Source organism: Acinetobacter sp. WCHAc010034 (assembly GCF_001696615.3).
Classification (GTDB): domain Bacteria; phylum Pseudomonadota; class Gammaproteobacteria; order Pseudomonadales; family Moraxellaceae; genus Acinetobacter.
Map to the genome: position 1 here is coordinate 3548125 of NZ_CP032279.1, position 82513 is coordinate 3630637.

Below are 82513 nucleotides of genomic sequence, written 5' to 3' on the forward strand. Positions count from 1 at the left end.
GAGCAAACTAAGTTAAGAAAAGGTAAATAATCTATGGCTAACACCATTTTGACACATCAAATGATTGCGCGCGAAGCTGCAAAAATGCTGGAAGAAGAGGCGCCATTCATTGCGAATATCAACAAAGGCCGGCAAGATGAATTTGGCAAAGACACGCAGGGCTATACCAAAGGCGATACTGTAAAAATCAAAATTCCTACAGCTGGCCGTGTATTCTCTGGTGCAAAGTTTGCTGAAGGCAATAGTGCATCTGCAGTAATCGAAGAATCTGTAAATTTAACACTTGATACCCAAAAGCATGTGGCCTTGCAATTTGGTGCAAAAGAAAAACTGCTGGATCTAACCGACTTTAAAGACCGTATTTTGCGCCCGCAAATGCAAACACTTTCTTCAGTAGTTGAAGCTGATTTAATTTCAAAAGGCGTTGTTTCGGTGCCGAATCAAGTTGCAATGAATTTAGCAGGCAGTAACCCATCGAATGCATTAGCGCTAGCACGCGCTAAGTTGAATCAGTACTTGGCTCCTGCTGGTGAGCGTTCTGCGATTTTATCCAGCACAGCCAATGTCGCACTGAGCGGTGAAGTGTCGCGCATGTATAACCCAACACGCGTAAGCGAAAAAGCATATCTCCAGGGTTATGTAGCATCAGCTTTCGGTGCCGACCTATATGAGCATCAGTCTATTGCGGTATTTAATAATGGTACAGCGGTAGCTATTACGGTAACTGGTGCAAATCAAACTGGAAAATCGCTGGTGGTCACAGCCACAACGGCTGGCACACTAACCAAAGGCACAGTGTTTAATATTGCTGGCGTAAATGCAGTTCATCCGCTAACAGGTCAAGACTTGGGTGTGCTGCAGGATTTTGTTGTGGTTGAGGATGCAACGGTTGGAGCAGGCACCGCTATTTCTATTTTCCCGGCGTTGAATGCAACTGCACCAAATAAAACAACATCAACTCTACCTGCTAATGGTGCTGCAATTGCCGTTAAATCAGTGAATGGCTTTCAGAACCTTGAATTTCACAAAGATGCATTTACAGCGGCGTTCGCTCCATTGCCCGTACTGGCTTCATGTGAAGGCTATACAGCGCGTTTGCCGAGCGGCATCAGTGTCCGTGTGATGACGTTTGGTGACGGTAATGAAGACATTGAACGCACTCGTATCGATGTATTGTACGGCTTTCAGACAGTACGCCCATTACATGCATGCCGTATCACGCAAGCATAAAACCTAAACCATGACGACAAATGCCTGCTATTGCAGGCGTCGTCATTTTTGGAGCTTACAAAATGAATTACCCAAAAATGTTTTACAAGGGCACACAGCAGAACTATCAGCACATTATTGCTGACACGTTGGCTCAAGAGGAAAATCTACTGGAGCAGGGCTGGGTTGAATATGCAGAATTGCCTAAAACTGAGCCGGATACTAATCCGAAGTATGCATCAGCATCAGCTGGTAGTGGAATGGGGCGCAGAGCTATGGATCAAGACAATATGGTTGAGGGCTTTATTTCAACAGAACAGTTTGATGCAATTTCTGCAACGCTTACGAAAACAGAAGACTTGTTGCAGCAATCCAATGCTGAAATTGTGCGCCTGAATCAAATCATTGATGCAGGCAGTGCGGAGAATGCTGAACTGCGTGAGCGGCTGACATTCTTTCAAAATGAAGGGCCAGCTGAAGTTGTTAAAGATGCCACAGATTTGAATGCCTTAACGGCTGAGCAGCTGCGCGAAATGATCATCGCTCAGGGCGGGACTTTTAAGCAGCGTGACTCAAAACCTGAATTAATCGCCATTCTGGAATCTTGATCTATGAATGTCAGCAAAATTGCAACTATGGCGCTAAAACAGCTGGGCATTCTTGCTGCAGGTGAAAGTGCGGAAGCAAGCGAGCTTGCTGATGCGGTGGATTCTCTGCGAGGCTTGCTGGCCCAATGGGCAACAGACCGACTTTATGTGCATAAGGCTCAAATCCTCACATTGCGATTAAGTAAAGGTATCGGTACGTATTTGATCGGTAAGATTGAAGGTGACTGCTGTGAGTACGAATTAACATGCTGCGGTGATGTTTTATTGCGCCCAGACTTAAAAGCTGAAATTTCTCATATTTCTGACCGCGCGCGGTTAGATGGAAAAGAAATCACACTGGTACGCGATTTGAATAATACCGCATTAAAAAACCATGTTCAGGTTTGGTATCAAGCTGATGCGCCGAATTGGGTGTTTCATGTGCGCGAAAATGCAAAAGAGCTGAAGATTAAAGTGTACACACTGCCATTTGAGTTGTGTGCACATGATGAGCTTCATTTACCGCAAAACTACGAGCGTGCGCTAATTTTAAGCCTCGCACTGGAAGTAGCGCCTATGTTTGGTGTTGAGCCATCAATAACCTTGGCTGCAAATCAGAGGAATGCATTGTCACTCTTACAGAGTAGCAATATAACTCCGATTTATGCCAAAAATGATCTGCCGGTAGGGGGTGGGTATGGCGATCATTGATATTCCATTGGTCGGGCAGTCATACCACTTAAAAGATTGGTCTATTGATTGTCAACGCACGGTAAATTTATATCCTCAGGTTGTTGAGAGCGGTAATGCGCCTCAAGTGTCTGCCTTACTTCCAACGCCAGGCTTAAAAAAGAAGTATGAATTGTCTGGCCGTGTGCGCGGCATGTATTCGCTTAATGACAGCCTCTTAGTTGTTGCCGGGCAGAAGCTTCACATTATCTCAAAATCAGGCGAGATGAAGGAAATAGGAGAAGTTACAGGCATTAATCCTGTTTATTTTGCAGATAACTCTGTACAAGTCATGATTGTGAGTAACGCTGCTTACTCATACACAATCAAAAGTCAAAAACTGGAGGAGGTTAAAGGCGCTGGATATTTTGGCGCCTTAGACGTAACTTTTCTTGATTCACGCTTTATCTGGACTGTTCCGCACTCTGGCAGGTTCCAGTGGTCCGGTCTATTGAATACTGAAACAGATGCGCTCAGCTATGCAACAGCAGAAAGCAAGTCTGACAACCTTGTGCGCACCGTGGCTAATAATGGCAGTCTCTGGCTGATTGGTGAAAAAACCACGGAGATATGGGGAAGCACCGGATCGGTGGATATGCCGTTCCAGCGTATGTCTGGCGCATTCATTCCAATTGGGTGTATTGCCGAGCGTTCAGTCAGTGTGATTGGTTCCAGTCTGGTGTGGCTTGCGCAGTCGGATCATGGTGAAGGCCAGGTTGTCTTAACCCAAGGATATCAAGTCCAGCGCATATCGAACCACGCAATCGAATCTGAGATTTCAGCCTATCAAAGAATTTCAGACGCATATGGTTTTGCATATCAAGAAAATGGCCATGCGTTTTACATTATTACCTTTCCGACCGATAAGAAAACATGGTGCTACGACATGACCACTGAGATGTGGCATGAACGCAGTTTTTTCAATCCTAAAACCTGCAAAAATGAGCATCACCGGGCGCTGTCATATTGCTTTTTTAATGGAATGCAGCTGGTCGGTGATAGGCAGAATGGTCGAATTTATCAGCTGACTGCTGATAGCAATACCGACGACGGCCTAACAATTATTCGTGAGCGCATCACTCCGGTTATTAATCCACATTCAATCAAAATGATTTTTGACGAAATGGAAATCAAAGCGCAGGTGGGCCAGAACAGCAATATTGAACCGAAAATCATGCTGGACTGGTCTGATGATGGAGGGCGCACATGGTCTGGAGTGCGTCAAAGCAGTCTCGGTGCAATTGGTGAGTTTGGAAAGCGGATTATTTTCCGCCGGCTGGGTCAGTCATACAGTAGAGTTTTTCGGCTGCGAATGACTGATTCAGGCCGACTTGTTCTGCTGGGTGCTAAAGCGAGGGTTAGATGATGAGTGAAAAGAAGTTAATACCGCCATTTAATGCGCCATTTTTGGTGAATGGCGAAATATCTGTACCTTGGCGCAATTTTATTGATGAACTTTCAAAAGCGCTGAATAAGCTGAATGTGAATAGTGGGTAAAAGTATGATGAACTTTCAAAAGTTGCCACCAATTGATCCAACAAAGCTTCTAATGAAGATTAAGCAAAACCCTGAATTATGGAAAGAAGACACTTATCTGCGTGATTATCCGCAAGGGCCTTTTGGAGAAATTGAATCAATCATGCTTCGCTTTCCTGAAAAACGGGTCTTTGATCAAGAAGAAGAATTGCAGAAGTATCAGGCAGGAGAATCAAAATTTGATCAGCATGAAAGTGTGGATTATCCAGCGTATGCATTATTGACTGAGGCACGCCCTTTGGTTATGGGTTTGATGGCGTATGTGGGGGGTGAGCGCTTAGGTCGTGTGATGGTCAATAAGATCAAGCCGGGAGGGAAAATTTACCCCCATGAGGATACGCCTGCACATACAGCTTATTACACACGTTTTCATATTGTGCTGCAGGCTGGCGCGGGATGCTTTATTCGCGCCGGCGATGAGCAGCTGGAAATGCGCTCAGGCGAAGTATTTTGGTTTAACAACAAGCTAAACCACGAAGTTGTCAACAATTCAAACATGGACCGCATCTCCATGGTAATTGATATCAAGGTGTCAAAATGATTACAGCTCATCTGGAAAGCTTTGAAGGAAATCTTGAATACTTAAGGCCATTGTTGCCAATTCATTATGAAGAGCTGGCGCTCAATAAAGAAAAGGTTCCTCTTTCCCCTCAATTTGATAAATACATTAATGCAGAAAAAGAAGGCGGCTTAATCTTTGTTGCACTGCGAAAAGCTGGTGATTTAGTTGGATATTTTATAGGTTTTATTGCGCCCGGGCTGCACTATTCAACTTGCCTAACATGCCAAATGGACATCTTCTATGTAATGCCAGAGCATCGTGGCGATGGTGCTGGTTTCCACTTATTTAAGTTCGTGGAATGCGAGTTGAAAAAGCGTGGCGTTCAACGGTTCTTCGTCGGGTCAAAAATGCATAAAGATGCGTCTTGGCTGTTTGAAAGATTGGGCTATACGCCAGTCGAAACATACTACTCAGCATGGCTTGGAGAATAAGAAATGGTAGCAGCAGCAATGGTTGGAGCCGCGGCAATTGGTGCTGCGGGCTCTGCATATTCAAGTAAGCAGTCTGGAAAAGCAGCAAAAGCTCAGGCAAATTCTGCTGATCAGGCAAGCCAAGTGCAGTGGGATATGTATAATCAAACCCGTCAGGATTTATCACCATATTCTGATGCCGGAAAAAGTGCGCTTCAGCAGTTAATGAGTAAGATGGGAGAGGGTGGCTATTTCAATCAAACCTACACCGGGCAAGACGTTTATAATGATCCAAGCTATCAATTTCGCTTGAATCAAGGTTTGGGTGGAGTCCAGCAAGGAGCTGCTGCTCAGGGTGGGTTGCTGAGCGGAGCTACGCAAAAAGCACTGAACAATTACGCTCAAAACTTTGCATCTCAAGAATATTCAAATGCTTATAATCGCTTTAATGCGGATCAAACTAACCAGTACAACCGATTGGCCAATTTGGCTGGCATGGGGCAGAATGCTGCCGCCCAAACAGGAAATGCAGGCTTGCAGACCGGCCAGGCTGTCGCCAACAATACCATGGCTGGAGCTAATGCTCAGGCTGCTGGAGCGGTAGCAAACGCAAACAACTGGAATAATTATGCGAGTCAGCTTGGCTCAATGGCAACAGCATATGCAATGAATAAAAACAGCGGGGCAATCTAATGGTTCTGGATCCTACTATCCCACTTCAAGCAAAAAGTTTTGACACATTGGGGATGCTTGAAAATGGTTCAAAGGTAGCCCAATTGTGGCAGCAGCAGAGCACTGATAAAGAATTGGGGCGCATTTATAATGAGGCTCAAGGTGATTTGTCAAAGATGGTGGAGCTTGGCAAGCAGTCCAAAATGGCCCGTTTTGTGGTGCCGCAATTACAGGCACAGCAGTCTGCACAATATAAAGCAGCGATAGATCAGCAAAAATCTCTCGCAGAAATTGGCAAAACCAATTCCGAAACTTTTAAGAATAACCAGCAGGGCGGTGAGTATGGCGCTAATGTTGGCCAGAAGAAGTTAGGCGCTTTCCAGCAGGCCGTAATGCAAGGCGCACAGAGCGGAGATCATTCCTCTGTCTTGCTTGGCTTGTATGGCGCTCAGCAGGCGGGATTGATCACTTCTGAAGACTTAAGCACACAAACCCAGCTAATTAAGGCTATGACAAAAGATGAGCTTAAGCAGTATGCGCTGGATGTGACATTCGCGAATGCTAAAGATCCTGCCAGTATTTCATTTCAGACGGCCAACAATGCAGCTGATAACGCAACATCGCAAGCTAACAGCGTCCGCAACTATAATGCCAGCATTTATGCTACTAAAACAGGCGCTGATACAGCTGACAAAAACCGCTCTCAAGCACAAAACCAATTCAATCAGGAGTTTGAATATAAGGTGCAGCAAGATGAAATCAGAAATGGGCAAGCCGAAGTTAAGGAATTTGGGGGCAAGGCCTATATTGTTTATAAAGATGGTAATTACCGCCCATTTATTGGACCTGATGGCGTGCAAGTAAATTCCACTAAGCCCGAAACACCAATTCAAAGAATGGAACGCGAGGATAAAGTATTGGATTTGGTTAACGTGGCTAAATCTGCAGCACAATCCTCTAAATTGGCTGCAACCTTGGCTAATGATCTAAAGGGGTTGGATGATGCTGCTGGCGGATTTGGTCTAATGGCTCGCGTTCCAGGATCTCATGCAAATGCATTTTCCAATCAAATTGAAACGTTAAAGTCCAATGTATTTTTACAGCAAATACAACAAATGAGAGGGCTTGGGGCATTAACGGATGCAGAGGGTGCTCGATTGGAAAAATCTATTGCGTCCTTAGATCTAAGCCAAAGCCCCCAAGTGCTTCAGCAGAATTTGACAGCTATTGCGGAAGTCATGAGTGCTGGTGCAAAAACTGCAAATAAGCGGACGAAAATTTACTCTAACAAAAGCCAATCCAAACCAACATCATCTGCGCTTTCATTTTTCCAGTAAAAATGTGGTGTTTTTGTGTGCTATATTCCCCCATCATTATGATGGGGGCATTTATGAAAAATCTCTTTTTATCGGGGGTTGCAACTAGTATTTTACTTATTGGTGGCTGCGCTACTACACAAATAACTCCTATGCAATTTAGTAAAAAAGGAGGAGTTCAAAGAATTTGTATTAAGCATAATCCCAAGGTTATAGTGCAAAACTTTGAAGAAATTATTACATCTCGTCTAGAACACCATGACATTCTGGTTCAAGTATATGATGGTGAAAAGCCCGAGCAATGCGAATATTCATTAAGATACGTGGCATATCAAAAATGGGATATCTCTATGGTTCTCACGAGAGCTGAGATAAGCATTTATAGAGATGAAAGAAAAATAGGTTCTGCGGAATACAAATTGCATGCAGGCGGATTATTAAATCCAACTAAATACAAAAGCAATGAGTCTAAAATAGAACCACTTATCGATCAGTTGCTTGGAGGTAACTAATGCAGATTGTTAAATTTAAAGCATCCAAGTAAACCAAAATTAAGATAGAGCACCTCCGGGTGCTTTTTTATTGCCTGGAGGAAATATGGCTACATATCAGCAGTTGCAGCAATATGCACAAAATCCGAATGTAAGAAAAATGCTAGACCTTATTGCGTCCGCAGAGGGTGTGAGGCATGGGTATAACACAGGATTTGGTAATACGCGTTTTGAAAGCCTGCAGGCGCATCCAAATATCAGAAAATCTTTCACCCAAACCGATGGCCGAAAAAACTATACAACCGCAGCTGGCCGCTACCAATTTTTAAATAAAACTTGGCAGAGTTTAGCAAAAAGGTATGGACTAAAAGACTTCTCAGGAGCCAATCAAGACTTAGGCGCTATCGCATTGCTTGTTGAAAACGGAGCACTATCTCATGTGCTTAATGGTGACTTTAAAGTGGCCACGCAAAAATCCGGGCGGACATGGGCTTCTTTGCCATCGTCACCGTACGCGCAGGGCAAGCGCTCATGGGATTTTGTGAATAAGAGCCTTGGAGGGGGTGGGAGTCAACAGCAACCACAAAGAATTCCAGTACAAAAATGGTCTGATTTAACTGCTAACTCTGATCGAATTCCTGTTCAGAGGTGGTCAGATTTAATTAATCAGGATAATGAAAGAATTCCAGTACAAAAATGGTCTGATTTAACTGGCGGGGCTAACAATGGCAACTAAAATTGAAACTCAAATTGCAGCAGCGAGGCAAGCTGGGCACTCCGATTTAGAGATATTCAAGGCTATTTCAAAAAGCCCTAAATATGCATTCGGTTTTGAGAAAGCCCGTGCATCTGGCTTATCCAATATTGATATTGCAAAAGACCTTGGCTTGCTGATAAGTCAGAAAGACTTGGGGGCTATGCCGGCAATCAAGCAATATGTGGCGCCTGATCTAAATGAAGAGCGTAAGCAAAATATGCGTAAGGCTGCCAAAGAATCAGGCCCAACAAAAGCATGGGAATCCTTATTGTTAGGTGCATCTGATTTAGGTGCAGGTATTATGCAAGGCGTTCACTATATTGGTGATAAGGCAGCAGAGCGATCAAATAATCTGCTTGGCACTGATTTTAAAACTGATGGCTATCATAGGTTCACCCGGGAGCGCAAAAGTGTTTCTGACTTTCACAATATGCAGCGCCAAGAGAACAATCAAGGATTCGATGGTTTGCGTTTAGTTGGGCAGGTTGCTTCCACAGCACCTTTAGCTGGTGTATCGCGCGGTTATCAGGGTGCCAAAATCTTGTCTGCTGCCGGCGCAAGAGTTGCGGGGCAAAACGCTTTGGTTGGGGCTGGTATTGGTGGTGCCCAGTTTGCTGAAAATGCCGGTCAGCGGTCAGGGAATGCGCTTCTTGGCGCAATTGGCGGGGTTGCTGGCGGGGCTGCAGGTGAAAAAATTGGGCGTGGTGTATCAAAACTGAATCAGCGATTCAGTCCGCGCGCCGTATCTAATGATCAAGTGGAGCAGACCATTGAGATTGCCTTAAGTCAAATCGATGATGGTGCCAGACGTGTGAGATTGTCAGATTTATCTCAGCAGGCTCAAACAAAATTGAAATCTGAAGTTAAGAAGTTGATGCAGCAGGGGAAATCTCCAGACGCTCAAACCTTACAGCGCATGAGCGTGTTTACAGACCTTAAGGCCCGCGGCTTTGACTTAAAGCCAACTTCAAAGCAGGCAACAGGGAATGCGCAGATTTGGGGTAAAGAGTCTGAGTTGGCTAAATTGGATGGTGCGGAGGCGCTTGCAGGGAAATATTCGCAAGACCATACCAACCTAAGGGGCTTGCTTGATGATTTCGAATTAAAGACCGGCGGCAGTGCTTCTGATGAATTTCAGGTCGGTGATGATTTGTTTAAGTCATTGCGCTCTCAGGATGAAAGTCGATCCAACTATATTGCAGCGCTGTACGACCAAGCCAAAAATCATACTGGAAATGACTTACTCCTAGATGGCGCAAGACTAAGCAATAATATGAAAATGGCACTTGATCAGGATTTGGTCGATATCAGCTTAGTACCAACCCCGCTATTGAAAAAAATAGATGATTTTGCTCAAGGTATTAAGCCGTTCACTTTGGCTGAGAAAGAAATGCTGGTAAAGCAGATCAATAGGCGTATACAAGGTGCTGACAATCAAACCCGCTTTGCGCTTGGCACAATCAGGAGCTCACTTGAAAAAGAGGTTGACGATTCTTTAAGTGGATTCAGCTCTCAATTGCAAGGCGCAGCAAAAAACGCTTGGGATGATGCGCGGAAAGCTGCTTCGGGGCGGTTTGGATTAATTGACAGGACGCCAGCTTTAAAGAAGGCTTTGGCGGATGCGGAGCCAGATAAAGCTTTCGAGCAATTGGTTTGGCGTGGCAATGCCAGGGAGCTGGAATCCTTAATTGATGAAATCAAGTCGAATCCAGCTATTCTGAATAATATTCGCCAGGCGGTGGCCAAGCGAATTTCCGATAAGGCTATTGGTGTTAATGGCACATTTAGCCCAAAAGGAATGTCTGATGCTATCAAGACTATTGGTGACAGGAAACTATCCTTATTATTCAGCAAAGATGAAATTAAGTACTTAAAGGATATTGAAGGCGCCGGCCGGTACCTGATTAGCCAGCCGCCGGGAGCGAATGTAAATCATTCAGGTACAGCATCGGCGCTCATGAATCATCTCAGTACATTCATAAAGCTGCCAATTGTTCGCGCAGCTGTTGATAAGTATGCTGTCGCACCAAGCCGTGCAATTAAGGCTCAGATAAACATCAACCAAGGTTCAAACCCTTTACCAGCAACTGCAACACCAATTCCGCAAGCACCTGGTTCGCTTTACGATAGGTTGGTAAAGGCAGGTGTTATTGCTGGCGCCAACGCATCCGATGAATAATCCAAATTTAACCTATAGCCCGCTATGTGCGGGCTTTTTTACGTGAGGTTTAAATGTATCCGTTACTTACAAATGTCGTATGTCAATTTGAAGACCGCAATGGCAAGCCATTGGCTGGTGGTAAGGTTTTTACCTATGAAGCCAACACAACTACACCAAAGCTAACCTATGCAGATCCTGATGGCAAAGCTCCAAATACCAATCCTGTAATTTTGGATGAAGCAGGCCGCGCAAAAATTTACGCAGATACTGGTGCTTACCGCGTTCAGGTGTTTGATAAAAAAGGTGTATTAATTACCGACACAAATAAGATTTCACGCTATGTCACAGCACTGGAGCTGGATGAGTTTAAGAATGATGTCCAGGATGGGTTGGATGAATTACATAATGTTCAAGAAACTCTGGAGACAGTAGCAAATAGTGTTATTGATGGGAAAAAAGACCAACCTGGGGGGCTGCCGGGTTTAAATGACAGCGCTTTGATTGATCCCGAAAGGTTGCCGAATGCCTCATTAACGGCTAAAGGAGCCGTTAAGCTCAATAGCACACTGGATAGTGATAGCAAGGAAGAGGCATTAACTGCGGAGATGGGTAAAAAGCTTAATGATGAAAAGTTGAGTAAATCTGATTTAGGCAAAGGCGATGCGCCAATTTATGGCGTAAGGGCCTGGGTGAATTTTAACGGTGAAACTGGAGAAATCAGAGCTTCCGGGAATGTTAAATCAGTCACTAAAAACGGCACGGGAAGTTATACGGTTGTTTTTAATAAAGAGATGGAAGACGCAAATTATGCTGTTACTACATCTGCCACAGCTCGCGGTGATGCTTCATCCTTAAATCTAGCAGCGCAATCAAAATCAGAGTTTACCCTTGTTGCGAGTTATGGCGGTGATAACACTGTTGGTAATTATAATCCGTTTTTTGCAAGTGTGGCTGTGTTTCGATAAAAATCAAAAGGAGAAGTGTATGCCTCTGCTCACCCCGTTAGGCATTTTACGGCCATTTTTTACAGATGATTGCGGAAGGTTTTTATCTGGTGGTAAGGTTTTTACCTATGAAGAGAACAGCCTCACACCAAAAAACACCTTCACCAATCCAGACGGCAATACACCAAATACCAACCCAATTATTTTGGATGGTGCCGGCAGCGCAGATATTTTTTTAAATGGCAACTACAGGTTTCAAATATTCAGCCGTAATGGGGTATTGGTTCGAGATATTAATAGCATCAAAGAACTACATACAAAAGAAGAAGCTTTTCTTGAGCTAATGTCTTCAACTTCATTTGCTGAGCCAAGTCTTATTTTTGGATTATATGTTGCAGAAAAATCTTTTGTATTTGCTAAAGATTATTCATTTACAGCATCACCTCATGTCGCATTTTCAGATACAAAACAGCCAATTAAAGTCGGTGTTTATAAAAATGACAACCTGATCTGTGAAATTGATTTTTCAGAAAATTCAAGCGCATTTAATTTTTTGGAAGAGGTTTCTGTATTTGAAAAAGGGGATGTATTGAAACTCCAGCTTCTGAATTTTCATTACTCAGTGAAAAATATTGCAGTCACTTTAGTCGGTAAGTTCCCTATTTATACAGTGTGGTGATCATGCAAATCATAAATATATCGGCAATGAATCGCCCCGCAAGATCCCTCACAAGCTCCATGTTCCAGGCGCACCACTTCGAAGCAGTGCAGAGCAGCATCACAATCGAAGACGCGCACATGCGCGACATCATGCACCGCCAGCCGCTTGCAGAGGCTGTGCAGAGCACATTCGAAATCATGGATGCCAGCATTCGCGATTTGGTGCAGCGGATCAGCACCCAGTCTGAGTCTGTACAGAGCAGCATCACAATCGGGGATGCTCAAATTCGTGATCTGGTGCAGCGGATCGGCACTCAGCCTGAAGCTGTGGCCAGTTCTATATCAATTACCGGCGCCAGCATTCGCGATGCACTTATCCGAAGCCCGGCGGACAAAGTCTCTGTTAAAAGCAATATCATTATTATGGATGCAATTTTAAATGAACGTTAATGCAACAATGAAAGTCGGCGCCCTTTTTAAGCTCGACGTGTACAAAGAAATTGGCGAAGCTCCGGTAAAATCTTTAGATTGGTTTGCAAACACAATGCTGGATCAAGGATTGAAGCATTTGTCAGGAAACAGTGGTTATTCATTCGCAATAGGCTATGTTGCAGTAGGCTCCGGAACTTCAATTCCAGTTGCCTCGCAGACGGGGCTAGACACATACGTTGCATCTGCGAATACTGTTATCGCTAACGCTGGCGGACGCAATATGTCTGAGAAGTATGCGTTCGGGCGCAAAACATTCCGCTTTGCGCGCGGCGCAGCGGCTGGCATTTTAGGAGAGCTGTGTCTTTGCGAACTGCTGTCTACAGGGCCAGATAAGATCTTTGCAATTAACCGAGGCAGGATCAAAGATGCACTCGGTGAACCGACGACGCTCGAAGTTCTATCTGATGAGTTTTTAGAAGTCACAGTAGAATTCAGAACATACTTTCAAGAAATCATATCAGGCACATTTAAACTGATGAAAGGCAGTGTTCAGGTTAGTGAGCATACGGTTACAGGCCGCTGCTGCCTCACTGGCGACCCGTCATCTTTTTATATTTCCCCATGTGCACTTGACTATAACCGCAGCTCCATCATTTCACCCAATCCGCTTCCGGCCGGAAATTCCGCTCAGCCATCTGGAGGTGAAGGGTTTGTTACAAAGCCCAGCTATGCTGACGGAAAAGTCTACGGCTCTATGCAAGTCGGTCTGGATTTTGGCAACGGTTATGATCATAAGTCATTCTTTGTTCCGATCTGCAATATTCTCAACGATGGCGCGAGCAACGGCTACATGTGGGAAATTACTCCGCCGATTCGCAAGACTGGCAGCCAGGAGATTACCTACAATTTAAACATTACGTGGCAGCGCTACGAGGGGGCTTAATATGCTGCCGGATGACGGTTTGACATTTTTAGCGGTCACAGATCAGTTTATGGTGCCGGCGCGCAATGACCCGAATAGCGATTATGAATACGGATCAGCGGCAATTGGCGCGGCGGATGCCGGCAGGCTCAGTCATCTGTGGCATTCTGAGTATGACGGCAGCAAACTTGAACTTGTGAATTCTGAAATGCGTTTTACGGCATTAGAGCTTGCTGATATAAGCTCGCACAGCTTTGCTTTTGATCAGAACATGCGGCCGGCGGTGGCGTATGTGCGGCATGGCCGGACAGCGCTGTGGTATCGCGATGCGGCTGCCGGCGAATATATCATCCGTACGTTCGGCGAGGGGTTTCATTCGCCGCAGCTGTCGCTGGATGACCCGCGCGAACAGCAGATCAGCCGCTCGGATATCATCCTGTCTTATGTTCGCAATGGCCTGCTGTGCTACAGGAGGCAAAGAGACCGTTACTTGGTTGAGCATGTTTTAAGCGATGCAAAAAATCAGAAATTAACGCAGGCCGGCATGACACGGAACTTGCGCTGGCGATGGAGGCTGGTTTTTGACTGGCGCAATGAATAGTCTGAATTTATAAATAAATCAAAAGCGCCAAAAGGCGCTTTTTTATTGCCAAAGAATTAAGGGGAAGCATCATGCAGGAGCATGAAAAAAACTTAGTGTTAATCATTGTGATGGGGGCGTGTATTGGTTTTGCCAAACTGCTTGTGTCAGATGAAAAGCTGACATGGCGGCTTGCAATTGGCCGGACAATCTTGGGGGCCGCAACGTCAACGATCGCTGGCGCAGTTGTACTGCAGATCCCAGACATCAATCCGCTTGCGCTAATTGCGCTTGCATCGGCGCTCGGAATTTTGGGAAGCACATTCATTGAGTCCTGGCTTAAGCGCCAGGCAAACACATGGGGCATCAAATGAAGTTAATTGATAATTGGAAACAGGGCTACAAGCTCAAATCAGTTCAAGTCGGCGCAGCAAGCGCCTTTTTTTATGCCCTGATTTTATTTTCAGAGCAATTCTTGAATGTATGGAATATGATTCCGCAGGAGCTTAAAAACAAGATTCCTGAAAACATCGCTGAATGGATCGGCATGTTCGTTGGCGTCTCAATAGTCTTGGCGCGTTTAAAAAAAGCAGCCTGAGCTGCATGGGGATAAAGATGAGTAAAAAACTGACTGATGCGCAAATAGGCGCTCAGGCTAAAGCGCTGGGCGTAGAAGCTGCCGCTTTAAAAGCGGTGCATGAGGTCGAGTGCCGGGGATCTGGATTTAATTCGGATGATACGCCTGTCATTCTCTTTGAGCGCCATGTAATGCGTCAACGCCTGATTGCTAATGGCCAATCAAAAACAGCTGATGTGATGATGGCCAAACGCCCGGATCTATGCAGCACATCTGCTGGCGGTTATGGCTTATATTCTGTGCAGCATGGCCGTTTGGCTGCCGCCACCGAATATCACCGCGAATCGGCGCTGGAATCTGTAAGCTGGGGCCTTGGGCAGGTGATGGGCTATCACTGGAAATCGCTTGGCTATAAGTCGCTGCAGGCCTTTGTCAATGCGATGTACCAGGATGAGGCTTCACAGCTTGATGCAATGTGCCGTTATATCAAAGTGAATGGCCTGATCAATGCCCTGAAAAATAAGGACTGGAAGGCATTTGCATTAGGCTATAACGGCAAGGGATATGCAAAAAACAGCTATGACACCAAGCTGGCCAATGCTTATAAGAAGTGGGCGTCTAAGTGAGGCTGGCTGCTTTATTGCTGTGCATTCTGTTTTCAGGCTGCACAGCATATTCTATGTTAATATCCAGTCTGTAATGGTCAAAATTATTACAGATTAGACATTTTATTGGTGAGAATACAAATACTTTAATTGGGGTCTAACAAACGCATTTCGTATAACGCCCATTATGTTAAATAAAGATTTATAAAATAAATTTTTCCATCATATATGGAACTAAATATCCCAAATAGTACTTAAAGTCTTGTACTGTCAGTAGAGAGGAAAGACTTGATTTGATAGCCAATTTATAACTGGAATCTACAATGGGGAGTTGAATAAAAAATGACTTACAAAAAAGGTCTATTGGTTTTATTTATATTCTTGGGTTTATCTACAAATTTTTATTTACGCTTAAATAAAAATAATGAAAACTTTAATTTTATAAATGAAAAGGTCTGTGGCTTAGTTATAAGATTAGATGAAAGATATCAAAATAGAGGGGTTAGTTACTATTCAATTCAGCTTAGGTTAGAAAAATATGGATTTGTTTCTTATCGTACTGATGCAAACTTTAAAGATAATTTTTTTAATTTAGATTTTTCAAAACTAAAAAAAGATCAAAATATTTGTTTTATAGTCAAAAAGCCAACTAATATTAAAAATTGGAATAATAAGTTTTCAATCCTAAAAATATTAAACGAAGAATAAATTTCTTTCATAAAAAATAATCTATGAGATTAGAATCAATATAAAGACTACAGAAATAAATTTCACTCTAAGTTTTTTCCTAAAATTAACATAATACGCGTTATGCGCAATATATTTTTATTTAAATATAAATCAATAACTTAATAGCTAAAAAAAACCTAATCCTAACCGGTTGGGCTTTTTAAAAGATTTTTCACGTTCCACGCCCAAATGGGGGAGATTTACCCCCGCTACATTGAAAACCTTGAGGTCCATGCGGAATGCGCCAGTAAAGTGAATGCTTGGATTGAAATTGGAGAAGCCCTCAAGTGAGAGCTGAAGTGGGCGGCTAAGTGAGGCTGGCTGCACAGCGCACTCAATTTTAACAAAAGTGCATATTACTGTTTGCGTTCAGTGTGTGAATTTAAAAGCCATTGTTTTGAGTTTTTTTCTTATTTGGTCTTTCATACTTTTTTAGCACTCGATTTTAGATGGATGTTTTCATTGATTAACATGTCAAAATTGCTAAAATACGCAACACTTTAAAATACTGTTTTTCTAAAGTTTTGATAGAATTTTGATAGGCTATTTTTTAAATTTTTAAAAACAGTAACTTACATGCGGAAATTTTCAATGTTCAATATTTATTTAACAGATGTTCAAAAAAAGGTGCAGTTCAAGGATTATCCGGGTGAGCATCCTGTTAAATTTGTTCTAAGTTTTAAAAAAATTTTTCCAAGCGTGATGGAGCTGATGCTTCCGGTTTTGCCTGAAAATGAAAACTTGGAAGAAATGACTTGGGAATCAACCGCTAAAGATTTTGAAATTTTCAAGCTGCTGCTCAGCGGCTGGGGCGTGATTGAGCTGCGCTTAAATGCCATTGCGCAATTCAAAGACCGCAAATATGCAGATAATTTAGTCAAGCAGGCGCAGCAGAAGCGCAAGGACTTTTCTAAGGCGCAGCCGCTGCTTTCAACCGTAGACTTAGACTATCTGTTCATGCATGAAGTTCACGGCTTAATTGATGCCGAACTGGTTGAATTGGGCGAAAAATTCTATTTGCCGGCACTGCGTGACCTGTGGAAAGGCAAAGTTTCCGCAAAAGTGCTGCAGGCGACTTTCTAGCTCCGCAAGGCATTAAAAAAATATCCCCGCCAGCTGCAGGCCGGCATCTGCATATTCTGCTGCGGATGCCTCGCAGCGGTTTAGGCCACATCCCGCCGCGCTATGCATTATTTACAGAAGATTCAGACAGCTATTGCAGCGTGCCCAGCAGAGAAGCGCGTAAAAAAGTCAATTTAACGCTTTTAAAATATGTTTTTATAAACTATAGTGAAAAAGATAAAGTTGATTGATTTGCTTGGTATTTAATCAGATGCATGCTGTGCCTGCATCGCCAAGCGCAAAGTTTGAGACAGTAATTTGTTTACACGCGGTGGATTGCTGCTGGCAGCAGCGGCAATACTTTTACAGATCGCTGTATATTTGCAGCCGCTTTTACCGGAGCAGTATCATATTGCTCCGGTCTGCATGTCTATTACGCACAATTTGCTGTCTATTTCCACTCATCATCAGCATGTGCAGGCTGCATCACTGCACAGCAGCCATGCAGAACACCGCGACTATCATCTGAATTTCCTCGATGGCTATAAGCTGTATCATCACGATGCAGATCACAATGAACACAATCACCAATGCCAGTACTGCACCGTTTACGGTGATTTAGTCATGCCTCCGGTTTTTGGCGTCGCAGAGGTTTTTGACCGCGTGCAGGTGCGCTTAATCGCCTTTGAGCAGGCGTTTAAGCATGTCTATTTTGCGCTGCAAAAGCTTTATCTTATGCCCCAGGGAAGGGCGCCTCCAGCTGCTTTGTTCTAAATGATTTTGCGGCCTTATGCCTGTGCATAAGGCCTTCAGAAAGTTTTAACAGAGACAGAATATGCATCAACTATTCATTTCCCACGCGATGGGGAAACAGACAGCCTATGCCTTGGATTTGGCCAGCAGGGCAGCGCGGGTTATCAAAATTCAACATACTTGCAGTTTTATGCAGGCTTATACTGTAAAAGCTTCAGTTCAAACAAATGCTGCTTCGCGCCTGGCGCAGCCGCAATCACCACTTTATAAAATGCTAAAGGTGATGTTATGAGTTTAGGTCTAACTGCACTGGAATTGGCGCGAATTCAATTCGCTTTTACCGTTTCGTTTCATATTATCTTTCCTTCAATTTCCATTGGCCTAGCCAGTTTTCTTGCTGTTTTAGAATGGCGCTGGCTGAGAACGGGCAACCCTGTTTTCCAAGACCTGTTTAAGTTCTGGGTCAAAATTTTTGCAGTCGCTTTTGGCATGGGCGTGGTTTCCGGTGTGGTCATGAGCTATCAGTTCGGCACCAACTGGAGCGAGTTCTCGCGCGTTGCCGGCAGCGTGACTGGCCCTTTGCTGGCCTATGAAGTGCTGAGCGCTTTCTTTCTGGAAGCTGGATTCCTCGGCATTATGCTGTTCGGTTGGGGGCGCGTGGGCAAGCATGCGCATTTCTTCGCAACGCTTATGGTGGCGGTCGGCACCTGTATTTCCATGTTCTGGATTTTATCCTCCAACAGCTGGATGCAGACTCCGCAAGGCTTCAGCATTGAAAACGGCATTATTGTGCCGCAGGACTGGTTTGCCATTGTATTTAACCCGTCGTTCCCGTACCGCTTGGCGCATATGGCCGCGGCTGCATTTCTGGTGTCCGCCTTGCTGGTTGCGGCGACAGCCGGCTGGCATTTGCTGAAAGGGCGCCGTGACGCTTTGGTGAAAACTTCATTTTCTATGGCACTGTGGATGATTTTGGCCTTGGCGCCGCTGCAGGCATTGATTGGCGACAACCACGGTTTAAATACCCTAAAGCATCAGCCTGCCAAACTGGCGGCCATTGAAGGCCACTGGGAAACCAATAAAGATGAAGGCATGCCTTTGTATTTATTCGGCATTCCAGATATGGAAGCTGAAGAAACCAAATATGCCATCGGCATTCCGAATCTCGGCAGCCTGATCATGACGCACAGCATGGACGGCGAAGTCAAAGGCCTGAAAGAGTTTGCGCCGGAAGACCGTCCAAATTCTCTGGTGGTGTTCTGGAGCTTCCGGATTATGGTGGGCATGGGCCTGCTGATGATTTTGCTGGCGGTCTCTGCGCTGTTTTTGCGCAAAGGCGGCAAGCTGTATGAAAACAAATGGCTGCACCGCTTTGCCTTTGCCATGGGGCCTTCAGGCTTTATCGCCTTGCTTGCCGGCTGGTTCACAACAGAAGTGGGCCGCCAGCCGTGGGTAGTTTATGGCGTTATGCGCACGGCCGATGGCCTGTCGCCGGTATCTGCCGAGCAGGTGGGCTTAACGTTAATCATTTTTGTTCTGGTGTACTGCGTTGTATTCGGCGTCGGCATTTACTACATGCTGAAACTGATGCACAAAGGCCCTGAATTCATTCATTCCGCGCCGCACAGCGAGGCGGAAGTCATTCAGGCATCGAACCGCCCGTTAAGCAGCATTGATGAAGACCTTGATGCGCCAAGCGCTCAGCAGCAGGAGAATGGCAAATGATTGATTTATCTTTAATCTGGATTGTAATTATTGCCATTGGCGTGCTGATTTATGTGGTGCTGGATGGCTTTGACTTAGGCATCGGCATTCTTTTTCCTTTCATTAAAGGCAAGGAAGAGCGCGATGTAATGATGAATACCGTTGCGCCGGTTTGGGACGGCAATGAAACCTGGATGGTGCTGGGCGGCGCATCGCTGTACGCGGCTTTTCCTCTGGTGTATTCAACCGTGCTGTCTGCGCTGTATTTTCCGATTATTTTAATGGTGGTTGCGCTGATTTTCCGCGGTGTAGCCTTTGAATTCCGCTTCAAGGCAAACAAGAGCCGGCACTGGTGGGACAAAGCCTTTATCGGCGGTTCCATTCTCGCCAGCTTTTTCCAAGGCATGATTTTAGGCGCCTATATTCAAGGCATTAAAACTGCCAATGGCGTATATGTAGGCGGCGGACTAGACTGGCTTAGCCCATTTACCATCTTTGTCGGCATTGGAGTTGTGGTGCTGTATGCGGCCTTAGGCTGCGGCTGGCTGATTTTCAAGACAGATCACGCGCTGCAAGACCGCATGTATCAGCTGATGCCGAAGATGATTATTGCCTTATTCATTATTTTCGGCTGTGTCAGTATTTATACGCCAATGGCGCATCCTGAAATCGCTACGCGCTGGTTCAGCCAGCCGCAGCTGATGTATTTCAGCCCGGTGCCGGTACTGGTGCTTCTATTTACCTATCTGGCTTTGCGCGCATGCAGGCAGCGCAAAGAGCTGAGCCCGTTTGTTTATACGCTGGCGCTGGTTTTCTTGGCCTATACCGGATTCATCATCAGCCTGTGGCCGTATGTCATTCCGCCATCGGTCACCATTTGGCAGGCGGCCGCGCCGCAAAGCAGCCAGCTGTTTGCGCTCATTGGCGCTTTGCTGCTGATCCCCGTTATTTTGATTTACACCGGCCTGTCTTATTGGGTATTCCGCGACAAAGTCCGGGTTGGCGATGACGGCTACCATTAAGCGAAAATGGAGAATGTGAATGAAGCTTTCAAAAACACAGTGGTTTATTGCGCTGTATTTGGGCGGCTTTTTGGCGCTGGCAGTTGTTGCCGGCGCATTCAGGCTGCTGATTCAGCTGGCTTATCCTTAAAATAAAGCGGGGATGAACTCAAATAATGCCGGCCAGCCCGCAAGCTGGCTGGCATTATGCTGAAAGTTTATGTGTTTTGATTGCTGAATGCTAAGCAAGATGTAGCAATCGGCTTTATGGCATATTCAGCAGGTTTTCAATAAAAATTAAGTAAATTCGAGTCCTTAGCAAATCATTTATGGCGCAATGCCGGTTCAAAAGCGGCGCGTTGCCTCAGCGCCTGCGCGCTTATCCTGCATTGGAAACAGCCCGCCTGCGGCAGCATTCCTGAAAATTTCTATAGTCCAGATCAAAAAATGTCTCTGAAATGCATTGATGCAGCCGATTTTTTTGCAGAAGAAAAGATGCCTTTAGTTTATATTCGCTAAAGCGGCTTCCAAAGTGAATTTTCACATCCTAAGGCAACTGGCCGAATCCGGCAGAAAATTCAGATCCTGTATAAAGCGGCGCTAATGCGGGATTTTTTGTGTGATGAATTTTAGCGTTAAGCCCAAGCGCTAAAGCGCAGTTTAATTGATTGATAAGAGCATGCGATGGAATTGATTTTTGCGGCGGCGCTGTGCAGCGTTGCTGTTTCTGTACTGTTGAAAATCTGCAAAGAAAAAGGCTTCAGCCCGCTGCAGATGATTGCGTGGAATTACGCGGCGGCCAGCATCTTATGCTATTTCTGGTTTAAGCCGGATCTGCAGCATATTTCGGCGCAGCATACGCCGTGGTGGCTTATTTTCGCCTTAGGCGCGCTGTTGCCGTCTATCTTTTTATGCCTGGTCAAGTCGCTGCAGACGGCAGGCATTTTAAAAACTGAAATTGCGCAGCGCTTATCTGTGGTGCTGTCATTGACTGCCGCCTATTTTATTTTTCAGGAACAGTTTAATCAGCTGAAAATCATCGGCATTGTGCTGGGCATGGGCAGCGTGCTGTGCATTCTGCTATCTAACTGTTCAGCGCAGGGCACCGCGGCCAAGCCGCAGGCTGGGCTGTATCTGGCCAGCGTTTGGATTGGCTATGCCTTGGTTGATATTTTGCTGAAATATACCACCGGGCTGGGGCTGCAGTTTTCGGTGGCGCTGAATCTGATGTTCATCTGCGCATTTGCGCTGTCTTTGGCTTATATCGCCATAAAAGAGCAAACCCTTGGCGCAGGCCGCAATATCATTGCCGGGCTGGGCCTCGGGGTATTGAATTTCGCCAATATTGCGCTGTATGTCAAAGCGCATATGCTGCTGAAAGATACGCCGGCTATTGTATTCGCCGGCATGAATATCTTAGTGGTGCTGTTTGGCGTGCTGGGCGGATTGGTTATTTTTAAGGAGAAGCTGAAAGCAGCCTCTGCTGCCGGTCTGGCCTTAGGCTTGCTTAGCGTGATGTGCCTGGCTTATGCCATGCAATAGGCCAAAACAGCCGGAAGAATGGATTTTCAAGCGCTGAATATTAAAAAGGCAGCTTAAATATTTGAGCTATTTAAGCTGCCTGTGCAGGATGGTGTTTTTAAGAAAATTAGCGGGAAAAGCGCTGCAGCGTATCTTGCAGATAGCTTTTTGCGACCTCTACAGGATATTTAAACAGGTCATAAGCTTCGATGGTGCCCTGCAATTGCCCTAAGTTTTGGCAATGCGGGCAAGCCGGATAATTTAAAAAAGCATCGGCATTGTACTTGTGCATATACACTGTTTTGCAGGCAGTGCATTCAAATTTCATAGGTAATTTAGGCGCAGCAGGCATGGCGGTAGACCAATGATGTTTTGCACAAAATATACGCGATTAATGTTTAAAAAATAAGTCCTGAAATGACAAAAAAGGGGAATATTTTCCCCTTTTATCGATTTTTTTTTTAAGATTAGAGCTTGGTGAAAACTTCTTCTTTGACTAAGCGCGATTTTGGCAGCTTGGCATTGAAGTCGCTTTCGCTGCGGTAGCCTAAAGTGAGAAGCACGGAAGGAATCAGCCCTTTTTCCGTTAAGCCCAGCTCTTCAGCAATAATGCCTTCATCAAAGCCGCCAATCGGCGTAGCGTCAACACCTTCAATGCCGGCCGCCAGCAGAACTTGGCCCAGCGCAATAAAGGTCTGATTTTCCGCCCAGCGCTGAATGTCGCCTTTTTCATTGCGGTAATAATCAACATAGCCGCTGCGGCTGTCTTTCTGGCCCTGTTTGGCTTGAGCATCTTTAAAGCGGCCGCTGGCTTCATCACGCTTGAGCAGGTTTTCAAGATGCTGCTCATTAATATCCGCTTTGGTGCAGAGCAAAATTGTATGTGAAGAATCTAGGACTTTAGGGGCATTGTAGGCATATTTGCCAACCAGCGCTTTGGCAATGCGCTCTTTGGCCGCTGCATGGTCTGCAATAAAGAAATGCCACGGCTGAATATTGATGGAAGAGGGTGTAAGGCGCAGAATTTCAAGCAAACGTTCAAACTGTTCCTGAGGAATCTTCTTGTCAGGGTCATACGCTTTCGTGGTGTAGCGGGTTTTAGAAACGTTTAGCAAATCCATGAATGCAGCCTCCGCGGTTAATTTAGGCCTATTTTACCCGATTCAGCGCAGGAATGGATGAGAATAATTTTCATCTTACTTAGCATGATGAATGCGGTCACAGGGCGGAGTGCTGTGCAAACCTTAACTAAAATTAAGCATTGATAGCTGAATTGAATGATGCAAGATGAAATCAATATTGGCGCTTTTTGCTGAAAGGCGTTTAATCGGGGGCAATATTCATCCTGCACGGAGCAAGCATATGACCGATTACCGCAATCACTTTAAACGCAGATTGAAAACCCGGCAGCAGATTGGCTTATGGGTTGGCCTTGCAGATGCCTACGGCACTGAAATTGCGGCCAATGCCGGCTATGACTGGCTACTTATTGACGGCGAGCATGCGCCCAGCGACCTCAGAACCACATTATCGCAGCTGCAAAGCATTGCGGCTTATCCATCGCAGGCGGTGGTGCGCCCGCCGATTGGCAGCGTGCAGCTGATTAAGCAGCTATTGGATATTGGCGCGCAGACGCTGCTGATTCCGATGGTGGAAACAGTCGAACAGGCGGAGCTGATGGTAAAAGCGGTGCGCTATCCGCCTGAGGGCATCCGCGGGGTGGGCGCTGCGCTGGCCCGCGCAACGCGCTGGAACAGCATTCCAGACTATTATGCATCGGCGCATGAAAATATCTGCCTGCTGATTCAGATTGAGTCGGTTGAAGGCTTGAAAAATTTAGATGAAATTCTGCTGGTGGATGGCATTGACGGCGTATTCATTGGCGCTGTGGATTTGTCTGCAACCATGGGCTATGAAGGCAATCCTAATCATCCAGAAGTGCAGAAAGCGGTGATCAATGCTATTCAGCGCATTCGCGCAGCCGGCAAGGCGGCGGGAATTCTGTCAACTCAGCATGAAGCTGCGCAAATGTATTTGGAGCTGGGCACGGAGTTTGTTGCGGTGGGCGTGGACACCAGTGTGCTGATGAACTCGCTGCGTGAGCTGCTGGCGAAGTATAAAAGCGACGCGGAAGCTGCGCCTAAAACAGCAGGCTACTGATTGAAATAGCGCGTTCAGCATTATTCCGCATTGCGGGTCAATTCACTGCGCTGCGGAATGATGCCTTAGCCTGAATCTTTAAATCAGCGCCGCTTTTTAAATCATTGCTTTCCCGCTAAATTGAGAAAATCAAAAGAAAATTCAACTTCCTGTCATATTTTTCCTATATGAGTTGCAGTAGTCTCTCCGCCGTTATTGGCAGCTGACGATTGCTGCGCTTTTAGCAGCGGCTGAGCCGAAATTTTCTAAAACCGCCGGTTTAAACCCCGAGTTATTGAATTTTAAGTGATTAGATTTATAGTGATGAACAGGGAATATTCAAATGATAAAAAAATCTTATATTAAGCATTGCGATTGGCGGTGAATCTGATGAAGTTTATGGAAAATCTGCACAGTGACAATTTCTTTGACAGTTTTTTAAGCCTGACGGCTGCCTTTATACTGGGGAGCTTAATCGGCTTTGAGCGCCAGTACCGGCAGCGCACGGCTGGGCTGCGGACCAATGTTCTGGTTGCTTTAGGCGCCGCAATTTTTGTGGATATTGCAATTACCTTGAACGGCGCCGATGGCGCAGTCCGTGTGATTGCCTATGTGGTGTCAGGCATCGGCTTTTTAGGCGCCGGCGTGATTATGCGGGAAGAAGGCAATATACAAGGGCTGAATACGGCTGCCACTTTGTGGTGCTCCGCTGCGGTTGGAGCCGCCGCCGGCGCTGATTTAATTATTGAAGCATTCCTTGCCGCAGGATTTATTTTAGCTGCCAACACGCTGCTTCGGCCCATTGGCCATGCAATTGACCGCTGGCCCTTAGATGATGATGCGGAAGTCCTCAATGTGATTTATATCATCTGCGGCCGGCAGTTCAGCAAAGAAGTCATGGATAAGCTGCATGAATTGCTGGCTTTATACAACTATCCGCCGCAGGATGTAGATGTCGAGCCTTTTGGCGAAGAAGATGTGGAAATTGCAGCAGCCTTAATAGCAACCTCAATTGATTCCATCCATACCAAGGAAATCATTCAGCTGCTGAATGATATGCCCGAAGTCAGGCATGCCTATTGGGATAAAAACAGCATGGCCTGATGCGCTTGCAGCTCAGGCTAGTAGCGCCAGGTTTTTAAGGCGCATCCGGACACTGAAGCATTTTCTGAGATTTCTAAAATCTGCGCTTCATGCTCGCGCCAGTCGCCAAGGACAATTCTCGGTTTGCCGCTTACGTCATGAATTTGCGGGCGGTGCGTATGGCCATGAATCAGCGCATCTGCGTCCTGCAGGGCTGTTTCAACGGCCTGCTGATTGACATCCATAACGTCATAGCTTTTGAGCTGATTGGCTTCACGGCTTTTTTTGCGGAAGCCGCTGGCAAGCTTCTGGCGGAAGCTGAGAGGGGTTTTCTTTAGCAGGCCCAAAAGCAGCGGATTGCGGATCACTTTACGGAATTTTTGATAGGAAACATCATCGGTGCAGAGCAGGTCGCCGTGTTCAAGGCGGATCTTTAAGTTGGCAATGCTTAAGGTTTCAATATCGCTTAGCAATACGCCATTGAATTTTTGTAAGAATTTTTGACCAAGGGCAAAGTCGCGGTTGCCCGATAAAAAGTAAACCTGGCTGCCGGCATCTGTAAACTGCTTTAATGCGCTGATCACTTCATCCAGCCAAGGGGCGGAGTAGTCATCGCCAATCCAGGCATTGAACCAGTCACCTAAAATATACAGCTGGGTATTTTGGTCTTGATAATGGCGCAATAAATCTAAAAACCCCCGGACGAGCCGAGGGTGATCTGGTGACAAATGTAAATCAGCGATAAACAGATAGGTCACGTATTTTTCCTATTTGGTAATCCCTCCCGGCCTTCCTTTAAAAAAGGAAGGAAAGTCCCTCTTTTATAAAGAGGGATTTAGGGAGATTTACTCAGAAATGATTTTAGCAGATTCAATCACAACGTTTTCTAGCGGAACGTCAGCGTGGTAGCCGCGGTTGCCGGTACGGACGCCTTTAATTTCGTTTACAACGTCTAGGCCTTCAGTAACTTTGCCGAATACAGCGTAGCCCCAGCCTTGCGCGGTTTTGCCAGAGTGGTTCAGGAATGCGTTGTTGCCAACGTTAATGAAGAACTGAGCAGATGCAGAATGCGGTGCTTGAGTACGCGCCATTGCAATGGTACCTAAATCATTTTTTAAGCCGTTGTCTGCTTCATTTTCAATCGCATCACGCGTTGCTTTTTCTTTGAAGTTTTCATCCATGCCGCCGCCTTGGATCATGAAGCCATCAATCACGCGGTGGAAAATTACGCCGTCATAGAAACCGTCACGTACGTATTCTAAGAAGTTGGCAACAGTAACTGGCGCTTTTTCACTGTTAAGTTCAAGAACAATACGACCTTTATTGGTGTTTAATTCGACTTGAGGAAAACTCATTGTGTAATCTCCTAAACATGGACAGCAAAGCCATGGGTTTTTTGGTTGTGAGAAGCATAAGCAAACTGTAAACTACAAGGCAAGCAAAAACGTTATTTTCTTTGTTAAAAAGGTCAAATAGCGTTTAAAGGGCTGTTAATTATTCATAATCCAACAGCGTTCTAAGCTAAAATTAAGCCGCTTAGACAAGCCCGATTTATCCTGAATTTTTTGCATAAAAGTGATTTTAGAACTATGAAGCCGAATGATGTTGTTTCAACACTGCCTAAAAACCCGACACCAAGTAACAATGCCTCTGTCGATGCTGCGCAGCAAGAACAACAGCCGGGCTTAGACTTTGTGCGCCAAGTCATTACTGACGACTTGGCGGCTGGCCGCACTGCAAAAGTGGTGACGCGTTTCCCGCCGGAGCCGAATGGCTATCTGCATATTGGCCACGTCAAGGCAATCTGCCTGAACTTCGGCATCGCCAATGAATTTGACGGTTTATGCAACCTGCGTTTTGATGATACAAACCCGGATGCGGAAGAGCAGGAATATGTCGATGGCATTGCCAATGATGTGAAATGGCTGGGCTTTAACTGGAATGGCGAGCCGCGCTATGCATCCAGCTATTTTGACCAGCTGCATGCTTGGGCAATCCAATTGATCAAGCAGGGCGATGCTTATGTGGATTTGCAGACGCCTGAAGAAATCCGCCTGAACCGCGGCAACTTTATTGAGCCGGGCAAGAACTCGCCGCACCGCGATACCTCTATAGAAGAAAATCTTGCGCGTTTTGAAAAAATGAACAATGGCGGTTTTGGCGAAGGCGAGGCTGTGCTTCGGGCTAAAATTGATATGGCGTCTCCAAACGTGCATATGCGTGATCCGATCCTGTACCGCGTGCTGCATTCAGCGCACCATCAGACTGGTGATAAATGGAAGATGTACCCAATGTACGACTATGCGCATCCGCTGTCGGATGCCATTGAAGGCATTACGCATTCTTTATGTACGCTGGAATTTCAGGACCACCGTCCGTTTTATGACTGGGTGATTGAAAAAGTTCATTCGCCAGCCGTGCCGCGCCAGTACGAATCCAGCCGCTTGAATATTGATTACACCATTACCTCTAAGCGCAAACTGCGCAAATTGGTTGAAGGCAATCATGTCAATGGCTGGGATGATCCGCGCATGCCAACCGTAGTCGGCATGCGCCGCCGCGGTTTCACGCCTGAAGGCCTGCGTGATTTCTGCAAGCGTGTTGGCGTATCCAAATCTGACGGCATTGTTGATGTAGCGATGCTGGAATACTGCATCCGCCAGTCATTGGAAAATACCGCTGCCCGCGGCATGGCTGTGCTGAATCCGCTGAAAGTGACGTTAACCAATTTGCCTGAAGCGATGGATCTGGCGCATGCGCGCCATCCAAACGTAGACATGGGCGAACGCATTATTCCTTTAACATCTGAAATTTACATCGACCGCAAGGACTTTGAAGAAGTCGCGCCGAAGGGCTTTAAGCGCCTGATTCCGGATGGCGAAGTGCGCCTGCGCCATGCTTATGTGATTAAGTGCGATGAAGTGATTAAAGATGAAAACGGCGAAGTGGTTGAACTGAAATGCTCAATTGACCCTGAAACTTTAGGCAAGAACCCTGAAGGCCGTAAAGTTAAAGGCGTAATTCACTGGGTATCTGCGGAAAAAGGCATTGCTGCTGAAGTGCGCATTTACGACCGCTTATTCACTGAATCTGACCCGGAAGTGGGCGATGACTTCCTGGCGAACTTGAACCCTGAATCATTGCAGGTCGTTCAGGCGGTCATTGAGCCGGCCTTGGCGCAAGCGCAGCCGGAAGACCGCTTCCAGTTTGAGCGTGAAGGCTACTTTGTTGCAGACCAGTACGACCATACTGTAGAAAAGCCGGTGTTCAACCGCATTTTAGACTTGAAAGACAGCTTTAAGCCGGGCAAATAAAGCCGGCTGCAGCATTGCCTGCTCAATTCAGCAAAATATTGGCATTCAAGCCGAATGCCGTTATGCTGAATTGGGCGCTGAAAGCCCAACTCCGGTTGGGCTTTTTTATGCATATCTAATAAGGACTTGCCGTGATTATTCGAGATAAAACCAATAGCTTTGCGCTGCTGTTTGCCTGGCACGGCACTATTCTGCCTAAAGTCTTTCCCGCGCTGATGGTTGTGGTGCTGATTTCAGCGGCGTTGGTGTATATGGCTGCGCGCCACTATGTTTCGGTGCCGGAAGTGCCTGCGATAGGCTTTACCATTTTCGGGGTAATTCTGTCGATTTTCCTGAGCTTCAGGAACACGGCCTGCTATGACCGCTGGTGGGAAGGGCGCAAGCTGTGGGGCGCTTTAATTGCGGATACGCGGCATATCATCCGCGATACGCATGTGCTGGAGGCTGAAGCGCGCCAAGTGATGATGTACCGTGTGATGCTGTTTACGCATCTGCTGCGCGACCGCCTGCGCAAGAAAGCCTATCCTTTTGATCAGTACCGGCCGCATGTGCAGCTGACGGAACAGCAGTGGCAGACTTTGCCGGGGCATATGAATGCGCCGCAGTACCTGCTGGAAATTGTGCAGAAAGATTTGGCCGGCCTGTATAAGCAGGGCCAGATCACTGACATTATCTACAGCGCATTGACCAAGCACACCGTTGCGCTTGGCGATATTCATGCCGGCTGTGACCGGATTTCCTCTACGCCGCTGCCATTTTCCTATTCGGTGCTGCTGCACCGCGCCGTGTATTCATTCTGCTTTATTTTGCCGTTCAGCTTGGCGTCCAGCCTGGGCATTTGGACACCGGTGATTGTCGCGCTGATTGCCTACCTGTTCCTAGGCCTGGATGCGCTCAGCGCAGAACTGGAAGAACCGTTTGGCGTGCAGGAAAATGATTTGGCCTTAGATTCGATTGTGCGCAATATTGAGCGCGAAATGCTGTGCTCTTTGGGCGCGGAATTGCCGCCGGTGATTGCTGCGCATAAAGGCAACCTTCTCTAGGTCTGAGGCCGAACTTAGCGTCAAAAGCAAGTGCCTGCACAGCAAGCCGCGCTAGCCTGTTTTTAGCAATCAGGAGGGGTTTTTGGTGTCCTGCTCACTGAACAGCGGATAGCCGGCCAGGCGCTGCTTGGCTTTATCCCGGAGTTTCTTTTTAATATACAGGGCCAAAGCAAAGCTGGTGGTGGTCACGGTGAGAAAGATGCTGCTCATGAAGCTCATCATTGAGCTGATATAGCCGATGGTCGTTAAGCGGTTCATCATGCGGAAGACCTGCGGGCTGCTTTCAACGCCGGTAATTGCCCATGTGCATAAATGCTCGCAATTATTGATAATCAGATGATAGTTGTTTTCATGCATGCGGGAACGCATGCGCCGCACAGCCTTGCGCCCGGTAAATTTAGGCGATGCGTAATGCTGGATGATGAATTTTTTGCCGCGGCAGAAATTCTGCAAAGAGGTGATTTCAATCGGGTGCTTTTTAAAGAGGTGAGCAAATCCGGAGTAATGAATTACTCTGCCTCGTCCTGCATAAATTCCATGATGGCTATAAGCAAAATGCTTAATGATTAAATGCGCCCCTAAAGGAATCCGTGGTCTCTGCTGCTGCATGTATACGTTAACCAATAAAGTTACAAATGTATTTTTATCGCCTATTGTACCGCTTTTCTGTGAATTAATCGACTGTTTGGCCGGCGCCGCTGCGGTGATCTATGCAAAGCCTGCCGCCCATCCTTGTGCAGCACCATTGTAAAGCAGTATTTAAGACTGGCTCAGGACGCCGTGTGTGGGCAGCAAAAGGCTTTTGCCGGTTTTTATGAGCGGTGAGTTTTTCCAAAGCAGGGCTTTGCCTGTGCAAAGCGCATTCAAACTTTTCAAGGAAAAATGGGTGCAGTGCAAGCGCTAAAGCTTAAGCGCATAAATTTTCTGCCTTTCGGCTGAAATGCTGCATGCAGTGTTCAGCGTTCCGCCATATTCAGGAATGCGCTTTGCATTGTGCAGGCCTTAATGGCTTCTTCCTTAGAGAGGCCTTTAATATTGTCTTCAAACTCTTTTTTATGGATTTTAATCTGATCATCCGGCATGCCCATCTTCTTCGACAGCTTTTCCATTTTCTCCCAAGATTCCGTGCATTCTTTGGGAACTTGGCTGCAGGCGCTTAATGTGAATGCAAAGATGAATGCTGCCCCTGAAGTTAATAAAATTTTATTCATTTTCTTGCCTTTAATTATTGAATAATGATGCTGAGGTTTTGATTGATCTTCAGCATAGCGGAAATGTGGCTGCTTAAAAATATAAAATACTGTTTTTATTATAAAAAAAGGCATTCAGTTATCTGGATGCCTTTTTATCTGCTATTGAAGCGGTAAATGCTGAAGTTCATTCAGCTCTTTGCGGCTGTAGCCCCGGGATGCGAGCACTTTTTTAATGCCGATAATGACATCTTCATCCGTCGCCTTCGCCAGCGCTTGGAGAAGCTGTTCATTGGTTTTACAAGAGCAATCATTTTCAACGCAAGCAACTTGGTTTTTATGCTCATTTTCCTGTTCATTTGAGAACAGCTTTTGCCAAAAACTCATAGAGTCTTCATCTGCAGCCTAACATAGAACGAAATATAACCAAACTGTTAAATAATGCAAGCCTGCGAAAGTGATAAAAGCATCAATCAGACTCTAATTTTTCCGATTGAATAGATGCTGACCAATGGAATAATGTGCATTTTCAGAGTTTGCAAAACCGAAGCTGTTTGTTTTCAATGACTCAGCTCAGGCTAAATAAAAAGAGCCCTGTTAGGACTCTTTTCAGAATAGGATAAATGACTGGAAAGAACTGAATTAAATCTTTTCCAGCAGCACGCCTGATTCGACATGATGGGTGTAAGGGAACTGGTCGAACAGGGCAAACCGGGTAATTTTATGCGTTTGCGCCAAGGTCTTTAAGTTGTCATGCAGGGTATCCGGGTTGCATGAAATATAGATAATGCGCTGGAAGCGCTGCAGCAGCTTCAGTGTTTCATCGTCAATGCCGGCGCGCGGCGGATCGACAAAAACGGTGTCGAAGTCATAGCCGGCAAGATCAATTCCTGCTTCCTGCAGGCGGCGGAATTCGCGTTCGCCATTATAGGCCTGAGTAAACTCTTCCGCAGACAGGCGCGCAACCTGAATGTTGTCAATGCCGTTCTGCTCAATATTCCACTGCGCAGCATAGACCGAAGATTTGGCTAATTCGGTTGCCAGCACGCGCTTGAAGCGGGTAGACAATGGCAGAGTGAAGTTGCCGTTGCCACAGTAAAGCTCCAGCAAGTCTTTATCTGACTGCTGCGCTGCATTGCATGCCCATTCCAGCATTTTTTGGCAGACTTTCGCGTTTGGCTGGGTAAAGCTGCTTTCAATCTGCTTGTATTTATAGGTGCGGTCAAAGACTTGCAGTTCTTCCACCACATAATCATCGGTTAAAATCAGCTTCTGGCCGCGGCTGCGTCCATAAATCTTAATATTCAGCTGTTCTGACAGCGCTTTGGCTGCAGTTTCCCATGCCGCATCCAGCGGGCAACGGTACACCAGTGAAACCAGAATTTCGCCTTTTAAGGTTGCAAGGAAATGCACTTCAAATAGGCGCTTAGACAATGCAGGATCGGCCTTCAATGCATCTAAAAGCTTAGGCATTAAGGCATTAATGCTTTGGTCTGCAATCGGAAATTCATCAATGCGGACAACTTGCTTCTGCTGCTCTTCATTGCGTTCAAACATGGCATAAAACATATCATTTTCAGTATGCCAAATCCGGAATTCTGCACGCATGCGGAAGTTCTGCTCAGCTGAAGCAAACACTTCTAAAGCCGGCGGGCTGTATTCGGCAAATTGGGAGGTGATGCGCGCAGTTTTGGCATCAAGCTGCTGCTGATAGGATGAAGTCATATGCAGTAAAAATCGCAATAATTTTAAAAAGCTGATGGTAGCAAAATTTTGCTGATATGCCTAAAAATATTGTGATGCAAAGCCATTCATCTGCGGCTGCTCAGGCGTGCATTGCGCAATCCTGACGGCGCAAATGCGGCTTTGCGCCGGCGCCATAAAAAAAGCCAAATCTTCAATGACCAGACTGAAGATTTGGCAGGATGGGAGAGCGTATTTCTTCTTCTTTTAATTCGCCTAGTTCATGGTCATCAGGCTGGCGTTTCCGCCGGCCGCTGCGGTATTGACGCTGATGGCGCGTTCAATCACAAAGCGTTCCAGCGGAATATCGGCCTCGCCCGGGTTCAGGTGGGTAATGCCGACAATCGCGCCGTTTCTGCGCGCAATCTGCGTCTGCAACTGCAGCAGCTCAGCCGATGAACCATGATGCAGCACAGCTTCATAGTAGCCCTGATTCAAGTCAGCAATCACTTTGAACTGCTGCGCGATTTCCTTAGGCATGCTTGGCAGGTATTTCAGCGCAAAAGTATTTTCGGCTAAAACGCTTGGCTGGCTGCCGGCTGCAAATATTGCCAGCAGCTGGTGAATCTGGTCAGCTTCCTGTTCCGCCAGCGACAGCACGCTGTGGCGCGGCAGAATGGCGTACTGGTTGTTTTCACCGGTCGGGCCCTGCAGTTCAAAATGCTGTCCAACGGCAATCGGTTTTGGCAGGCTCAGCGCCAGCTGCGGGAAGGTCTGCTTGACCCAGGCTAGGAAGCGGTCAAAAACCGGATTCGCTACCGCTGCCGTCATGGCTTTGGCTGCAAAAGGCGCTGCCAGTTTTTTCTGCGCGCATTCATGCATCAGGCGGTATGCGTACAGCGGGCCGCCCGCTTTAGGGCCGGTGCCGGACAGGCCTTCGCCGCCAAAAGGCTGCACGCCGACAACTGCGCCGACAATGTTGCGGTTAATGTACAGGTTGCCGACTTTTGCATGCGCAATGACTTTTTGAATGGTTTCATCAATGCGGGTATGCAGGCCCATGGTTAAGCCGTAGCCTTTGTCATTGATGCGCTGCAGCAGCTGCTCCAGTTCGCCGTATTTGTAAACAATCATATGCAGCACTGGGCCAAAGACTTCACGCTCCAGATCATCCAGATTCGGCAGTTCAATCAGCGTCGGCGGAATAAAGGTGCCGCCGGCCAAGGCCTGCGCATCTGCATTGCGCATCAGCTGATGCACCGGATAGCCTTTGCTGCGCATTTTATCAATATGGTTCTGAATGTTCAGCTGCGCTTCCTGATCAATCACCGGGCCGATGTCTGTCTGCAGCAAGGCCGGGTTGCCGACGCGCAGCTGCTGCATTGCGCCTTTAAGCATGGTGCGCACAGCTTCCGCATTGTCTTCCTGCACGCAGAGGATGCGCAGGGCGGAGCAGCGCTGTCCGGCGCTGTCATAGGCCGAGCTGACGACATCTAAAATAACCTGTTCGGTCAGGGCGGATGAATCCACAATCATGGCGTTCTGGCCGCCGGTTTCAGCAATCAGCGGAATGCTTTGGCCATGCTGGTTCAGGCGCTGCGCTGCAGTCTTCTGCAGAATGCGGGCAACTTCGGTTGAACCGGTAAACATGATGCCTTGAATGCGCGGATCTGCGCTGAGCTGCGCGCCGACGGTTTCACCGCGGCCGGGAATCAGCTGCACCGCGGCCTGCGGCACGCCGGCTTGCCATAAGATGCGGACGGCTTCAGCGGCAATCAGCGGGGTCTGTTCGGCCGGCTTGGCAATTACGGTATTGCCCGTAACCAGCGCAGCCGCAACCTGTCCGCTGAAGATTGCCAGCGGGAAGTTCCACGGGCTGATGCACAGCACGGTGCCCAAAGGCTGAATAGCGGCATCTGCGCTCAAGTCCTGCATTTGCGCTGCATAATAGCGCAGGAAGTCTACCGCTTCGCGCACTTCCGCAATGGCATTGGCATAGGTCTTGCCGCTTTCGCGCGACAGCAGAATCATCAGTTCCTGCAGGCGCGATTCCATTAAATCGGCAGCGCGGTTAAGGCATTCGGCGCGCTGATGGTGATGCATGGCTGTCCAGTCCGCCTGCGCATGCAGGGCATGCTCCAGGGCCAGATTCACCTGCTTGCTGTCAGCTTCATGCACATAGCCGACAGTATCCTGATGGATGGCCGGGTTTTGAATGGCAATCGGCGCGTTATCCGGCAGTTCATCAAAAGCCGGGCCCATTGGGGCTGCCTGCCATTGCTTGCCTGCCAGCTGCTGCGCTGTCTGGTTGAGCGCGCTGAGTTCTGCGTCATTGGCCAGATCCAGTCCGGATGAATTGCGGCGCTGTTTGCCGTACAGGTCTGCCGGGAAAGGAATGGACGGGTGCTTGGCGCCAACCTGCTGTTCCAGCTTGGCTGCCTGCAGAATCGTTTGACGCGGCTCTTCAATCAGATCGTCAATTTTCAGGCTTTTATCGGCAATGCGGTTGACAAAAGAAGTGTTGGCGCCATTTTCCAGCAGGCGGCGCACCAAATAGGCCAGCAGGGTTTCATGGTTGCCGACCGGGGCATAGATGCGGCACGGAACGCCAAGCTTGCTGTCCAGGCGCTCGCCCACAACTTTTTCATACAGCGGTTCGCCCATGCCGTGCAGGCACTGGAATTCGTACTGGCCGGCATAATAGTGCTCAGGCTGCGCCAAATGGTAAATAGTCGCCACTGTCTGCGCATTGTGCGTTGCGAACTGCGGATAAATCTGTTCAGGCGCCGCTAAAAGCTTTTTCGCGCAGGCGATATAGGACAGGTCGGTATGCACTTTGCGGGTGAACACCGGATAGTCGCTCATGCCTTCAATTTGCGCTTTTTTAATTTCGCTGTCCCAGTATGCGCCTTTGACGAGGCGGATCATCAGGCGCTTATTGCTGCGCTTGGCCAAGTCCACAACATAGTCGACCACATAGAAGCAGCGCTTCTGGTAGGCTTGAATCACGAAGCCGATGCCTTTCCAGTCTGCCAGCGCAGGCTCAAAGCACAGCCGTTCCAAAAGCTCTAGAGAAATTTCCAGGCGCTCAGATTCTTCGGCGTCAATGTTGAGGCCGATATTGTAATTTTTGGCTAAAACCGCCAGCTGCAGCACTTTGCCGTACAGCTCATCATGCACGCGGTCAATCTGCGCGCGCTGGTAGCGCGGGTGCAGGGCTGAAAGCTTGATGGAAATGCCCGGGCCATTATAGACATCTTTGCCTGCAGAGGCTTTGCCGATCGCGTGAATGGCATTTTCATAGTCATCAAAATAGCGGTCTGCATCGCGTTCGGTGAGGGCTGCTTCGCCTAGCATGTCATATGAATATTGGAAGCCTTTTTCTTCTAAAGACTCCGCATGCTGCAGCGCTTCTTCAATGGTTTCGCCGGTAACGAACTGTTCGCCCATCATGCGCATGGCGGTATCGACCGCTTTGCGGATAATGCCGCGGCCGCTGCGCGCCAGCAGGCCGGTCAGCAGGCTGGACAGGCTTTTCTGCTGCGGGGTTTCCATCAGCATGCCGGTCAGCATCAAGCCCCAAGCTGCCGCATTGACAAACATCAGGCTGCTTTGGCCGACATGGTCTTTCCAGTTGCCTTGATTGATTTTGTCGCGGATCAGCAGGTCGCGCGTGGCTTTGTCCGGAATGCGCAGCAGCGCTTCGGCTAAGCACATCAGGGCAATGCCTTCCTGAGAAGACAGCGAGAATTCCTGCAATAGGCCTTGGACTAGGCCGGCTTTGCCTGCGGAACTTTTCCGCTCGCGCAGTGAGTGCGCAAGGTCAAACGCCAGCTTGTAAATTTGGCTGTTAAGGCTGTCCGGTATTTCGCTGTGCTCAAGCAGATTTTCAACGCATTGGCTTTCCGCCCGGCGCCAGGCTGTATTCACCGCGCTTTCGTACTGGCTTTTTTCCTTAAACGCAGTAATGTATTCAAAATTCGGTTTCGCATCATCGAAATGCGTATCTGTATCCATCATATTCATGCCAACGTCCTGTGACGATAAATTTTAGTTGAGCGAATTGCCTCATATAATTTATGATTACAGAAAGGATGCAGAATAACTCACTATATTCTTGTTCATATTTAGAGAATAATTCAGATGATGGGCCCAATTCAGAGCTTAGACCGAACGGATTTCAAAATTCTGGAAATTCTGCAGAATGACGGCCGGATTTCCAATATCAAGCTGGCTGAAATGGTGAATCTGTCTGCAACAGCGGCTTTGGCGCGGGTGCAGAAACTGACCAAAGACGGCTTTATTTTAGGCTATGAAGCCAAGCTGAATGCGGAACTGCTGAATGCCAGCTTTGTGGTGTTTGTAGAGATCCTGCTGGATAAAACCACGCCCAATGTGCTGGAAGAGTTTTCCTATGCGGTGGTGCAGTATCCGGAGATTGTGGAATGCCACATGATTAGTGGCGGTTTTGATTTTGTGGTTAAAATCCGCTGCGCCAGCATGGAGGAATTCCGCAGGATTTCGGGACAGGTGCTGTGGCAGCTGCCGGGGGTGAAAGAAACCCGCAGCTATCCGGTGATGGAAGTGATTAAGGAAAGTTCCAAAATTAAACTGAAATCTCCGCCCAAGCCGAAACCGTAAAGCGCAGAGACATAAACAAGCAAGGGGCAGATTAATCTGCCCCTTGCTATTTTGCGGAAAAGCTTATCGTGCTGAAAGATTTTTAGTCTAAGCGAGGTTCTGAAGCCGGCAAACGCGGTTCCTTCAATTCCTGCATGGCTTGCTTGTACAGTCCATCGGCGTGTTCAAAGCGTTCAACCACATCCTGAGATGGCGCTTTGCCCAGCAAGCTGACGGTGATGATGCTGATGAAAGCCAGGATGAAGCCCGGAACAATCTCATATAAGCCAGTATCCGCCATGGTATTTTTCCAGACAATCACGCTGACTGCGCCAACCACCATGCCCACAATCGCGCCGTTCAGCGTCATTCTTTTCCAGAACAGCGAAAGAATAATCAGCGGGCCGAAAGCTGCGCCGAAACCGGCCCATGCATAGGCAACCAGGCCAAGCACTTTGCTGGATGGATTGCTGGCCAGCCAAATCGCCAGAATCGCAATCGCCAGCACCATGAAGCGGCCAACCCAGACCAGCTCAGTTTGAGAGGCGTTTTTGCGGAAAAACGCTTTGTATAAATCTTCGGTCAGGGTGCTTGAGCAGACCAGCAGCTGGCAGCTGAGCGTGCTCATTACCGCAGCTAAAATCGCCGCCAGAATTACGCCGGCAACCCACGGGTTAAACAGGATTTTGGTTAATTCCATGAAAATGGTTTCAGGGTTCTGGCTGACCGCAGCGGCCAGTTCAGGATGCGCCTGAAAATATGAAATGCCGATGAAGCCGGTCGCTACTGCGCCGCCAAGGCATAGAATCATCCAGGTCATGCCGATGCGGCGGGCAGCTGGAATGGTTTTTACCGAATCTGCAGCCATGAAGCGCACCAGAATATGCGGCTGGCCAAAATAGCCTAAGCCCCAAGCCAAGGATGAGATGATGGCGACAAAGCTTAAGCCCGAAACCATATTCATTGCATGCGGATGCGCTTCTGCCAGCATGACGGTCATTTGCTGGCTGTGGTCGCCAATTGCCAAATACGTGATGACAGGGGTCAGCAGCAGGGCAAAAATCATTAAGCCGGCTTGGAACGTATCTGTCCAGCTGATGGCAAGGAAGCCGCCAATGCAGACATAGCTGATGGTGGCAATTGCGCCGATCCATAAGGCCGTGGTGTAAGACCAGCCAAACAGGCTTTCAAACAGGCGCGCGCCGGCAACCATGCCGGAAGCGCAGTAAATTGCGAAGAACACCAGAATTACGATGGCGGAGCTGACGCGAAGCACTTTTTTCCGGTCGCCAAAGCGGCTGGTGAAGTAATCGGGCAGGGTCAGGGCGTTGTTCTGCACTTCGGTGTGCACCCGCAGGCGGCCGGCAACCAGTAGCCAGTTAAGCCATGCGCCGATGATCAGGCCAATCGCAATCCAGGCTTCAGATAATCCGGAAAGATAAATTGCGCCGGGAAGGCCCATCAGCAGCCAGCCGCTCATGTCTGAAGCGCCTGCGGATAATGCGGTCACCACACTGCCTAAACTGCGGCCGCCTAAAATGTAATCGGAGAAGTCATTCGTAGATTTGTAGGCATACAGTCCTATGCCGACCATCGCTACGATATAAAACATAAAGGTGATTAATGTGGGGTTAAGTTGACTCATATGCCCATCCTTTGTCCTTGAAGATCATCGGTCCGCGATGATTTTTTATGCATTTTTGCAAGGAGCTGATTCAAGCACAAAAATAAAATTACGCTCTGTAACATTTCGGCAGGATTTATAGCCATGTTTTGCAGCGAAATGTAATTTTGGATACAAAGCGCGAAGAGCGATAGTCGGCTGCGTTTTCGGGCCTGCTTCCAAAACTGAACAGCCTGAAAAAGTCAGCACTCTGCGGGTGGCTGTTTTTTATGCCGCGCTAAAGCCCGCATGGCGCGGTTTTAAGCATTAAAATTACATGATGTTACATTAGCAGCAGAAAACTGGAACTTGTAATAAATTGTTTCAAAATCTGCATCAATTGATTGTATTTAAAATCATATGCCGGTATAAGATTTTAGTATGCACAATTTTAGTGCATTTTATTGCGAGTACTTTTAAAGTGATTACGGTTCCATCCGAAGAAACAAGAATAGAGCGTGATTTGCTTGGCGCAAAAGAAGTCCCGGCAGAAAGCTACTACGGCATCCACACAGTGCGTGCCTTGGAAAATTTTCAAATCTCCGCCCATAAAGTCGGCGAAAATCTCCCTTTCATCCGCGCCTTGGCGCAGGTGAAAAAAGCATCGGCGCAAACCAACCTTAAATTCAGCCAAATCTCCGCTGAAATCAGCGAAGCGATTCAGCAGGCCTGTGACCAGCTGATTGCGCAGCCTGAACAGTGGAGCAGCGCGTTCCCGCTGGACGTCTATCAGGGCGGCGCGGGCACTTCAATCAATATGAACTGCAATGAAGTGATTGCAAATATTGCTTTGGAGCAGCTGGGTCTGGGCAAAGGCAGCTATTCGCATATTCATCCTAATGATCATGTGAATAAGTCACAGTCCACCAATGATGTTTACCCGACAGCATTGCGCTTGGCGGTGTATTACAGCCTTGATGAGCTTCTGGCGCCGCTGCGTGGCATTATTGACAGCCTGCATGCCAAAGCAGTTGAGTTCCAGCCTGTGGTTAAAATGGGCCGGACGCAGCTGCAGGATGCGGTGCCAATGACGCTGGGTCAGGAATTCCGCGCTTTTGCAACGCTGCTGAAAGAAGACCTGAAGCTGATTGACAATACGCGCCAGCTGCTGCTGGAAGTGAACTTAGGCGCAACGGCAATCGGCACAGGCGTAAATACGCCGAAGGGCTATGCCTGTGAGGCGGTTCAGGCTTTGAAGGAAATCACCGGTTTGCCGCTGATTGGCGCGGAAGACTATGTTGAAGCGACCAGCGACTGCGGCGTGTTTATTATCCTGTCCAGCACGCTGAAGCGTCTGGCGGTGAAGCTGTCGAAGATCTGCAACGATTTACGCTTGTTGAGTTCTGGGCCAAGAACAGGCTTGGCGGAAATCCGCTTGCCTGAACTGCAGGCGGGTTCATCCATTATGCCGGCTAAAATCAACCCGGTGATTCCAGAAGTGGTGAACCAGATTGCATTTAAAGTCATTGGCAATGATTTGACCGTGACGATGGCTGCTGAAGCTGGACAGCTGCAATTGAATGTTATGGAGCCGGTGATTGCTGTCTCTATTAATGAATCAATTGACCTGCTGCGCCATGCGCTGGAAACGCTCGATGCGAAATGCATTCAGGGCATTCAGGCCAATGAGCAGGCTTGCTATGACGCAGTTATGCGCAGTGTCGGCATTGTTACGCTGCTTGACCCGATTCTGGGGCATGCCAAGTGCGACGAAATCGGCAAGCAGTGCATTGCGGAAAATAAAACCATTCAGCAGGTGGTGCTGGAGCAGAACCTGCTGACACAGGCACAGCTGGATCAGATTTTCGCTTTTGAAAATCTGGTTTCTGAAGTGCAGTCTGGGCAGTCGGGCCTTGCGCAAGTGTCGTAATTAACTGCTGATGCAGATTGAAAGCGCTCTTTGTGCGGATGCCAGTCAGTTAATAAACTGACTGGCATTTTTATTTTTAAGCCTGAACAAAAATAAAATACTGCTTTGCTTGCAGTACAATCCGAAGCGGCAAGGAGCGGGAGCTATCGCTTAGCAAGAAACTCAACCTTTGATTAAAAGTGCTCAGCTTGCGCCGTAAATTGCTAAAACTCAGAAACATTGATTCCAAATCCCTTTCACTGATCAGCACTCAGCATTGCTTGCCACTTTTTTATAATGATTGCCAATCTGCCTGATCTAAAGCCGGCAATCCGTTTTAGAATAGCCTCACCGAATGAAATAAACTGTATTGCCATGTTTGATAAAATTTCCGCCTTATTTAAAGGCAGCCAGCCCAGCCCTGAACAGCTGTATAAAGAACAGCATCAAATTGAGTATGCGCAAGGCAAGGGCTATAGTGTCGGCGGCGTTGTGCTGAATGAAGCGCTGTCTGCGCGCCTGGAGTATTTATCCAACCGGCGCATGTCGGCATTTGACGACCTGAAGGCGCTGTATGGCGCAGCCATGATTATTAATGAAAAAATTGATTTGGAAATCGCCAGCCAGCGTTTTGCTGCGCATGTGGGCAATTCTGAAGAAAACCTGCTGGAATTTAAGCGGATTGTAAAAATCCTGAATGACTATTACCGCAATTTCATACGCGAGCGAAAATAAGCGCATTATATGCTTAATGCTGATCAGTTAGGGAGTTTCACCATAAACTTCTTAACTTTTGGGGCTATTCACGGCGGAGTCTTACCGTTTTTAAATCGAATTTTTGGAGCTCGTTTTGTTCTTTTGTTTTGCCAAAAGAACCAAAAGCATTTGTCATCCGCGAAACCTGTTAACTTTCTGCACTTGAACAGCTTTTATCGCAGAAACAGTCCATTTCAAAAGCCTGATAGGTTGCGGATGACGCTTACGCGTATCAAATAAATTCTAGAATTTAAAAAGAAAAAGCCAGTCAGTTTCTTAACTGACTGGCATTACTTATATGCTGATGATTCTGCTGGCGGTCTTTGTGCGCTGGCAAAAATAGCTCAAGGAATAAAAACAACGTGCTAAAATAAGCCTCAGGTTGTTTAGACTTTAAAGCTATATACATGTTCCAACAAGAAATTTCCCAACTGAACCTTGCCCGGCTGAAAGCGGGCGAAAAACGCTGGATTGGCAATCTCCAAGGCTCAGCGACGGGGCTGCTGTTTAAAGAAATTGCCGAACAGTCCAAGCAGCTGTTCATCATTGTGGCCCGCAGCAATCAGCACTTGGCGCAGTTGGAAAGTGAGCTGGAATTTTACGGCATTAAGCCGGTTATTTTCCCTGACTGGGAAATTCTGCCCTATGACCGCCTTTCACCGCATCAGGACATCGTTTCCGAACGTTTGGCGATTTTATCCAATATGCCGGCCAAAGGCGTGCTGCTGCTGTCAGCATCTACCTTGGCGCAGCGCGTAGCGCCGGCGTCTTGGGTTCTGGGCGAACATTTTGATATCCGCGCAGGGCAGAAGTTTGACCTGGAGCAGCAAAAGCTGCGCCTAATCCAGGCCGGCTATCATTTGGTCGATACGGTTTATGATCATGGCGAGTTTGCCGTCCGCGGCAGCATCATGGATATTTATGCTTCAGGGCAGGCCGCGCCCATCCGCATTGACCTGTTTGATGATGAAATTGACAGCCTGAAGTTCTTTGATCCGGAAACCCAGCGCACCACGCAGGCGCTGCAGAATTTTACCGTGCTTCCGGCCAAAGAGTTTCCATTAAAGGAAGGCCGTTCGGTCTTCCGTGACCGCTATGCGGATCAGTTTACAGCAGCCAATCCGAAAAAAAATCCGGTTTATCAAGATGTGCTGGAAGGCATTGCTTCACCGGGCATTGAGTTTTATTTCCCGTTGTTTTTCAGCGCGGAAGCCATGCAAAGCCAAAGCGCGCTGACATCGTACTTGCCAAAGAATGGCATTGTCATTACAGATCAGCACATGGATGAGGGTTTGGCGCAATTCTGGAAAGAAGCTGTGCGCCGCTATGAAGACCGCCGCCACAATGCCGATCATCCAATTCTGCCGCCAGAACAGCTGTTTCTGCAGCCGGGCCAAGTGCTGGAGCAGTTGAATCATTTTGGCCGGATGATTGTGTCGCAGGACAGCTTTGAAGAAAAAGCCGGCGTGCTGAATATCCGCGCAGAAGCGCCGCCACGCCTGCCGGTCGATCCGAAACGCGAAAAGCCGTTCACTGAAGTTAAAAACTATATTGACCATGCCAGCCATCCGGTGCTGCTGGTGGCGGAAAGCGCAGGGCGCCGTGAAACATTGAAGGATGCCTTGCGCCCGGCATTAGGCGATATTCCTTATGTTGCAAATTTTAAAGAATTCATTGATTCGCTGCATGCGGTTGCCATTACCAATGCGCCTTTGGAGCGCGGCCTGCTGCTGACCGGTAAAATCAGCGTTATTTCAGAAAATCAGCTGTATGAGCACCGTGTCGTGCAGCGCCGGCGCAAGCGACAGCAGGAAGTTTCCGAAGAATTCCTGATTCGCAGCCTGACCGAATTGAGCATGGGCGCGCCTGTGGTGCATATTGACTATGGCGTGGGGCGCTACGCAGGCCTGATCACGCTAAGCATTGACGATCAGGATCATGAATTCCTGCAGCTGGACTATGCCGATGCCGCCAAGGTTTATGTGCCTGTCACCAACCTGCACCTGATCAGCCGCTACAGCGGCGGCGACCCGGACTTGGCGCCCCTGCATAAGCTGGGCACCGACGCATGGAATAAAGCCAAGCGCAAAGCGCTGGAGCAGATTCATGATGTGGCGGCGGAGCTGCTGCATATTCAGGCGCGCCGCCAATCCAAGCCGGGTTTTGGCTTTGCGCTGGATCAAAGCCTGTACATGCAGTTTGCCAGCGGCTTCGCTTATGAGGAAACGCTGGATCAGGCCAACGCCATTGATGCGGTGCTGCATGACATGCAGCAGGCCAAGCCGATGGACCGTCTAGTTTGCGGCGATGTCGGCTTCGGCAAAACCGAAGTCGCGATGCGGGCCGCTTTCGTCGCGGTGCAGAACAGCCGGCAGGTGGCGGTTCTGGTGCCGACAACCTTGCTGGCGCAGCAGCACTATGAGTCATTTAAAGACCGCTTTGCTGACTGGCCTGTGCGGATTGAAGTTTTATCCCGCTTCGGCACATCCAAATCGCACAGCAAAACCATTGAAGATTTGGCCGAGGGCAAAGTCGATATTGTGATCGGCACGCATAAAATCCTGCAGGAAAATGTGCAGTTTAAAAATCTGGGCCTGATGATTGTCGATGAAGAGCACCGCTTTGGCGTGCGCGATAAGGAGCGCATTAAAGCCATGCGCGCAGATGTCGATATGCTGACCTTAACCGCAACGCCAATCCCGCGCACCCTGAACATGGCGTTCAGCGGCATGCGCGACTTGTCCATTATCGCCACGCCGCCGGCGCGCCGCCTAGCGGTTAAAACCTTTGTGCAGGAGCATACCGGCGAATCGGTGAAAGAGGCGATCCTGCGTGAACTGCTGCGCGGCGGGCAGGTGTATTTCCTGCATAATGAAGTGGAAACCATCGAGCGTACCGCAGAGAGCCTGCGTGAACTGGTGCCGGAAGCCCGTGTGGCCGTGGCGCATGGGCAAATGCGCGAGCGCGAGCTGGAGCAGGTCATGCAGCAGTTCTATCACAAAGAATATAATGTGCTGGTCTGCTCAACCATTATTGAAACCGGCATTGATGTGCCGAATGCCAATACTATTTTGATTGAGCGCGCAGACAAACTCGGCTTGGCGCAGCTGCATCAGCTGCGCGGCCGTGTCGGGCGCTCGCACCATCAGGCTTATGCCTATCTGCTGGTGCCTTCCATCAAAGGCTTGAAAGGCGATGCGGAAAAGCGTTTGGATGCCATTCAGCGCGCTGCCAACCTAGGCGCGGGCTTCATGCTGGCAACTGAAGATTTGGAAATCCGCGGCGCAGGCGAGCTGCTGGGCGAACAGCAAAGCGGCTCCATGCAGGCGATTGGCTACAGCTTGTATATGGAAATGCTGGAAAAAGCCACCAAAGCCATCCAGAAAGGCCAAACGCCAAACTTCGATGCGCCGCTTTCGCTTACAGCGGAAATCAGCCTGCACATGCCGGCCTTAATTCCGGATGAATATCTGGGCGATGTGCATCAGCGCCTGCTGTTCTACAAGCGCATCAGCAACACGGACAGCGCTGAAAAGCTGGACAATATCCGCATGGAGCTGATAGACCGCTTCGGCATTCCGCCGCAGCCGGTGAAGCAGCTGTTTGCTGTGCATCAGGTGCGGCTGAAAGCCGAACAGCTGGGCATTACCAAAATAGACATCAGCAGCCATGGCGGGCATATTGAATTCTTGCCGGATACTCCGGTGCAGGCCATCAGCATTATCCAGATGATGCAGAAGCATCCGACCTTCTTCAGGATGGAAGGCGGGCAGCGCCTGAAGGTAATGGTGATGTTGGAAGAGTACGATAAACGCATTCAGTTCCTGCATGATCTGCTGGACAGCTTGCTGAAAGAACTGCACTAAGTCAGGGTTTGCGGGCTTTTGCCGCAAAAGTCCGGCGCATGCTGGCGCGCTTGCCGGAAACACCGGGTTTTTGCAGCAATTTATTCAAGATAAAGCTGTGACGCAGATCAAGTTAAATAAGCGTTATTTATACTGAAACACATGGCTGATAATATTCACGTCCATAAGGATGTGATAGTATTAGGCATCATTTTAATTTTGCATCATTTATAAAGATATGTTTAGTTTACATCCGCAACTTGCGCAAGATACGTTTTATGTAGGCGACTTTCCACTGTCAACATGTCGTTTAATGAATGATATGCAATTTCCGTGGCTTATTCTGGTTCCCCGCGTACCCGGCATTACAGAGCTGTATGAATTAAGCCAGGCGGATCAGGAACAGTTCCTGCGCGAATCCAGCTGGCTGTCCAGCCAATTAGCCCGCGTATTCCGCGCAGACAAAATGAATGTGGCTGCTTTGGGCAACATGGTGCCGCAGCTGCATTTCCACCACGTTGTGCGCTATCAGAACGATGTGGCTTGGCCTAAACCGGTTTGGGGCACACCTGCTGTTCCTTACAGCAATGATGTGCTGGCGCATATGCGTCAAACCCTGATGCTTGCGCTCCGCGGTCAAGGCGACATGCCGTTTGACTGGCGTATGGATTGATCCTGAAAACGGACCATATTAGGGACATATGGCTGTGATTGTCTGCAAGGAGTGAGTGTGTGCCGCTAGACGATTGGATCAAAAAAGAACCGAAGCAGTTTGAGTACTTCCATCGGCTGATGGGGTACGTGATGCTGTCTTTGGTCACGCTCGTTTACCACTACACTCAGCCGGACACGCAGTATCAAATCTATATCCCGGTTTTCCTGCTGGGCGCGCTGCTGGTTACACCCAAGCTGTCGCGCTGGCTGGTCTACCGCTACAATAATAAAGTAAAGCGCACCGTTTTATTCATTATTGATATTGTGATTATTGCGGTCATGCTGGCCGCGGTGCACTTGAATTTAGTGCTGACCTTTTTGGCGATTTTCGCTTTGCTCTACGCAGCCATCAGCAATAAAATTTCATTTCTGATGGTGTCCTTGGCCAGCCTGATCGGCATTGTGGTTTTTTATAGTTCCACAATCTTTGTTTTCGGCTTTCATGAATACTTTGAGCCGACCAGCAGTGAGCTGACTGTTTTAGGCTTCATCTGCCTGATTACCTATTTCGGCGTCGGCAGTTTTTATCAGCGCAGCCAAGTGCAATTCATGGCGAAGAAAAAAGATCATTATTTTGATCAGATGAACCGCTACATGGAGTTTGCAAACCAGCTGAGTCGCTACGCGCCGCTGCAGCTTTGGCAGTCCATCATGAAAGGCGAGTCGGAAGCGAAAATTGAATACAAGCGTAAAAAACTGACTATTTTCTTTTCAGATATTCAAGGCTTTACCGAACTTTCTGAAACGCTGATCCCAGATGACTTGGCCTTCCTGCTGAATGACTACCTCAGCCATATGACTGAAATCGCCAAGCAGTATGAAGCGACTGTTGATAAATTCATGGGTGATGCAATCCTGATTTTCTTTGGCGATCCGCACAGCCAAGGCGTAGAGCAGGACGCAAAAATCTGCCTGGAAATGGCCATGGTGATGCGCCAGCAAATGAAGCTGCTGCGCGAGCGCTGGATTAAAATGGGCTATCCGCCGCTGCATATCCGCATGGGCATCAGTACCGGCTATTGCCACGTAGGCAACTACGGCGCTGCGCACCGCATGGCGTACACCATTGTCGGGCGCGATGCCAACTTGGCGGCTCGCCTGCAGAGCGCCGCGGAAGTCGATGAAATCCTGATTTCTGATGACACCCATCAGCTGGTGAAAAATGACTACCTATGCGCGCCGAAAGCGCCGATTTACCTGAAAGGCATTAAAGGCCCGGTGCGCACATGGCAGGTCATGGAAAAATACACCTCGAAGAAAACCGACTATCAGCGCTGGTTTGATTATGAGTATAAAGGCTTCCACTTGCTGCTGAACTTGGATGAAGTGCAGAATTTTGAATATCCTGAGCTGATTGTGGTGCTGGAAAAAATGATTAAGCGCCTGCAGACCCAGCAGAGAATGACTAACTCGGAAGGCATTGTGAAGCTGAATCTGGAAGATGAAGTGATTGTGGAAGATGTGAAGTCTTAATGTTATTTAGCGCATTAAAAAGACCGCTGCAGAGGCTAGTGTTGATCAGTTAAGGAGTTTCGCTGTAAACCTCTTAACCTTTTGGGTTATTCACGGCGGAGTTTTACCGTTTTTAAATCGAATTTTTGGAGCTCGTTTTGTTCTTTTGTTTCGCCAAAAGAACCAAAAGCATTTGTCATCCGCGAAACCTGTTCACTTTCTGCATCTAAATAATGTTGTTGCAAAAACAGTCAATTTTAAAGACCAGGTAGGTTGCGGATGACGCTTCCGCGTATCAAATAAATTCTAGAGTTAAAAAAGAAAAAGCCGGTCAATTCCTTAATTGGCTGGCTTTTTTATACAGCGGCCTTTTTTATGAGCTAAGCTTCAGCTTAACTGAAGCTTAGTGATTTTCTGAAGCATGGTTGATGGTGTATTTAGGAATTTCCACTTCCAGGTCTTCATTTTCAATTTTCACTTGGCAAGACAGGCGAGAGTCCGGTTCTAAGCCCCAGGCGCGGTCCAGCAGATCCGCCTCAATATCATCCATTTCATCTAAGCCGTCAAAGCCTTTGCGCACAATCACATGGCATGTGGTGCAGGCCTTAGACATATCACAGGCATGTTCAATTTTAATGCCGTTATTCAGCAGGCTTTGGCATAAATTGGCATTTTGCTCAACTTCAAACTCAGCGCCATTCGGGCAAATCGTTGCGTGAGGCAGTACTTTAATACGTGGCATAGTCTTTACCTATAAATTAGTTTGAGTTTGACCAGTCGTCGAGCTTGGTGCCTTTCAATGCGGCATCGATGTGCTGATTCATGCGCGCGGCTGCAAAAGCGTCGCTGTGGATTTTAAGCTGCTCTACAGCATTTTCAATGGCTTTAATTTCGGCGCTTTCCAGCTGAATTTCCAGCTGCGCTTTGGCTTGATTCAGGGCAGACAGTTCCGCTGCTGATAAAAGCGGGGCATCCGCCTTTAAAGCCTGTTCCAGCGCTTCAAGTTCACGCTTCGCTTCGACTTTAGTTTCCTGCAGATGGCGCAGGGCTTTATCTTCCTCAGCGAATTTGAAACCGTCCAGCAGCAGGCGCTCAGTATCTGAATCTGACAGGCCATAAGAAGGCTTAATGTCAATTTGCGCATGCACGCCGGAAGTGGTTTCTTTGGCGGAAACGGTCAAGAGGCCGTCTGCATCAACCTGGAATGTCACTTCAATGCGCGCTTGGCCCGCAGTCATTGGCGGAATGCCGCGCAAAACAAAGCGCCCAAGGCTGCGGCAGTGCTCGACTAAATCGCGTTCGCCTTGCACTACATGAATCAGCATGGCAGTTTGGCCGTCCTGATAAGTGGTGAATTCCTGACGGCGCGCCACTGGAATTGCGGTGTTGCGTGAAATTAAGCGCTCCACCAGACCGCCCATGGTTTCTAAGCCTAGCGAGAGCGGGGTGACATCCAGCAGCAGCGAGCCGTCTTTGGAATTGCCGATCAGCTGATTAGCGGTAATTGATGCGCCAATCGCAACCACTTCATCCGGGTTGATTGTGCAAAGCGGTTCCTGATTGAAGACCTCGCGCACGGCTTTCTGCACCGCATAAGAGCGCGTTGAGCCGCCAACCAGAACCACATTCTGAATATCATCCAGTTCAAGCTTAGCGTCGCGCATCACGCGCTTGCAGACACTGATGGTTTTGTCTAAAGCGGCTTTGATAATCGTTTCAAAGGTTGGGCGGTCTAAGGCAAGATGCTGATCCAGAACTTTAAGCTCAACAGATTCAGCATCAGACAAGGCTTCTTTGGCTTTGCGCGCGGCGACAACAAAATGCGCAAATTCAGCATCATCCAGTGTTTCAATATTCAGCTGCTTCTTCGCCCATTTCACAATCAGGCGGTCCAGGTCATCGCCGCCCAGCGCAGTGTGCCCGCCGGTGGCAAGCACTTCAAATACGCCTTGCGAGAAACGCAAAATCGACACGTCAAAAGTGCCGCCGCCCAAGTCATAAATCACATAGTTGCGGTCATGCGCTAAGCCGCTTTCCTGATCCAGGCCGTAAGCAACCGCAGCCGCTGTCGGCTCATTCAGCAGGCGCAGCACATTTAGGCCGGCCAGCTGCGCCGCGTCGCGGGTGGCTTGGCGCTGCGCTTCATCAAAATAGGCGGGAACGGTAATTACCGCGCCATTCACCGGGTTGCTCAGGCTCTCTTCGGCGCGGTCTTTCAGCTGCTTTAAAATTTCCGCAGAAATCTCAACCGGAGTTTTGCGGCCTTGCGCAGTTTCAAACGCCGGCATCTGATTGTCTTCGCCAGCCAAAGCATAAGGGTGCTGGAACTTGATGTCCGCTTTGGAGCGGCCCATAAAGCGCTTAACGGAAACAATGGTATTTTTAGGGTCCGCAGTAATGAACGGTTTGGCTGCATCACCGTATTCGGTGCTGTTCTCGGCATAATGAACTATGGACGGCAGCAATACCCGGCCATGCTGGTCATGAAGCACTTTGGCTTTTCCTGAAAGAACCGTGGCAACCAAAGAGTGAGTGGTGCCTAAATCGATGCCAATCGCAATGCGATGTTCATGCGGTGCGCTGGATTGACCTGGTTCCGCAATCTGCAAGAGAGCCATTGTGTTACATCCTTAGAACTTAAATATTTATAAACAGGTAAGATTAAAAATCATCATCTAAATCAAAGCTGTCATCATCCAGCAAGCGGTCTTCAGCTTTGTCGATGTCCGCCATGACTTTGACAAAGAAGCGCAGCTTGCGCACGGTATCGCGCGCTTCAGCCCAGTCTTCAGCAGCATAATCAATTTTGAATTCGCGCACCAGGCCTGCAATCCACTGCTGCACTTCGGTTTTTAATGAAACCAGTTCATCCGCAGAGCCGGCTTCATCCAGCTGTTCGCGGATTTCTAAAGCGGACTGCAGGAATTCAAAGTCATTGATGGATTGATCAAGATGGTGGTCTTGCTTTTTTAAGCTCAGCAAATAGGCCGCGCGGCTGTCAACATTAGATAAAGCCTTGAATGCTTGGTTGATTTCGCTTGATTTAATCAAAGCTTGATCTTTGTCTTCGGCTTTATCTGGATGATATTGTTGCTGCAGCTTAAGAAATTCATTTTTTAAAGCCGCTAAATCAATATCGAGTGCTGCGGGGAGGTTGAACAGCTCAAAATGATTCATGGGAGAATTGATCCGCGATTGATGTGCAAAAAAAGTATGCATTAAATGCAATTAAAACAGCGTATTTTACACTGTTTTAATGCAAAACGGGGAATGGGCTTTAAACAGTGAAAGACTCGCCGCAGCCGCACTCGCCTTTTTTATTCGGGTTGTTGAATTCGAAGCCTTCATTTAAGCCGTTTTTAACGTAGTCCATCTCCATTTCATCAAGATAGACCAGGCTTTTCGGGTCGACAAAAACTTTAACGCCAAACTGTTCGAATGTTTGATCATGTTCATCAATTTCGTCAACGAACTCAAGAACATAAGCCAAACCGGAACAGCCTGAAGTTTTCACGCCAACGCGAATGCCTTCACCCTTACCGCGATTTTTTAGGTAATTGCTGATATGAGCAGCAGCATTTTCAGTTAAATGGATCATGAAAACTCCGTTATTCTTACTTCAAAACCTGAAGCAGTTAAGCTTTAGTTTTTTTGCTGCGATAGTCTTCAACAGCGGCTTTGATGGCGTCTTCTGCAAGCACAGAGCAGTGCACTTTTACAGGAGGCAGCGCAAGTTCAGTTGCAATGTCAATGTTCTTGATGGCTTGCGCTTCATCAAGGGTTTTGCCTTTCAGCCACTCAGTTACCAGTGAGCTGGATGCAATTGCGGAACCGCAGCCGTAAGTCTTGAAGCGCGCTTCTTCAATGACGCCATTGTCATCAACCTGAATCTGCAGGCGCATTACATCGCCGCAGGCTGGCGCGCCGACCATGCCGGTGCCAACATTTTCAGCGTTCTTGTCTAAAACGCCAACATTACGAGGGTTTTCGTAATGATCAATTACTTTTTCGCTATAAGCCATGATGCTTCTCCAAACCTCGGGGTCAGCCTAATATTAATATGGGGGTGAAATTACATTTTTCAATGAGATAGCCTTAGTTTAAAGCTATCTCAGCGGGATGAATCAGTGCTCAGCCCATTCAACAGTAGAAAGGTCGATACCTTCTTTATACATGTCCCAAAGCGGAGAAAGTTCACGCAATTTCTCAACAGCTGCTTTAGTAATTTCAAGAACGTGGTCGATGTCTTCTTCAGTGGTGTATTTGCCGAAGCTGAAGCGGATTGAACTGTGCGCCAGCTCATCGGTCAGGCCCAGCGCGCGCAGCACATAAGATGGCTCAAGCGTTGCGGATGTGCAGGCAGAACCTGAAGAAACCGCAGCGTCTTTAAGCGCCATCATCAGTGATTCGCCTTCAACAAAGTTGAAGCTGACATTTAAGTAGTTTGCAACGCTTTGCGTCGGGTGGCCGTTTAAGAACACCTGTTCAAGGCCTTGCAGGCCATTCCACAGCTTGTCGCGCAGCACGCGGATGCGGTCCTGTTCTGCCTGCAGATTTTTTCCAGCCAGCTCAAACGCTTCGCCCATGCCGACAATTTGATGTGTTGCCAGCGTGCCTGAACGCATGCCGCGCTCATGGCCGCCGCCATGCATTTGCGCTTTCACGCGCACGCGCGGAGAGCGGCGTACAAATAAAGCGCCAATGCCTTTAGGGCCGTAGATTTTATGAGCGGAGAAGCTCATCAAGTCAACTTTCATTGTAGAAAGGTCAATTTCAACCTTGCCTGCAGCCTGCGCAGCATCAACATGGAAAAAGATTTTCTTAGCGCGGGTAATCTCGCCAATCGCTGCCACATCGGTAACTGTGCCAATCTCATTGTTCACCATCATCAGGGAAACAAGGATGGTGTCTGAACGGATTGCAGCTTCAACCATTTCAGGAGTAATCAAGCCGGTTTTTTCCTGCGGCTCAATATAGGTGATTTCGAAGCCTTCTTCTTCCAGCTCGCGGCATGTATCTAAAATCGCTTTATGCTCAATTTTAGAAGTAACGATGTGCTTGCCTTTAGATGCGTAGAACTGGGCAACGCCTTTAAGCGCAAGGTTGTCAGATTCAGTCGCGCCGGAGGTCCAGACAATTTCACGCGGGTCAGCTTTAATTAAGTTTGCGACCTGTTCGCGCGCGTATTCTACTTTTTCTTCCGCCTGCCAGCCGTAAGCGTGCGAACGCGATGCTGCATTGCCGAATGTGCCGTCAAAGGTCAGGCACTCCATCATGCGTTCTGCAACTTGAGGATCTACAGGGGTTGTTGCTGCATAATCAAGATAAATAGGACGTTTCATGTCAAATACCTGTAACCGATAAAAGGGCTGAATCAAAACCTGAAGAATTCTGGCGGATGGCAACGGTTTGCACATTGTCACGCGCTACAAGGTCAGCAAGGGTGATTTTTGCAAGATAATCGGCAATGTGGTGGGAGAGTTCCTGCCATAAATCATGCGTCAAGCACATCGCGCCATTCTGGCAGTTGCCTTTATGGTCGCAGCGGGTAGCATCGACGGTTTCATTTACAGCTTCAATAATTGCTAACACAGTGATTTCTTCAGCGCTCCGGGCTAAATGATAGCCGCCGTTTGCACCGCGGATACTTGAAACTAAGCCGTGGCGCTTTAATTTCGCAAATAACTGCTCAAGATAGGCAACAGAAATTGTCTGGCGCGCCGCAATTTCCGCAAGGGTGATCGTTTGTTCAGTTGGCTGCAAAGCTAGATCAAGTAGAGCAGTCACTGCGTAGCGACCGCGAGTTGTTAAGCGCATGATTCGATACACATGATTAGACTAGATGTGCCGATTTTAAGAATCCTGACTAAAATAGTCAAGTTTTTTTAAGACTGTTTGTTCTGTTTTATTTTTGCAGAAAAATTATATATTTAACCAATCCAAAAATTATACACTAATAACGCAGTTAAAAGAACCGTAATTATTGAAAACACTGCGTTTATCCGCTTTTGCCGGCGCTCGATGCGCTTGATGCGGTTTTTGTACTGCTTGACTTCCACTTGCAGGGTGTTGATCTTTGAGCGCTGCTGGTCAATTTTTTCCAAAAGCGGCGCAATGCGCTTTTTGGATGAGGTAATGTCCTGGTCATCCGCCGGTTCGGTCAGCCAGTGCTTCCAGTCCGCCAGCACTTTCGGCAGGCTAAATAAAGACAGCAGGTCGCGGAACTCATCCTTTAAGACCATGTCGCCGTCTATGCGCATGGCTTTAATGCTGCGGCGGTTGCCGAAAACAAAGATTTTAATCAGATCCATCAGGGTGGTGCGGACGTCTAAATCCACCGCTTTTTCCGGCGCTTTGTCATCAAACAGCATGCCGTTTTCGGTGAACTGAACGTAAAAGTCAAAATAAGGAATATAGCTATTTATTTTTACTGCAATTTTTTCATCTACAAACTTTTTCGCCTGCAGCGCCACAACACGGTCATGCTTTAAAATAAAGCTGAACACGGTTTCCAAAACAATCAGGGTCATTGTAAGCAGCAAATGTGGGTTTGATTGATTTTGTTTTTGTTGCGTATCACTCATAAAAAAAACAATCCTTACCTGAAACAAATGAGCGTCCTGCCCGCGGGTGATTTCAGGATTAAACCAAAAACACATGAATTAAGTTGCTTTGTAGAACAGTTTTGCAAATCTATCAAGCCTTAAGTTTGCTATTATAGTGCTAATTTGCAGATTGACGTATAAATTTGCTCATAAAATCATGAGGAACGGTGCATTATATGGATAAAATAAACCCAGCTGAGCCGGAAGCGGCGGAACAGGATCAGTCTGAAAAACATATAAAATCCAAGCTCCGCCATCATCCTGACCGCAAGTCCGTGCTGGATTTCCGCAAATACACCAAGCAGATTTGGCTGGCCGGTTTAGGCGCATTTTCACGCGCTGAAGAAGAAGGAAACAAGCTTTTTGATTCTTTGGTCAAAGTGGGCGAGGAGCTTGAGTCTAAAACTGCAGATATCGCAGATCAGGCTGTAGAGAAAGTCACTGAAAAAGCTAAAGAATCTGTCACCGACACCAAAGACAAAGTCGAAAAGCTGCTGGATAACGGCGTCAACCATTCTTTAAACCGCTTAGGGCTGGTGGCGGCTAAGGATTTGCAGCATCTGGAAAAAATGATTCTGCAGCTGCATGCGAAAATTGACCTTTTGGCGGAAGAGCAGCGGAAAATTCAGGCGCAATTGTCTAAAAAATAGAGTTTTGTGCGCTATTATTCATTTTTTAGGGTTTTTCCCGTCATGTTTTTGCAAAAAAAGAGGTTCGGGAGTATTGCGTTTCCCCCTAAAGCATTGCTATAAAGGCGCTAGGGCAATCTAAACAACTTCTTGAACCTTAAATAAACGATATTAAGAGGACGTAATTTTCATGAATAAATCAGAATTAATTGATGCTATTGCAGATAAAGGGGGTTTATCTAAGGCTGACGCAGGCAAGGCTTTAGACGCGGCGATTGCCTCTGTTACTGAAGCATTGAAAGCTGGCGATACTGTAACTTTAGTTGGTTTCGGTACATTCAGCGTTAAAGAGCGCGCAGCGCGCACTGGCCGCAATCCGCAAACTGGCGCGGCTTTAGAAATCAAAGCAAGCAAAGTGCCAAGCTTCAAAGCGGGCAAAGGCTTGAAAGATTCTGTAGCTTAAATTTATTAAGCTTATAAACGCGCCATTTTTGGCGCGTTTTTTATTGATAAATGTGATTTAGCGCTTTAACGCATTCATTCATTGCTGGTTTTCAGTTAAAATTCTCCGCAAATAAAATATTGGATTACTTATGGAATCTTTTCGCAAAGTCATTAAGGGCTGGCTGGGCAAAGTTCTGCTCATTTTGTTTTTGACCCCTTTAGCGCTTGTAGGTATTGAAGGATATTTTAGCAGCGGTTCAAAAGATGCGGTGAAGTCAGTGAATGGCGCGGATATCTCTGAAAAAGAGGTGGAGCAACTGACCAGTTCGCTGAAAGAGCAGTATCTGGCGTATGCGAAGGGCGATGAAACTTTGCTGAATCAGAATTTCATTAATAACAAAGCCATGGAAACTTTGATTTCGCGCCAGCTGCTGCAGCAGCAGGCCGATAAGCTGGGCATTAGCCTAAGCGATCAGCAACTGGTGCAGATGATTCGGCAGCAGCCGAGTTTTCAGCAAAATGGCCAATTCTCAGAAGAACTGTTTTCTAATTATTTAAAATCGATTGGCATGACCAATCGTGAATTTATTGAAAATTTGCGTAAAGATCACGCTTTGAAAATGCTTTCCGCAACATTTATGGATTATGCGCTGGTCAGCCCGGTGGATATCAAGCAAATTGCTGATCTGCAGACTGAACAGCGCACGCTGCAGCTGGCGAGCATTAAGCTGGATGATTATAAGCGCGGCGTGAAAGTCACTGAAGCTGAAATTGCTGCCTATTATAAAAAGCATCCGTCAATGTTTAAGCAGGGAACCAGCGTTGATGTAGATTTTGTGGTGCTTTCTCCGGCCAATGTGAAAGGCGCTTCAAATGAAGTGACCGATGCGGAGCTTAAGCAGGCTTATGACGCATTTGTGCAGAAGCAGCAGGCTGCCGTTCAGCCTGTGGTGAAGCATATTTTAATTACGGCGGATGGCCGCACCGATGCTGAAGCGAAGAAATTAGCTGAAAAAGCGGCGGCTGAAATTAAAGCGGGTGCATCTTTTGCTCAGGCTGCAGCGCAGTATTCTGAAGATCCTGAATCGAAGAATAAAGGCGGCGCCATTGCAGTCTACCAAAAAGGCGTATTTGGCGATGCATTTGACCAGGCAGTTGCCGGTTTGAAAGCGGGCCAGATTTCTGCGCCGGTGAAAACAACTTACGGCTATCACATTGTAGAAACCTCGGCAGCAGCTGTTCAGGTGCCGGCATTTGAAGCTGAAAAAGCCCGCCTGACGCAGGAAGTGTTAAGCGCTAAAAATGCCAATGCTTTCTCTGATACCGTCAACAGCCTGAATGACATGGTAGTCAGCAGCGATGCGCTTGACGTGATTACTCAGGAAGTAAAAGGTGTTCAGGTTCAGTCTATTAAAGGCTTAACGCTTTCTTCGGTGCATCCGGTGCTGAGCGATGCAAATGTGAAAGTGAAGCTGTTTAATGATGATGTTAAAAACGGCGACCGCAATGTTTCCAGCAGCATTCAGCTGGCGAATGGCGATGCGGTTTGGGTGAAAGTCCGCAATTATCACGCTGCCGGCGTGCAGACTTTGGCGGAAGCTAAGGCGCAAGTCACTGCAAAACTCATTGAGCAGAAGGCTTTTGATGCGGCCAAAGCGAAAATTCAAACTGCGCTGAATGAGTTTAAAACTAAGCCTGAAGCATCGGTGAGCAAAGCGGGCCTTAATTTTGTCAGCGCAGGCACATTTACCCGTGCGGACGGCATGCTGAAGCGTGAAATTCAGCGTGCTGCATTCAGTGTGGCTGCGCCAAAAGCTGGCCATTGGTCTGTGACGACGGCCAGCCTGCCAAATGAACTGGTTGTTGTGGCGGTTACCGGCGTGAATAAAACCACATCTAATGCATTGACCGGCGACCAGCTGAATGAACTGTCTAAGCTGTACCAGCAGCTGCGCGGCCAGCAGGAATTTGATGATTACACCCGCTACCTGAAAGAGCATGCGAAAATCAAGTAAGCGCTGAAGCTATCATTGAAAAGAAAAAACCAGCCCGAGGGCTGGTTTTTTTGCATCTGCTTTTGCTGTTTGATTGTGCTGAGGCGAAAAGCTGAATATGCCTCGAAATCAGAAATGCGTCAGGCCAAGCATCCGTATTTCCGGCTGCGTGGACAGGGCGGAAGATTAGGTGCGGATCTTAATTTCGTAGCCGGTGTATTTGCGGATGTTGATCACGCCGGTATCCAGAATTAAGTACTGGCCTTTAATGCCTTGCAGCTTGCCGCGGATAATCGGGGTTTTATCCAGATTATGCGATTTGATTTTCTCAGGATACTGCTCTACAGGGTAAATGAATTCGCGCGGGCGCTCATCATTCAGCAGTTCTACGGTTTCATTGAACTGCAGATTTTGGCTGAATTCATCGCGGATGGCTTGGATTTTCGGCGCGAATTCTTCGACCAGCTGTTCACGGATTTCAATTAAATCAATCGGTTCAGCTTCGCCTTTCAGCAGCTTGCGCCAGTCGGTCTTATCGGCAACCTGCGTGCCGAACATGATTTCCAGCTGCCCGGACAGGCGGCGGGAACCGACCTGCATAATCGGCAGGGCTTGGGTTGCGCCCTGATCCAGCCAGCGTGTCGGCATTTGGCCCAGGCGGGTAATGCCGACCTTTAAAGCGCTGGAATTGGCCAGATAGACAATATGCGGCTGGAAGCAGACCTCATGCGCAAAGCTGTCTTCGCGGCAGGTGCCTAAATGATAGTGGCAGGTTTCCGGCTTCATAATGCACATATCGCATGCCGCTTTGGTTTTAAAGCACTTGAAGCAGTGGCCCTGCGAATAGGATTTTGGCGTTTTAGTTCCGCAGGAAATACAGTAAATATTGCCTGTCGCTTCAATTTCAATTTCCTGGCCAAGGCTGAAAGGAAGCTCAATTTCTGAACGGTCCAGAATAAATTTGTATTCTACATTCGCCTTGTGCGTCTGCTGATCAGTTACACTACGGTCTATGAGGCCTGCATGCATTTTATGGCAAATGCCTTGTAGTTCCATAAAGAATACTCGCTTAAATAATAGGGATGCAGTTATGGCTGAACAAAATGTCATCACTTCGATGCTAGACGATTTATCTAAAGAACAGCCGATTTCAACTGCATTATGTATTGGACAGAATCTTGAACAATACGGCAATAATCAATCAATTCAATGGCGCTATTTTAGCGTATCTGAGTTTTTAAGTCTGCCTTTTAACCGGCGCTATGACTTGGGGTTTGTGCTGCTGAATACGGCGGAAATGGCCGATGCCTCCAGTCAGGACAAGTCGCAGCTGCTGGTTAAGCTGCGGGATTTAATGGCAAAGCGCATTGTGGTGGTCAGCCGGCTGCAGGATGAGCAGCTGCTGCGCGCTTTGGGCTTTACTCAGCTGATTGATAAAACCGCGCATGGCAGCGATTTCGCCTTGTGGCAGTTTAATATTCTGACCTATAAGCATGTGCCGGACTGGTTTAATTCCAAGTTTTGGGCCAACCCTGAAAACTGGAATAAGTTCCGCTGGTAGCGACGGATTTTCCGCAAGCGCATGATGCTCATCCGCAGGTCTGTATGCAGCAGGGTTCCAGCCATTTTTTACAGCTTAAGAGCCTGAATCTAAATGAAACAGGCGGTTGGAAGCGCAGATTCTTTTGGCGATATAATGCGATTTTTTCAGCCGGATTAAGATAATCTGCGACTGGAATTCCAGTTCGCCGAATTCAGGCTCAACCTGCACATAATGAAGCTGGCCTAATTCGTCCCTGACCCGCGCCTGAGCGGAAAAGCCCGGCCGGGCATTGCCGCTGGAAATGGTGGCTAAGCGCCCCAGCAGGTTGACCTGCTGCCTGATCTGCCTGGGCGGAATGACCTGATCCAGGCAATGAATCATGAAAACTGTGAAAAAAATAGCAATGATCAGCGCCGGCAGCACCAGATAATAGGCCGGAAAAAAGGCCAATTCACGGGAATAAATGCAGAATTGCAGGAAGTAGCCTGCAAAGCTGAAATTCATCAGCAGGAAAAACAAGATTAATGTTTTAGAAAACTTAACATTCAGCAGCGGCAGCTCATCTAAGCGCTTAGGTGAAAACTTTTTAAAAAGCACACTTGGGCGCAAATTCAGATAGTAGCCGATGGTTTCCGCCATGCCGAGCAGCAGAACAGCGATCAGGCTTAAATGAAAGGGAATTAAGCTGTATTCTGTAAGAAACTCTGGCATGGCAGCATCCTGCGGGTTTTATGCTTCTAAAAGGTAAATTCCGCCATCAGAATGCACGGTAATTTCTACTTTTTCAAGCGCTTGACCTTGGCATGGGCCGGAAATGCATTCGCCGGTTTCCACCATGAACAGCGCGCCATGCGTAGAGCATTCAATGTATTCCTGATCGCGGTCTAAAAACTGGTTTTCTAAAAATTCCAATTCAACCTGCAAATGCGGGCACAGATTCTGATAGGCGTAAAAAGCGCCGTCACGCTGGGTGATGAAAATCGTGTCGCCATCCGGCGTTTCAAAGGAACGCGCTTCGCGTTCCGGCACATCTTCGGTCATGCAGATTTTATGCATTAGGCGCATTCCTTTTGAAAGTTCTGCAGCAGCTGCGCATAGCTGCCGATGTCTAAGCGCGGGCCAAACTGCGCAACAACTTCACTGGAAATCAGAATAGCGAGTTCCGCCGCGGTTTGATAGCCTAAGCCGGCATTTAATGCATAAAGGAAAGCGCCTGAAAATGCATCGCCGGCGCCGTTGGCGTCTACGGCAGTGACTTTGCGCCCGGAAACAGTAAATGTCTGCTCATTGTTATGAATTAACGCGCCTTTTGCGCCCAATGTAATGACAATGTGCTTGCTGAGTGATTGCAGCTTCGCCAGCGCCGCTTCAATGCTTTGGGTCTCGGTGTACATTAATGCTTCCTGCTCGTTGCAGAATAGCAGGTCTACGCCGTCATCCAGCAGCTCATCCAGGCCTTGGCGCGCGTACATCACCATCGCCGGGTCTGACAGCGTTAAAGCAATTTGAACGCCGTTGGCTTTGGCGATTTCGCGCGCCTGCTTGACCGCAACGCGGGCAGAATCGCTGGTCGATAAGTAGCCTTCAATATAGAGCCATTTGGCTGCCTGCAGTGGCGCGAAATTAATCTGGCCATCGGTAAGCTCAGCAGTAATGCCTAAATAGGTGTGCATGGTGCGTTCTGAATCCGGGCTGACCAGCACCATGCATGTGCCTGTAACGCCTTCGCTGATGGACTGCGCAGCGGTTTGAATGCCGGCTTCATTTAAGCCCTGCAGGTAAATCTGCCCCAGGTCATCATTGCCGACGCGGCAGCCGTAAAATGCGGAACCGCCTAATGCGCTGAATGCTACGGTTGTATTGGCTGCGGAACCGCCGGAAGCTTGGCCTTTATAGACTTGGCTGGCCTGCAGGGAACTGTACAGCGCAGCCTGAGTATCGCCGTCAGTCAGCTGCATTGTGCCTTTTTGCAGGTTTTGCTGAATAAGAAAATCATCAGAAATTTTAAATTCCTGGTCAATTAATGCATTGCCAATTGCAAAAAGATCAACAGTCGCCATGTTTTTCAGTCACATCAAAAAAATGAAAGCGCTAAGTTTACACCAATGCTCAGGTTTGCTGAAGTTTGTTGAGTAAAATTCATTGCGCCTGCATCTGCGCCGGTTTTTTAGGCATATTGCCAAAAATGAGGCTTTTTTTTGCGTTATTTGTGGATTTGTTTCTCTTTGCTATTGATCAATGCCTGAATTTTTATTTACATAGACCGCAACGGTTATTTCGCTGTTTCAGCTTTTGACGCCGCTGAAAAATATTAACTGATCATTAGATTAAAAAGTGTGGGTATATGGAAATAAGTATTCGTCAAGCCGAACAATTGCCAAAACACATCGAAAATTTAGCAGCTTTGGCAAATCAAGAAGGCTATGCATTTATTCAGCGTTTAATCGAGGAATTTGAAAGCGGCAAAAACCGTTTTGACCAGACCGGCGAGTGCCTGCTGCTGGCTTATGACGGCGATAAGCTGGTAGGCTGCGGCGGCTTGAATCAGCAGTGGGGCGATGCCGGCGTAGAAGACCGGATTGGCCGGGTTCGGCGCTTTTATGTGCATCCGCAGTACCGCCAGCATGGGGTCGGCAAGCAGCTGCTGCTGGAGCTGGAGAAAAAGGCGCGCCCGTTTTATGCAGCGCTTTGCTTGAATACTGACACCAAGTCCGCTGCGCATTTTTATCAAAAGCATAATTATGTTTTTGTTGAAAGCCATCCAAATTATAATTATTTTAAATATCTGATTGTTTGATGCATTAGACTTCTTTCAATAAGTCATTTTTCAAACAATATTTAATTCATAATGAGAATTCCCTCTCCTTTTTAAGGAGACTTGCGCAGAATACCGCTCAGGGTGAGGATTTTATTAAAAAACTCCCTCATCCTAACCTTCTCTTGAGTCATATATGGCGCAAGAGAACTATTTTATATTTCTGCGCTGCATTGCGGTTCAAGCCGGAACTATGCAGCGCTTTTAAGCTGTAAATCCTCAACGTTTTTAATTTCAATTTAAGCTGCGCATTCAACAATGATTCTTATCCTTTAATATAAGAATCAAGCGCATGCCCATTCCCGTTCCATCCGCAAATGACCATCAAAGCGCAGTCCGGCTTTTAGCCAAAGTGCCGCCAATTACCGCGCTCTTCTGGCTGACAAAAATTTTTGCCACGACCTTTGGCGAAACCGCAGGCGATGCGCTGTCGATGTCGCTGAATTTGGGCTATTTGACCAGCACATTTATTTTCGCCGGCATTTTTATTGGCCTTGTCTGCCTGCAGATCCGCGCGAAACATTATCATCCCTATCTGTACTGGTTCACCATTATTGCCAGCACGACCGTAGGCACAACCTTGGCGGATTTTCTGGACCGCTCATTGGGCATCGGCTATTTCGGCGGCAGCGCCATATTGCTGACTTTGCTGATCGCCACACTGTATGTTTGGCGCACAGTGGAGGGCAGCATTTCGCCTTATGCGCTGCAGCGGCCGCGTGCAGAATGGCTGTACTGGCTGACCATTACTTTTTCGCAGACTTTAGGCACAGCGCTGGGCGACTGGTCTGCAGACAGCGCCGGGCTGGGCTATGCTGGCGGCATGGTTTTATTTTCGGCTTTAATCCTGCTGGTTGTGGCGCTATTTTATTTTACTGAAATTTCAAAAACACTGCTGTTTTGGGCGGCTTTCGTGCTGACCAGGCCTTTGGGCGCAGTGGTGGGCGATTTTCTGGACAAGCCCGTCAGTTCCGGCGGTCTGGATTTAAGCCGTTTCGCAGCCTCAGCCGTGCTGCTGCTGGCGATTATGCTGTGCGTTCACTGGGCTAAGCGTCAGGAGGCAAGGCGCACTGGCTAAAGAAAGCCGGCGCCTCATTAATGTTCCGGCAGTGCAAAAGGCGCGTTGGCGCTGGTTTTGATGGCATTGAAATGTTGACCAATTCACTTGGAAAATTATCATTCTGTGAATTCTGCTGCTGATTTTCAGGTATACTCAAGCGACTTAAAAATGCTATGAATTAGGAGATCACATGACTGTAGATGTCACTGAAACCATTTCACAAACTGTTCACCCAGCGTTTCAGTTGGTACGTCAACACCATGTTGAAGCCTTAGACATAGCAGTGTCTGAATACAAACATAAAGTCACCGGCGCAGTGCATTACCATTTAGCGTCTAAGCATGATGAAAACGTCTTTTTAGTCGCATTCCGCACCCAGCCGATGGACTCTAAGGGCGAAGCGCACATTTTGGAGCATACCGCACTGTGCGGTTCAGAAAAGTTCCCGGTCCGCGATCCGTTCTTTTTAATGATCCGCCGTTCGCTCAATACCTTCATGAACGCTTTTACCGCAGCGGATTGGACGGCCTATCCATTTGCGACGCAGAACAAAAAAGATTTTCAGAACCTGCTGGAAGTGTATCTGGATGCAGCTTTTTCGGCGAATTTAAACCCGCTGGACTTCGCGCAGGAAGGCATCCGCATTGAGCTGGAGAACGGTGAACCGGTTTATAAAGGCGTAGTGTTCAATGAAATGAAAGGCGCCATGAGCTCGCCTTCAGACCAGCTGTATCATCAATTGGCGCATCATTTATTTCCGGAAACCACCTATCACTATAATTCCGGCGGCGACCCGAAAGATATTCCAGACCTGACTTATCCTGAGCTGGTGAATTTCTATAAATCGCATTATCACCCAAGCAATGCGGTATTCATGACCTTTGGCAATGAGCCGGCCTATCAGCTGCAGGAGCAGTTTGAAGCGCTGGCTTTGTCTAAATTCGGCCAAGGTGAAACCCTGTATTCAAAGCCGGAACGCCGCTTAACCCAGCCGGTGGCTGTGACCGAAACCTATGCTGTGGATGCGGAAGACCTGAAAGACAAAACTTATCACATTATTTCCTGGCTGCTGCCGCAGGCCAGCGACATCAAGCTGCGCTTAGGCATGCGCCTTGCGGAAGGCGTGCTGCTGGAAGATTCCGCATCGCCGCTGCGCCATTATTTGGAAACCTGCAGCTATGCCCAATCCACTGGCCCGATTATGGGAGTGGACGACTCCAACTTTGAAATGACTTTCTACTGCGGCGTGCAGGGCTCTAACCCGGAACATGCTGAAGAATTTAAGAACGGCGTATTCGGCATTCTGCAGGATGTGGCTTCAAAGCCTGTAGACGCTGCGCTGGTTGAAGCCATTCTGCATCAGATTGAGCTGCATCAGCGTGAAATCAATGGCGACGGCATGCCGTACGGCCTGAGCCTGATTTTAAACGGCCTGGGCAGCGCCATTCACCATTCAGACCCGATTCATGTCTGGGATGTAGACACCGCGATTGAACAGGTTAAAGAAGAACTGAAAGACCCGATGTGGCTGTCGAATTTAATCAAAACCCATTTGATTGATAACCCGCACCGCGTGCAAATGACGCTGGTGCCGGACGCGCAGAAATCCGCCAAAGAAGCCGAAGCTGAAAAGGCGCGCCTTGCGGAAATTGGCGCCAAACTGACTGAAGAGCAGAAGGCGGAAATTATTGCGCAGACTGAAGCGCTGAAAGTGCGCCAAGACACGCCGGATGATTTGAACCTGCTGCCTAAAGTTGGCTTGGAAGATGTGCCGGCGGAACTGCAGATTGTGCAGGGCCAGCTGCGTGAAATCATTTCCAATAATATGGACATGCCGCTGAATCTGTACCACGCGGGCACCAATGGCATTTATTACCAGCAGGTGCTGATTGAAATTCCAGATGAAATTGTAAAATCTCCCTACTTTAACCTGCTGTCAATTTTGATGGGCGAAGTCGGCGCGGGCCAATACGGCTACCTTGAGCTGCAGCAGCTGCAGACTGCGGTCAGCGGCGGCCTTGGCATGGGCGCATCGCTGCGTTCCAAAGTCGATGACAAAAATCAGATCAGCGCGTGGCTGACGCTGACCACCAAATCTCTGGTGCATAATTTTGAAGCGGTCGGCCTGCTGAAGCTGGCCTTTGAACAGCTGCGCTTTGATGAGAAGGGCCGCATTATTGAACTGCTGCAGCAGCGCAAAACCCGCTGGCAGTCCCGCCTTTCCGGTTCGGGCCACAGCTATGCCATGCAGATTGCCAGCCGCAATCACAGCGCATTGGCGCAGCGCGACTATCACAATACCGGCCTTGGCGCTTTAAACTGGCTCAGTGATTTAACCGCTAAAATTGAAAAAGATGAAGCTGCCTACAATCAGCTGATTGATGAGCTGAAGCTGATTCACAATAAGCTGCTGAAAGCGCCAAAGCAGTTTCTGCTGGTTTGTGAAGAGCATCAGTCAGAGCCGCTGGTGGAAGAAGTGCAGAAGGTTTGGGATAAAGTCACAATTGAAAGCATTGAACGTGATTTAATCCAGCTGCCGCCTGAAAACAGCGCTAAAGATGAAGCATGGCTGATTCAAGCCAATGTGCAGTTCTGCGCATCGGCCTATCCAGCGGTGGAAGTGTCGCATCCGGATGCTGCGCCGCTGATGATTTTGGCGGCCTATTTGCGCAACGGCTTCCTGCACAGCGCAATCCGTGAAAAAGGCGGCGCATACGGCGGCGGCGCCAGCTACGACGGCAATGCCTGCTCATTCCGCTTCTACAGCTACCGTGATCCGCGTTTGGCGGAAACCTTCAATGATTTTGAAGCCAGCGTGCAGTGGCTGCTGAATACGCCGCAGCAGGAGCATCAGCTGGAAGAAGCGATTTTAGGCCTGATTGCCGGCATGGACAAGCCGGGATCTCCGGCCGGTGAAGCGATTACCGCCTGCTATTCCTTGCTGCATAAGCGCACGCCTGCATTCCGCAAAATGCTGCGTGAACGCCTGCTGGCTGTGACGCTGGATGATTTAAAGCGCACTGCAAAAACTTACCTGCTGGATCAGGCTCCGGTTAAAGCGGTGGTTGCGCCTGTCGCTAAGCGTGACGCGCTCATTGAGCTGGGCTTTGATATTAAGCAAGTGAATTAAGGTAGAGGTGATTATGGCGTTCACTCATTTTGAGCGTAGCGCATTGCAGCTGGGCATTCTGCTCAGCGCAATGGCCGCAGTCAGCGCATTGGCGCAAAGCACCGTTCCGGCGCCAAAGCCGGCCACGCCGGAGGCCTGTGTGGCGCTGGAATCGAATGCCGACCGTCTGGCTTGCTATGACGCGCTGTATAAAATACCGCCGGAAGCCAAGCCTTCATTGGTTTCAGAGCGCTTGGCGGCGCAGGAATTAAAGCCTGAACCGACCGAAAAGCTGACTTTAAAAGAAAAAGTCAGCCATGCGTTTTCAGAGCGCCTGTTTGCGGTTGAAGCGCCTCAGCTGAACCCGAACCTGTCCATGTTGGACAGGCGCTGGGAGCTGTCGCAGGACAGCAAGCTGGGCACCTGGAATATCCGCAGCTATCAGCCGGTATATCTGATGCCGGGCTATTGGACGTCAGATAAAAATGAGCGCCCATCCAGCCCGAATCCAACCAATACCGTGCAGCCTGATCAGGAACAGCAGTTGAAATCGATGGAAGCCAAGTTCCAGCTGTCGCTGAAAACCAAAGCGGTGGAAAACTTGTTTGGCGATAACGGCGATGTCTGGGTCGGCTATACCCAGTCTTCGCGCTGGCAGGTCTATAATGAGGCCGAATCGCGCCCATTCCGTGAAACCAACTATGAGCCTGAAGCCAGCTTGGTGTTTAGAACCAACTATGAGCTGCTGGGCTTGAATTGGCGCATGCTGGGCCTGACCTTGAACCATCAGTCTAACGGCCGTTCAGATCCGCTGTCGCGCAGCTGGAACCGGGTGATTTTAAATCTTGGCTTTGAGCGCGATAATTTCGCCTTGATGCTGCGCCCGTGGTACCGCATTGAGGAAGACTCGGCGGATGACAATAATCCGGATATTACAGACTATGTCGGCCGCGGCGACTTAACTGCATTTTACCGCTGGAAAGAGCATGACTTCAGCCTGATGCTGCGCCACTCGCTGAAAGGCGGCGATGATTCGCACGGCGCCGTGCAGTTTGACTGGACGTTCCCGATCAGCGGCAAGCTGCGCGGCCAAGTTCAGTTGTTTGACGGCTATGGCGAGAGCTTGATTGACTATAACCACCGCGCGACTTATGTCGGCGTTGGCGTGTCATTAATGAACTGGTTCTAATCTGCATAAGTGCAGAAAAACCGCGCCTAGGCGCGGTTTTTTTTCTTTGAGCAGGTTCATCAGCCAACCTGAATTTCAGAAGGCGGATGCTTCAGCCGGCTCTTTTTCGGCGTGGCAATTAAATAAGCCAATGTCAGCGGCCCTAAACGGCCGGCGAACATCAGCAGCATTAAAATGACTAAACTGGCCGGCTGCAGCTCGCCGGTAATTCCGCGCGACAAGCCCACCGTGCAGGCGGCGGAAACCGCTTCAAACAGCAGGTCTAAAAAGTCCGCCTTCGGCTCAATCAGCAGCAGGCTGAAAAAACCCATGAAGATTAGTGTGACGGTAATGAAAATAACCGCCAGCGCTTTAAAAGTGGTCTTTTCAGGCACAGAATGGTTGAAAATGCGCACTTCATCTTCACGGCGCAAAAAGCTGATGACGCTGAGCAGCACCACAATGAAGGTCCCGACCTTAATGCCGCCTGCGGTGCTGAGCGAGCCGCCGCCGATGAACATCAGCATCATGGTGACTAATGCAGAAGCGTCAGACATTTGCTCCACCGGCAGGCTGTTGAAGCCGGAAGAGCGGGGCACTGTGGCATGGAACCATGCATTCACGGCCTGCTCACCCACACTCATGTTGGCCAGCGTCAGCGGGTTGCTGGCTTCCAGGCTCCAGATGGCAATGAACGCGAATACATTCAAGCCTGCAATGGTAGATAAAATCAGCTTGCTGTTGGGGCTGAGCTTTCTCCAGCTTTTATTGCGCTTAATGTCCATCAGCACTAAAAATCCGATTCCGCCAATGATGTACAGCATGCTGATGGTAAAGGTAATGACATACTGGTCAGCAAAGCTCATCAGGCTGTTGGGAAACAGCGAAAAGCCGCCATTGTTGAATGCGGAAATGCTGTAGAAAGCAGCATAAAACAGGGCTTGGGCGAAGTTGTAATCCTGCAGCCATGCAACAGTCAGGATAACCGTGCCGACAATTTCAAAAAATAAGGAATACAGAAAAACACCCTTAATGGTAAAGGTGACTTTTTTCAGGCTGGTTTGCCCGATGGTTTCCTGCGCCATGATCTGCTGCTTTAAGCCCAGCTTAGGCGACAGGCTCATCACGGCCAAAATGGCAAAGGTCATAAAGCCCAGGCCACCGCACTGCAGCAGCAGCATAATCACAACTTTACCGAAGACGGTATAGGCTTCACCGACATTCACGACCGACAGCCCTGTAATGGTCACGGCCGATGTCGCGGTAAACATTGCGTGCAGCCAAGGCAGGTCGCCGTGGTGTGAAACGGGCAGCTTCAGCAGCAGGGTGCCTGCAATAATCAGCGCAAGAAAGCCTAAGGCTAAAATGCTGGGCGGGCTGAGGTTAACTGTGCCGCGCTTTTTATTATGCAGTTTCATGCGGTTTTAAACTGCTTGGACAGCCTGCGCAAAGGCTCCAGCTGGCCTTCAACCACCAGAATATCGCCTTTCTGCAGAATCATATTGGGGTCAATGCTGAATAAAACCTCTTTGCCCCGCTTATGCAGCAGGGTTTTGATTTCCGCCGTATGGTCAAGCAGCTGGCAGAAGCGCAAGCCTTGCTGCGCCTCTTTCAGCTCCACTTTGACAATATAGTGATTGTCTTCCAGCGCCATATAGCGGCTGACCATCGGGTAGCTCAGCGACTGCGCAATGCGCACGCCCATGTCTTCTTCAGGATGAATGATTTTGTTGACGCCCAGATGGGTCAGAATCATATGGTGCGCTTTGGATTTCGCCTTGACCCAAATTTTTTCAATGCCTAAATTCTTCAGATGCAGCACGCACAGAATGCTGGCTTCTATATCTTCGCCAATCGCAACCACCACCGCTTCGCAATTCTGAATATTCAGCTCGTTCAATACGTGCTCATCTGTCGCATCGGCAATGACGGCATGCGTCAGCTGATCTGAAATGCTTTCAACATATTTTTTATTGCTGTCGATGCCAATCACATCGTGATTCAATCCGGTTAATTCGGTGGCCACGGTAGCGCCGAAACTTCCCAGGCCAATAACTGCAAATTGAGCCATTTGCTATCCCTTTATTCATATGCTGTAAAATACAGCAGGTGTATCTTTCTATAGTGCAATCATAGCGTTTTTTTATCAGAAAAAGAGACGTCTATATGCTTTTAAAGTGAGCAGAATGCATAGCTGTTTCACTGAGTTTCCATTTGGCGCAGTTTTACAGCAAAAATGCGCCGATATTGTACATTTTCAGTGCGGAATCGTGCCGGATTGCTTTAAAAAATAAAAATTGCATATTCAAATTCAAGAGCAGTGTGTACCTTAGAACGGTTTTGAAAATATTTAGGAACATCGTTATGGATGATAAAAAAATTTATGAATTTTTACAGGACTGGTTTCCTGAATTGAAGCAAAGAAAAACTCCAAAGAAAAAATACCGCCGTGATTATCGTGAGTTTTCTTATTGGATGGGGCCGATTGCAAAAGGCGAGGCTTATCGCGGGTATTTGCAAAGTATAGACCGCCAGCAGCATTTTGATAATGGTGTGGAGTCCTGCGCATTATTTCAGGACAGAAATGTCAATGCAGAAGAAATGCAGCAGAGAATTGAAACCCGAACAGCGCCGCTATTTGAACATTATGAAAAATATCAGGAATTAATCGGCCGGTTTTATGAGCTGCACAGCCATGTTTATGATGTGGTGCTTGAAGAAATTTATAATGAGGTCAGAAAGCAGGAATACCGCATGCTGCTGATTTATGAAATGGATATTGTGTGGGTGGCGGTGCCGGATCAGCCTGAAAAAATAAAAAAATTCCTGCGCCTGTTTCAGCGGCAGTTTAAAGATTCATGCCCCCGCACAGAAGTTTATGAGCGCTTTGATCTTGCTTCCAGTGGCTGGCTGAGTGATGACTGAGTTCAAAAATAAAAAGATCAGTTCATCTTTGTGCAATTAACAAGAGTCTTCCAGGCGGATCTTCTCATTTATATAGTTTAAAAATGCGGAGATCCCAATTGCTGGTCATGTCTGCCTATGAATAAGTCAAGCTTTCCAGTGTTTCAGCTTAGCCATTCGGATTTTGTCGGGTATTTTTTGCTTCCATGCCAGCTAATACGCGGCTTTCGGCAGCGCCGAAACTTCCCAGGCCAATGACTGCAAACTGCGCCATACAAGCACTTCCCTATATCTTACGTCGTATTTATTAACGAATATTGGCTGTAAATTGCTCAACTATTCGTCTAAGCTAATGACGGGGTAGTTTATCGGTTTATCGCCGCTCCAGCTATCGGGCTTACAAAATTATATATAACAAAAGCTTATCTAAATGGAGATATTTTTTAGGAGTGTGAGCATGCAAAAGACGCTGTATGAGGTGCTGAAAATCGCTTTTCCTGAGCTGAAAAATGCGCCCTTACCGGAAGAGTTGGATAATTTTGAAAGCTTTGGCGCATGGCTGAACCAGCTGCATTCAAACCTGCAGCAGCTGGACATGGAGGATTTCCGGCAAAACGGCATTGATGAATGCCGCCGGCTGCAGCAGCTGAATATCGATCTGGATGAGCTGAAAAATCAGATTGAAACTGAAATGAACGCCTTTTATCAAATGTACGAGGAGGGTGACCGGGAGCTGGATGCAGAACCGGCGCACGCCTATGATTTTGAATTCACCTACAGCGTTATCTTCAACAATATTAAGCTGTTCATACAGCCTTATGATCTGGCCTTGCTGGTGATTGAGCACGAAAATCCGTACTGGATGCTGGTGCCGAATAATGAAGACTTGGTCAGCCAGATTATTCTGACCTTCAATGATATTTTCGGCGATGAAGAGCCGATGGTGCTGATTGATTAAAAAAGCCTTGCAAGGCTGTCATATTCTGTTCAAAAAGTGGCGCTATGCTATAAATTTGCCGCGGCTGCCTGCTCAGGCCTAGGCTGCTGTCTGCGATATTTTGCATGGAAGATACCCGCATGGATGATAAAAAGATCTATAAGCTGCTGCAGGACTGGTTTCCGGAGCTGAACTGCAAAAAAGTCCCGAAAGAAAGCCTGCGCCGTGATTTCCAGAATTTTAAGGCATGGATGGTCACCGAAAAAAATGGCCGGCAGGCGCGTTCGTATTTAATGTCGCTGCATCCCGCCCAGCCTTTGCGCCATAGCCTGGGCCATAGCGCGGTTCTGCAGGACATGCGCCTGGATCTGGAAAAAGCGCATTTGGAAATGGAGCAGGCCGCCCAGCCGACACTGCAGAATTATCAGCAGCATAAGGCTGAGATTGGAAAAAACTACAGTGTGCAGGAGCAGGTGGCGGAAATTATTCTGTCGGAAATCTGCTCGCTGCTGCGCCAGTGCGGCTGCCGGATGCTGCTGATTTATGCCGATCAGTACTACTGGATTGCCGTGCCGGAGCACGCCGAAAAAGTGAATAAATTCTGCAAGAGGTTTGAAAAGCAGTTTAAGGCGAATGAAGTCCGGATTGAACTGTTTTCAATATCGGACTGTCTTAAATCGACATAATCGAAAAAATGAACCGTCAGAAATCAGCAATTCAGCCTTATGGCTGTGCCGGATTGTGCCGATTGCCATATTTGACTTTAAAGCGCGGGTCTTGAAAGAAGAAGTAAGCAGCTATTGCCAGCAGCATCCAGAATAAGCCGGACCAGATGATGGCGAAGTCTAATTGGGCAATAGGCTGTGCAGCTGCATATATTTTAGTCAGAAACACAATAGCCAGTAGCACGCTCATATAGCAGCATGTCGCAAGGTAGGGCGCTTTAGGTGCAAGGCGCAGCATGGCATAAGGCAGAGCCAGGATCAGCGCGAATTGAAAAGCAAGCGCAATAAGCATTGAACTGAAAGTATCGACGGCAGGCTGGTAGCCGGTTAAAACCGTAAAAGTATTGATGAGCAGGTAGCCGGCAGGCGGAATAAGCAGGAATTTTACCCAATTTTTCATTTTTAGCGCTGATTTCTAAGTTTTTCAGTATAAATAAAATTTTGATAAAAAATAGCCTGTAAAAATACAGGCTATTTTCAAATGCTGAAACTTGTTATTTCTGGAGCCTTACTTTAAGAAGCGCTGATAGCCCAGATTGTTGGTAATTTCCGCATAAGGGTAAGTAATGCTTTCCAGTGTTTCCACTAAGCCGTCCGGGTTCTGCTTGGCATCCGTAGCTTCCATGCCGACCAGAACGCGGCCTTCGGCAGCGCCGTGGTTGCGGTAATGGAACAGGGTAATGTTGTGCGTCGGGCCAAGGCGTTCTAGGAAAGTCAAAAGCGCGCCCGGGCGTTCAGGAAACTCCACGCGGAACAGGCGCTCATTTTCAATATCTGCATGGCCGCCAATCAGATAGCGGATGTGCAGTTTCGCCACTTCATCATCAGACAGGTCATCAACGTCATACTGGAATTTTAGCGTTTCATAAATTTCCTGACGCTCTTTTTCACCGTTTTTCAGGCTGATGCCGACAAAAACTTGAGCTGCGCTGGAATTGCTGGCGCGGTAGTTGAATTCTGTAATGTTGCGGCCTTGAAGGGCGCGGCAGAAATGCAGGAACGAGCCTTTTTCTTCCGGAATGGTGACGGCAAAAATCGCTTCTTTGTGTTCGCCTAGTTCTGTGCGTTCGGCAATGTAGCGCAGGCGGTCAAAGTTCATGTTGGCGCCGCAGACAATTGACACCATGTTTTTGCCTTGAAGCTGATGCGCTTCAACATATTTCTTGATGCCGGCCAAAGCCATTGCGCCAGACGGCTCAACAATGCTGCGGCATTCATCAAAGGTGTCTTTAATGGCTGCGCAGACTTCATCGGTATTGACCAGAACAACTTCAGGCTCAACAATCGGGCCGGAATTGTCAGACTTCTGCAGCTGAATCACTTCAAACGGCTTTGCGCCAATCTGCGCGACCGCGGTGCCGTCAGCAAATAAGCCGACTTGCGGCAGAATAACGCGCTCGCCGGCTTCTAAGGCTGCTTTTAGGCAGGCAGATTCATCATATTCAACTGGAATGACTTTGACGTGCGGCGCAACATCGCCTAAATAGGCCGCTACGCCGGCAATCAGGCCGCCGCCGCCGACTGCGACAAAGACGTATTCGACATCGCGCCATTGGCGCAGAATTTCATTGGCGATGGTGCCTTGGCCGGCCATCACCAATTCATCATCGTATGGCGGAATAAAAGTCATGCCTTCATCCTGCGCGCGCTGAATGGCGTATTTGTTGGCGACATCAAAGGAGTCGCCGTGCAGCACAACTTCACCGCCCAGGCGCTTGGCGGCCTGAACTTTAATGTCTGGCGTGGTTTTTGGCATGACAATAATGGCGCGGATGCCTAGCTTTTGACCGGATAAAGCCACGCCCTGAGCATGGTTGCCTGCAGAAGCCGTAATCACGCCGCGTTCCAGCTGAGATTTCGGCAGCTGGCTGATGCGGTTATAGGCGCCGCGCAATTTGAAGGAAAACACCGGCTGCAGGTCTTCGCGTTTAAAGCGAATGTTATTATTTAGTTTTTCACTAATTCGTGGCGCTGCTTCGAGTGGAGTTTCGATTGCAACGTCATAGACCGTTGCCTGTAATATTTGTCGAACCAAACGAGACAGCATGTTAATTTTCCATCTAACAGTTTAAAATAAGCGTTCATTGTAACAAACCCCTGTACATTTGGGCTGCAAAATCAGCAGCAAATGTCAAAAAATAGTTGAGCCAAGTTATGAGTCTGTATGCGACCCAAGATGAAAAGAAACAAGCTGCCGCGAAAGCTGCTTTAAAGCATTTGCCAAAGGGCGGTATTTTGGGTGTAGGTACAGGAAGTACAGTAAACTTCCTCATTGAATTGTTGCCGGAACTGCAATTAGAGGCTGCTGTGGCCAGCTCTGAAGCGACTGCGCAGCGCCTGAAAAAGCTCGGCATTGAAGTGGTTGACATGAACCATGTTGGCGGCTTGGATGCCTATGTGGATGGCGCTGATGAAATTGACCGCCACATGCACATGATTAAGGGCGGCGGCGCGGCGTTGACTCGTGAAAAAATTGTGGCTTCTATTGCCAAAAAGTTTGTCTGCATTGTTGATGATTCAAAATGGGTTGGGCAGCTGGGCCGCGAGTTTCCGCTTCCTGTTGAAGTAATTCCAATGGCGCGTTCTGCTGTTGCGCGCAAAATTGTGGCGCTGGGCGGTGACCCAGTATACCGCGAAGGCGTGGTGACCGATAACGGCAACGTTATTCTGGATGTGCACAACCTGAATATCCTCAATGCGCTGGAGCTTGAAAAAACTCTGAATGATATTCCTGGCGTAGTCTGCAACGGCATTTTCGCAATCAATAAAGCGGATATTGCGATTGTTGCAACAGACAGCGGCATTGAAGAACGCACTGCGGTTTAAAAATTCTCCCCATGTGCAACATATTGCTCACCTTTGAAAAAAGGAGGGGCAAGAGCTAATGTTGAGCATTTAAGCATAATTGCTGATTGATAAATCTCCCCTAACCCCTTTTTGACAAAGAGGGGAACACCCTTGAATTCAATACAGTATTGAATTGCGAAACGCTCCCTCCTTTGAAAAAGGAGGGTTGGGGAGGATTAAAAGTGCTTAACTGACTGTCACTAGGGAAAAGAGCCCCTTTATACCTTGCGCCAAATGTTGAAGCAGCGCTTTAACATTTGCTCAGGGTTTGGGGCGATTAAATGATCCAAATAAAATTTAAAAAATAAATGACCCAAACGTTGCCAGAAATCCAAATTACCCAGCATGCGCGTGCGACACGGTTGCGCCTTCGTGTTGAACCGGCGCAAATCCGTTTGACAGTGCCCAAATTTTGCACCAAACGGCAAATTCAGGACTTTTTAAATCAATCCGAGCAATGGATGATTGAAACTTGGCAAAAGCAGCAGGAAAAAATCAGCAGCATAGACCGGACTTTGCCGGCAGAACTTCAATTATTCAATCTTTGTAAGCCCATTCAAATCCAATACCAGACACAAAAGAACTCTTATATTTTAGATGCGCAAAATCATCAGCTGTTGATCAGTGACCGTCAGCCTGAAAGCTATTTAAAATCTTTTGTAATTGCCTATGCCAAGCAGCATTTGCCTGAGTATTTGCAGCAGTTAAGCCGGCAAATAGGCCTGCCTTATGGGCAATGCGCCATCCGCCAGCCGAAAACCCGCTGGGGCAGCTGTTCCGCACGGCATGACATTATGCTGAACAGCGGCTTGGCGCTGTTTCCTGAGGCGGTTGCGCGTTATGTCTGCGTGCATGAATTGGCGCACACCCGCCATTTTGATCATAGCCCCAGCTTTTGGGCAGAAGTCGCTAAGCACGATGCCGATTATAAAAACCACCGCAAGCAGCTAAAAAGCGCAGCAATGCCGTGGTGGTGGCTGGCGGCCTAGCGCATGCATGAAGGCTGGCTCTGACTGAAGAATAAGGCAGCAGATTTAATATGCAGCTTAGATCATCAGAAACTTCTCTAAATAGCCTAAGCGGAAAATCTAACAAGATGCTTTAACTGTTTTTAAAAGCTTTTTCTTTAAATTTTAATCGGCGAATCAGGGCTGGTTGGGGCATCATTTTGCAGTTTTAGGGCTAAAAAGGCTTAGCAGCAGGGATGCTTTATTTGTGATTTTGTTTACTTATTCTAAATAAAATGCGCCACAATGCAGAAAAAGTGCGGCCAGTTGCTTAGCCTTAATAAATGAACCCGCAGACTTTTAAGATAATCAGCAGGGTAATTGCGTTCAAATAAGAGTTGATTTTATCGTTTTATGATGGATTAAAATAAAATGCATATTGAATTTGAGCAGATCTGCAGTAAAAAATAATGTTCATCTGCAGTTTGTTTATTGATAAAATCTAAAAAATTGATTTATTATTGAGCAAAATAACGATGCGGTTTTTATTCATTCCGTGAATTTGCCAGATTCCCAATATTTTCTCCTGGTTGTTCCTAGTTGCCTAATTTTAATTGGCTGTGTATTTATTGCCGGGCGTTTTCTTTTCCGCGCGCCGCGTTTTCTGTTCTGGATTGGAATCGGCTATATTTTGCCCTCCCTGGCTTTGGGTATGCAAAGCCTGATGACCAATACGCAAATGACCATGACCTCGCCCTGGGTCGGCATTTTATATCTTGGCGGCGCTTGGGCTATTGCGCATGGCATGGCGCTTAAGACCAAATCAAAAAACTATGCGCTGATTTGTTTTGCATTAGCAGCATGGGGCATTTTCATCCTGAGCTATTTCTCTTATGTCAATGAGCAGCTTTGGCTGCGAATGCTGACCATCAACTTTGTTACCGTCTGCCTTGAAGCCATGGTGCTTCCCGCTGTGTATGCTTATTTCAAGCGCTCGCAAATTTTGAATAAAATATTGTGCATCAGCTATTTTGTTATGGTGCTTTATACGGCGCTGCGGGCCGCGGCGATTCTGCTGTATTTACGCAATGTAGACACCATGATGCTGTCCGCCTCTAAATGGTGGATGATGATGCTGGCGGCAAGCATTCTGCTGAGCATCTGGTTTGCAATTATGATCGCGGCGACAACCGTCAAAGAACTTTTTGTCACCTTAAATGATGAGCGCTACAGGGATGTGCTGACCGGACTGTATAACCGGAGGGGCTTTTTCGAAAAAGTTAAGGCGCTGCGCATCAATAAAAACTCCGGCAACTTTTATATCGTCATGTGCGATATTGACCATTTTAAAAGCATTAACGACACGTGGGGCCATGTGGCTGGAGATAAAATTCTGCGCTCAGTGGCAAAAGCGCTGAAGGACGGCATGCGCCAGCATGATGTGATTGCGCGCTTTGGCGGCGAGGAGTTTATTTTGCTGATGCGGTGCCCGGATCATTTGGCAGCTTTTAAGCTGGCTGACCGCGTCCGCGGTGAAATTGCGCAGCAGGCTTATACGCTGCATAAGGTCCACGTTACCGTCAGCTTCGGCATGGCTGCTGTTGAAGACAATATGCACCTGATGCATGCACTGGAGCTGGCCGATAAGCATCTTTACAATGCCAAGAAAAATGGCCGCAACCGGGTGTGCTGCGCTTAACGGGCCAGTCCGGCATGCAGTGCAGGCATTCCATCTTGTTTTTAAGCCAGCGCTGCTATTCTGCATGCCCGAAAAAAGCCTGCTGCCGGGTTCCTCAAGCCGGCTGAACGCGGCGCACTGTGAATTTACTTGCATCGGCAGATCTATTCAGCTTGATCAATGACTTACTGTTGTCATGGATCACAGTTTCAGTGCGGCGTAAAAACAGCATAAAAAGCATTTAATCCAACTAAAACGGTTCAGAAAAGCGGAAGTTCCTGTCATACTGTGCAGTCAACAAATGGGCGCTTTTGAATTGAGGTAATGAACGTGATTTCAGTAGGTATTGTCGGCGGTACAGGTTATACAGGCGTTGAATTGCTGCGCATTTTGCTGCGGCACCCAAATGCAGAAGTAAAAGTGCTGACTTCACGTACCGAAAACGGGCGCCGTGTCGATGATATGTTTCCGAGCCTGCGCGGTCATACCGACCTTAAATATTCAGATTTGAACATTGAAGAATTGAAGCAGTGCGATGCGGTATTTTTTGCAACGCCGCACGGCGTTGCCATGAAGCATGCTGAAGAGCTGATCGCTGCCAATGCCAAAGTGATTGATTTGGCTGCTGACTTCCGCCTGCAGGACTTAGCGCAGTTTGAAAAATGGTACGGCATGCAACATGCCTGCCCAGACGTATTAAAGGCTTCAGTGTACGGCCTATCCGAATTGAACCGCGAGCAGATCAAGCAGGCCAGCGTGATTGGCAACCCGGGCTGCTACCCGACGACGGTGCAGCTGGGCTTGGCGCCGGTATTAAAGGCGGCTGAAGCATTAGTGAAACCTGAAAGCATTATTATTGATGCAAAATCCGGGGTTTCCGGCGCAGGCCGCAAAGCCAGCTTAGGCATGATTTATTCTGAAAATGCTGATAACTTCAAAGCCTATGGCGTCGCGGGCCACCGCCACCATCCTGAGATTGTTGAAGCGCTGGAAAATATTTCAGGGCAAAAAGGCGTGTTTGACCAGATTCTGTTTGTGCCGCATCTGGTGCCGATGATCCGCGGCATGCTCAGCACTATCTATATTGATTTAACGGATGCCGGTGCGGAAGCGGATTTGCAGTCCCTGTACGAGCAGTTCTATGCCAATGAGCAGTTTGTTGATGTGATGCCTGCCGGCAGTTCGCCGGAAACACGTTCTGTGCGCGGCGCTAATCAATTACGCATTGCCTTGTACAAGCCGCAGCCGAAAAAACTGGTTATTTTGGCGGCGCAGGACAACTTGGTGAAAGGCGCCGCCGGCCAGGCGGTGCAGAATATGAACCTGATGTTCGGCGTGGCGGAAAATGCCGGGCTTCAGGGCATTGGCCTATTACCATAAGAAACCTATTAAAGCTTCACACACATTTAAATTTCGATTTAAATGTGTGTTTTGAATAAATCAAAATAAGAGATGACGATGCAGAATTCAGACTCAAATATCACGCCGCAGCAAGATGCCGGCGGAAAAAAGCCGTTTATGCAAACCAATCTGCCTTTGGCGATTGGCGCTGCGGTTTTGATCTTGAGCAGCGGCCTGCTGGGTTACACGGTTGGACACCGCCAAGGCTTGACGGTTGTCGGCTATGACGCTGATGCCGAACAGCTGGTTGAAGTTGTGAAAAAGCAGAAATCTGAACTGGCTGTGCTGAACAAAAGTTTAAACGCTGCGGTTCAGGAGCGTGACCTTGCTGTCAGCAATGCCAATGACCTGTATCTGGCGGTGAATAAGTCGCGCGATGCGCAGGAACAGGCGGAGAGCCTTGGCGTCCTGTACCGTGAAGTGCTGCGCCAGCGCGGCGGCGTCGCCTTGGCGGTGCAGCATATTGCGGTGAAGCCATTGCCTGACAATGCCTTTGAATATCAGCTGGATCTGATGCAAGTCAGCCCAGGCAAAAGCCGCGCGGCCGGAAGCACTGAACTGCGCCTGATTAAAGGCACAGAAGTTCTGACGGTTCCGATGGAAGACAATAACTTCAATTTTGAAAATAATGAACGCCTGACAGGCCGCTGGACTATGCCGAAAGGCTTCAGCCCGGACTTTATTGAAGTGCGTTTAAACGGTTCTGGAAAACAGGTGATCCGCCGCTTCAGCTGGTCTAAAGGGCAGCCGGTAAAAAATCAATCCGCTTTCCTTTCAGAAATTCCGCAAACTGAAGCCAACACCAACTGAAGTGTGAATGAAATATCTTATGCGAACCAATAAGCGTCAAATTAGTTTATCTGACATTAAAGACTCATTTTATCAAACTGGACTGGTAGATTGGCATATCAGCCCACGCTTAAGCGGTGAAACGCATGAAGAGGGCGGCGATTCGGATACTGCAGTAATCGTTGCGCGTCCGGAACTTAAGCGCCCGCCTATGTATGCTGTCGTTTTAATGAACGATGACTACACACCAATGGATTTTGTAATAGAAATTTTACAACAATACTTTGCAATGAATCTTGACCAAGCCACTCAAGTAATGCTAACTGTACATTATGAAGGAAAGGGTGTTGCCGGCGTTTATCCGCGGGACATTGCGGAAACTAAAGCAAACCAAGTCAATAATTACGCTCGGTCACAAAGTCATCCATTGCTTTGTCAGATTGAGCCCAAAGATTAAGGGGGTTGCATGCTCAGTCGTCAATTAGAAGTATCATTACGTTTGGCTGTCAGCATGGCTCGTCAGAAGAGACATGAGTTCTTGACGGTAGAACATTTATTATTGGCTTTGCTCGACAACGACTCCGCTGTAAATGCATTGAAAGCCTGCGGCGCAGATATTATTGTGCTCCGCAAAGAGCTTGAAGAATATGTAGAACAGCATACCCCTAAGCTTGGCGAAAACAGCGACCAGGCGCCGCATCCTACAGAAAGTTTTGACCGCATCCTGCAGCGCGCAATTTTCCATGTGCAATCCAGTGGCAATGACCGCACAGTAGAAGGCGCAGATATTCTGGTTGCCATGTATTCTGAGCGCGACTCTTTTGCGGTATACCTGCTCAAGCGCCATCAGATTAACCGGCTGACTTTGACGCAGTATCTTTCCCATGGCGCCCGCAAAGAAGAAGTGCAGCAGGAGGAAGAAATTGAAGAATTGGACGGTGAAACGGCATCTTCAGCAAATGCAGGGCCGCTGGAGCTGTATACATCCAATTTGAATGCGGAAGCGCAGAAAGGCAAAACCGACCCGCTGATTGGCCGTGAAAAGGAAATTGAGCGCACTGCGCAAATTCTATGCCGCCGCCGCAAAAACAATCCTTTGCTGGTCGGTGACCCGGGCGTGGGCAAAACTTCCATCGCAGAAGGCTTGGCATGGCTGATTGTTAATGGCAAAGCGCCGAAGCCTTTGGCCAATGCGGAAGTCTACAGTCTGGATATTGGCGCGCTGGTTGCCGGCACCAAATACCGCGGCGATTTTGAAAAGCGCCTGAAACAGCTGCTGAATGCCTTGAAAAAGAAACCTGAGGCCGTGCTGTTTATTGATGAAATTCACATGATTATTGGCGCTGGCTCCAGCATGGGCAGCACCATGGATGCGTCTAATTTAATCAAGCCGGCATTGGCGAATGGCTCTTTGCGCTGCATCGGCTCAACTACATTCCAAGAGTACCGTCAGGTCTTTGAAAAAGATCATGCTTTATCGCGCCGTTTCCAGAAAATTGACGTGAATGAGCCGTCCATTTCAGAAACCATTGATATTCTCCGCGGCTTAAAATCGAAATTTGAAGAATTCCATCATGTGAAATATGATGATTTAGCGCTGGTTTCAGCGGTTGAACTGTCTGCGAAATTCATTAATGACCGCTTCCTGCCGGATAAAGCCATTGATGTAATTGATGAGGCAGGCGCGCAGCGCCGCTTGAAGGCCGAACAGGATGACACGGTCATTACTGTTGAAAATATTGAAGATATTGTATCGAAGATTGCCCGCATTCCGCCTAAAACCGTATCCAAAGATGACAAGTCTGTGCTTGAAAATCTTGAGCGCGATCTGAAGCGCGTAGTTTTTGGCCAGGATGAGGCGATTGAAGCTTTGGCGTCGGCGATTAAGCTTTCCCGCGCAGGCCTGAAATCTCCGGATAAGCCGGTGGGCAGCTTTGTTTTTGCCGGCCCGACAGGCGTGGGTAAAACAGAAGTGACTAAACAGCTGGCTAAATTGCTGGGTGTTGAGCTGGTGCGTTTCGATATGTCTGAATACATGGAGCGCCATGCGGTATCGCGTTTAATCGGCGCGCCTCCGGGCTATGTCGGCTTCGATCAGGGCGGCTTGCTGACCGATGCAATTCATAAAAATCCGCACTGCGTTTTGCTGCTGGATGAAATTGAAAAAGCGCATCCGGATGTCTTTAACCTGCTGCTGCAGATTATGGATCACGGCTCATTGACTGACAACAACGGCCGCAAGTCTGATTTCCGCAATGTGGTGCTGGTGCTGACCACCAATATTGGCGCAGAAAGCATTTCGCGCGTCAGCATTGGCTTTATGGAGCAGGACAACAGCAACGACAATCAGGATGCGATGAAAAAAGCTTTCTCTCCGGAATTCCGCAACCGCCTGGATGGCGTGATTCAGTTCAAGGCATTGCCGACTACCGTGATTGAAAATGTGGTGGATAAATTCCTGACTGAGCTTCAGGCGCAGCTGGATGAGAAAAAAGTCATTCTGGAAGTGGATCAAAGCGCGCGTGAATGGATGGCCGAAAATGGCTATGACCGCTTAATGGGCGCCCGTCCTATGCAGCGCCTGATTCAGGAGCATTTGAAAAAGCCGCTGGCGGAAATGATTTTATTCGGCGAGCTGGCGGAGCATGGCGGCAATGTCGCAGTTTCCGTGAAGAAAGAAAACGGCCAAGCGGTCGGACTGAAACTGGAAGTGTTTGAAGACCAGACTGCAGAGCCGGCTTAAGCTGGAACTGCAGTACAGGAACCCGTGCCCGCACGGGTTTTTTATTTTAACTTTACCCGCATTTCCAGCAAGGAAAAGGGCAGCATCGTTTTAGAGAGATTATGGATATTCAAATCGGCAAAGTGGCGGCGACTTTTGTTTTATTTCTGATTACCGCAGTAATGGAAATTTTAGGCTGCTATTTTCCGTATTTGATTTTGAATCAGGGCCGGTCCCCGTGGCTGTGGATTCCTGCAGCCTTGGCTTTGGGCGCGTTTGTCTGGCTGCTGACCTTGCATCCGGCAGCATCGGGCCGTATTTACGCCGCTTATGGCGGGATTTATATTTTTTCGGCGCTGATGTGGCTGCGTTTTGTCGATCAAGTTGCCTTAAGCCGCTGGGATCTGCTTGGCGGAGCAATTGTGCTGACTGGCGCAGCTTTGATTATTTTGCAGCCTCAAGGCCTGATCCGCTAATTCAATGAATGCTATTTGCCGGTAAAAGCTCCGAATGTGGCCGCACCCGGGGCTTTTTTGACAGCATCAGAACTTGCATTCACTGTTTTTAATGGTGTATTGGTAGGTCTGCTTTTCAGACGCCAGTTTCATATTGACCGTATACGGGTTCCTGCGCTGAAACTCATGCTCAAACAGCAAATGGCAGTTTTGCAGGGTATTGTTCTTCATCAGCTTTTGAACTTCCTTTAGGCCGATAGCCTGTTCAAACTGGGAAAAATCCGGCGTAGTGATAATGCCTTCAATATCAACATGGTTGGCGCGGATTTGATATTTTTCCATCAGCATATTCTGATCGACTTGATAGGGAAGCGTGCGCGAGTCTTCGTCGCTGATTGCCTCTAAAATTTCATTCAGCGCTTTGGCGTCTTTAATTTTCAAATCGCTGCCTAAAATTTGCTTATTAATTA

General features: G+C 47.9%; 87 protein-coding genes (1 of these 87 cut by a window edge). 59 read left to right on the top strand and 28 right to left on the bottom strand.

Features of this window, described 5'->3' with window-relative positions; genetic code table 11:
- The 30 genes from BEN74_RS18740 to BEN74_RS18880 form a co-directional block, all read left to right on the top strand.
- On the top strand, positions 1-30 hold the final stretch of the coding sequence (locus BEN74_RS18740; RefSeq protein WP_068908160.1) for a hypothetical protein. The gene continues 789 nt to the left of window position 1, outside the view; the window shows 30 of its 819 coding nt (coding positions 790-819); its start codon lies beyond the left edge, outside the window; the stop codon is at positions 28-30.
- Positions 31-33: 3 nt separating this feature from the next.
- A complete protein-coding gene (locus BEN74_RS18745; RefSeq protein ID WP_068908165.1) occupies positions 34-1230 on the top strand; it encodes a P22 phage major capsid protein family protein in 1197 nt (398 codons plus the stop codon).
- A gap of 62 nt (positions 1231-1292) precedes the next feature.
- Positions 1293-1817 carry a hypothetical protein gene (locus tag BEN74_RS18750; protein WP_213072365.1) on the top strand — a complete coding sequence of 175 codons (525 nt, stop codon included), beginning with the start codon at positions 1293-1295 and terminating at the stop codon, positions 1815-1817.
- A 3-nt stretch (positions 1818-1820) separates the two neighbouring features.
- The gene (locus tag BEN74_RS18755) at positions 1821-2507 is read left to right on the top strand and encodes a hypothetical protein (RefSeq protein WP_068908175.1); all 687 of its coding nucleotides are present in this window, start codon (positions 1821-1823) and stop codon (positions 2505-2507) included.
- Complete coding sequence (locus BEN74_RS18760) at positions 2494-3891, top strand: packaged DNA stabilization protein (RefSeq protein ID WP_068908180.1); 1398 nt, start codon at positions 2494-2496, stop codon at positions 3889-3891. Before BEN74_RS18755 ends, BEN74_RS18760 begins: the two co-directional genes overlap by 14 nt.
- The gene (locus BEN74_RS18765; RefSeq protein WP_228200371.1) at positions 3888-4022 is read left to right on the top strand and encodes a TetR family transcriptional regulator; all 135 of its coding nucleotides are present in this window, start codon (positions 3888-3890) and stop codon (positions 4020-4022) included. Before BEN74_RS18760 ends, BEN74_RS18765 begins: the two co-directional genes overlap by 4 nt.
- 4 nt (positions 4023-4026) lie before the next feature.
- The gene (locus BEN74_RS18770; protein WP_068908182.1) at positions 4027-4602 is read left to right on the top strand and encodes an aspartyl/asparaginyl beta-hydroxylase domain-containing protein; all 576 of its coding nucleotides are present in this window, start codon (positions 4027-4029) and stop codon (positions 4600-4602) included.
- On the top strand, positions 4599-5054 hold the full coding sequence (locus BEN74_RS18775) for a GNAT family N-acetyltransferase (protein WP_068908187.1): 456 nt from the start codon (positions 4599-4601) through the stop codon (positions 5052-5054). Before BEN74_RS18770 ends, BEN74_RS18775 begins: the two co-directional genes overlap by 4 nt.
- Positions 5055-5057: 3 nt before the next feature.
- On the top strand, positions 5058-5726 hold the full coding sequence (locus BEN74_RS18780; protein WP_068908189.1) for a DNA transfer protein p32: 669 nt from the start codon (positions 5058-5060) through the stop codon (positions 5724-5726).
- Complete coding sequence (locus BEN74_RS18785) at positions 5726-7042, top strand: hypothetical protein (protein ID WP_068908192.1); 1317 nt, start codon at positions 5726-5728, stop codon at positions 7040-7042. The genes BEN74_RS18780 and BEN74_RS18785 overlap by 1 nt, the downstream gene beginning before the upstream one ends.
- A 53-nt stretch (positions 7043-7095) precedes the next feature.
- A complete protein-coding gene (locus BEN74_RS18790; protein WP_086374331.1) occupies positions 7096-7533 on the top strand; it encodes an Sbal_3080 family lipoprotein in 438 nt (145 codons plus the stop codon).
- A gap of 85 nt (positions 7534-7618) precedes the next feature.
- The gene (locus tag BEN74_RS18795; RefSeq protein ID WP_068908197.1) at positions 7619-8248 is read left to right on the top strand and encodes a glycoside hydrolase family 104 protein; all 630 of its coding nucleotides are present in this window, start codon (positions 7619-7621) and stop codon (positions 8246-8248) included.
- On the top strand, positions 8238-10448 hold the full coding sequence (locus BEN74_RS18800) for a hypothetical protein (RefSeq protein ID WP_068908198.1): 2211 nt from the start codon (positions 8238-8240) through the stop codon (positions 10446-10448). Before BEN74_RS18795 ends, BEN74_RS18800 begins: the two co-directional genes overlap by 11 nt.
- A gap of 53 nt (positions 10449-10501) precedes the next feature.
- The gene (locus BEN74_RS18805; protein WP_068908200.1) at positions 10502-11395 is read left to right on the top strand and encodes a tail fiber protein; all 894 of its coding nucleotides are present in this window, start codon (positions 10502-10504) and stop codon (positions 11393-11395) included.
- 19 nt (positions 11396-11414) lie between these two features.
- Positions 11415-12053: a hypothetical protein gene (locus BEN74_RS18810; protein WP_068908203.1), complete on the top strand. Its 639-nt coding sequence runs from the start codon at positions 11415-11417 to the stop codon at positions 12051-12053.
- Between the two features lie 26 nt (positions 12054-12079).
- A complete protein-coding gene (locus tag BEN74_RS18815) occupies positions 12080-12484 on the top strand; it encodes a hypothetical protein (RefSeq protein ID WP_162898210.1) in 405 nt (134 codons plus the stop codon).
- Entirely contained in the window at positions 12474-13409 is a 936-nt protein-coding gene (locus BEN74_RS18820) for a hypothetical protein (RefSeq protein WP_068908208.1), read from the top strand. The genes BEN74_RS18815 and BEN74_RS18820 overlap by 11 nt, the downstream gene beginning before the upstream one ends.
- A gap of 1 nt (position 13410) precedes the next feature.
- Positions 13411-13989 carry a hypothetical protein gene (locus BEN74_RS18825; protein WP_068908210.1) on the top strand — a complete coding sequence of 193 codons (579 nt, stop codon included), beginning with the start codon at positions 13411-13413 and terminating at the stop codon, positions 13987-13989.
- A 71-nt stretch (positions 13990-14060) separates the two neighbouring features.
- Positions 14061-14342: a holin gene (locus BEN74_RS18830; protein WP_068908213.1), complete on the top strand. Its 282-nt coding sequence runs from the start codon at positions 14061-14063 to the stop codon at positions 14340-14342.
- Positions 14339-14566, top strand: a complete 228-nt coding sequence (locus tag BEN74_RS18835; protein WP_068908215.1) for a hypothetical protein — start codon at positions 14339-14341, stop codon at positions 14564-14566. Before BEN74_RS18830 ends, BEN74_RS18835 begins: the two co-directional genes overlap by 4 nt.
- A gap of 17 nt (positions 14567-14583) precedes the next feature.
- On the top strand, positions 14584-15171 hold the full coding sequence (locus tag BEN74_RS18840; RefSeq protein WP_068908216.1) for an N-acetylmuramidase family protein: 588 nt from the start codon (positions 14584-14586) through the stop codon (positions 15169-15171).
- 321 nt (positions 15172-15492) lie between these two features.
- A complete protein-coding gene (locus tag BEN74_RS18845) occupies positions 15493-15858 on the top strand; it encodes a hypothetical protein (protein WP_068908217.1) in 366 nt (121 codons plus the stop codon).
- A gap of 612 nt (positions 15859-16470) precedes the next feature.
- Positions 16471-16962 carry a hypothetical protein gene (locus BEN74_RS18850; RefSeq protein ID WP_068908358.1) on the top strand — a complete coding sequence of 164 codons (492 nt, stop codon included), beginning with the start codon at positions 16471-16473 and terminating at the stop codon, positions 16960-16962.
- Positions 16917-17192 (top strand): hypothetical protein, encoded by a 276-nt coding sequence (locus BEN74_RS19540; RefSeq protein WP_162898211.1) that lies wholly within the window; start codon positions 16917-16919, stop codon positions 17190-17192. Before BEN74_RS18850 ends, BEN74_RS19540 begins: the two co-directional genes overlap by 46 nt.
- Positions 17193-17259: 67 nt before the next feature.
- Positions 17260-17715 (top strand): DUF2946 domain-containing protein, encoded by a 456-nt coding sequence (locus BEN74_RS18855; RefSeq protein WP_068908220.1) that lies wholly within the window; start codon positions 17260-17262, stop codon positions 17713-17715.
- Positions 17716-17776: 61 nt separating this feature from the next.
- The gene (locus BEN74_RS18860; RefSeq protein ID WP_162898212.1) at positions 17777-17986 is read left to right on the top strand and encodes a hypothetical protein; all 210 of its coding nucleotides are present in this window, start codon (positions 17777-17779) and stop codon (positions 17984-17986) included.
- Positions 17983-19419: a cytochrome ubiquinol oxidase subunit I gene (locus BEN74_RS18865; protein ID WP_068908227.1), complete on the top strand. Its 1437-nt coding sequence runs from the start codon at positions 17983-17985 to the stop codon at positions 19417-19419. Before BEN74_RS18860 ends, BEN74_RS18865 begins: the two co-directional genes overlap by 4 nt.
- The gene (cydB, locus tag BEN74_RS18870) at positions 19416-20420 is read left to right on the top strand and encodes a cytochrome d ubiquinol oxidase subunit II (protein ID WP_068908228.1); all 1005 of its coding nucleotides are present in this window, start codon (positions 19416-19418) and stop codon (positions 20418-20420) included. The genes BEN74_RS18865 and cydB overlap by 4 nt, the downstream gene beginning before the upstream one ends.
- A gap of 19 nt (positions 20421-20439) precedes the next feature.
- Positions 20440-20550, top strand: a complete 111-nt coding sequence (locus tag BEN74_RS18875; RefSeq protein WP_086374329.1) for a DUF2474 family protein — start codon at positions 20440-20442, stop codon at positions 20548-20550.
- 533 nt (positions 20551-21083) lie between these two features.
- On the top strand, positions 21084-21941 hold the full coding sequence (locus BEN74_RS18880; protein WP_068908229.1) for a DMT family transporter: 858 nt from the start codon (positions 21084-21086) through the stop codon (positions 21939-21941).
- 106 nt (positions 21942-22047) lie between these two features.
- On the opposite strand, the gene BEN74_RS18885 is transcribed toward BEN74_RS18880, so the two are convergent.
- Together BEN74_RS18885 and nfsB are read right to left on the bottom strand one after the other, a co-directional pair.
- Complete coding sequence (locus BEN74_RS18885) at positions 22048-22212, bottom strand: hypothetical protein (protein WP_228200372.1); 165 nt, start codon at positions 22210-22212, stop codon at positions 22048-22050.
- Positions 22213-22387: 175 nt separating this feature from the next.
- Positions 22388-23041, bottom strand: coding sequence for an oxygen-insensitive NAD(P)H nitroreductase (gene nfsB, locus BEN74_RS18890; RefSeq protein WP_068908236.1), 654 nt, complete (start codon positions 23039-23041; stop codon positions 22388-22390).
- A gap of 241 nt (positions 23042-23282) precedes the next feature.
- Here nfsB and hpaI point away from each other — a divergent pair, with 241 nt between their 5' ends.
- Complete coding sequence (gene hpaI, locus BEN74_RS18895; protein WP_068908360.1) at positions 23283-24080, top strand: 4-hydroxy-2-oxoheptanedioate aldolase; 798 nt, start codon at positions 23283-23285, stop codon at positions 24078-24080.
- Positions 24081-24449: 369 nt separating this feature from the next.
- Positions 24450-25163, top strand: coding sequence for an MgtC/SapB family protein (locus BEN74_RS18900; protein WP_068908362.1), 714 nt, complete (start codon positions 24450-24452; stop codon positions 25161-25163).
- Between the two features lie 17 nt (positions 25164-25180).
- On the opposite strand, the gene BEN74_RS18905 is transcribed toward BEN74_RS18900, so the two are convergent.
- Entirely contained in the window at positions 25181-25900 is a 720-nt protein-coding gene (locus BEN74_RS18905) for a UDP-2,3-diacylglucosamine diphosphatase (protein WP_068908237.1), read from the bottom strand.
- An 87-nt stretch (positions 25901-25987) separates the two neighbouring features.
- Positions 25988-26497, bottom strand: coding sequence for a peptidylprolyl isomerase (locus BEN74_RS18910; RefSeq protein ID WP_068908239.1), 510 nt, complete (start codon positions 26495-26497; stop codon positions 25988-25990).
- Positions 26498-26731: 234 nt separating this feature from the next.
- On the opposite strand from BEN74_RS18910, the gene BEN74_RS18915 reads away from it, so the two are divergent.
- Positions 26732-28456 (top strand): glutamine--tRNA ligase/YqeY domain fusion protein, encoded by a 1725-nt coding sequence (locus BEN74_RS18915; RefSeq protein ID WP_068908241.1) that lies wholly within the window; start codon positions 26732-26734, stop codon positions 28454-28456.
- Between the two features lie 131 nt (positions 28457-28587).
- Positions 28588-29499, top strand: a complete 912-nt coding sequence (locus tag BEN74_RS18920; RefSeq protein WP_068908244.1) for a bestrophin family protein — start codon at positions 28588-28590, stop codon at positions 29497-29499.
- A gap of 69 nt (positions 29500-29568) precedes the next feature.
- On the opposite strand, the gene BEN74_RS18925 is transcribed toward BEN74_RS18920, so the two are convergent.
- The 5 genes from BEN74_RS18925 to putA all read right to left on the bottom strand — a co-directional run bounded on the left by BEN74_RS18925 (position 29569) and on the right by putA (position 36398).
- Positions 29569-30108, bottom strand: coding sequence for a lecithin retinol acyltransferase family protein (locus BEN74_RS18925; RefSeq protein WP_068908246.1), 540 nt, complete (start codon positions 30106-30108; stop codon positions 29569-29571).
- A gap of 347 nt (positions 30109-30455) precedes the next feature.
- Positions 30456-30710 carry a hypothetical protein gene (locus BEN74_RS18930; protein ID WP_068908364.1) on the bottom strand — a complete coding sequence of 85 codons (255 nt, stop codon included), beginning with the start codon at positions 30708-30710 and terminating at the stop codon, positions 30456-30458.
- Positions 30711-30851: 141 nt separating this feature from the next.
- A complete protein-coding gene (locus tag BEN74_RS18935; protein WP_068908248.1) occupies positions 30852-31076 on the bottom strand; it encodes a hypothetical protein in 225 nt (74 codons plus the stop codon).
- A gap of 255 nt (positions 31077-31331) precedes the next feature.
- Positions 31332-32414 (bottom strand): tRNA (uridine(54)-C5)-methyltransferase TrmA, encoded by a 1083-nt coding sequence (gene trmA / locus BEN74_RS18940; RefSeq protein ID WP_068908250.1) that lies wholly within the window; start codon positions 32412-32414, stop codon positions 31332-31334.
- Positions 32415-32648: 234 nt separating this feature from the next.
- Positions 32649-36398 (bottom strand): trifunctional transcriptional regulator/proline dehydrogenase/L-glutamate gamma-semialdehyde dehydrogenase, encoded by a 3750-nt coding sequence (putA, locus tag BEN74_RS18945; protein ID WP_068908252.1) that lies wholly within the window; start codon positions 36396-36398, stop codon positions 32649-32651.
- Positions 36399-36515: 117 nt separating this feature from the next.
- Here putA and BEN74_RS18950 point away from each other — a divergent pair, with 117 nt between their 5' ends.
- Positions 36516-37013 carry an Lrp/AsnC ligand binding domain-containing protein gene (locus tag BEN74_RS18950; protein WP_068908254.1) on the top strand — a complete coding sequence of 166 codons (498 nt, stop codon included), beginning with the start codon at positions 36516-36518 and terminating at the stop codon, positions 37011-37013.
- 82 nt (positions 37014-37095) lie between these two features.
- Here the strand turns inward: BEN74_RS18950 and putP are convergent, their stop codons facing one another.
- Positions 37096-38637: a sodium/proline symporter PutP gene (gene putP, locus BEN74_RS18955; RefSeq protein ID WP_068908256.1), complete on the bottom strand. Its 1542-nt coding sequence runs from the start codon at positions 38635-38637 to the stop codon at positions 37096-37098.
- A 439-nt stretch (positions 38638-39076) separates the two neighbouring features.
- On the opposite strand from putP, the gene aspA reads away from it, so the two are divergent.
- From aspA to BEN74_RS18980, 5 genes are all read left to right on the top strand, one after another.
- Positions 39077-40525 (top strand): aspartate ammonia-lyase, encoded by a 1449-nt coding sequence (aspA, locus tag BEN74_RS18960; protein WP_068908367.1) that lies wholly within the window; start codon positions 39077-39079, stop codon positions 40523-40525.
- Positions 40526-40879: 354 nt separating this feature from the next.
- Entirely contained in the window at positions 40880-41239 is a 360-nt protein-coding gene (locus BEN74_RS18965; RefSeq protein ID WP_068908258.1) for a hypothetical protein, read from the top strand.
- Positions 41240-41667: 428 nt separating this feature from the next.
- A complete protein-coding gene (mfd, locus tag BEN74_RS18970; RefSeq protein WP_068908260.1) occupies positions 41668-45126 on the top strand; it encodes a transcription-repair coupling factor in 3459 nt (1152 codons plus the stop codon).
- Positions 45127-45343: 217 nt separating this feature from the next.
- Positions 45344-45778: an HIT domain-containing protein gene (locus tag BEN74_RS18975; RefSeq protein WP_068908262.1), complete on the top strand. Its 435-nt coding sequence runs from the start codon at positions 45344-45346 to the stop codon at positions 45776-45778.
- Between the two features lie 59 nt (positions 45779-45837).
- The gene (locus BEN74_RS18980) at positions 45838-47292 is read left to right on the top strand and encodes an adenylate/guanylate cyclase domain-containing protein (RefSeq protein ID WP_068908264.1); all 1455 of its coding nucleotides are present in this window, start codon (positions 45838-45840) and stop codon (positions 47290-47292) included.
- Positions 47293-47378: 86 nt separating this feature from the next.
- Here the strand turns inward: BEN74_RS18980 and BEN74_RS19545 are convergent, their stop codons facing one another.
- The 9 genes from BEN74_RS19545 to BEN74_RS19020 all read right to left on the bottom strand — a co-directional run bounded on the left by BEN74_RS19545 (position 47379) and on the right by BEN74_RS19020 (position 53855).
- Positions 47379-47516, bottom strand: a complete 138-nt coding sequence (locus BEN74_RS19545; protein ID WP_162898213.1) for a hypothetical protein — start codon at positions 47514-47516, stop codon at positions 47379-47381.
- A 158-nt stretch (positions 47517-47674) separates the two neighbouring features.
- Complete coding sequence (gene fdx, locus BEN74_RS18985) at positions 47675-48013, bottom strand: ISC system 2Fe-2S type ferredoxin (protein WP_068908266.1); 339 nt, start codon at positions 48011-48013, stop codon at positions 47675-47677.
- A gap of 16 nt (positions 48014-48029) precedes the next feature.
- The gene (gene hscA, locus BEN74_RS18990) at positions 48030-49889 is read right to left on the bottom strand and encodes a Fe-S protein assembly chaperone HscA (protein ID WP_068908268.1); all 1860 of its coding nucleotides are present in this window, start codon (positions 49887-49889) and stop codon (positions 48030-48032) included.
- A 43-nt stretch (positions 49890-49932) separates the two neighbouring features.
- Positions 49933-50448: a Fe-S protein assembly co-chaperone HscB gene (gene hscB, locus BEN74_RS18995; RefSeq protein WP_068908270.1), complete on the bottom strand. Its 516-nt coding sequence runs from the start codon at positions 50446-50448 to the stop codon at positions 49933-49935.
- A 100-nt stretch (positions 50449-50548) separates the two neighbouring features.
- Positions 50549-50869 carry an iron-sulfur cluster assembly protein IscA gene (iscA, locus tag BEN74_RS19000; RefSeq protein WP_068908273.1) on the bottom strand — a complete coding sequence of 107 codons (321 nt, stop codon included), beginning with the start codon at positions 50867-50869 and terminating at the stop codon, positions 50549-50551.
- Positions 50870-50906: 37 nt separating this feature from the next.
- Entirely contained in the window at positions 50907-51293 is a 387-nt protein-coding gene (gene iscU / locus BEN74_RS19005) for a Fe-S cluster assembly scaffold IscU (RefSeq protein WP_005010233.1), read from the bottom strand.
- Between the two features lie 102 nt (positions 51294-51395).
- Positions 51396-52613 (bottom strand): IscS subfamily cysteine desulfurase, encoded by a 1218-nt coding sequence (locus tag BEN74_RS19010; RefSeq protein WP_068908275.1) that lies wholly within the window; start codon positions 52611-52613, stop codon positions 51396-51398.
- A 1-nt stretch (position 52614) separates the two neighbouring features.
- The gene (locus tag BEN74_RS19015) at positions 52615-53088 is read right to left on the bottom strand and encodes an Rrf2 family transcriptional regulator (RefSeq protein ID WP_068908277.1); all 474 of its coding nucleotides are present in this window, start codon (positions 53086-53088) and stop codon (positions 52615-52617) included.
- A gap of 113 nt (positions 53089-53201) precedes the next feature.
- Complete coding sequence (locus BEN74_RS19020) at positions 53202-53855, bottom strand: hypothetical protein (protein WP_068908369.1); 654 nt, start codon at positions 53853-53855, stop codon at positions 53202-53204.
- Between the two features lie 197 nt (positions 53856-54052).
- Between BEN74_RS19020 and BEN74_RS19025 the strand changes: the two genes are divergently transcribed.
- From BEN74_RS19025 to BEN74_RS19035, 3 genes are all read left to right on the top strand, one after another.
- A complete protein-coding gene (locus BEN74_RS19025; protein ID WP_068908279.1) occupies positions 54053-54526 on the top strand; it encodes a phasin family protein in 474 nt (157 codons plus the stop codon).
- Between the two features lie 169 nt (positions 54527-54695).
- On the top strand, positions 54696-54968 hold the full coding sequence (locus BEN74_RS19030; RefSeq protein WP_068908287.1) for an HU family DNA-binding protein: 273 nt from the start codon (positions 54696-54698) through the stop codon (positions 54966-54968).
- 130 nt (positions 54969-55098) lie between these two features.
- The gene (locus tag BEN74_RS19035; protein ID WP_068908289.1) at positions 55099-56964 is read left to right on the top strand and encodes a SurA N-terminal domain-containing protein; all 1866 of its coding nucleotides are present in this window, start codon (positions 55099-55101) and stop codon (positions 56962-56964) included.
- 165 nt (positions 56965-57129) lie between these two features.
- Here BEN74_RS19035 and BEN74_RS19040 read toward each other — a convergent pair whose 3' ends face one another.
- Positions 57130-57999, bottom strand: coding sequence for a DUF2797 domain-containing protein (locus BEN74_RS19040; protein WP_068908290.1), 870 nt, complete (start codon positions 57997-57999; stop codon positions 57130-57132).
- A 34-nt stretch (positions 58000-58033) separates the two neighbouring features.
- Between BEN74_RS19040 and BEN74_RS19045 the strand changes: the two genes are divergently transcribed.
- On the top strand, positions 58034-58504 hold the full coding sequence (locus tag BEN74_RS19045; protein ID WP_068908292.1) for a DUF6231 family protein: 471 nt from the start codon (positions 58034-58036) through the stop codon (positions 58502-58504).
- Positions 58505-58579: 75 nt separating this feature from the next.
- On the opposite strand, the gene BEN74_RS19050 is transcribed toward BEN74_RS19045, so the two are convergent.
- The 3 genes from BEN74_RS19050 to BEN74_RS19060 are packed head-to-tail and all read right to left on the bottom strand — an operon-like array spanning position 58580 to position 60546.
- Positions 58580-59197: an OB-fold-containig protein gene (locus tag BEN74_RS19050; protein ID WP_068908294.1), complete on the bottom strand. Its 618-nt coding sequence runs from the start codon at positions 59195-59197 to the stop codon at positions 58580-58582.
- A gap of 18 nt (positions 59198-59215) precedes the next feature.
- Positions 59216-59527 (bottom strand): Rieske (2Fe-2S) protein, encoded by a 312-nt coding sequence (locus BEN74_RS19055; RefSeq protein WP_171404950.1) that lies wholly within the window; start codon positions 59525-59527, stop codon positions 59216-59218.
- Between the two features lie 14 nt (positions 59528-59541).
- A complete protein-coding gene (locus tag BEN74_RS19060) occupies positions 59542-60546 on the bottom strand; it encodes an adenosine kinase (protein WP_068908298.1) in 1005 nt (334 codons plus the stop codon).
- Between the two features lie 284 nt (positions 60547-60830).
- Between BEN74_RS19060 and BEN74_RS19065 the strand changes: the two genes are divergently transcribed.
- The 4 genes from BEN74_RS19065 to BEN74_RS19080 all read left to right on the top strand — a co-directional run bounded on the left by BEN74_RS19065 (position 60831) and on the right by BEN74_RS19080 (position 66659).
- On the top strand, positions 60831-61283 hold the full coding sequence (locus BEN74_RS19065; RefSeq protein WP_068908300.1) for a GNAT family N-acetyltransferase: 453 nt from the start codon (positions 60831-60833) through the stop codon (positions 61281-61283).
- 310 nt (positions 61284-61593) lie between these two features.
- On the top strand, positions 61594-62379 hold the full coding sequence (locus BEN74_RS19070) for a hypothetical protein (RefSeq protein WP_068908303.1): 786 nt from the start codon (positions 61594-61596) through the stop codon (positions 62377-62379).
- A gap of 172 nt (positions 62380-62551) precedes the next feature.
- The gene (locus tag BEN74_RS19075; protein WP_068908304.1) at positions 62552-65491 is read left to right on the top strand and encodes an insulinase family protein; all 2940 of its coding nucleotides are present in this window, start codon (positions 62552-62554) and stop codon (positions 65489-65491) included.
- 13 nt (positions 65492-65504) lie between these two features.
- The gene (locus BEN74_RS19080; protein WP_068908307.1) at positions 65505-66659 is read left to right on the top strand and encodes a phospholipase A; all 1155 of its coding nucleotides are present in this window, start codon (positions 65505-65507) and stop codon (positions 66657-66659) included.
- 59 nt (positions 66660-66718) lie between these two features.
- Here BEN74_RS19080 and BEN74_RS19085 read toward each other — a convergent pair whose 3' ends face one another.
- The gene (locus BEN74_RS19085; RefSeq protein WP_068908310.1) at positions 66719-68056 is read right to left on the bottom strand and encodes a TrkH family potassium uptake protein; all 1338 of its coding nucleotides are present in this window, start codon (positions 68054-68056) and stop codon (positions 66719-66721) included.
- A complete protein-coding gene (locus BEN74_RS19090) occupies positions 68053-68709 on the bottom strand; it encodes a potassium channel family protein (RefSeq protein WP_068908312.1) in 657 nt (218 codons plus the stop codon). Before BEN74_RS19090 ends, BEN74_RS19085 begins: the two co-directional genes overlap by 4 nt.
- A 293-nt stretch (positions 68710-69002) precedes the next feature.
- On the opposite strand from BEN74_RS19090, the gene BEN74_RS19095 reads away from it, so the two are divergent.
- From BEN74_RS19095 to BEN74_RS19105, 3 genes are all read left to right on the top strand, one after another.
- On the top strand, positions 69003-69563 hold the full coding sequence (locus BEN74_RS19095; RefSeq protein WP_068908315.1) for a hypothetical protein: 561 nt from the start codon (positions 69003-69005) through the stop codon (positions 69561-69563).
- A gap of 436 nt (positions 69564-69999) precedes the next feature.
- Complete coding sequence (locus tag BEN74_RS19100) at positions 70000-70500, top strand: hypothetical protein (RefSeq protein WP_068908317.1); 501 nt, start codon at positions 70000-70002, stop codon at positions 70498-70500.
- Positions 70501-70619: 119 nt separating this feature from the next.
- Positions 70620-71165, top strand: coding sequence for a hypothetical protein (locus BEN74_RS19105; protein WP_068908372.1), 546 nt, complete (start codon positions 70620-70622; stop codon positions 71163-71165).
- A gap of 37 nt (positions 71166-71202) precedes the next feature.
- Here the strand turns inward: BEN74_RS19105 and BEN74_RS19110 are convergent, their stop codons facing one another.
- Together BEN74_RS19110 and ilvA are read right to left on the bottom strand one after the other, a co-directional pair.
- The gene (locus BEN74_RS19110; RefSeq protein ID WP_068908319.1) at positions 71203-71604 is read right to left on the bottom strand and encodes a hypothetical protein; all 402 of its coding nucleotides are present in this window, start codon (positions 71602-71604) and stop codon (positions 71203-71205) included.
- Positions 71605-71712: 108 nt separating this feature from the next.
- Positions 71713-73251, bottom strand: coding sequence for a threonine ammonia-lyase, biosynthetic (gene ilvA / locus BEN74_RS19115; RefSeq protein ID WP_068908321.1), 1539 nt, complete (start codon positions 73249-73251; stop codon positions 71713-71715).
- A 107-nt stretch (positions 73252-73358) separates the two neighbouring features.
- On the opposite strand from ilvA, the gene rpiA reads away from it, so the two are divergent.
- The 8 genes from rpiA to BEN74_RS19155 all read left to right on the top strand — a co-directional run bounded on the left by rpiA (position 73359) and on the right by BEN74_RS19155 (position 82064).
- Positions 73359-74030 carry a ribose-5-phosphate isomerase RpiA gene (gene rpiA, locus BEN74_RS19120; RefSeq protein ID WP_068908323.1) on the top strand — a complete coding sequence of 224 codons (672 nt, stop codon included), beginning with the start codon at positions 73359-73361 and terminating at the stop codon, positions 74028-74030.
- Between the two features lie 329 nt (positions 74031-74359).
- Positions 74360-75040 carry a M48 family metallopeptidase gene (locus BEN74_RS19125; protein WP_068908325.1) on the top strand — a complete coding sequence of 227 codons (681 nt, stop codon included), beginning with the start codon at positions 74360-74362 and terminating at the stop codon, positions 75038-75040.
- A 670-nt stretch (positions 75041-75710) separates the two neighbouring features.
- On the top strand, positions 75711-76697 hold the full coding sequence (locus BEN74_RS19130; protein ID WP_228200373.1) for a GGDEF domain-containing protein: 987 nt from the start codon (positions 75711-75713) through the stop codon (positions 76695-76697).
- Positions 76698-77000: 303 nt separating this feature from the next.
- Positions 77001-78056 (top strand): N-acetyl-gamma-glutamyl-phosphate reductase, encoded by a 1056-nt coding sequence (gene argC / locus BEN74_RS19135; protein ID WP_171404902.1) that lies wholly within the window; start codon positions 77001-77003, stop codon positions 78054-78056.
- Positions 78057-78134: 78 nt separating this feature from the next.
- Positions 78135-78887: a hypothetical protein gene (locus BEN74_RS19140; protein ID WP_068908330.1), complete on the top strand. Its 753-nt coding sequence runs from the start codon at positions 78135-78137 to the stop codon at positions 78885-78887.
- 19 nt (positions 78888-78906) lie between these two features.
- Positions 78907-79323 (top strand): ATP-dependent Clp protease adapter ClpS, encoded by a 417-nt coding sequence (clpS, locus tag BEN74_RS19145; protein WP_068908376.1) that lies wholly within the window; start codon positions 78907-78909, stop codon positions 79321-79323.
- A 9-nt stretch (positions 79324-79332) separates the two neighbouring features.
- Positions 79333-81609 (top strand): ATP-dependent Clp protease ATP-binding subunit ClpA, encoded by a 2277-nt coding sequence (gene clpA / locus BEN74_RS19150; protein WP_068908333.1) that lies wholly within the window; start codon positions 79333-79335, stop codon positions 81607-81609.
- Positions 81610-81710: 101 nt separating this feature from the next.
- Positions 81711-82064, top strand: a complete 354-nt coding sequence (locus BEN74_RS19155) for a YnfA family protein (RefSeq protein WP_068908335.1) — start codon at positions 81711-81713, stop codon at positions 82062-82064.
- Between the two features lie 66 nt (positions 82065-82130).
- Here BEN74_RS19155 and BEN74_RS01270 read toward each other — a convergent pair whose 3' ends face one another.
- Complete coding sequence (locus BEN74_RS01270; protein ID WP_228200374.1) at positions 82131-82484, bottom strand: hypothetical protein; 354 nt, start codon at positions 82482-82484, stop codon at positions 82131-82133.
- Positions 82485-82513 lie beyond the last annotated feature (29 nt).

Bases quoted from the DNA above. Each gene is read 5' to 3' on its own strand.
- putA (WP_068908252.1), bottom strand. From the start codon at position 36,398: ATGAATATGATGGATACAGATACGCATTTCGATGATGCGAAACCGAAT.
- BEN74_RS19070 (WP_068908303.1), top strand. From the start codon at position 61,594: ATGCCCATTCCCGTTCCATCCGCAAATGACCATCAAAGCGCAGTCCGG.
- BEN74_RS18840 (WP_068908216.1), top strand. From the start codon at position 14,584: ATGAGTAAAAAACTGACTGATGCGCAAATAGGCGCTCAGGCTAAAGCG.
- BEN74_RS19100 (WP_068908317.1), top strand. From the start codon at position 70,000: ATGCAAAAGACGCTGTATGAGGTGCTGAAAATCGCTTTTCCTGAGCTG.
- BEN74_RS18800 (WP_068908198.1), top strand. From the start codon at position 8,238: ATGGCAACTAAAATTGAAACTCAAATTGCAGCAGCGAGGCAAGCTGGG.
- BEN74_RS18805 (WP_068908200.1), top strand. From the start codon at position 10,502: ATGTATCCGTTACTTACAAATGTCGTATGTCAATTTGAAGACCGCAAT.
- BEN74_RS19020 (WP_068908369.1), bottom strand. From the start codon at position 53,855: ATGAGTGATACGCAACAAAAACAAAATCAATCAAACCCACATTTGCTG.
- BEN74_RS18865 (WP_068908227.1), top strand. From the start codon at position 17,983: ATGAGTTTAGGTCTAACTGCACTGGAATTGGCGCGAATTCAATTCGCT.
- BEN74_RS19080 (WP_068908307.1), top strand. From the start codon at position 65,505: ATGGCGTTCACTCATTTTGAGCGTAGCGCATTGCAGCTGGGCATTCTG.
- BEN74_RS19050 (WP_068908294.1), bottom strand. From the start codon at position 59,197: ATGCCAGAGTTTCTTACAGAATACAGCTTAATTCCCTTTCATTTAAGC.
- BEN74_RS19105 (WP_068908372.1), top strand. From the start codon at position 70,620: ATGGATGATAAAAAGATCTATAAGCTGCTGCAGGACTGGTTTCCGGAG.
- ilvA (WP_068908321.1), bottom strand. From the start codon at position 73,251: ATGCTGTCTCGTTTGGTTCGACAAATATTACAGGCAACGGTCTATGAC.
- BEN74_RS19155 (WP_068908335.1), top strand. From the start codon at position 81,711: ATGGATATTCAAATCGGCAAAGTGGCGGCGACTTTTGTTTTATTTCTG.
- BEN74_RS18845 (WP_068908217.1), top strand. From the start codon at position 15,493: ATGACTTACAAAAAAGGTCTATTGGTTTTATTTATATTCTTGGGTTTA.
- BEN74_RS18765 (WP_228200371.1), top strand. From the start codon at position 3,888: ATGATGAGTGAAAAGAAGTTAATACCGCCATTTAATGCGCCATTTTTG.
- BEN74_RS18760 (WP_068908180.1), top strand. From the start codon at position 2,494: ATGGCGATCATTGATATTCCATTGGTCGGGCAGTCATACCACTTAAAA.
- BEN74_RS19030 (WP_068908287.1), top strand. From the start codon at position 54,696: ATGAATAAATCAGAATTAATTGATGCTATTGCAGATAAAGGGGGTTTA.
- BEN74_RS18780 (WP_068908189.1), top strand. From the start codon at position 5,058: ATGGTAGCAGCAGCAATGGTTGGAGCCGCGGCAATTGGTGCTGCGGGC.
- argC (WP_171404902.1), top strand. From the start codon at position 77,001: ATGAACGTGATTTCAGTAGGTATTGTCGGCGGTACAGGTTATACAGGC.
- hscB (WP_068908270.1), bottom strand. From the start codon at position 50,448: ATGAATCATTTTGAGCTGTTCAACCTCCCCGCAGCACTCGATATTGAT.
- BEN74_RS18750 (WP_213072365.1), top strand. From the start codon at position 1,293: ATGAATTACCCAAAAATGTTTTACAAGGGCACACAGCAGAACTATCAG.
- BEN74_RS18815 (WP_162898210.1), top strand. From the start codon at position 12,080: ATGAATCGCCCCGCAAGATCCCTCACAAGCTCCATGTTCCAGGCGCAC.
- BEN74_RS18795 (WP_068908197.1), top strand. From the start codon at position 7,619: ATGGCTACATATCAGCAGTTGCAGCAATATGCACAAAATCCGAATGTA.
- BEN74_RS19055 (WP_171404950.1), bottom strand. From the start codon at position 59,527: ATGACCGAAGATGTGCCGGAACGCGAAGCGCGTTCCTTTGAAACGCCG.
- BEN74_RS19085 (WP_068908310.1), bottom strand. From the start codon at position 68,056: ATGAAACTGCATAATAAAAAGCGCGGCACAGTTAACCTCAGCCCGCCC.
- BEN74_RS18975 (WP_068908262.1), top strand. From the start codon at position 45,344: ATGTTTAGTTTACATCCGCAACTTGCGCAAGATACGTTTTATGTAGGC.
- cydB (WP_068908228.1), top strand. From the start codon at position 19,416: ATGATTGATTTATCTTTAATCTGGATTGTAATTATTGCCATTGGCGTG.
- BEN74_RS18820 (WP_068908208.1), top strand. From the start codon at position 12,474: ATGAACGTTAATGCAACAATGAAAGTCGGCGCCCTTTTTAAGCTCGAC.
- BEN74_RS19090 (WP_068908312.1), bottom strand. From the start codon at position 68,709: ATGGCTCAATTTGCAGTTATTGGCCTGGGAAGTTTCGGCGCTACCGTG.
- BEN74_RS19125 (WP_068908325.1), top strand. From the start codon at position 74,360: ATGACCCAAACGTTGCCAGAAATCCAAATTACCCAGCATGCGCGTGCG.
- BEN74_RS18950 (WP_068908254.1), top strand. From the start codon at position 36,516: ATGATGGGCCCAATTCAGAGCTTAGACCGAACGGATTTCAAAATTCTG.
- BEN74_RS18965 (WP_068908258.1), top strand. From the start codon at position 40,880: ATGTTTGATAAAATTTCCGCCTTATTTAAAGGCAGCCAGCCCAGCCCT.
- BEN74_RS19015 (WP_068908277.1), bottom strand. From the start codon at position 53,088: ATGCGCTTAACAACTCGCGGTCGCTACGCAGTGACTGCTCTACTTGAT.
- iscU (WP_005010233.1), bottom strand. From the start codon at position 51,293: ATGGCTTATAGCGAAAAAGTAATTGATCATTACGAAAACCCTCGTAAT.
- BEN74_RS18885 (WP_228200372.1), bottom strand. From the start codon at position 22,212: ATGCACAAGTACAATGCCGATGCTTTTTTAAATTATCCGGCTTGCCCG.
- fdx (WP_068908266.1), bottom strand. From the start codon at position 48,013: ATGCCACGTATTAAAGTACTGCCTCACGCAACGATTTGCCCGAATGGC.
- BEN74_RS18910 (WP_068908239.1), bottom strand. From the start codon at position 26,497: ATGAGTTTTCCTCAAGTCGAATTAAACACCAATAAAGGTCGTATTGTT.
- trmA (WP_068908250.1), bottom strand. From the start codon at position 32,414: ATGACTTCATCCTATCAGCAGCAGCTTGATGCCAAAACTGCGCGCATC.
- BEN74_RS18835 (WP_068908215.1), top strand. From the start codon at position 14,339: ATGAAGTTAATTGATAATTGGAAACAGGGCTACAAGCTCAAATCAGTT.
- BEN74_RS19045 (WP_068908292.1), top strand. From the start codon at position 58,034: ATGGCTGAACAAAATGTCATCACTTCGATGCTAGACGATTTATCTAAA.
- BEN74_RS18785 (WP_068908192.1), top strand. From the start codon at position 5,726: ATGGTTCTGGATCCTACTATCCCACTTCAAGCAAAAAGTTTTGACACA.
- BEN74_RS18925 (WP_068908246.1), bottom strand. From the start codon at position 30,108: ATGCAGCAGCAGAGACCACGGATTCCTTTAGGGGCGCATTTAATCATT.
- BEN74_RS19010 (WP_068908275.1), bottom strand. From the start codon at position 52,613: ATGAAACGTCCTATTTATCTTGATTATGCAGCAACAACCCCTGTAGAT.
- BEN74_RS18770 (WP_068908182.1), top strand. From the start codon at position 4,027: ATGATGAACTTTCAAAAGTTGCCACCAATTGATCCAACAAAGCTTCTA.
- BEN74_RS19075 (WP_068908304.1), top strand. From the start codon at position 62,552: ATGACTGTAGATGTCACTGAAACCATTTCACAAACTGTTCACCCAGCG.
- hscA (WP_068908268.1), bottom strand. From the start codon at position 49,889: ATGGCTCTCTTGCAGATTGCGGAACCAGGTCAATCCAGCGCACCGCAT.
- BEN74_RS19110 (WP_068908319.1), bottom strand. From the start codon at position 71,604: ATGAAAAATTGGGTAAAATTCCTGCTTATTCCGCCTGCCGGCTACCTG.
- BEN74_RS18830 (WP_068908213.1), top strand. From the start codon at position 14,061: ATGCAGGAGCATGAAAAAAACTTAGTGTTAATCATTGTGATGGGGGCG.
- BEN74_RS18875 (WP_086374329.1), top strand. From the start codon at position 20,440: ATGAAGCTTTCAAAAACACAGTGGTTTATTGCGCTGTATTTGGGCGGC.
- BEN74_RS18935 (WP_068908248.1), bottom strand. From the start codon at position 31,076: ATGAGTTTTTGGCAAAAGCTGTTCTCAAATGAACAGGAAAATGAGCAT.
- clpS (WP_068908376.1), top strand. From the start codon at position 78,907: ATGCGAACCAATAAGCGTCAAATTAGTTTATCTGACATTAAAGACTCA.
- BEN74_RS18775 (WP_068908187.1), top strand. From the start codon at position 4,599: ATGATTACAGCTCATCTGGAAAGCTTTGAAGGAAATCTTGAATACTTA.
- nfsB (WP_068908236.1), bottom strand. From the start codon at position 23,041: ATGGATTTGCTAAACGTTTCTAAAACCCGCTACACCACGAAAGCGTAT.
- BEN74_RS18860 (WP_162898212.1), top strand. From the start codon at position 17,777: ATGCATCAACTATTCATTTCCCACGCGATGGGGAAACAGACAGCCTAT.
- BEN74_RS19060 (WP_068908298.1), bottom strand. From the start codon at position 60,546: ATGGCGACTGTTGATCTTTTTGCAATTGGCAATGCATTAATTGACCAG.
- BEN74_RS18755 (WP_068908175.1), top strand. From the start codon at position 1,821: ATGAATGTCAGCAAAATTGCAACTATGGCGCTAAAACAGCTGGGCATT.
- BEN74_RS19040 (WP_068908290.1), bottom strand. From the start codon at position 57,999: ATGGAACTACAAGGCATTTGCCATAAAATGCATGCAGGCCTCATAGAC.
- BEN74_RS18900 (WP_068908362.1), top strand. From the start codon at position 24,450: ATGAAGTTTATGGAAAATCTGCACAGTGACAATTTCTTTGACAGTTTT.
- BEN74_RS19035 (WP_068908289.1), top strand. From the start codon at position 55,099: ATGGAATCTTTTCGCAAAGTCATTAAGGGCTGGCTGGGCAAAGTTCTG.
- iscA (WP_068908273.1), bottom strand. From the start codon at position 50,869: ATGATCCATTTAACTGAAAATGCTGCTGCTCATATCAGCAATTACCTA.
- mfd (WP_068908260.1), top strand. From the start codon at position 41,668: ATGTTCCAACAAGAAATTTCCCAACTGAACCTTGCCCGGCTGAAAGCG.
- BEN74_RS18880 (WP_068908229.1), top strand. From the start codon at position 21,084: ATGGAATTGATTTTTGCGGCGGCGCTGTGCAGCGTTGCTGTTTCTGTA.
- BEN74_RS18745 (WP_068908165.1), top strand. From the start codon at position 34: ATGGCTAACACCATTTTGACACATCAAATGATTGCGCGCGAAGCTGCA.
- hpaI (WP_068908360.1), top strand. From the start codon at position 23,283: ATGACCGATTACCGCAATCACTTTAAACGCAGATTGAAAACCCGGCAG.
- BEN74_RS18810 (WP_068908203.1), top strand. From the start codon at position 11,415: ATGCCTCTGCTCACCCCGTTAGGCATTTTACGGCCATTTTTTACAGAT.
- BEN74_RS19095 (WP_068908315.1), top strand. From the start codon at position 69,003: ATGGATGATAAAAAAATTTATGAATTTTTACAGGACTGGTTTCCTGAA.
- BEN74_RS18915 (WP_068908241.1), top strand. From the start codon at position 26,732: ATGAAGCCGAATGATGTTGTTTCAACACTGCCTAAAAACCCGACACCA.
- BEN74_RS18790 (WP_086374331.1), top strand. From the start codon at position 7,096: ATGAAAAATCTCTTTTTATCGGGGGTTGCAACTAGTATTTTACTTATT.
- BEN74_RS19130 (WP_228200373.1), top strand. From the start codon at position 75,711: ATGCAAAGCCTGATGACCAATACGCAAATGACCATGACCTCGCCCTGG.
- clpA (WP_068908333.1), top strand. From the start codon at position 79,333: ATGCTCAGTCGTCAATTAGAAGTATCATTACGTTTGGCTGTCAGCATG.
- BEN74_RS19140 (WP_068908330.1), top strand. From the start codon at position 78,135: ATGCAGAATTCAGACTCAAATATCACGCCGCAGCAAGATGCCGGCGGA.
- BEN74_RS18850 (WP_068908358.1), top strand. From the start codon at position 16,471: ATGTTCAATATTTATTTAACAGATGTTCAAAAAAAGGTGCAGTTCAAG.
- BEN74_RS18930 (WP_068908364.1), bottom strand. From the start codon at position 30,710: ATGAATAAAATTTTATTAACTTCAGGGGCAGCATTCATCTTTGCATTC.
- BEN74_RS18825 (WP_068908210.1), top strand. From the start codon at position 13,411: ATGCTGCCGGATGACGGTTTGACATTTTTAGCGGTCACAGATCAGTTT.
- rpiA (WP_068908323.1), top strand. From the start codon at position 73,359: ATGAGTCTGTATGCGACCCAAGATGAAAAGAAACAAGCTGCCGCGAAA.
- BEN74_RS19025 (WP_068908279.1), top strand. From the start codon at position 54,053: ATGGATAAAATAAACCCAGCTGAGCCGGAAGCGGCGGAACAGGATCAG.
- BEN74_RS19065 (WP_068908300.1), top strand. From the start codon at position 60,831: ATGGAAATAAGTATTCGTCAAGCCGAACAATTGCCAAAACACATCGAA.
- putP (WP_068908256.1), bottom strand. From the start codon at position 38,637: ATGAGTCAACTTAACCCCACATTAATCACCTTTATGTTTTATATCGTA.